Below are 84,214 nucleotides of genomic sequence, written 5' to 3' on the forward strand. Positions count from 1 at the left end.
ACATCATGATTTTGCCGGCCTTCGGCATCATCAGCCAGATCGTGCCCGCGTTCTCGCGCAAGAAGTTGTTTGGTTACGCCTCCATGGTGTATGCCACATCGTCTATCGCTATTTTGTCGTTCATTGTGTGGGCGCACCACATGTTCACCACCGGTATGCCGGTGACGGGTCAGTTGTTCTTCATGTATGCCACGATGCTGATCGCTGTGCCTACGGCCGTGAAGATTTTCAACTGGATCGCCACCATGTGGCGCGGCTCCATGACCTTTGAAACGCCCATGCTGTTTGCGGTGGGCTTCATTTTCGTGTTCACCATGGGTGGTTTCACGGGTTTGATCTTGGCCATGGCCCCAATCGACATCCAGTTGCAAGACACTTATTACGTGGTGGCGCACTTCCACTACGTGCTGGTGGCGGGTTCCTTGTTCGCTTTGTTTGCCGGTGTTTATTACTGGATTTCCAAGTGGACCGGTGTGATGTACAACGAAACACGCGGCAAGATCCACTTCTGGTGGTCCCTGATCTCGTTCAACGTGACCTTCTTCCCGATGCACTTTCTGGGCCTTGCCGGTATGCCCCGCCGCTACGCTGACTACCCCATGCAGTTCACTGACTTCAACATGATTGCCTCGGTAGGTGCCTTCTTCTTTGGTTTCGCGCAGGTCTATTTCTTCCTGTTCGTGGTCTTGCCTTGTATGCTGGGTAAGGGCGAAAAAGCCCCTCAGAAGCCATGGGAAGCCGCCGAAGGCCTGGAGTGGGAAGTTCCATCTCCTGCACCTTTCCACACTTTTGAGAACCCACCCAAGCTGGACGCGTCAGCGACCCGCGTGATTGGTTGATCACCATGTCCACGACACCTGAGCAAAGAAAAAGCAATGTTCGATTGGGCTTGATTTTGTTATCAGTGGCCTGTGCTGTTTTGGCCGGGTTCGTGGCCAAAATCTTGTTGCTCAATACCTGAAAGACACTCGATGAACTTGCGTGGTGCAAACCTGAAGATGGTCGGCAAGCTGGCAGTTGTGACTGCGGGCATGTTTTGCTTCGGGTATGCATTGGTGCCGATTTACAAGGCCATTTGCGAAATCACCGGGATCAACGTTTTGTCGATCTCTGAAACGCAGGTGCCTGGTAACGCCAAAGCCGCTCAAGCAGCACAGGTCCTGCGCAACAGCCAAGTGGACACCAGTCGCACCATCACCGTCGAGTTTGATGCGAATGTGCGCGGTCCTTGGCAGTTCAAGCCAGAAATGCGTTCGATGCAGGTTCACCCCGGTGAGTTGAGCACGGTGATGTATGAGTTTCAAAACGTGCAAAACCGCCGCATGGCCGCACAAGCCATTCCCAGTTACGCCCCTAAGCAAGCTGCCAGCCATTTCAACAAGCTGGAGTGTTTTTGCTTCAACGAGTACACCTTGGAGCCGGGCGAAAAGAAAGCCTGGCCAGTGGCCTTCGTGATCGATCCCAAGTTATCCAAAGACGTGACCACCATCACTTTGTCCTACACCTTTTTTGAGGTGGGCGGCAAAACCCCTGTGGCACCCAGTGCACCTTTGGCGGTGAAGCAAGTGACGAATTTGACGGGTTCGGGCTCATGAGCACGACAGAAACCCCATCTGTGAAGCCGTCCTCCTTTTTGAGGACAGTTCAAGCGGTACTTTGGTCTTTTGTAGGTTTGCGCAAAGGTTCCGAGTATCAACAAGACCTTGAGAAGCTGAACCCTTTTCACATCATTGGTGTGGGTATTGGTGCAGCATTGTTGTTTGTATTGGGGCTCATCGCCCTGGTCAATTGGGTGGTGGCACAGCCCTTTGTGCTGTAACCCAACCATCAGATTTCGAATGAAGAGAGAGCAGGAGTATTCATGAGTTCAGCAGCACACGGCACCACGCCTTACTACTTCGTCCCGCACGAGTCACGTCACCCCGTGATGTCGGCCATTGGTTTGTTTTTCGTCATTTTGGGCGCAGGTCAATGGATCAATGGTTCTGAATGGGGCATGTATTGCCTGTTTTTTGGTTTGGCTTGGTGGTTGATTGTTCTGTACCAGTGGTTTTCAGAAGCTGTGCACGAAAGCGAAACGGGCATGTATGGCCGAAAGGTTGATTTGTCTTTCCGCTGGAGCATGACTTGGTTCATCTTTTCAGAAGTCATGTTCTTCGGAGCCTTTTTCACCGCCTTGTGGTGGGCCAGGTCCCATTCAATTCCAGCGCTGGGCAGTTTGGAAAATGCTTTGCTTTGGCCAGATTTCAAAGCGGCCTGGCCCAGTGTTGTAGCGGGCGCCACCACTTCGCCTGCAGGCATTGTGGAGCCGTTCAAAACCATGGGTCCTTTCTGGTTGCCCACCATCAACACAGCTTTGTTGTTGACGTCAGGTGTGACATTGACCATCGCTCACCATGCTTTGCAAGTGGGCGATCGCCTCAAAACCATCAAATTCATGTGGATGACGGTTCTGTTGGGCGTCATCTTCTTGTTTGTTCAGGGCTATGAATACGCTCACGCCTGGGGTGATTTGAACCTCAAGCTGTCATCGGGCATTTACGGTTCGACTTTCTACATGTTGACGGGTTTTCACGGCTTTCATGTGTTTGTGGGCATGTTGATGTTGTTGTTCATCACTTTGCGTTTGCAAAAAGGTCACTTCACCAAAGACCGTCATTTTGGTTTCGAAGGTGCTGCTTGGTATTGGCACTTCGTTGACGTGGTTTGGTTGGGCTTGTACATCCTGGTTTACTGGATGTAAGGCCTTTACGGTTCAATAAAAAAGCGCCCTTGGGCGCTTTTTTATTGAGATGGATTGAGTTGACAGCTGATTGAATCAAAGCCCAGGGGGAATGCCTGTGGGTTGAATCCAGCCCATCTTCCAAGAAATCAAAACGCAAAGAAACAAAACAATCGACAAACCCACCCGAAGGGCGAGTGCAGTGGCCATTTTGTTTTTGGGTGGTGCTGAACCGTCTTCAGGGGGCACACTGCCCCTCATCATGTGAAGCAAAGCCCAGACAAGACTGGCCAAGATGGCCATAAAAGCAACGATAACCAATATTTTCATGATGGCATTATCCGATGACTGAAAAAACCCCGGGGCGACAAAGATGGCTCTTGTTGGCGCTGGCTGTGTTGAGCGCAGGGCTGACCTTTTCATTGGGCCTGTGGCAACTGGGTCGCGCGGCTGAAAAAACATCGTTGCAACAGGCAAGAACCCAACAGGCCGAAAAGCCAGTGCTGAATGGCCAAAGCCTGAAAGTGGACTCTGAACTGTCTGATGCCCGCGAAGACTTGCTGCATCGCCGCATGGTGTTGGTTGGGCATTGGCAACACCAGCACACTGTTTACTTGGAGAACCGGCAAATGAATGCCAAGCCTGGGTTCTTTGTTTTGACACCGCTCAAGCTTGAGGGCGCAGGCATCACGGTGTTGGTTCAGCGCGGTTGGGTTCAGCGTTCATTCACGGACCGTACCGCATTGCCGCCTGTGGGGCAGATTCAAGAGCGCGTTGAAGTGGCAGGAAATTTGGCCCCATGGCCGTCAAGGCTCTACGATTTTGGTGGCGAGGAAAAAGGACCGATACGGCAAAATCTCGACTGGCAAGAATTCAAGCATCAAACGGGTTTGGACTTGCCCCGGTTCACACTGCTCCAGTCCGGAGCAGCATCTGAAGGGCTGCTTCGTGAATGGCCTGTGGTGGCCAGTGGTGTTGAAAAGCACCATGGTTACGCTTTTCAATGGTTTGGCCTCAGCGCCTTGATCGCTCTACTTTATGTCTGGTTCCAAATTGTCCAACCCCGTCGATCCCCCAAAGTCCGCTGAAAGTCCCCTGGCCTTGACCATTCATGAATTGCCAAGTCCGGGTGAGCTGGTGCATGCGGATGCCCAGCGCACGCGCATGGGTCGCTGGAAAATGATCGCAATGATGCTGGTCTGCGCGTCGCCCGTTTTGGCCTCTTATTTCACCTATTACGTGCTTCGCCCTGAGGGCCGCAGTGTGTACGGCGAACTGATTCAGCCGCAAAAGGACATGCCCAGCATCACGGTCAAAAATGACCAAGCGCAAGATGTTGTTTTGCAGTCACTCAAAGGCCAGTGGTTGTTGGTGAGCGTGTCTTCTGGTGCGTGTGAAGAGCGCTGCCAGCAAAATCTTTATTTTCAAAGGCAGTTGAGGGAAATTCTGGGTCGCGAGAAAGACCGACTGGACCGAGTTTGGTTGGTGACCGATGCTGCGCCCGTTCCGTCTGCTTTGCAAGCTGCACTGCATGGCGCCCATGTGCTCCGAATGGACTCGGAAACAGTGGGCCGTTGGATCACCCCGGGAGCAGGGCAACAGGCGCAAGACCACTTGTACGTGGTGGACCCCATGGGCAACTTCATGATGCGTTTTCCAGCGAACATGGATGTCGAAGGCGCCTCCAAAGCCAAAAGAGACCTGAACCGCTTACTCAAGGCCTCATCTTCTTGGGACCAAGCGGGACGATGAACCATGAATGAAGTTGAGTTGTACAACCTTGAGCCATTGCTGGAACTGATGGCGGTAGGTTTGGCGGTGGCTGCATTGCCGCTGGCTTGGTGGTTTTGGAGGCAGCGCCGTGCCACCCCGACCAGTCGGTTGAAAGCACTGACGTTGATCACCTTGTTTTTGACCTTTGATTTGGTGTTGTTTGGCGCTTTCACACGATTGACCGACTCCGGATTGGGTTGTCCCGACTGGCCTGGCTGCTACGGCAGCGTCACGCCCATAGGTGCCAAAGCTGAAATCAAGGCCGCTGAAACCGCCATGCCCACGGGGCCGGTCACCAAGAGCAAAGCCTGGATCGAAATGGTTCACCGTTACCTGGCCACAGGGGTGGGGGTCTTGATCCTCACCTTGGCCAGCATGACTTGGTGGCTGCGCCGTCAAAGTCGAGAAGTCAACCCGTGGTTGTCCACTTTGACCTTGCTGTGGGTCTGCATGCAAGGGGCTTTCGGTGCCCTCACCGTCACCATGAAGCTGTTTCCGGCCATCGTCACCTTGCACCTGATGGGCGGCATTGGATTGTTGGCTTTGCTCACAGCCCAAGCCGTGCGCTACGACGGTGCGGGCCTGCGCCCAGTGCCAATGATTTTGCGCCGAGGCTTGTGGATCGGTTTTGTTCTGATCTCGGTTCAAATTGCTCTGGGTGGCTGGGTCAGTACCAACTACGCCGTGTTGGCGTGTCCAGACTTTCCAACCTGCAATGGCCAATGGGTCCCCGAAATGAATTGGGAAGGTTTCAGTGTGTGGCGAGAGTTGGGTTACACCCCCAGCGGGGAGCTTTTGCCCTTTCTGGCTTTGTCCACCATCCACTTTGTTCACCGTTCGGCTGCTTGGTTGGTTTTGGGCGCCATGGTGTGGCTGGGGTGGCGCTTGCGTCAGCACCGGGGTTTGACTTTGGCAGGACGCTGGTTGTTGGGTTTGTCTGCTTTGCAACTCATCACTGGGCTGAGCAATGTGGTGTTAGGCTGGCCTTTGTTGGCAGCCGTTTTGCATACCGGTGGCGCCGCTGCCATGGTCGTGACCTTGACCTGGGCGCTCAGTGCCAGCCGGAACGATAATCCACAGCGTATGACGTTTTCCCCAAGGCCTGCCCCATGACCGCCGCGACTGCCCCTTTGCCGATGACTGCTTGGCAGCAGTATTACGCCCTGACCAAGCCGCGCGTGGTTCAGTTGATTGTGTTTTGTGCGCTGATCGGCATGGTGCTGGCTGTCCCGGGTGTGCCCAGCTGGGCTGAATTGAAGCTGGGTCTTTGGGCTTGTGTGGGCATCTGGTTGGTGGCGGGTGCGGCTGCGGCCTTCAACTGCCTGGTTGAGAAAACCATCGACGCCAAGATGAAGCGCACCGCTTGGCGACCAACCGCCAAAGGGGAACTGAGCGACCGTCAGGCGCTGTTGTTTTCAGGGGTTCTGTGCGCTGTGGGCTCGGCCGTGCTGTACGTGTTGGTCAACCCGCTCACGATGTGGCTGACCTTTGCCACCTTTGTGGGCTACGCCATCATTTACACCGTGATCTTGAAGCCACTCACACCTCAAAACATTGTGATTGGCGGGGCCAGTGGGGCCATGCCTCCTGTACTGGGCTGGGCCGCCATGACCGGGCAGGTCGGGCCGGAAGCCTTGATCTTGTTTTTGATCATCTTCTTGTGGACGCCACCGCATTTTTGGGCGCTGGCGCTGTACCGCGTTGAGGACTACCGCAAGTCTGGTTTGCCCATGTTGCCGGTCACGCATGGCAACGAATTCACGCGCTTGCAAATCTTGTTGTACACCGTGGTGTTGATGGCCTCTTGCCTGATGCCCTTTGTCTATGGCATGAGCTCTTGGCTCTATTTGGCGGCAGCGGTGGTGCTCAGCATCGGCTTCATCGGGTACGCAGTGGCTTTGTACCGGGAATACTCGGATGAGCTGGCCCGCAAAACCTTTCGCTTTTCATTGGTCCACCTGAGCGCCTTGTTTGCCGCTTTGCTGCTCGACCACTATCTTTTCTAAGGCCCAGTCATGCTGCAGCGCAGAGTTGTTTCGAGAACCGTTTTGGCTTTGGGCTTGGTCAGTGCCTTGGCGGTTTTGACCGGTTGTGGCCAAGACAAGCCCGCTTTCAAGGGTGTGGACATCACGGGCGCTGATTACGCGCAGGGTTTCACGCTGAGTGACCAAGATGGCCAAGTGCGCACTTTGAAGGACTTTGCAGGCAAAGCCGTGGTGGTGTTTTTTGGCTTCACCCAATGCCCCGATGTGTGTCCCACGGCCTTGCAAGAAATCGCCCAAGCCAAACAGCTCTTGGGCGCGGATGGCACCAAATTGCAGGGCATTTTCATCACTGTCGACCCTGAGCGTGACACGCCCGAGTTGCTCAAGGCCTATGTGGCCAACTTTGGCGCTGATTTCGTGGCATTGCGCCCCAGCCCAGAGCAGCTTCCCAAAGTGACCAAAGACTTCAAGATCTATTACAAAAAGGTCGACGGCAAAACCCCCACCAGCTACACCCTGGACCATTCGGCTGGCAGTTTTGCATTTGATCCGCAAGGCCGTATTCGGCTGTACAACCGCCACGCCAGCGGGGCCGAGACTTTGGCTGCTGACGTGAAGATATTGCTGAGTGGCAAGTAAGGCCAGAAAGTTAAATCGGGCTTCAGTTCAGCTCGATCTTCTGACTGCGGATGATGGCCCCCAAGGCTTGGGTATCGGCCTCGATGCGGTTTTTCAAACCTTCTGGCGAGGAACCCACCACCTGCCAGCCTTGCTGAAACAAGCGCGCCCGCATCTCCGGTGAACGCACGATGTCGCTCACAACGGCAGACAACTGGCTGGCAACCGCTGCTGGCATGGAAGCAGGTGCAGCCACTGCATTCCAAATTTCCAACTGGTAATCTTTGACGCCGATTTCCGCCAAGCTGGGCACTTCTGCGGCCACCGAGCTGCGGCCGCTACTGGAGGCCCCAATGGCCCGCAATTTGCCCGCACTGACTTGCGCAGCCGACATGGCCGGTGGCAACAAGGCCAACTGCACCTGACCCCCCAGCAAAGCTGTGATGATTTGCGGGTTGCCGGGGTAGGGCACATGCACGGGTGCAATGTTGGCCTTGGTTTTGAGCAGTTCCATGCCCAAGTGCGCCACGGTGCCGACACCTGGTGACGCATAGCTGAGTTGGTTGCCTGACTTTTGGGCCCAGCTCAACCACTCTTTGGCGGTCTGCCCAGGAGCGTTCGCCGGCACGGTCAGGACCAACGGCGCTTTACCAATCAGGCTGATGGGGGCGAGGTCTTTGAGTGGGTCATAGGGCACCTTGGGGTTCAAGATGCGGGCAATGGTCATGTTGCCGTTGATCATCAGGCCCAAAGTGTGACCGTCGGTGGACTTGGCGACGAAGTCGGCAGCGATGTTGCCACCAGCGCCCACTTTGTTTTCAACGATCACGTTTTGCCCCAATGCTTTGGACAAAGGCTCGGCCAGTGCGCGTGCTGTCAGGTCGGGGCTGGAGCCGGCGGGAAAACCCACCACCAGACGCACAGTTTGCGTGGGCCATTTGGCCGCCCATGTGGGTGCTGCGGCCAGCAAGAAAACGGCGCCTATGGCCTGGGCCAACAGGCGACGTGGAAAGCGGACGGTGGTGAGTGTGTTCATGGTAAAAAATCTTCAATAAAACAGCAAACACTGTAGCTTAAAGCGGGCGAAAAAATACCCGGACTGAGCCGGGTAACTGAGCGTCAGACGCTGGGAAAGAATAAACCTTCAAGCGAACTCGACCAGCGCCTTTTTCATCTTTTTCATAGCGGCAACTTCGATCTGGCGAATGCGCTCGGCGCTGACGCCGTATTCGTCGGCCAAATCATGCAGTGTCATGCCACCCGAGCCGTTGTCGTTGACCTTGAGCCAACGCTCTTCGACGATGCGGCGGCTGCGTTCGTCCAGCGCATTCAAGGCACTGGCCAGGCCGTCACTGGCCATCACGTCGCGCTGGTGTGCTTCGATCATGGCGGTGGGCTCATGGTTCACATCGGCCAGGTAGGCGATGGGGCCAAAAGCTTGCTCTCCGTCGTCAGAGGGGGCGGGGTCGAGCAGCACATCGCCGCCGGACATGCGCATTTCCATCTCACGCACATCCTCGCCCTTGACGTTCAGGCTGTGGGCCATGGACGCCACTTGGTCGGGGGTCAGGGTGTCGCGGTGCGTGCCTGCATCGGCGTCGGACTTGTAGCCTTGTTTCATGGAGCGCAGGTTGAAAAACAACTTGCGCTGTGCCTTGGTGGTGGCCACCTTGACCATGCGCCAGTTTTTCAGGATGTACTCGTGGATCTCGGCCTTGATCCAATGCAGCGCGTAGCTCACAAGGCGCACACCTTGCTCGGGGTCAAAGCGCTTGACCGCTTTCATCAGGCCCACATTGCCTTCTTGGATCAGGTCGCCGTGCGGCAGGCCATAACCTAAATATTGGCGCGACACGGACACCACCAAACGCAGGTGCGAGAGCACCAGCTTGCGGGCGGCCTCAAGGTCGTCGTTGGCTTTGAGTTGGCGGGCGGCTTCCTGCTCTTCCTCAAGGGTGAGCATCGGCATGCGGTTGACCGCAGAAATATAGGCGTCGAGGTGGCCGAGCGAGGGCACCACCGCCCAAGGGTTGCTCAGCGTGATGGCAGTGGCGGGGGAACCAGTTTGAATGTTCATACCAGAACTCCTTTCAGAATACCCCAATATTAGCACTCTCTGGTGAGGAGTGCCAAAAGGGGGTTGCCAAATTGGCGCCGGGCGGCAGGTGGCCGAACTTCACCATTTTGGGCAATGTCTGCCCGTCAGTCTGTGTGCTGGAAGACGCGTCAAGTGCTGCAGTTGGTTAGCTCAGCAGGGCTTGAGCAAACTCACGGGCATTGAAAGTTTCCAGGTCTTCCAGCTTCTCACCTACGCCAATGAAGTAAACCGGAATCGGCTTTTCGCGGGCAATGGCGCACAGCACCCCGCCCTTGGCTGTACCGTCCAGTTTGGTCACGATCAGGCCTGTCAGGCCCAAGGTGTCGTCAAAAGCCTTGACCTGGGCCAAGGCGTTTTGTCCGGTGTTGCCATCGATCACCAGCAGCACCTCGTGCGGGGCCGAGCCGTCGGCCTTTTGAACCACACGCTTGATTTTTTTCAGCTCTTCCATCAGATGGGTTTGAGTGGGCAGGCGACCGGCCGTGTCCACCAGCACCACGTCCCGGCCCCGAGCGCGGCCTGCGCTGACGGCGTCAAAGCTCACAGCTGCTGGGTCGCCGCCTTGCTGGCTGACAATCTCGACCGTGTTGCGGTCAGCCCAGACAGCCAGTTGCTCCTTGGCAGCGGCGCGGAAGGTGTCGGCGGCGGCCAGCAGCACGCTCAGCCCCTCGTCTGCCAGATGCTTGGTCAATTTGCCAATGGAGGTCGTCTTGCCCGCGCCGTTGACGCCAGCCACCATGATGACAGTGGGCTGGTGGTCGCCAATGGCCAAAGGCTTTTGCAGAGGCAGCAGCAAGTCGGTGATGGCATCGGCCAACAGGTTTTTGACCTGAGCTGGTTCGGTGGCCTTGCTGTCTTTCACGCGGCGTTTGAGGTCTTGCAGCAAATGCTCGGTGGCTTTGACGCCTGTGTCGGCCACCAGAAGTGCTGTTTCCAGCTCTTCATACAGCTCGTCATCGATGCGTGTGCCCGTGAAGACGGTGGTGATGCTGGAGCCGGTTTTGCGCAGGCCCGCCTTCAGGCGGTCAAGCCAGCCCTGACGGGCAATGGGGGCTGCGGGCGCTTCAGAGGGCAGGTTTGTGGGTGCCAAGGGAATGTTGGCAGCCGTTGCAACAGCCGGTAAGTCAGCAGTTGGGGTCGATGGGACCTCGGCAATTGGGGATTTTTTTTTGAAGAAACTGAACATGGCTTGGATTTCAAGGATCATGCATTCTATGAAACCGAACTTTCTCTTGGCACTTTCCATGGCAACAGCCTTGTGGGGCGCTGCCGCGAGCGTTCTCGCGCAGGCTCCACAGGGGTCACAAAACTCGGCCAATGCCGCAGCCAATCCGGCCGCTGTGGCGCAAGTGCACACCTTCACATTGGCCAACGGCATGGCCTTGTGGGTCAAGCCCGACCGCCGTGCCCCGACGGCGGTGCACATGGTGTGGCTGCGTGTGGGCTCTATGGACGAGGTGGATGGCACCAGTGGCGTGGCCCATGTGCTGGAGCACATGCTGTTCAAGGGCACGCCCAACTTGGCAGCCGGTGAGTTTTCGCGCCGAGTGGCGGCTCTGGGAGGGCGCGAAAACGCGTTCACTGCCAAGGACTACACCGGCTATTTCCAGCAGATACCTTCCGCGCAACTGGAAGCCGTGATGCGCTTGGAGTCTGACCGCTTTGCCAACAACCAGTGGCCAGACAGCGAATTCATCAAGGAGCTGGAGGTGGTCAAAGAAGAGCGCCGCCTGCGCACCGATGACAACCCCCGTGCACAGCTGCACGAAATGCTGTCGGCCACCGCTTTGGTCGCTTCGCCTTACCGTCGTCCCATCGTAGGCTGGATGAGTGACCTTGAAGCCATGACAGCGCAAGATGCCCGCGACTTTTACCGCAAGTGGTACTCGCCGGCCAACGCCGTGGTGGTGGTGGCAGGCGATGTCGATCCGATGCGCGTCAAGGCCTTGGCCGACCAATACTACGGCGTGATCCCTGCCCGTGCCGTACCCGATCGCAAGCCGCGCGATGAGCCTGCGCAGCAAGGCCTGCGTCGTTTCGAGTTCAAGGCCCCGGCCGAACAGTCTTATGTGGCGTTGGCTTTTAAAGTGCCAAGACTGGCCAGCTTGGCCCCTGCGCCCGAGCACGACGAGGCGCTGGCTCTGACCGTGTTGGCTGCGGTTCTGGACGGCTACAGCGGTGCCCGGCTAGACCGTGCCCTGACCCAAGGTGAAAATCGCTTGGCCGACAGTGCGGGGGCCTACAACGGCCTCATGGGACGCGGTCCACAGTTCTTTTATCTGGAAGGTGTGCCCGCCAAAGGCCAAACGCCAGAAGCACTGGAGGCGGCCTTGCGTGCCCAGGTGCAGCGCGTGGCCACCGAAGGCGTGACCGAAGCCGAGCTGCAGCGCGTCAAGACCCAATGGGTAGCGGGCGAAATCTACAAACTGGACTCGGTGTTCAACCAAGCCCGCGAACTGGGCGTGGCCTGGACCCTGGGCTTACCGCCAGACTACGGAACACAACTGATTGCCCGTTTGCGCCAAGTCACACCTGGCCAAGTGCAAGCCGTGGCGCAAAAGTATTTTGGCGACGACAGCCTCACGGTGGCCATTTTGCGGCCACAGCCTTTGTCGGGTCAGCCTCGTCCGCGCCGCCCATCTGCGGGTGCGCGACATTGAACCCGGTGAACGTCATGCACAACCACACCACCATGCGAACCAGTTTTTTTCTTCTTAAAGTCCGCAAAACCCTTGGATTTAGCAGTTTTGTGCTGGCTTGCTGGGGCTTTGGCCCTTCAGCGCAAGCCGCTTTGCCCATTCAGCATTGGACCCAAGCCAACGGGGCCCGTGTTTACCTGGTTGAGAGCCACGCCATCCCCATGGTTGATGTGCAGATCGACATCGATGCGGGCAGCCGCCGCGACCCTGCAGCGCAGTCGGGCTTGGCTTCGGTCATGGCGGGCCAGATGGCGAACGGCACCCGTGCCGAACCCCAAGGGCAAGGTCCCTATCCCCGGGCCATGGATGAAAACCAAGTCGGTGAAGCTTGGGCCGATTTGGGCGCCAGTTTGGGCATCAGTGCCAGTGGCGACCGTTTGAGCTTTGGCCTGCGCAGCCTGAGTTTCCCGGACCTGCTGGACAAAGCCGTGGCCCTAGCGGCTCGGCAGATGGCGCACCCGGCCTTTCCTGAAGCCATGTGGTTGCGCGATCGGGAGCGTTTCAGTGCGTCCATCCGTGAATCGCTGACCAAACCGGGCACCGTGGTGCAGCACCGATTTGCCCAAGCCGTTTTCGGCACGCACCCGTATGGCCAGCGCACCACGCCAGAGACCCTCGCGCGCATTGGCGTGCAAGATTTGCACAAGCTGCACGCGCAGAGTCTGCGCGCTTGCCGTGCCACGGTGAGTGTGGTGGGGGCTTTGACCCGTGTCCAAACCGATGCCTTGGTGCAACGCCTATTGGCGCAGTGGCCTCGCGATGCAGGTTGCCAAAGTTTGCCGCCTGTGCCGGAGGTGGCGCCTTTGACTGCCGCACAAAACCTGCAACTCCCATTCGATTCGGCACAAGCCCATGTGCTGATGGGCCAGCCGGGCTACAAGCGTTCAGATCCCGACTTTTTCCCTCTGCTGGTGGGCAACCACATCTTGGGTGGTGGTGGCTTTGTTTCGCGCCTGACCGAGCAAGTGCGTGAAAAACGCGGTCTGAGCTACAGCGTTTACAGCGCTTTTTCGCCGGGCTTGCACGCTGGCGCTTTCACCGTGGGCTTGCAGACCCGTCCCGACCAAGCCGCACAGGCCGTGGCGGTGGCCAAAGATGTGGTTCAAGGCTTTGTGCGCGAAGGCCCGACCGAGGCCGAGTTGCAAGCGGCCAAATCCAATTTGGTGGGCGGCTTTGCGCTGCGCATCGACAGCAACCGCAAGTTGCTGGACAACGTGGCCAACATTGCTTGGAACCGTTTGCCCTTGGACTACCTGAGCAACTGGACGCGCCAAATCGAGCGCGTCAGCGCTGCCGATGTGCAACGCGCCATGGCCCGGGTGCTGCAGCCTGAGCGCATGGTCACGGTGGTGGTGGGTGGTCAGCCCTGAGTCCGCTTGAGGCGGCACCCAATGACTGACTTGTTTCAACAGGTGACTGACTCTCAGGGGCTAACTTCGCTGCGGCCTTACACTCGCAAGCTATGTCTTCAGCTCCTTCCAAACGACCATCGCTGACCGGTGCAGCCCGTCATGCTGCGGCAAAAAAGCCCAAGAACCCGGTGCCCAAAGGTCCGTCATCGCACGAGATCCGCATCATCGGTGGGCAGTGGCGGCGCACGCGGCTCAAAGTCATCGACAAACCCGGCCTGCGCCCAACCCCTGACCGCGTGCGTGAAACCCTTTTCAACTGGCTGGGGCAGGACCTGAGCGACTGGCGTTGTGTCGATGCGTTTGCCGGCACGGGCGTGCTGGGCCTAGAGGCCGCATCGCGCGGAGCTGCCCATGTGCTGATGGTTGAGCAAGACGCTGTGTTGGCGCGCGATTTGCAAGACAACGCCACCCGCCTCAAAGCCAGCATGGTCAACGTGCAGCGCGGTGATGGCGTCGCCGCCTTGCTGCGCTTGCCTGCCGCAAGCGTGGACTTGGTTTTCATCGATCCGCCATTTGAAGGCCCTTGGTTTGAACCGGCGCTGAAGGCCGCCACCCGGGCTGTTCCTGTAGGCGGCTGGATTTACCTGGAAGCCCCGGTGGCTTGGCCTGCCGACGCGCTGAGGGCTTTGGGTTTGCAATGCGAGCGCCACCTCAAAGCGAGTGCGGTGCATGCGCATTTGCTGCAACGGACCCACCTCGATCCAGCGCCCACCCCGACTGCCATTCCTGCTGAAGGAGACACACCATGAGCCGAGCTGCCAACACCACCGTGACCGCTGTTTACTCCGGCACCTTTGACCCCTTGACCCTGGGCCACGAAGACGCCATCCGCCGCGCTGCGCAGATGTTTGACCAAGTCATCATCGCGGTGGCCCGTGCGCACCACAAAAACACGATGTTCACCTTGGACGAGCGTCTGTCGCTGGCCCAAGCCGCGCTGGCCGATTGCCCCAACGTGAAGGCGCTGCCGTTTGATGGACTGATCGTTGAGTTTGTGCGTTCACAAAACGCCCAGGTGATCGTGCGAGGCCTGCGCTCGGTGACCGACTACGACTACGAAACGCAAATGTCAGGCATGAACCGCCATCTGGCCCCAGAGGTGGACACCGTGTTTTTGCACACCAGCGCCCATGTGCAGCACATCAGCAGCACCTTGGTGCGCGAGATCGCCAAGCTCGGCGGGGATGTGTCGGGCCTGGTCTCCACCCCTGTGCTCAATGCCTTACAAGCCAAGGTCGCCACCAAACACTGAGCCAGCGGGGTTTTAAAGTTCCGCGCCCTCCACCAAAAAGCGCACCCGCTTTTGCCCCTGCCACTCGTCGGCGTCCAGCCGGTAAGCCAGCTTGACCCGTGCAGGCAAAGGCTCGGTGCGGCCAAACCAGATGCCATCCACCGGCTGGCCTTGGTGCTTCATCTTGAGCGACAGGTGTTTCTCGCCCACCAGGCGCTGCGACACGATCTCGATTTCTTCGCAAAACACGGGCGGTGCAAAGCCCTGACCCCAGACCTCGTGGTGAAGCATGTCCACCAGGTCCACCCGTCGGTACTCGGCGGGTAGCGGGCCATCGGTTTCCAGGCGGCGTTGCAGCGTGGCCGCGTCCAGCCATTCCATGGCCACCTGGTTCAGCGTTTCTTCAAACACATCCAGATGCTCTTCCGCAACCGTGCAGCCCGCCGCCATCGCATGGCCGCCAAAGCGCAAAAGCACCCCCGGGGCGCGCTTGGCCACCAAATCGAGCGCGTCGCGCAAATGAAACCCCGCAATGGATCGGCCCGAGCCTTTGAGTTCATGCTCCTTGCCCGGGGCGATGCTGGCTGCGAACACAAAAGTAGGGCGGTGCAGCTTGTCCTTGATGCGCGAGGCCACGATGCCCACCACGCCTTCGTGAAAGTCCGGGTCGAACACGCAAATGGCAGGCGGTGGTTCGTCGCCCTCGTCAAACAGCGACTCGGCCATTTCCATGGCCATCTCGCGCATGTCGCCCTCGATCACGCGGCGTTCGCGGTTGATCGCATCCAGCTGTTTGGCCAGCGCGTCGGCGCGGCCTGCGTCGTCGGTCAGCAGGCACTCGATGCCCAGCGTCATGTCGGCCAAACGGCCTGCGGCATTGATGCGCGGCCCCAAGGCAAAGCCAAAATCAAAAGTGGTGGCCTTGGCGATTTCGCGCCCCGCTGCCCGCATCAGCGCTGCCATGCCCGGCGGTAAGGCCCCGGCCCGCACGCGGCGCAGGCCTTGGGCCACCAAGCGGCGGTTGTTGGCGTCGAGCTTGACCACATCGGCCACGGTGCCCAGTGCCACCAGGGGCAGCAGGGCGTCTAAGCGCGGCTGGTTGCTGGCTTCAAACACGCCGCGCTGGCGCAGTTCGGCGCGCAGGGCCAGCAGCACGTAAAACATCACGCCCACACCGGCGATCGATTTGCTGGTGAAACTGCAGCCGGGTTGGTTGGGGTTGACGATGACTTCGGCGGTGGGCAGTTCGCTGCCTGGCAGGTGGTGGTCGGTGACCAGCACCTGCAGGCCCAAGGCTTGCGCGGCTTGCACGCCCGCCACACTGGCGATGCCATTGTCCACCGTGATCAGCACATCCGCCCCTTGCGCGTGGACCCGTTCGGCAATGGGTGGGGTCAGGCCGTAGCCGTCGACCACGCGGTCGGGCACCAGATAACTCACGTGTTGTGCACCCAGCATGCGCAGGCCGCGCACGCCCACAGCGCAGGCGGTTGCGCCGTCGCAGTCGTAATCGGCCACGATGCACAGGCGCTTGTTTTGCGCCATGGCGTCTGCCAGCAGTTGGGCCGCTTCGAGCGTTCCCAGCATGCCCGCGGGAGGCAGCAGCAGGTTCAGGGCGTCGTCGAGTTCGTCTTTGGACAACACGCCACGGGCGGCGTACAGGCGCGCTAGCAAGGGGTGGATGCCCGCTTGTTCCAGCGCCCAGGCGCTCCGGGGGGGCACATCTCGGGTGAGCAAATTCATGGGGCGATCAGTTGGTGATGAGGGCTTGGAGTGCCGCTGCAGCAGAGGGTTTGTTGAACAGCCGGGTTATTTTTTGGTGCCAAGCGGCAGGCGCGGCGGTGTAGGTGTGGGCGGTGTGCTCGCTGCACAGGCTGAGGGTAACTTGGCCGGTGGCCTCCAGATGTTTCAGTGCATCGGCTAGGGCCGTGGCATCGAGCTGCTGCCAGGCTTGCCGCCAAGTCTGCATGTCGCCATGCAAAGCACTGGCCCGCAGGGCATCGGACACGGTCACTGTCTCGCTCATGGGCGGCGCAGCGGAAGCGGTGATCGCAGATAGCGTGCCTGCGCCATGCAGCCAAAAGGCGTTGACGGTGTGCTGCCTGCGGGCCTCGCGTGCGTCGTTCACCGGGTGGTTGTACAGCAGCATCTGCATTTCGCTTTGCAGGCGTTGCAGCGGCCGGGCAGCGGGGTGCTGGGGCATCCAGTCTTTCACGTTCTGACCGATCACCCGGTCGAGAGAGACGGTGGGTAGTTCAGCCAGCAGTGTCCCCTGGACGTGCCAAAGCAAGGCGCTGTGCCAGGTCACTTGCAGGCCGTCTTCTTGCAAAAACGGTTGCATGGCTTGCAAAAGTTGCTGCGATTCTTCATCGCTCAAGCGCAAATGCGCGGGGTCGGCCATCACCACCTGGTCCATGCCGATTTGCCAGTGGCAGGGTGTCATCCAGGCTTGGGGCGCGGCGTTTTCCTGGCCTTGCTGCGCCCGGTGCCAAGCGGCCCAGGGCAGGGTGGGGGCGTCAAGCGGCCAGCCCAGGGCCTGGGCTTGCAGGCGTTCGTGGGGCAGGTGCAGTGCTGCGGTACTGGGGTCTTGCAGCACCTGCTGGCGCTGCAGCAGGCTCAGCAGGATTTGCAGATGGGGCAGCTGCCAACCGGCCCAGACCTCGGGGCCGGTGAAGGCGTGACTGGCCGCATAGGGAATGATCAGGTGCATGGGGCCTGATTGTCGCAGGCCCCATGCAAGGTGGGTTTGCCGGTTCAGCGTGCAGCGTTCAGGGCTCAACGCCCAACCCTCAGCGTTTCAAAGCAGCGGCTTCGGCAGTGCAGTCGGTGCGGTTGGACTTCAGGCCTTTGGACCGGGCGGCAGCAATCTCGGCCTTGGCCAGCTGCGCCTGGGCCTGGAACACCGGGTCGGCTTGCAGGCGTGCCACGGTGGCAGCGCCCACCAAGCGACCGGCTTCCAGGTCACTTTGCCAGTGCACGCCGCACACCATGCGGCTGTCGCCAAAGGCGTGGCCGCGTTGAACCAAGGCATTGGCCTTGTCGGGGGCGAGCCCAGCCAGGATCAGGCCCCAGGCCCAGCCCAGCGCTGCGTGGCCCGAGGGATAAGCGCCGTCCTTGGACAGGTGCGCTTCTTCCTTGGGCGAGCAGGTGGTTTCACCCAACTCGGCAAATGGGCGCTTGCGCTGGTAGTGGTCTTTGGCCCTGTAGGTGGCAAAGCCCGCGTCCACCAGGCTGCGGCGCAGCAGCATGTTCAGGTGGGGCGTGGCCTCTTGCGAGATCGGCATGTCCAGTGCGCACGAGAACACCCCGGTCGCTTCGGGAAACTTCAGGTTCACGTCCTTGAAGGCGTACTCCCAGCGCGGAGTGTTACGCAGGGCCCGGGTCTGCTGATGCTGCTGCACATCGGCCGCCTGGCGGGCCGAGCCGGGGGCGGGTGGGGGTGGGACCAAGGCCAGGCTGTCAGGCAGTTCCTTGCGGTCGATGTAGCCGTTCAGGTAGCCTGAGCCTTTGCGGAATTCACCCACCACTTCGGGTGAGGTCGGGGGCATAGCGGTTTTGATCGGGGCGGTTTGGCAGGCGCTGAGCAAGGTGGCAGCAGCCAAGGTGCTCAGTGTCCCAATGCGGGTGTACATGGGGGTGTCTCCTTTTTTGGTCTGAAGCCCCATGCGGCTTGGGGCTTTTGGATTTCAGACCCGGGCGCAGTTTCAAAACGTCTCCGGTGCGACTTTTTAAGTAAAAACACTGGGTGGGTTGTGTGGGTACAGGCTTTGTACCCGCGCCTTGGGCGGTGGCCTTTAGCGATTCGTCACAATAGCGGACTATGTCTTTTTTTAAAAACATCCCCTACGAGCTGGTGCTCGGCTGGCGCTACACGCGTGCAGGCCGCGCCACTCGGCGAAACGGCTTCATTTCCTTCATTTCTGGGGTGTCCATGATGGGCATTGGCCTGGGTGTGGCGGCGCTGATCATCGTGTTGAGCGTGATGAACGGCTTCCAAAAAGAAGTGCGAGATCGCATGCTGGGGGTGGTGTCGCACATTGAGGTGTACGCCGTGGATGCAGCGGCTGTTGCCGATATGCCAGCGCTGTTAGCGCGCCTGAAAGCGCATCCACAGGTGCTTGGCGCTGCGCCTTTTGTGACCGCGCAGGCCTTGCTGGCGCGGGGCGAGGACATGAAGGGCGTGTTGGTGCGCGGCATTGACCCCGCCCGAGAGCCCGAGGTCAGCGATCTGTCGCAGGACACGCAAGCGGGCGTTTTGGGCCGTCTTGTGCCCGGCGAATTCGGCCTGGTGCTGGGCCGAGACTTGGCCAACAACATGGGTTTGCAAGGGGGTGACCCGGTGACGCTCGTTTCGCCGTCCGGTCAGGTCACCCCTGCCGGCGTGGTGCCGCGCATGAAACAAATGGGTGTGGTGGGCACGTTTTCTTCAGGTCACTACGAATACGACTCGGCGCTGGCGCTGATGCACGTCGAGGACGCTGTTCGCATGTTCCGGCTGGAAGGCCCAAGTGGCGTGCGCCTCAAATTGCGTGACCTGCACCAAGCGCGGGAGGTGGCACGAGACCTTCAACTGGATTTGGGGCCTGGCTTTTTTGTGCGCGACTGGACGCAGCAGAACAAGACCTGGTTTGCCGCCGTTCAGGTCGAAAAACGCATGATGTTCATCATCCTGACCCTCATCGTGGCAGTGGCGGCTTTCAATTTGGTCAGCACCTTGGTGATGACGGTGACCGACAAGCGTGCCGACATCGCGATCTTGCGCACCCTGGGGGCCAGCCCGCGCAGCATCATGGGTATTTTTGTGGTGCAAGGCGCCACCGTGGGCGTGATCGGCACCCTGAGCGGTTTGGCGCTCGGCCTGTTGGTGGCCTTCAACATCGATGTGATCGTGCCTGCACTGGAGACACTCTTCAACGCCAGCTTTTTGCCGCGCGACATTTACCTGATCAGCCGCATGCCCAGCGAGCCGCTGGCCAGTGACATTTGGCCGGTGGCCATCATCTCCTTGGTGCTGGCTTTTGTGGCCACGCTTTACCCCAGCTGGCGTGCCAGCCAGGTCAACCCGGCGGAGGCGCTGCGCTATGAATGACACGAAAAACGCCGTAGTGCTTGAGGCGCAGGGCCTGACCAAGCGCTTCACCGAGGGCCGTTTGGATGTGACCGTGTTGCAGGGCGTGGATCTGGCCGTGCACGCGGGCGAGACACTCGCCATCGTGGGCGCTTCCGGTTCAGGCAAAAGCACTTTGCTGCATTTGCTCGGTGGCCTGGACGCCCCAACCCAAGGCTCGGTGCAATTGAAGGGCCAGTTGCTGTCGGCGCTGAGTGCAGCCGAACAAGGCCAGTGGCGCAACCGTTACTTGGGCTTTGTTTATCAGTTTCACCACCTGCTGCCCGAGTTCAGTGCGCTGGACAACGTGGCCATGCCGCTTTGGATTCGACGCCAAGACCGTGCCCAAGCCGCTGCAGTGGCCACGGGCTGGCTGCAGCGTGTGGGTTTGGCAGAGCGCCTGCACCATCGCCCATCGGAACTGTCTGGCGGCGAGCGCCAGCGCGTGGCCTTGGCCCGCGCTTTGGTCAACGACCCGGCTTGCGTGCTGGCGGACGAACCCACAGGCAACCTGGACCGCGAAACGGCCGACGGTGTGTTTGCCTTGATGCTGCAACTGGCCCGCGAGCGCGACACCGCCTTTGTGGTGGTCACCCACGACCAAGCTCTGGCCGCCCGCTGTGACCGGCAATTGCACCTGGTCAAGGGCGTGTTGGAAGCGCCTGTCTAAACTTTCCAAAGCTGAATGTGGATCGACACGCACTGTCACCTGGACGCGGCCGAGTTTGATGCCGACCGCGACTTGGTGCGCGAAGCGGCCCGGATGGTTGGCGTGACACGCTGCGTGATCCCGGCGGTACAGCGTGCCCACTGGGCCGATGTGGCGCAGCTGGCCGAACGACATGACGATGCCTACGCCTTGGGTATCCATCCCTTGTATGTGCCGCAGGCCCAAGCATCTGATCTGATGGAGCTGGACCAGGCCTTGCGTGAACGTGCAGGTGACCGGAGGCTGGTGGCCGTGGGCGAGATCGGGCTGGACTTTTTTGTGCCCGAACTGTGCACGCCCGAGATGCGCGAGAGGCAATGGTTTTTTTACACTGGGCAACTGAAGCTGGCCCAAAAGCATGGCCTGCCCGTGATCTTGCATGTGCGGCGCTCGGCCGATTTGTTGCTCAAAGGCTTGCGCCTGTGCCCGGTGGCTTCTGGCATTGCGCATGCTTTCAATGGCAGCCAGCAGCAGGCACGGGCCTTTGTGGCCATGGGCTTTGCGCTGGGCTTTGGCGGTACGCTGACCTATGAGCGCTCTTTACAGCTTCGCCGCTTGGCCTGCGAGCTGCCTTTGAGCGCTGTAGTGCTGGAGACCGATGCGCCTGACATTCCGCCGCAATGGCTTTACCAAACCGCTGAGCAGCGGGCGCTGGGTGCTGCACAGGGGCGCAACAGTCCGGCAGAGTTGCCCCGCATTGCACAGGTCTTGGCCGAGTTGCGGGGATTGCCCTTGTCCGATTTGGCCATGGCCTGCAGCCACAACGCTTGCCGCGTGTTGCCCAAGCTGGACGCTCTGTAACATCACGCACCATGACCCGAAAAAAATCCTCCGTCGCCGAAAGCGAATTGCCCGAAGTCAATTTCTCCGAAGACGGCAAAATCCGTTACCTGCACTTGGGGACGGAGTGGATTCAGGGCTCCATGTTTTTGGACCGTCCTTATGACATTGAGCTGGAGTATGTGCAGCGCATGTTCGGCTGGCTCTTGTTCATGCCACCAGAGGAGGTCAAGGGCGCTCACGCCATGCAACTGGGGCTGGGGGCGGGCACCATCACCAAGTTTTGCTACAAAAAACTCAAGATGACCTGCACGGCCGTGGAACTGAATCCCGGCGTCTTGCATGCTTGTCGGGGATGGTTTCGCTTGCCGCCTGACGACGAGCGTTTGCGTGTGGTGCTGGCCGATGCGTCGCTTGAAATTCAAAAACAAGAGTGGCTGGGCACGGTGGATGCGCTTCAGGTGGACTTGTACGACGACGAGGCCGCTGCGCCTGTGTTGGACTCCTTGGATTTTTACCGAGATTGCCGAGAACTGCTGACCCCACACGGGATCATGACCGTCAACTTATTCGGTCGCTCTTCGAGTTATGCCGAGAGTTTGGCCAAAATCTCTGCGGCGTTTGGAGAAGACGCCATCTGGGCCTTCAAACCAACCCGAGAGGGCAATGCCATCGTTTTGGCCCAACGCACCCCCAGTCGCCCCTCCCGAGATGCCCTTGAGCAAGCGGCCCGTGCCATCGAAGAAAAGTGGGGCTGGCCTGCCACCAAATGGCTCCAAGTTTTCAAACCTCTGGCCCGTTGACGCGGTTTCTTCAAAGGTTTGAGAGCCTTTGAATATCAGGGTAAACCATGGATTGGTCACGCCCGGGACATAGGTGTAACCCACATCACTTTGGCAGGTAGATTCCCCCAAAATTGCCTCAACTCAAATTAGAGGAGCGCTATCGTGATCATCAAGAGTCAAAAAGACTTTTTCTCCGGACTGCTGTACGCCTGCGTCGGCGGTGCGTTTGCCATCGGTGCCACCGGTTACAAAATCGGCACCAGTGCACGCATGGGCCCCGGCTTCTTCCCCTTGCTGTTGGGCGTGATTTTGGCCCTCATTGGCCTTTACATCATGTTCAAAGCCATGGTCGTCAAAACACCCGATGGCGACAAGATTGGCTCTTGGGCTTGGAAGCCCTTGGTCTTCATCATTGCGGGCAACTTGCTGTTTGGCATTTTGCTCGGCGGTTTGCCCAGTTGGGGTGTACCGGCCATGGGTTTGGTTGTGGCCATCTTTGGTACCACTTTTGTGGTGAGCTTGGCGGGTGACACCTACAAGGTCAAGGAAGTGGCCATCTTGGCCACCATTTTGTCCATCGGTTGCTACTGCGCGTTCGTGTTGCTCTTGAAGCTTCAGTTCCCAGTTTGGCCTACCTTCATCACCGGTTGAGGAGAAATAATTCATGGACTTGTTTGACAATCTCGCGCTCGGTTTTGGGGTGGCGTTCACCTTCCAAAACCTGATTTACGCTTTCATCGGTTGCTTGTTGGGCACCTTGATTGGTGTGTTGCCTGGCGTGGGCCCCGTGGCCACCATCGCCATGCTGTTGCCTGCCACTTATGCGCTGCCACCCATTGCGGCCTTGATCATGCTGGCCGGTATTTATTACGGTGCCCAGTACGGCGGATCGACCACAGCCATTTTGGTGAACCTGCCGGGCGAAGCATCGTCGGTGGTGACCATGATCGACGGCTACCAAATGGCCCGCAAAGGCCGTGCGGGTCCAGCCTTGGCCGCTGCCGGTATGGGTTCGTTCTTTGCAGGTTGCGTCGGCACCTTGATCTTGGCGGCTTTTGCTGCGCCCTTGACTGAAGTGGCTTTCAAGTTCGGCCCTGCCGAGTATTTCTCTCTGATGGTCTTGGGTTTGATCGGCGCCGTTGTTTTGGCTTCGGGCTCTTTGATCAAGGCGGTCGGCATGATCGTTTTGGGCCTGCTGATGGGTCTGATCGGCACCGATGTGAACTCCGGTGTGGCGCGCTACAGCTTTGACATCCCTGAGTTGACCGACGGCGTTGGCTTCATCGTGATCGCCATGGGCGTGTTCGGTTACGGCGAAATCATCTCCAACTTGTCCAAGCCCGCGGAAGACCGTGAAGTCTTTACCGCCAAGGTCACAGGCTTGATGCCCACTGCACAAGATTTCAAACGCATGGTGCCAGCCGTTTTGCGCGGTACCTCTTTGGGCTCGGCGCTGGGTATCTTGCCCGGTGGCGGTGCCTTGCTGGCGGCTTTTGCGGCTTACACCATCGAGAAGAAAACCAAAATCAAAGAGGGTGAAGTGCCTTTTGGTCAAGGCAACATCCGTGGTGTGGCAGCGCCTGAATCGGCCAACAACGCCGCTTCGCAAACCTCGTTCATTCCTTTGCTGACCTTGGGCATTCCACCCAACGCGGTGATGGCTTTGATGGTGGGTGCGATGACCATTCACAACATCCAGCCTGGCCCTCAGGTCATGACCAGCAACCCCGAGTTGTTCTGGGGCCTGATCGCGTCGATGTGGATCGGCAATGCCATGCTCATCATCTTGAACTTGCCCTTGATTGGCATTTGGATCAAGTTGCTGTCGGTACCTTACCGCTGGTTGTTCCCGGCCATTGTGTTGTTCTGTGCGATTGGCGTTTACTCGACCAACAACAACACCTGGGACATCTGGATGGTGGCGATGTTCGGTGTGATTGGTTACGTCTTCATCAAACTGGGCATGGAGCCAGCGCCTTTGCTGCTGGGCTTCATCTTGGGGCCGATGATGGAAGAAAACCTGCGTCGCGCTATGCTCTTGTCGCGTGGTGACTGGAGCGTCTTTGTGACCCGTCCTTTGTCCGCCAGCTTGTTGGCGGTTGCCTTGCTGCTGTTGATCATTGTGACCTTGCCATCGATCAAGTCCAAGCGCGAAGAGGCCTTCGTCGAAGACTGATGTTTCTTTGCTCCTGAGCGACAACGGCCTCTTCGGAGGCCGTTGTCTTTGGTGCGCATCATGCCGGTGCAGACCATGGTCTTGTCACTTGGGTTCAGCGCGTGCAAATGGCCTCTGAGAGAATCATTTTCCATATGGCTGCGTCAGTCATTGTCCGGAATATCACCATGAAAAAAAGACATTTGTTGCGTGCACTGTCTGCGCTCACGCTCTCTCTGACTTGCTTGGGCCTGGCCCAGGCTCAGACCTACCCCACCAAGCCCGTGCGTTTGATCGTCCCTTTCCCAGCAGGCGGCGCCACCGACTTGTTTGCCCGCACCTTGTCGCAAAAGATCAGCGAAAAATTGGGCCAAACTTTGGTGGTTGAAAATCGACCCGGTGCCGGCGGCACTTTGGGCGCCGACCTGGCTGCCAAGGCCAGCCCCGATGGCTACACCCTGCTCTTGTCCACCTCCAGCACGCACTCGATTGGCCCCAACCTGAACCCGCGCATGCCCTACGACGCGGTGCGCGACTTCACCCCCATTGCGCATTTGGGCAACGCGCCCAGCATCATGCTGGTGCCTAACAACTCGCCTGCCAAAACCGTCAAGGAATGGGTCGACTACGCCAAGAAAAATCCCGGTCGTTTGAATTACGCCTCGAGTGGCAACGGCACCATCGTGCAGTTGTCTGCCGAGCTGTTCAAGGCGCAGGCCGATGTGTTCGTGGTGCACATCCCCTACAAGGGCACAGCGCTGGCCATCCCTGACCTGATTTCGGGCAAAGTGGATGTGCTGTTTGACAGCCTGCCCACCGGCATGCCGCATGTGCGCGATGGCCGCTTGCGCGCTCTGGGCGTAACCACACTCAAGCCTACGGCGCTCGCACCGGGCATCCCCGCCATCGCCGATGTTTTGCCGGGTTACGAGTCCAACACCTGGTTTGGTTTTTTTGGTCCTAAAAATCTGCCCGCCGAGGTGGTCACCCGCATCAACACGGCGGCCAACCAAGTGCTCAAAGACCCTGAGGTGATGGACAAGCTTTTGCGTTTTGGCATTGAGCCCATTGGCGGTACACCTGCCCAGTTCACAACCATGTTGGCCAGCGAATCAGCCAAATGGAAAAAGATCATCACCGAACGCAAGATCACCTTGGATTGACATGAAATTCGATTACCAGTTTCCCTACACCAGCACCCGCTTGCCGCTGTTTGCGCGCAATGTGGTGTCCACCTCGCACCCACTGGCCGCTCAAGCGGGCCTGCGCATGATGCTCAAAGGTGGCAATGCGGTCGACGCCGCCATTGCTGCCGCTGCAGTCATCACCCTGACCGAGCCGGTCAGCTGCGGTTTGGGCTCAGATGCGTTTGCGATTTTGTGGGACGGCAAGGAGCTGCACGGCCTCAACTCCTCCGGCCCGGCCCCCGCGACCTGGACGCCCGATTACTTTCACCGCAAGTACGGTGCCGAGACCAAAACACCACCCAAGCGCGGTTTTGATTCGGTCACGGTGCCTGGCGCGGTGGCCGGATGGGTCGCTTTGAGCGACCGCTTTGGCAAGCTGCCCTTTGCAGATTTGATGGAGCCCGCCATCGAGGTGGCTGAGCGTGGCTATCTCATCCCCGTGGTGGTGCAACAAAAGTGGGCCGCCGCTACGCCCGAACTGCAGTCGCAGCCCGGCTTTGCGCACAGCTTTTTGCCTTGGGGCCGTGCGCCGCAGGTGGGCGAGCTGTTCCAATTCAAAAACGCGGCGCGAGGCCTCAAAGCCATTGCGGCCACCAAAGGCCAGGCGCTTTATGGTGGTGAGATTGCCGAAGCGATTGAGCGCTTTGCCAAGGACAACGGTGGCAGCATCACCGCCAAAGACTTGGCCGACTTCAAGCCCGAATGGGTCAAGCCCATGGCGCAAGACTACCGAGGCTACACCCTGCACGAGATCCCGCCCAACGGGCAGGGCATTGCGGCCTTGATCGCGCTGGGCATCCTGTCCCATTTCGACATGGCCAGCCACAAGGTGGACAGCGCCGACTCGCAGCACCTGCAAATCGAAGCCATGAAGCTGGCTTTTGCCGACCTGTACCGCTATGTAGCCGACCCGCGCTACATGGAGTTGCCACCTGACCAAATGCTGGATCCGGCTTATTTGGCCAGCCGCGCCAAACTCATCGACATGAAAAAAGCGCAGGACTTCAAGGCGGGTAACCCGGTCAAGGGCGGCACCATTTACCTCACGGCAGCCGATGAAAACGGCATGATGATCAGCTTCATCCAGAGCAACTACATGGGCTTTGGATCGGGCGTGGTCGAGCCCACTTATGGCATCAGCATGCAAAACCGGGGTCACGGTTTCAGTACCGACCTGCAGGGCCAAAACCCCGCCAATTTGGTGCTGCCTGGCAAGCGCCCCTTCCAGACCATCATTCCGGCCTTTGTCACCAAAGACGGCCAACCTGTGATGAGCTATGGCGTGATGGGCGGCAACATGCAGCCCCAAGGCCACATGCAAACCCTGGTGCGTATGCTCGACTACGGCCAGAACCCGCAAGCGGCGTGCGATGCACCGCGCTGGCGCTACAACGCCGGCCTGAACATCAACGTCGAAGCCGCCATGAACGGTGGCACGGTGCAAGAGCTGATCGCACGTGGCCACCAGCTCGACATCATCAACGACTCCTACCAAGACTTTGGGGCAGGCCAGTTCATCTGGCGCATGGGCGATCCGGCGGTGCAGGGTTATCAGGTCGCCAGCGATCCACGCCGTGACGGTCAGGCGGTGGGTTTTTGATGCAGCGTTGGTGGTTGCACCTTGCCATGGTGGGCATGGGCACATTGGCCTGTGCCGCCGCATCAGGTCAGCCCCTGTCATGTGGCGTGGTGCTGATGCACGGCAAGTGGGGCATGCCCCAGTCGCCTTACCTCAAACCCGTGGTTCAAAAACTCGAACCCCATTGTCAGGTCAAGCTGCTGGAGATGCCATGGTCTCGCCAACGCTTGTATGACCTGTCGTATACCAAGGCTTTGGCACAAATTCGCGAGGCTGTGGCCGAATTCCGCAAATCTGGTGTGCAGTGGGTCGCTGTGGGGGGGCAGAGCTTTGGTGCCAATGCATCCTTGGCTTACATGGCGCAGGTGGGCGATGCGGACGCCATATTGCCATTGGCGCCAGGCCATGTGCCCGAGGTTTTTTACCAAATCCCTGACGTCCGTCGCAGTGTGGATGCTGCTCACCAGTGGGTCGAGTCTGGCAAAGGCGATACTCAGGTCGAGATGACCGATATCAACCAAGGCCAACGCCGCTTGGTCAAAACCTCTGCCGCATCGTTGTGGAGTTATTTCAACCCCCAAGGCTGGGGCAATATGGGATTGAGTGCTGCGGCTTCCCGCAAGTCGGTGCCGGTTTTTTGGGCCATTGGCACCTTGGATCCTTTGCATGGTTCGGGTTCGACCGAGATTTATCAAAAGTTGCCAGCGCACCCTGACAGCCGCTATTGGGTGGTGCGTGCCAATCATGCCAATACCCCCGAAGTATCAGCAGATGAGTTGCTCGCTTGGGTGAAAGCCCGGATCGGTCGCTGAGCGATGCAGGTTGAAGCGCCTTCCAAATTGACCACGGGTCTGTTGCTGGCGGCAGCAGGCTCCATCGCCTTCAGTGGCAAGGCCATCATCGTCAAGCTGGCTTACCGCCACGGCGTTGATGCGGTCACGCTGCTCATGCTGCGCATGGTGTTTGCCTTGCCCTTTTTTCTGCTCATGGCCTGGTGGGCCGGGCGTGGCAAGGCGCGCTTGACAAAAGGTGACTGGCTGGGCGTGGTGGGCCTGGGGTTTTGTGGTTATTACCTGTCGAGCTTTCTGGATTTTTGGGGACTCGAATTCATCACCGCCTCGCTGGAGCGGCTGATTTTGTACCTCAACCCCACGCTCGTGCTGGTGCTCGGTTGGTTGCTGTTCAACAAGCGCATCACTCAGCGCCAGGGCGTGGCCATGGCCATGAGCTACTCGGGCGTTTTGCTGGTGTTTGGGCACGAGCTCGGGCTGGCAGGGCCGCACGCGGCTTGGGGTGCATTGCTGGTCTTTTTGAGTGCGGTCACTTACGCGGTGTACCTGACCTACAGCGGCCAGTTGGTTCAACGTCTGGGCGCCTTGCGTCTGGCAGGGCTGGCCACCAGCGTGGCGTGTTTTTTTTGCATCGTGCAGTTCGCATTCCTGCAGCCCATGACGGCTGTGCAGGTGCCTGAGGCGGTGTTCTGGCTGTCTTTTTTGAATGCCACGGTCTGCACCGTTTTACCGGTCTTGTTGGTGATGATGGCCATTGAGCGCATTGGCCCTGGGCTCACGGCGCAAACCGGCATGATCGGTCCGATGTCCACGCTGATGATGGGCGTTTGGATTTTGGACGAACCTTTTAACATGTGGATCATCGCTGGGACCGTGCTGGTTCTGAGCGGTGTGTTTTGGGTCACGCGGCCGGAGGGCCGCAAACCGTGATGCGGCCAAAGGGCCACATCGCATCAACTTCAGGAGATTGACATGGACTTGGGCATTGCAGGCAAATGGGCTTTGGTGGGTGGCGCAAGCAAAGGCTTGGGCTGGGGTTGCGCACGGGCCTTGGCCCTTGAGGGCGTGAACGTGGTCATGGTGGCACGCGGCGCCGAGGTGCTGAACAAAGCCGTGGACGACTTGCGCATTGAAACCGGTGGCAAGGTGCAGTTGATCGGCGTGGCCGTGGACATCACCACCGAAGCCGGCCGTGAAGCCATCTGGAACGTGGCGGGCGGCCCTGGCAAGGACTACGACATCGTGGTGACCAACGCAGGCGGCCCACCGCCCGGCGACTTCCGCGATTGGGACCGCGAGGCCTGGCTCAAAGCCATCGACTGCAACATGCTCACCCCCATCGAACTCATCAAGGCCACTGTGGACCGCATGGCCGCACGTGGTTTTGGCCGCATTGTGAACATCACCTCCAGCTCGGTGAAGTCGCCCATCGACGTGTTGGGCTTGTCCAATGGCGCCCGCAGTGGCCTGACAGGCTTTGTGGCCGGCACATCGCGCAGCGCGATCGCTGCCAAAGGTGTGACCATCAACAACTTGCTGCCCGGTAGATTTGACACCGACCGCATCCGCTCGACCTTGCCTGCCATGGCCCAAAAGGCTGGCAAGACCGTGGAGGAAATGCGCGCCATCCAACAAGCGCAGATTCCGGCCGGCCGCTACGGCAACCCGCAAGAGTTCGGCGCCATTTGCGCCTTCCTGTGCAGCAAGCACGCGGCTTACATGACGGGCCAGAACGTGTTGACCGATGGTGGGGCTTATCCGGGGACGTATTAAAAACCGGTGCATACCCCCCTAGGAGTACACCACGTTCACGGTGGTTCGCGGGGGGGTGTTGATGCTCTCGCCCTCACTCCAGCAAATCCGCCTCGGTGCGCACGAGGTCGTTCCAGATGGTCTGGAAGTGCAGCCAGCCAATGTACTCGCTGCCGACGTGTTCGCGGCTGTAACGGGCGCGGTCTGGGGGCACCAGGCGCGGGGTTTGGCCTGTGGCCATCACGGCCAGTTGTTGCTTGCAGCAGCGCTCGAGCGCGATGAACCAAAAGGCTGCGGCCTCGATGCTGTGGCGGCTGGCGGTGAACAGGCCATGGTTTTGGTGGATGGCGGCTTTGACGCCCTTGAACCAATCGGCCACCTTCAGGCCGGCCTTGACCTCGACCGCCACTTGACCCGCCTCATCGCCAATGACCACATGGTCTTCAAAGAAAGCCGCTGCGTCTTGCGAGATGGGCAGCAGGGGCTGGCCGAGCGAGGCGAAGGCCGTGCCGTACACCGTGTGGGCGTGGCACATGGCCAAGATGTCGGGGTGCGCTTCGTGCACAGCGGCATGCAGCACAAACCCCGCGCGGTTGACCGCGTAGTCGCCCTCGATCACCTGGCCTTGGTGGTCCACCAGGATCAGGTTGGACACCTTGACCTGCGCAAAGTGCACCGCCATGGGGTTGGTCCAGTAAAGGTGCGGACGTTCGGGGTCGCGGATGGTCAGGTGCCCGGCAAAGCCGTAGTCCAACCCGGCGCGGGCAAAGGCCCGGCAAGCCCCGGCCAGGCGCTCTTTGAGGTACTGGCGGTGCTGGGCATGGTTGTCAAAAGTGGGGATGCCCGGGAACAGCAAACCGGCTTGATCGGGTTGGTAAATCGACACCTTGGGCTCGGTCAGGGGGTCAAAGCGGTGTTCTGAGGGCAGGAATTGGTTGGTGGTCACGGGGGGTCCTGAAAACGAAAGGGCTTGAAACCCAATATTGGCCCGAATGGGGCTGCCTTGACAAACGGTGAATGCTCATGGAAACATGAATTCAATTCATCTGAAAATCACTTGCATGAGAAATCTTCCGCCTTTGGCCCGTTTGCGCACCTTCGAGGCGGCCGCCCGGCTGCAGAGTTTTGCCTTGGCCGCGCAAGAGCTGCACCTGACGCCCTCGGCCATCAGCCACCAGATCCGCGACTTGGAAAAGTACTTTGGCCGAGCGCTGTTTGAGCGCCATCATCGCCAAGTGCAGACCACGCGGGAGGGGCAGCGCCTGTTTGAGAGCCTGGATCGTTTGTTTGGCGCCCTCGAAGCCAGTTGCGCCGAGGTGCAGTTGCCCACGCAGGACCAGGTGCTGGCGGTGCACTGCGCGCCCAGTCTGGCGCTCAAGTGGCTGGGCCCGCGCTTACCCAGCTTCATGGCCTTGCACCCCACGGTCAACATCCGTTTGACCACGGGGGCCGAGCCGCTGGATTTGGGGGCGCAGCGCGAGATCGATGTCTCGATCGCCTACGGCCCGCCACGCCACAGCGCGGGGCTCGATGTCTGTGCCTTGGGCGACGAGCACATCGCCCCGCTGGTGGCCGCGCACCTGCTGGAACACGATGAGTCGCCTGAGCAACTGCTGGCCCGTTGGCCTTTGATCGATTCGCAGCTGAGCCCCGTGGGTTGGCCACAGTGGTTTGCCTTTCATGAGCTGGCCATGCCCGTGGGGCCTCGGCCCTCTTTTGACCGTGCGGCCATGGCGATTGCAGCGGCGGTCGATGGCTTGGGGGTGGCGCTGGAGAGCACGCGCCTGGCCGCCCGCGAAATCGAGCGAGGCGAGTTGGTGGTGTTGGGCGCAGAGCGCTGGCCCGCCTTGGTGCGCCCGGTGCATTTCATGAGCGTGCGCCACACCGAGCGCTCACGGGGTGCGACAGCGGCCTTTGTGCAGTGGGTGCAGGCGCAGGCGGGGCTGGTCAATTCAGCGCCTTGAGGACACCCAAATCCCACCAATGATCAGCGCAAACGCCAGCGCATGAAACAGCTGCGGCAGCTCACCCAAAAAGGCGGCTGAAAAGATGGCTGCAAACAGCGGCGTGAGGTTGGCGAAAAACCCCGCCACTGCGGGTCCTGATCGCTGGATGCCCAAGCCCCAGCAGCGGTAGGCCAGCACCGCAGGGCCCACGGCTACAAAGGCCAGCGCACTGATCAGTGGCCAGCCCCAAGTGATGTGGGCATCGGTCAGGCCCCATTCCATGCCCGCAAACAGGCCGGACCAGGCCAGGCCAAACACCACCTGAGCCAGCAAAAACGCCGCCCAGTCGCTCCTGATGGCTTCGGGTTCGTCTTTGCGTGTCAGCATCCAGCTGTACCAAGACCAACAGGCTGTGGCCAACAAAATGAACACATCACCGATGACCAGCCGCACGGCCAACAGCTGTGCCCAATCGCCCCGCGACAAGACCACGAGCACACCCACAATGGACAACACTGCCCCGTACATTTGTGCGCGGCGAACTGGAGCCTGAAAAAACAAAGCGCCGATGGCCAGCATCCACACCGGGCCGCTGGCGGCCACCAGGGTGACGTTCAGCGGGGTAGAGGTTTGCAGGGCCAGGTATTGCAGCGCGTTATAGCAACCCACGCCCAGCAAACTGAGGAGCGCAAAACGCCGCCAGTGTGGCCACAGGCCGCTGTTGCGCTTCAAAACCCAGGCTGCCAAGGGCAGCAAGATGAACAAGGCCACTGCCCAGCGCAAGAAGTTGAGCGTGACAGGCGGCACCAAATCACTGACCAAACGGCCAATGACCGCATTGCCTGCCCACAGCAAAGGCGGCACCGTCAACAACAAGGCGGTCAGGGGTGAGAGTTTTTGGGACATGTGGCAATGTAACGATGTTCGGGTTTTCCCGTTGTCGCCAAACTGTCCCCAGCTGTCGCGCATCTGTCCCCGCTCTTCGCTGGGTGACACGATTCGTGGCAAAGTCACGCATCTAAAACCATTGTCCCCAAAGGAGATTCCCATGAGCCTTGCAGTCCAGATCGACCAAAACGGCGGTCCCGAAGTCATGAAATTGGTCGATGTCACGGTGGGTGAACCCGGCCCCGGCGAGATCCGCATTCGCCATAAGGCCATTGGCCTGAACTTCATCGACGTTTACCAGCGCAGTGGTTTGTATGCGTTGCCCATGCCGCTCAAATTGGGCATGGAAGGCTCTGGCGTGGTCGAAGCCGTGGGCGAGGGCGTGACGCACCTGAAGGTGGGCGACCGCGCAGCGTATGCCAGCCAGCCGCCCGGCAGTTACTGCGAAGTGCGCGTGATGCCTGCCAAGTGCGTGTGCAAGCTGCCCGATGCCATCTCGTTTGAGACCGGCGCGGCCATGATGCTCAAGGGCCTGACCGCGCAATACCTGCTCAAGCGCACGCTGCCCCAAGGCGGCCTGAAAGCGGGTGATTTTGTGTTGTTCCATGCCGCCGCTGGTGGCGTGGGCCTGATCGCTTGCCAGTGGGCCAAGGCCTTGGGCCTGCGCTTGATTGGCACGGCCGGCAGCGATGCCAAATGCGCTTTGGCCAAAGCCAACGGTGCAGAGTTTTGCATCAACTACTCCACCGAAGATTTCCAGGCCAAGGTCAAAGAGATCACGGGTGGCAAGGGCGTCAAAGTGGTCTACGACTCGGTGGGCAAAGACACTTGGGACAAGTCACTCGACTGCTTGGCACCGTTTGGTTTGATGGCCAGTTTTGGCAACGCTTCTGGCCCTGTGGCGCCGTTTGCGCCCGGCATTCTCGGACCCAAGGGTTCGATTTACGTGACGCGCCAAACCTTGTTCAGCCACATCACCACCCGTGAAAACACCCAGGAGATGGCCGATGATTTGTTCGAAGCGGTGACCAGCGGCAAGGTGAAGATCCACATCGAGCAGACCTTCCCCTTGGCAAAAATTCAGGACGCACACATCGCCCTGGAAGCCCGCAAAACCTCGGGTTGCACCATCATCACCCTGTGATGTGCGGCATCGGTGCCTCGGCACCGATCAATTGGGCCGGGCCATAAAAAAACCGCTGACTTTTAACAGTCAGCGGTTTTTTGTTGTGCCAACGCAGGATCAAGCCGCCAACTTGGCCTTGGGTGCAAGGGTTTCCAGCGCATCGCTCAAGATTTGCAAAGTACGGGGAACCTCGTGCCATTTGTCCAAACCAAACAAGCCCATGCGGAAGGTGCGGAAGTCGGCCGGTTCGTCACACTGCAGCGGCACGCCTGCGGCGGTTTGCAGACCCAGTGCCAAGAATTTTTTGCTGCTCTGGATGTCCGGGTCGGAGGTGTAGCTCACCACCACGCCGGGGGCTTCAAAACCGGGCGCTGCCACACTGGGAAAACCGTGCTCTAGCAGCAATGAGCGCACTTGACGGCCCAGCGCCATTTGTTCTTCACGCACTTTGGCAAAGCCATAGGCTTCGGTTTCCAACATGGTTTCTTGCAGGCGCTGAAGGGCATCCGTGGGCAAAGTGGTGTGGTACATGTGAGCCCCACTTTCGTAGGTCTCCATCACTTGCAGCCACTTTTTGAGATCCATCGCAAAGGTGGTGCTGGTGGAGGCATCAATGGCTTGGCGGGCGCGTTCGCTCAGCATGACCATGGCGCAGCAAGGCGAGCTGCTCCAGCCTTTTTGTGGCGCGCTGATCAACACGTCCACGCCGGTGGCTTTCATGTCCACCCACATCGCGCCAGAGGCGATGCAGTCCAACACAAACAAACCACCCACGGCGTGCACCGCATCGGCCACAGCTTTCAGGTAGTCGTCGGGCAGGATCATGCCGGCCGAGGTTTCGACATGCGGGGCAAACACCAAAGCGGGTTTTTCTGCGGCGATGGCGGCGGTCACTTCAGCGATCGGGGCCGGGACCCAAGCGGCTTGGGCGTGGTCCGAGGTGCGGCGGGCCTTGATCACACTGTGGCTTTTGGGGATGCGGCCCATGTCAAAAATCTGTGTCCAGCGAAAGCTGAACCAGCCGTTGCGGATCACCATGACGTGCTGGTCGGTGGCAAATTGACGAGCCACCGATTCCATGCCAAAGGTGCCGCTGCCGGGGACGAGCGCGACCGAGTGGGCGCCGTAGACGTTTTTGAGCATGCGCGAGATGTCGGTCATCACGCCGCCAAAACGCTTGGACATGTGGTTCAGGGCACGGTCGGTGTAAACCACCGAAAACTCAAGCAGACCATCGGGGTCAATGTGGGGCAGCAATCCGGGCATGGGAGACTCCGTTTTTTCAATCAGGGCTGAGAGCTTACCTGAGTTCAGCGTCCGCGTCGCACCCGCAGGATTTCATCCACGATCAGCAAAGCTGCACCCACGCTGATCCCAGCATCGGCCACGTTGAAGGCCGGGAAGTGCCAAGCACCCCAGTAAAAGTCCAGAAAGTCGATCACATAGCCGTGCAGCAAGCGGTCGATGACGTTGCCAATCGCCCCGCCCAAAATGAGCGAGATGGCCAAGCTGAAGAGTTTTTGACCGGGATGGGCACGCAGCATCCAGACCATGAAGATGGCCGCTGCCACGCCAATACCGGTGAAAAACCAGCGCTGCCAGCCGCCTGCACCCGCCAAAAATGAGAATGCCGCGCCGTGGTTGTGGACCCGCACCAAGTTGAAGAACGAGGTGATGGGCGTGCTGTCGCCCAGCTGGAAAGCACCCAGCACCAGCACTTTGGTGAACTGGTCAAGCACCAGCACCAAGAGGGCAATGCCCAGCCAAAGCACCAAGCCTTGGCTTTTGCTGGCGGAGGCCTTGCCGGTTTTTTTGCTGCTGGCCATGGAGTTGCCTTGTCTGGGTTGTGCGTGAAGGTCAGGCAACGTGGCGGGTTTCGCCAGCGCCGTGCAGGTTGCTCACGCAGCGGCCGCAAATCGTGGGGTGGGCGGCATCCAGGCCCACGTCATCGGCGTAATGCCAGCAGCGCTCGCATTTGGTGGCTTGGCTGGCAGCCACTTGGACAGCCAGGGTTTCGCCTGCCTGCAAAGCGACTTTGGAGGTGATGAACACGAACTTGATGTCTGCGCCCAAGCTGGCCAACAAGGCATGGTCTGCTGCAGGCGCGGTCATCGTGATTTCAGCTTGCAGTGACGCGCCCACCAGGCCTGCGGTGCGCAGGTTTTCGATGTCCTTGTTCACCAAGTCTCGGATCTCGCGGATGCGGGCCCATTTGGCAAGCAGCTGCTCATCGGCCGCGCCGAAGTCGGTGAAGGTTTCCAGAAAGACGGATTCGGAGGAGCCGAAAGTCTTCCAGGCTTCCTCGGCCGTGAACGACAGGAAGGGCGCCATCCAGCGCAGCATGCCGTGGGTGATGCGGTACAGCGCTGTTTGGGCGCTGCGGCGGACCAGGCTCTTGGGGGCGGTGGTGTAGAGGCGGTCTTTCAGCACGTCTAAATAGAACGCACCCAAGTCTTCCGAGCAATAAATTTGCAGCTTGGAGACCACGGGGTGGAACTCGTAAGCGTCAAAGTGGGCGCGGATGTCAGCCTGCAATTCGGCGGCGCGGGCCAGGGCAAAGCGGTCGATTTCCAGCAGTTGGTCGTCGGGTACAGCATCTTGGGCCGGGTCAAAGTCGCTCACGTTGGCCAGCAAGAAGCGCAAGGTGTTGCGGATGCGGCGGTAAGCGTCGACCACGCGGGCGAGGATTTTGTCGTCGATGTTCAGGTCGCCCGAGTAGTCAGTGCTGGCCACCCACAAGCGCACGATTTCGGCGCCCATTTTGTTGTTGATGGATTGTGGCTCGACGGTGTTACCCAAGCTCTTGCTCATCTTGCGGCCTTGGCCGTCGGTGGCAAAACCATGCGTCAACAGGCCACGGTAAGGGGCGCGGTCATACAGGGCGCAGCCCAGCAGGAGTGAGCTGTGGAACCAACCGCGGTGCTGGTCATGGCCTTCAAGGTAGAGATCGGCCTCAGGACCCGCGGCATGGAAAGGGGCAACGCCGTAAGCGTCTTTGTGGCTGGTTCGCAGCACATGCTGGAAAGTGGAACCAGAGTCAAACCAGACTTCCAGAATGTCGGTGCTCTTGGTGTAGTGGGGCGCGTCCTGAGCGCCCAAAATTTCTTCCACCGTCACGCGGCTCCAGGCTTCGATGCCGCCTTTTTCCACGATGTCAGCGGCCTGGTCCAGGATTTCCATGGTGCGCGGGTGTAGCTCGCCGCTGTCCTTGTGCAGAAAGAAGGGCACGGGCACGCCCCAGCTGCGCTGACGCGAGATGCACCAGTCGGGACGATTCGCGATCATGTCGCGCAAACGCGATCGGCCGTTTTCGGGATAGAACTGGGTTTGCTCGATGGCATCCAAGGCCAACTGGCGCAGGGTTTTGGGGGCTTTGTCCTTCGTGAACACGCCCTCGCCCTCGTCCATGCGCACAAACCATTGGGCAGCGGCGCGGTAGATGACGGGCGTTTTGTGACGCCAGCAGTGTGGGTAGCTGTGGGTGATGGTCACGGTGGACAGCAAGCGGCCCGCGCCCCGCAGTGCGTCCAGTACCACGGGGATGGCCTTCCAGATGTGCAGCCCGCCAAACAGCGGGAAGTCTTCGGCATAGGTGCCGTTGCCCTGGACCGGGTTCAGGATGTCGTCGTACTTCAGGCCATTGGCAATGCAGGAGTTGAAGTCGTCCACGCCGTAAGCGGGCGAAGAATGCACCAAGCCTGTGCCGTCACTGTCGCTGACGTATTCGGCCAGGTACACCGGTGACAGGCGCTTGTAGCCCGCGTCCACATCATGCAGCGGGTGGCGGAAGTTCAGGCCGCCCAAAGCCGTGCCTTTGGCGGTGGCCAGCACCGTGCCGCCTTGCAGGCCAAAGCGCTCCAGACATTTGTCCACCAGCGACTCGGCCAGCACCAGGCAGCCCTTGTCGGTTTGCACCAGCGCATAGGTCAGCTCGGGGTGAGCGTTCAGGGCTTGGTTCGCGGGGATGGTCCAGGCGGTGGTGGTCCAGATCACGGCAAAGCCGCTTTGCCCAGCGGGCAGGGACGCGAGGCCAAAGGCCGCAGCCAATTTGGCTGCGTCGTCGGTTTCAAAGGCCACGTCCAGCGTGTCGCTTTGTTTGTCCTGGTATTCGATCTCGAACTCGGCCAAGGACGAGCCGCAGTCAAAGCACCAGTAAACGGGCTTCAAGCCACGGTACACAAAGCCGCGCTCGATCACGCGTTTGAAGGCGCGGATTTCGCCGGCTTCGTTGGCCGGGTCCATGGTGCGGTAGGGCCGCTCCCAGTCGCCCAGCACACCCAGGCGCTTGAAGTCTTCGCGCTGCTGGCCGATTTGCTCGGTGGCAAAGGCGCGGCTCTTGGCCTGCATGTCGTCTCTGGACAGTTTGCGGCCGTGCAGTTTTTCAATCGCGTTTTCAATCGGCAGGCCGTGGCAGTCCCAGCCAGGAATGTATTGCGCGTCAAAGCCAGCGAGTTGCTTGGATTTGACGATCATGTCTTTGAGCACTTTGTTGAGTGCGTGGCCGATGTGCAATTTGCCGTTGGCATAAGGCGGGCCGTCGTGCAGTACAAACAGCGGAGCGCCTTGACGGGCAGCACGCAGTTTTTTGTACAAACCGCCATCGTTCCACTCGCTCACCCAGCCCGGCTCGCGCTTGGGCAGATCGCCGCGCATGGGGAAGGGGGTGTCCATCATGTTGATGCGGGTGTCGGGGTTCAGGCTTTTGTCGGTCATGGTGCGTCAAGTCGAGAGGGCTTCGACAAGCTCAGCCCGAGCGGCGGGCCGTTCGGAGAGATAAGGGAAATGGGTGGGCCGTTTTTTCGTTCACCCTGAGCCTGTCGAGGGCGGCGAACGAGAGCCAGAGCGTCAAATTCGGTCGCGGGTGGTCTGGCGGCTGGTTTCACCGTGGCGGGAGGCAAACCACGCTTGTGCGTCGTTGCAGTCTTTGGCGATGCCCTTTGTCAGGGCGTCCAGACCGTCGTATTTGAGTTCGTCGTGTAATTTATGCAGCAAGTCCACCCGAATGATTTTACCGTAGCCCCCCTCAGCCCCCAGGTGGGCAGGCCAGTCGAAGGCATGCGTTTCAAGCAACACGCGTCCACCGTTGACGTCATTCGCGTCCAGGGATGGGCGAATGCCAAGATTGGCCACACCCTTCAGGGGTTGATCAGCCAGGCCATGCACCTGCACCACAAAGATGCCGCTGGCCGCAGGCTTCCAATGAGAAAACCGCAGATTCAGGGTGCGAAAGCCGTCGCCCGCGCCTTCGGCTGTTGCGGCCAATTCGCGGCCCAGCTTGCGCCCATGCACCACATGGCCGCTGATGCTGTAGGGGCGGCCGAGCAGGGCGTGCACCGCTGCCATGTCGCCCCGGTGAAGGGCATCGCGCACGGCTGAGCTGGACACGCGCAGGCCGCGCACCTCGTAGCTGTTCATGCGGGCCACGTCAAAGCCCAGGTGTTGTCCCGCGGCATCGAGCATGGCGTAGTCGCCCGCGCGTTTTGCACCAAAGCGGAAATCGTCGCCCACCAACACATAGCGCACCCCCAGACCGCTCACCAGCACCTGCTGAATGAAGTCTTGGGGCGACTGGCTGGCCAGCCTGGCGTCAAAAGGCAAGACCACCACTTGGTCCACGCCACAGCGCTCAAGCTCTAGCAATTTGTCGCGCAGGGTGGCGATGCGGGCTGGGGCCAGATCGGGCTGACTCAGTGCCTTGGCAAAGTAGTCGCGCGGGTGCGGTTCGAAGGTCATGACGCAGCTGGGCACACCCCGGTGAGCAGCTTCGCTGCGCAAGAGCGCCAGCATGGCTTGGTGGCCCCGGTGCACGCCGTCGAAATTGCCGATGGTCAGGGCGCAGGCGGGAGCCAGATCGGGGTGATGGAAGCCGCGAAAAACCTTCATGTTGCTGGTGTTGTCTAACCGCGGCTCTGGCCAATGGGCAGCTTTCACGGTTTTGTCAATGTAAGAGGGTATATTGTGACTGAGCCCGATCACCTCATTCTTGTCCCCGAAGGCATGAGGACCGATCGAGACGGAACTTTTCGTGTCAGTGGTTTTTTAAACTGTTGGATGGAGGCGTCTGTGAAGGTTTTGAAACTCTCGGCCCAAGGCTTACCGCAATCGTGGATCACGCTGGAGCAAGCGGTCACCCATTACGCCGCCGACGAGGTGCGCTGGGAAGCGGGCCAGCAGGTGGCCGTGTTTCACGGAGGGCACAACGCGCTCACCGGCCAGCAATCCATCATCACCGTCAACAGCATCATCGGCACCCAGGGCGTGCCTCGTATTAACCCGTTTGACATGCGTTCGGGTCTGACCAACCCCAAATTGTTTGTGCGCGACCGCAATGTTTGCGCTTACTGCGGTGGGCATTTTCATGAATCGGTGCTGACCCGTGAGCACATCGTCCCCGTTAGCCAAAAAGGCCCAGACCACTGGATGAATGTGGTCACTGCGTGCCGTTCTTGCAACCACCGCAAAAGCAGCCGAACCCCTGAGCAGGCCAAGATGCCTCTGCTGTATGCACCCTATGTGCCCAGCTTGTGGGAAGACTTCATCTTGCGCAACCGCCGCATCCTGAGTGACCAGATGGAGTTTTTGATGGCGCATGTGCCCAAAACATCGCGCATGCTGATCTGACCCATTGGCCCCGTCGCCAGTGTTGGCAGTGACTTGCAGGGCTTGCACTGGCGAAGGAAGCGCAGCATGATGATTTCCTGAAAACAAAGGACCCCAATTTCAGGGGTTCAATGCCATTTGGGAGATGCGCCATGTCAACACGGTCATTTGTCTCGTCGCGCTTGCAGCCGCCCGAGGCTGCGGCTGTTAAGCGACGTCAGGTTTTGGTGTCTCTGCTCACTGTTCCAGCGCTGGAGCGCGTCGCATGGGCTCAAGCCAACATGCCTGCGCCTGCAGAGCCTGTGCCTGTTCGGGTGCAACTGGCCCAGACCTGGTCACCCGTGCGATCTCCAAAGGGTTTTGGGGTCAGCGAAAAGTTGGACGGTGTGCGTGCTGTTTGGGACGGACAGGTGTTGCGCTTTCGGAGCGGTCGTCGCATCTTTGCACCGGCTTGGTTCATTTCGGCGTTGCCCCCACTGGCGTTGGACGGTGAACTGTGGATGGCAAGAGGGCTGTTTGACCGGCTGTCTGGCGTGGTGCGTCAATCGGTGCCCAACGATGAGGCCTGGCGAGAGGTGGCTTACTGGGTGTTTGACACACCAGGGCAATCCGGCACTTTCACAGAGCGTTTGGGCCTTGTTCAATCGGCATTGGCCGCTGCACAAGTGCCGTGGTTAAAACCAGTCGCCCAGCAAGTGGTGAAAGACGCAGAAGCTTTGCAAACGCTCTTGAACGCGACAGTTCGCAAAGGCGGCGAAGGCTTGATGTTGCACAGGGCCGATGCGCTGTGGCAGAGCGGCCGCACCGATGCACTTTTCAAGTTCAAGCCCGAGTTGGATGACGAGGGCTTGGTGGTGGGGCACCAAGCGGGCAAAGGGCGTTTTAAAGGGCAAACAGGGGCTTTGTTGGTGCAGATGCCATCGGGCCAGCGCTTTGCCTTGGGCTCCGGCTTGAGCGACGCCCTGCGCCGAGACCCGCCGCCTGTCGGGTCTTGGATCACTTACCGGTACCCCGAGCTTACGCCCTCAGGTTTGCCGCGTTTTGCCTCTTTTGTGCGGGTGCGCGAGGCGGAGTGAGCATGAAAAATGGCCCCTTGCGGGGCCTTTTGTCGTTGGAATGTCAGATCGATGGCGGTTGGTGATTTGACCACCAGGCGGGACGGCGGCGCTGGTCGGGCGATGTGGCAAAGCGAAGCGCCTAGGCCAGCGCCGCCGTCCCGCCCTCCCCGATTCAGGCAAACACGCCTGCCGTCTCCTGCATGCGGGCCGACACTTCTCCCAGCTGGTGCAGAGTGTCGCCGAATGTCATGTCCAGCTGCGTCAATTTCTTGAAGTAGTGGCTGGCGATGTACTCATCCGTGACGGCAATGCCGCCATGCAACTGCACCGCTTGCTGGCCGATGAAGCGCATGGACACGCCCAGCTGGTACTTGGCACGGGCCAAGGCACGGCGGCGCTCGTCGGCGGGTGCGTGCAGCTTCAGGCTGGCGTAGTAGCTCATCGAGCGGCCCAGCTCCAGTTGCATCTTCATATCGGCCACACGGTGACGCAGAGCCTGGAAGCTGGCGATGTTCACGCCGAACTGCTTGCGGGTGTTCATGTAGTCCACGGTGATGGCCATGGTCTTGTCCATCACGCCCACGGCTTCAGCGCAAGTGCATGCGATGCCGATGTCCACCGCCTCTTCTAAAGCACTCAGGCCGTTCAGCGTGATCAGCTGCGCGGAAGCTTTGTTCAGAACCACTTCGGCAGCCCTGGATCCGTCTTGGGTGCCATAGGCTTGGGTGTTCACGCCGCTCGCGCTGCGCTCGACCAAAAACAGAGCGATTTGGCCGTTCACAGTGGCGGGTACCACAAAAGCGTCGGCTTGGTCACCAATGGCCACCACGCTCTTGGTGCCGCTCACGGTCCATGTGCCGCCTGATTCGATGGCCACAGCAGCGCAGCGGTTCAGTTGGTAACGGGCACCGCGCTCTTGCTGGGCCAGCACCACGATGGCTTCACCTGCCGCCATGCGCGGCAGCCACGCCGCTTGCAGTGCTGCCGGTGCGTGTGTTTGCAGTGTGGCGCTGCAGATCAGGGTCTGGGTCAGGGGTTCGAGCACAATGCCGCGACCGAGTTCTTCCATGGTCACCATCGCTTCAGTGGGGCCCATGCCCATACCGCCGTGGTCTTCGCTCACGTAAAGGCCAGTCAAACCCAAATCGGCCATTTCGCCGTAAGCGGCGCGGTCAAAACCGCCTGCGCCGACGATGGCGCGGCGGCGGTCAAAGTCGTAGCCCTTGTCCACCCATTTGCGCACCGCGTCACGCAGTTGTTCTTGGTCGTCAGAAAAATCGAAATCCATGTGTGTCTCCTTAACCCAGAACTGTCTGAGCGACGATGTTGCGTTGCACTTCGTTGCTGCCGCCGTAGATGGTGGTCTTGCGCATGTTGAAGTAGTTGGCTGCCAGCGGCGCATTGGCCACCACGCCGCCTGGGAAGTTGCCTTGCCAACCTGCGTCCATCGCTTCGAAGATGAAGGGCAGGGCGAAGGGGCCAGCGGCCTGCATCATCAGCTCGGTGTAGCGCTGTTGAATTTCGCTGCCCTTGATCTTCAAGAGGCCTGCGATGTCGAGCGAGTTCTTGCCCGACTTTTCGGCCGACAGGACACGCAGCACCAGCATTTCCAGGGCCACGATGTCCACTTCGAGCTTGGCGATTTCGTCGCGGAAGCGCAGGTCGTCGTACACGCCTTCGGCCTTGGCGATGCGCTTCAAGCGCTCTAATTCGCGCTTGGCGCGGTTCACATCGGCGATGTTGGTGCGCTCGTGGGCGAGCAGGTGCTTGGCGTAGTTCCAGCCCTTGTTTTCTTCGCCCACCAAGTTTGCAGCGGGCACTTCGACGTTGTCAAACCAAACTTCGTTGACCTCGCACTCGCCGTCCAGCAGCTTGATGGGGCGCACGGTGATACCGGGCGACTTCATGTCGATCAGCAAAAAGGAGATGCCGGTTTGTGGTTTGCCTTCGGTGCTGGTGCGCACCAGACAGAAGATCCACTCGCCGTACTGGCCCAAGGTGGTCCAGGTTTTCTGGCCGTTGACGATGTATTTGTCGCCCACGCGCTCGGCGCGGGTTTTCAGGGACGCCAAGTCCGAGCCAGAGCCCGGCTCGCTATAACCCTGGCTCCACCAGACTTCCCCGCTGGCGATGCCGGGCAAAAAGCGCTGCTGCTGCTCGACATTGCCAAAGGCCATGATCACCGGAGCCACCATCACAGGGCCAAAAGGCACAACACGAGGCGCACCGGCCAGAGCGCATTCTTCTTCGAACAAATGCTTTTGTACAGCGGTCCAGCCCGGGCCGCCAAACTGCGTCGGCCAACCCCAGCCCAGCCAGCCTTTTTTACCCAAAATTTTGGCCCAGCGCTGCATGTCCTCACGCGTCAGGCGCATGGCGGCGTGCACTTTTTGTGAAATGTCGGTGGGCAAGTTGTCCTTGACCCAGGTGCGGATCTCGTCGCGGAAGGCGAGCTCTTCGGGGGTGAATGCCAAATCCATGGGATGTTCTCTCAAAATCAAACGGTCGTGCTTTTTATCATGCGCCAGCCATTTTGGCTTGTCCTTGGTGCGACAAATGCCGTGGTGCACAAGGGCTGCAGAGATAATTCAGACCTTCATGAGAAACATCGTTATTTTGATTTCTGGTTCAGGTTCGAACATGGCCGCCATTGTTCGCGCCGCTGAACAGGGCCGCTGGGCCGAGCGGCTGAACGCCCGGGTGGTTGCCGTGCTGAGTAACCGGGCCGATGCCCAGGGCCTGCCCTTTGCCCAAGAACACGGTATGGCCACCTCCGTGCTGGACCATAAGGCCTTTGCCAGCCGCGAAGATTTTGATGCCGCCTTGATGGCCGAGATCGACCGGCATGCGCCCGCTTTGGTGGTGCTGGCGGGTTTCATGCGCATCCTGACCCCTGATTTTGTGACCCATTATGCTGGGCGTTTGCTCAACATCCACCCCTCTTTGTTACCCGCTTTCCCGGGTTTGAACACCCACCAGCGCGCGATCGATGCCGGTTGCCGCTTTGCCGGAGCCACGGTGCACCAAGTCACGGCCGAGTTGGACCATGGCGCCATATTGGCGCAAGCGGTGGTGCCCGTGCTGCTGGATGACACGGCAGACGTTTTGGCGGCGCGTGTGCTCAGCCAAGAGCACCTGATTTATCCGCAAGCCGTGGCGGCTTGGTTGGCTCAGTCCCCAATGCGGGTAAAGCGCGGCTGAACTTGTCCGTTGAACTCGGCCACATCGGCAAACATCGCGGCGGGTCTGACCCACAAGCCTTGTTCGCCATACAGCGCTTGGTAGAGCGTCATGGGTTGCAGGTCTTCGCTGTGGCGCACGGTGCCCAGCACGCGGTATTGGCCGCCCTTGTAATGGCGGTACAGGCCTTTGGGCGTTTCGATCATCGGTGGCAGCGGTTCTGACATGTCTTTCCTGTGAAGTGTGTCTGTCAAAGGGTCGGGGATGGGACAATGCACCCCTATGCATCCAAAAGCCCTTTTAGACGCCTGCGCCGATTTGGTCAGGCTGGTCCTCCAATTTGAACACCCTGCCGACGCCGTGGTGTCGCGCTATTTCCGCGAACACCGCGCCTTGGGCCCCCGTGAGCGTGCCACCCTGGCCGAAACCGCTTTTGCGGTGCTGCGTAAAAAACTGCTGTTTGAGCAATTGGCCCGTTCTGGTTCCGGCCCCAAAGAGCGAAAACTGGCGATTTTGGGCTTTTTTGGCCCACGCGATTTTCTGGCTTCAGCCCTCAACGACACCGAAAAAAAGTGGCTGGCCACCTGCGACGCCATTCCGGCTGAAGCCATGATGGCACCGCACCGACACAACCTGCCCGAATGGATGGCCCAAGCCCTGCAAGCCCAATTGGGCGACGACTTTTGGGCCCTGGCCGAGCATCTGCAACAACCCGGCACCCTGGACTTGCGCGTGAACATGCTCAACGCCAAACGCAACGAGGTTCAAAAAGAGCTGGCGCAAGCGGGGATCGCCTCCGAACCCACGCCTTACTCGCCTTGGGGTCTGCGCCTGCAAGGCAAGCCTGCCTTGCAAAAAACCGACGCTTTCACCCGGGGGGCCATCGAGGTGCAGGACGAAGGCTCGCAATTGCTGGCTTTGCTGGTCGATGCGCACCGGGGCGAGATGGTGGTGGACTTTTGTGCTGGCGCAGGCGGTAAAACGCTGGCACTGGGTGCGTCCATGCGCAGCACCGGCCGTTTGTACGCCTTTGACGTCTCAGGCCATCGCCTGGACGCACTCAAACCCCGCATGGCCCGAAGCGGTTTGTCCAATGTGCACCCAGCGGCCATTGCCCACGAGCGTGACGACCGCGTGAAACGCCTGTCGGGCAAGATCGACCGCGTCTTGGTCGATGCACCTTGCTCGGGCCTGGGCACTTTGCGCCGTAACCCCGACTTGAAGTGGCGTCAAAAACCCCAAGCCGTGCAAGAGTTGACCGAAAAGCAACTGGCCATCTTGCAAAGCGCGTCGCGCATGGTCAAGTCGGGCGGACGCTTGGTGTATGCCACCTGCAGCGTCTTGCCCGAAGAAAACGAACGGATCGCTCTGGCTTTCAGCGCTGCCAACCCAGACTTTGTGCCCCTCAACGTGGCCCAAGAGTTGGAACGCCTCAAAGTGCCCAATGCCGCAGATCTGTGCTCAACCGAGGTGTCTGGCGAAGCTGAGGTTCAGGCCGTGCCTGCCGGGCGGTTTTTGAGGCTTTGGCCTCATCGCCATGCCACCGACGGTTTTTTTGCAGCTTCATGGGTAAAAAAGTAACGTCTTTGGTAGTAATGAGGCTTTTGACAGTCTGAAAGTGCTGTCTTTTTTCCTCTGAAAACCATAAAATCGTCAGATTGCCTCAATTGGGGCGTGATTAGAAAGACAAATTCATGTTGTTGCCTGACTGGGCTTTATTGGATGCGGTGATTCACTGGATGGGCCACGGCTTGTTCGATTTGGCTTGGTGGCAAATGGTGTTGATCACATTGGCGTTGACCCACATCACCATCGCCAGTGTCACGATTTTCTTGCACCGTCACCAAGCCCACCGTGCCTTGGACTTGCACGCGATTCCTTCGCATTTTTTCCGGTTTTGGCTGTGGTTGACCACCGGTCAGGTGACCAAAGAGTGGGCGGCCATTCACCGCAAGCATCATGCCAAGTGCGAGCAAGCCGAAGATCCCCACAGCCCCCATGTGCACGGGATCAAAACCGTCTTGTTCACGGGCGCTGAGTTGTACCGCAAAGAGTCTAAAAACCTCGACACCATCAAGCGTTTTGGCCACGGTACGCCCGACGACTGGATTGAGCGCAACCTCTATACCCCTTTTTCTTGGCAAGGTGTGGCGCTGATGCTGATCATCAACGTCAGTTTGTTCGGTTTCTTGGGCCTCACGGTCTGGGCTGTTCAAATGGCATGGATCCCCATCACTGCCGCAGGCATCATCAACGGTGCAGCGCATTATTGGGGTTACCGCAACTTTGAGGCGCACGACGCCAGCACCAACATTTCGCCTTGGGGCATCCTGATTGGTGGCGAAGAGTTGCACAACAACCACCACACTTACCCCACCTCGGCCAAGTTGTCGGTCAAGCCTTACGAGTTCGACATCGGTTGGTTGTACATCCGCATTCTCGAAAATTTGGGTTTGGCGACGGTCAAGAAGACACCGCCTCGTTTGGCTTATGGCGACATTCGCCCTGTGGCCGACGAGAAAACCCTCGAAGCCTTGATTGCCAACCGTTACGAAGTCATGGCCGGTTACGCACGCAATGTTCGCGCTGTGATGCAAGAAGAGGCCAGCAAGCTCAAGCTCGACGCCGATGCGCTGCAAACGGCCAAGCGCTGGTTGCATCGCGACGCCGCCAAGGTCCCTGCTTCTGCTCAGGCACAACTCCAACTCGCCCGTGCCGCCAGTCCGGTGCTCGACAAGATGGTCCATATGCGCGAAGAGCTCAGCCAGATTTGGCTCAACACCTCGCACTCGCGCGAGCAATTGGCGGCTGACCTGCAAGCCTGGTGCCGCAGTGCCGAGGAAAGCGGTATCGCGGCTTTGCGCGATTTCTCTGTCAAATTGCGTGCGGTGCGGCAAACGGCCTGAGCTTTATCGCCATGCTCAGCAAAAGGGCCTTCGGGCCCTTTTTATCATTGAGAGGCCTTCGGGCCTTTTTTTATGGACTCCAATCGCTCGCTGATCCCTGTTCGGTGGGGCTAGAAACTTGGGCTGAAGGTAGCCACTGACCATAAAAAAACCCGCCAGAGGCGGGTTTTTTGAAGAAACACAAACCGAATTACTTCAGCTTGATTTCCTTGTATTCAACGTGCTTGCGAGCTTTGGGGTCGAATTTCATGATCGACATCTTCTCGGGCATTGTTTTCTTGTTCTTGCTGGTCGTGTAGAAGTGACCAGTTCCAGCTGTGGATTCCAGCTTGATTTTTTCGCGTCCGCCTTTGCTTGCCATGGTGTATGACTCCTAATGTTCTGGGTTTAGGCTTGACCGCGTGCACGCAGGTCTGCGAGCACGGCATCGATGCCATTTTTGTCGATCAGGCGCAGAGCGGCGCTGGAAACGCGCAGACGCACCCAACGGTTTTCTGTCTCAACCCAGAAACGACGGTATTGCAGGTTCGGCAGGAACCGGCGCTTGGTTTTGTTGTTGGCGTGGGAAACGTTGTTTCCCGTCATTGGGCCTTTGCCCGTTACGTCGCAAACGCGTGCCATGTGGACACTCCGATACTTTTAAAACAGCCGGTGCCGATGTGCCTCATGCAGATTCGCATGGGGCTTGGCGCTCCAGCCTCACCTCGCCAAGATGGGTGGCGGTATCCCAGATCGCTGTGCCTGTGATCCCCAGCAAAAGCTGGGGCAGAAGCAGCAAAGCCTTGGATTATAACCAGAAATCAGGCTTGGTTTTGTTCCAAGAAACGCTGTGCATCCAGTGCGGCCATGCAACCGGTGCCAGCGCTGGTGATGGCCTGGCGATAAACGTGGTCTTGCACATCGCCTGCGGCAAAAACGCCGGGCACCGAAGTCTGGGTCGCAAAGCCCTTCAAGCCGCTTTGCGTCACGATGTAACCGTTTTCCAGGGTCAGTTGGCCTTGGAATATTTCTGTGTTGGGGGCGTGGCCAATGGCGATGAAGCAACCCTTGAGCTCGACATCGTGCAAGCTGCCGTCCACGGTGCTTTTCAGGCGAACGCCGGTCACGCCTGTGGCGTCGCCCAGCACTTCGTCCAGTGTTTGGAAGGTCTTGAGGACAATCTTGCCTGCGGCGACCTTGTCCATCAGTTTGTCCACCAAGATGGGTTCGGCCTTGAATTTGTCGCGGCGGTGAATCAGGTAAACCTGGCTGGCGATATTGGAGAGGTAAAGGGCTTCTTCAACGGCAGTGTTGCCACCCCCTACCACGCAACAGACCTGATCGCGGTAGAAAAAACCATCGCAGGTGGCGCAGCCACTCACGCCACGGCCCATGAAGGCGGTCTCTGAGGGCAAGCCCAAATATTGGGCCGAGGCGCCCGTGGCGATGATCAGGCTGTCGCAGGTGTAAGTGCCGCTGTCACCGATCAGGGTGAAAGGGCGCTGCTCAAGCTTGACGGTGTGAATGTGGTCAAAAATGATTTCGGTGTTGAAGCGCTCGGCATGTTCCTGAAACCGTTGCATCAGATCGGGGCCTTGCACACCATGCGCGTCGGCTGGCCAGTTGTCCACGTCGGTAGTCGTCATGAGCTGACCACCTTGGGCCATGCCGGTGATCAACAGGGGTTTGAGGTTGGCGCGGGCTGCATAAACGGCGGCGGTGTAACCGGCAGGGCCAGAGCCCAGGATCAAAACTTTGGCGTGCTTGTTAGAGGCGGACATATTGGGCAATCGGCTAGGGAAATCGTGAAAAAACGCAACAAACAAAGGGTTGCGACACCGTTCATTGTAAGAAACCACCAAAGTCAGGTGGGTCAGGGGGCTTACAGCTCAGACGTTGTGGGCGAAATCCATGCCCGATCGGGTAAGCTTGGCGGCTAATTTATGACCTATTCACTCCACACTCTGATCAACCCGACGGCCCGAAGCCGAGAGCCCGACGCGCCTGCATCGTTCTGGTCGCGGTTCGCGCAAGAAATTGGCTTGTTGCTGGGTGGCGTGTTGCTTGTGTTGGCCCTGTTGTCTTTGTTGACTTACCACCCGGGCGATGCCGCTTGGTCCACATCGGGCCAAGGTGAGGGTTTGCGCAATTGGGTGGGCCGTGCAGGCGCATGGCTGTCTGACTTGGCGTTTTTTGGTCTGGGGTTTTCAGCTTGGTGGTGTCTGATGGTTGGCGCACAGGTGTGGCTCTCAGGTTTTGCCCGCTGGATGCGCGGACCAGCTCAGGATGAATCCCTAAATTTATCTGCAGGTTGGCGTCAAAGCCGCTGGACGTTTTGGGCCGGACTGGTGTTGCTGCTGACCGCCAGCGCCAGCTTGGAGTGGGCACGTTTGTACCGGCTCGAGCCCTTGTTGCCAGGCCACAGCGGTGGTGTGTTGGGCTATTGGATGGGTTCGATCAGCGAGAGCTGGTTGGGTTTCACGGGCGCCGCCGTTCTGAGTCTCTCGTTGGTGGTGTTGGGTGTGTCTTGGGTTTTTCGTTTCTCTTGGGGCGAGCTGGCCGAGTCTTTGGGCTCCCGGATCGATGGCTTGATCCGATCCAGAAACGTCAAGCGCGAAATCCAAGAAGACTTGGCTTTGGGTCAGCGGGCTTTGCGCGAGCGCGAAAAATCGCTTTCAGTTCAGGCGGTTGAGCCTCGGTGGGACATGGACCCTGTCATCGCCCCCGAAGGTCAGTTGGATCTGGAGCCCGTGCCCTTGATGGCTCAGTCCCCAGCCCCCATGGTCATTGAGCCCGGAGTCACTGAAGTACTGCGCAGTGAACGCGTGGTCAAAGAGCGCCAAAAACCACTTTTCAACGAATTGCCCGACAGCAAGTTACCTCAAGTGGATTTGCTCGACAGTTTGTCGATCCGCCAAGAGACGGTGTCACCCGAAACGTTAGAAATGACCAGCCGCCTGATCGAGAAAAAGCTCAAGGATTTTGGCGTCGAGGTGCGTGTGGTGGCTGCTGCGCCTGGCCCGGTGATCACGCGTTACGAAATCGAACCGGCAACGGGCGTCAAAGGCGCTCAAGTGGTCAATCTCGCCAGAGACTTGGCGCGTTCGCTCAGCTTGGTCTCGATCCGGGTGATTGAGACCATTCCAGGCAAAAACTACATGGCGCTGGAGTTGCCCAATGCCAAGCGCCAATCCATCAAATTGAGCGAAATTTTAGGCTCGCAGGTATACAACGAGGCCAAGTCCATGCTGACCATGGGCTTGGGCAAAGACATCATTGGCAACCCGGTGGTGGCCGATCTGGCCAAGATGCCGCATGTGCTGGTGGCTGGCACGACCGGTTCGGGCAAGTCGGTCGGTATCAATGCCATGATTTTGTCGCTGCTCTACAAGGCAGAAGCGCGCGATGTGCGCCTGTTGATGATCGACCCCAAGATGCTGGAGATGTCGGTTTATGAAGGCATTCCCCATCTGCTGGCGCCGGTGGTCACTGACATGCGGCAGGCCGCGCACGGCTTGAACTGGTGCGTGGCTGAGATGGAAAAACGCTACAAGCTGATGAGCAAGATGGGCGTGCGCAACTTGGCCGGTTACAACGCCAAGATCGACGAAGCCACCGCCCAAGAGGAGTTCATCTACAACCCTTTCAGCCTGACGCCCGATGATCCCGAGCCGCTCAAGCGCCTACCGCACATTGTGGTGGTGATCGATGAGTTGGCCGATCTGATGATGGTGGTGGGCAAGAAGATTGAAGAGCTGATTGCACGCCTCGCCCAAAAAGCTCGCGCTGCCGGTATCCATTTGATTTTGGCAACCCAGCGCCCCAGTGTGGACGTCATCACAGGTTTGATCAAGGCCAATATTCCAACACGCATTGCGTTCCAGGTGTCGAGCAAGATCGACAGCCGTACCATCTTGGACCAGATGGGCGCCGAAGCGCTGTTGGGCATGGGTGACATGCTCTACATGCCTTCAGGCACGGGCTTTCCGATTCGCGTTCACGGTGCTTTTGTCAGTGACGAAGAAGTTCACCGCGTGGTGAGCTACCTCAAGAGTCAGGGCGAGCCTGATTACATCGAAGGCGTGCTTGAAGGCGGTACGGTGGACGACGACGGCGGCATGCTGGGCGAGGGTGATACCAGTGAAAAAGACCCCATGTACGACCAAGCGGTCGAGGTGGTTTTGAAAAACCGCAAGGCCAGCATTTCGCTGGTGCAACGCCACCTCAAGATCGGCTACAACCGCGCTGCCCGTTTGGTCGAAGACATGGAAAAAGCCGGTCTGGTCAGCAGCATGAGCGGCAGCGGCCAGCGTGAAATTTTGGTGCCCGCCCGGGCTGAATGATTCGCATGAAAAGTCAATCGATGACGCGCAGCAGCGCTTGGGTTTTGGGTCTTCACAGTTTGATGGCATGGGGTGTTTTGTCCTTGGCACTGCCCGTCTACGCTGACGGTGTCGACTTGTTGGCGCAGTTCGTCAAGCAAACCCGCAGTGGCCGTGCAGACTTCACCCAGGTGGTCACTTCGCCAAGCCGTGCGGGGCAAGCGCCACGCAGCAAGACATCCAGCGGCAGTTTTGAGTTTCAAAGGCCCGGCAAATTCCGTTTCGATTACCGCAAGCCCTTTTTGCAAACCTTGTTGGCCGATGGCCAAACTTTGTGGTTGCACGATGTGGACTTGAACCAAGTCACGGCGCGTAAGCAGCAGCAGGTTTTGGGCTCTACGCCGGTGGCCTTGTTGACTTCCGCGGCTGATTTGCAATCCCTCAAAACGGACTTCCAGTTCAGCCCAGAGCCTGCCCGTGATGGTTTGGAGTGGGTGCGTGCCACGCCTTTGGCGCAGGACGGCCAAATCCGCGCGGTGATGGTGGGTTTGCGCGCTACGCCCATGGGCGCAGAGTTGGCCGTACTCGATGTGCAAGACAGCCTCGGCCAGCGCTCGGTGCTGACCTTTGCGGGTTTTCAGCTCAATCCGGCCTTGCCCGCCAGCCAATTTGTGTTCAAAGCCCCAGCGGGCGTCGACATCATTCGCCCTTGATGCCGTTCAGGTGTCCATGAAAGCCGCCACCATCTCGCCGCATGCCCCCTTGGCCGAGCGTCTGCGGCCGCGCCACTTGGGCGAGGTGATCGGGCAGCAACACCTGCTTGGCGATGGCATGGCTTTGCGTTTGGCGTTCGAGTCTGGCCAGCCGCACAGCTGCATTTTGTGGGGGCCGCCCGGTGTGGGCAAAACCACCATCGCCCGCTTGATGGCCGATGCCTTTGAGGCGCAGTTTCTGAGCATCAGCGCGGTGCTCGGGGGCATCAAGGACATTCGCGAAGCGGTCGACAAAGCCGAAGCCGCCCGCACCGGCTTGCACCCCCAGCGCACCATCATGTTTGTGGACGAGGTGCACCGCTTCAACAAAAGCCAGCAAGACGCGTTTTTGCCACACGTTGAAAGTGGCCTGTTCACCTTCATTGGTGCGACCACCGAAAACCCTTCTTTCGAGGTGAACTCGGCCCTGTTGTCGCGGGCAGCGGTTTATGTGTTGCAGCCCTTGACTGAAGAAGACTTGGGCCACATCGTGGTGCGGGCGCAAGCTATTCAGGCGATTCCAGCCATCGAGCCCGAAGCGCTGGCCCGCTTGTTGGCCTACGCCGATGGCGATGCCAGGCGTTTGCTCAACACGCTGGAGACCTTGGCCATGGCGGCCAAACAAGAGGCCATTGACCCTGTGACCGACACTTGGTTGATGCGGGTGCTGGGCGAGCGCATGCGTCGCTATGACAAAGGTGGCGAACAGTTCTACGACACCATCAGCGCCTTGCACAAATCGGTGCGCGGTTCTGACCCCGATGCCGCCTTGTATTGGTTTGTGCGCATGCTGGATGGTGGTGCAGACCCGCGCTACATGGCCCGTCGCCTGATCCGCATGGCCAGCGAAGACATTGGCTTGGCCGACCCGCGCGCGTTGCGCATGGCGCTGGATGCGGCCGAGGTTTATGAGCGATTGGGCAGCCCAGAAGGCGAGTTGACGCTGGCACAGTGCGTGATTTACTTGGCCGTCGCGCCCAAATCGAATGCCGCCTACAAGGCTTTCAAAGAGGCCAAGGCTTGGGTCAAAAAAGACGGGACACGCCCGGTGCCCATGCACCTGCGCAATGCACCGACTCAGCTCATGAAGCAGCTGGACTATGGCAAAGGCTACCGCTATGCCCACGATGAAGAAGATGGGTTTGCGGCTGGCGAGCATTACTTGCCCGATGGCATGCCTGAGCCCGGTTTTTACAGACCGGTTCGGCGGGGCCTAGAGATCAAAATCGCAGACAAACTCGAAGAATTGCGAAAGAAAAATTCAGCCACAGGGTAAGTCCCGATCAGATTGAATTCGGAAGGTCTCATTTCTTTCACTAAAATCCCGCCACCCCGCCCGGTGCATCCAAGAACTGGCGGGTTTTTTGCTATTGCGCAGAGCTCCCCCAAAAGGCGGGGTCTGGTGCCCAACAATAACCGACGAAGTGGGCTGCTAAGCGCAGCACAACACACGGAGAGATTCAATGGATGTCTTTTTGCAGCAGGTCATCAATGGCCTGGTCATGGGCAGCATGTACGCCTTGGTGGCCTTGGGCTACACCATGGTGTACGGCATCATCAACCTGATCAACTTTGCGCACGGCGAGGTGCTGATGGTGGGCGCACTGACCAGCTGGTCTGCCATCGGCATGATGCAAGATGCCATGCCCGGCTCGCCAGGCTGGGTGATTTTGATTTTGGCCACCTTGATTGCCTGCGTGGTGGCTGCGGTACTCAACTTCACCATTGAAAAAGTCGCTTACCGACCCTTGCGCAACAGCCCCAAGTTGGCCCCGCTTATCACGGCCATCGGCATGAGCATTTTGTTGCAAACCTTGGCCATGATCATTTGGAAGCCCAACTACAAGGCTTACCCCACTTTGCTGTCCAGCACGCCCATCAACATGGGTGGCGTGGTGATCACGCCGACACAAATCATGATTTTGGGCGTCACGGCCGTGTCGTTGGCGGTGCTGATGTGGCTGGTCAACTACACCCGGCTCGGCAGAGCCATGCGTGCCACATCAGAGAACCCGCGCGTGGCCGCCTTGATGGGGGTCAAGCCCGACATGGTGATCTCAGCCACCTTTGTGATTGGGGCCGTTTTGGCGGCCATTGCGGGTGTGATGTACGCCTCCAACTACGGCACGGCGCAGCATGCCATGGGTTTCTTGCCGGGTCTCAAAGCCTTCACCGCTGCGGTGTTTGGCGGTATTGGCAACTTGGCGGGTGCCGTCATTGGTGGCATCTTGTTGGGCCTGATCGAAGCCATCGGCTCGGGTTACATCGGCTACCTGACAGGCGGCGTTCTGGGCAGCCACTACACCGACATTTTTGCGTTCATCGTGCTCATCATCGTGCTGACCCTTCGCCCTTCGGGCTTGATGGGTGAGCGTGTGGCCGATCGCGCGTGATGGGGATGAGCATGAACTTGAACATCCACAAAACCACTCAATACATCCTGATGGGCGTGGGCTTGCTGGTCTTGCCGCTCATTCTTCAAAGTTTTGGCAACGCCTGGGTGCGCATCGCCGACATGGCGTTGCTCTACATCCTGTTGGCGATTGGTCTGAACATCGTGGTGGGCTACGCCGGCTTGCTTGATTTGGGGTATGTGGCCTTTTTTGCGGTGGGCGCTTACATGTACGGCTTGCTGTCTTCGCCGCACCTGATCAACACCTTCACCACCATGGCCAGCACGTTTCCCGATGGCTTGCACATGTCCATCTGGCTGATCTTGCCTTTGGCGGCTGCGTTGGCGGGTTTATTCGGCATGTTGCTCGGGGCGCCCACGCTCAAGTTGCGCGGTGATTACCTGGCCATCGTGACCTTGGGTTTTGGCGAGATCATTCGGGTGTTCCTCAACAATTTGGACCACCCGGTCAATATCACCAACGGTCCCAAGGGGCTGGACCAAATTGACCCCATTTCTATTTTTGGTGTCAATTTGGGCAAAAAACTGATGGTGGGTGACTTCGAAATCGCCTCGGTCACGTTGTACTACTACCTGTTTCTCAGTTTGGTGTTGGTGACGATTTTGATCTCGCACAGATTGGAAATGTCGCGCATCGGCCGCGCTTGGATGGCGATTCGCGAAGACGAGATCGCCGCTAAAGCCATGGGCCTGAATACCCGAAACCTCAAGCTCTTGGCTTTTGGCATGGGCGCCACTTTTGGCGGTGTTTCAGGCGCCATGTTTGCAGGCTTTCAAGGCTTCATCTCGCCGGAATCCTTCAGCCTGATGGAGTCGGTGATGATCGTCGCCATGGTGGTGTTGGGCGGCTTGGGTTATTTGCCCGGCGTCATTTTGGGCGCCATTTTGTTGTCGGCTTTGCCCGAAGTTTTGCGCTATGTGGCAGGCCCATTGCAGGAGATGACTGGCGGCCGCTTGGACGCGTCCATCTTGCGTCAACTGCTCGTGGCTTTGGCCATGATCGTGATCATGTTGATGCGGCCTCGTGGGTTGTGGCCTTCGCCTGAGCATGGCAAATCGCTCACGCCGAAATGAAGGAGCCGACCATGAACCGAACAGCCAACCAAGACACCGTCCTGCATGTGTCAGGCATTTCCAAGCGCTTCGGCGGACTGCAGGCCCTGTCAGACGTGGGCATCACCATCCAGCGCGGCCAGGTCTATGGCCTGATCGGCCCCAACGGCGCGGGCAAGACCACGTTTTTCAACGTGATCACCGGCCTCTACACCCCTGACAGCGGCACTTTTGAATTGGCAGGCAAGCCCTACGAGCCTACCGCTGTGCACGAAGTGGCCAAGGCGGGCATCGCCCGCACCTTCCAAAACATCCGTCTCTTTGCCGAAATGACCGCCCTCGAAAATGTGATGGTGGGCCGGCATGTGCGCACCCATTCGGGCTTGCTGGGGGCCATTTTCCGCACACCGGGCTTCAAGGCCGAAGAAGCCGCCATTGCCCAGAGGGCACAAGAACTGCTCGACTATGTGGGCATTGGCAAATACGCCGACTACAAGGCCCGTACGCTCTCATATGGCGACCAACGCCGCTTGGAGATTGCCCGCGCTTTGGCCACCGACCCGCAGTTGATTGCGCTGGACGAACCCGCTGCCGGCATGAACGCGACAGAGAAGGTGCAGCTGCGCGAGTTGATCGACCAAATTCGCAAAGACAACCGCACCATCTTGCTGATCGAGCACGATGTGAAGCTGGTCATGGGCTTGTGTGACCGTGTCACCGTGCTCGACTACGGCAAGCAAATCGCCGAAGGCACGCCGGCCGAAGTACAGAAAAACGAAAAAGTGATTGAAGCCTATTTGGGCACGGGAGGGCACTGAGATGGCCAAAGTACTTTTGAAAGTCAAAGACCTGCAAGTGGGCTACGGCGGCATTCAGGCCGTCAAGGGTGTGAGCCTGGACGTGAACGAAGGTGAACTGGTGTCCTTGATCGGCTCCAACGGTGCTGGCAAAACTACCACCATGAAAGCCATCACCGGCACCTTGCCCCTGCAAGCCGGTGACATCGAGTACTTGGGCAAGAGCATCCAAGGCCAAGGCCCTTGGGACTTGGTCAGGCAAGGCTTGGCCATGGTGCCCGAAGGCCGTGGTGTGTTCACCCGCATGACCATCACCGAAAACCTGCAAATGGGCGCTTACATCCGCTCTGACACCGCCGGCATTGCAGACGATATTGAGAAGATGTTCACCATCTTCCCGCGTTTGCGCGAGCGCAAAGACCAATTGGCGGGCACCATGTCGGGCGGCGAGCAGCAAATGCTGGCCATGGGCCGTGCGCTGATGAGCCGCCCCAAAGTCTTGTTGCTGGACGAGCCCTCCATGGGTCTGTCACCCATCATGGTGGACAAGATTTTTGAGGTGGTTCGCGATGTGTACGCTCAAGGCGTCACGGTGTTGCTGGTGGAGCAAAACGCCAGCCGTGCCCTGGCCATTGCCGACAGGGGCTATGTGATGGACTCCGGTCTGATCACCATGACCGGTGTGGGCAAAGACATGCTGGAAGACCCCAAGGTGCGCGCTGCGTACTTGGGTGAGTGAGCTCAATCCACCTTGGCGCCACTGGCCTTGACCACGACTTCATAGCGCGTCAGCTCTTTCTTCATGAACGCGCCAAATTGTTCGGGCGTATTGCCCACTGGCTCGGCCAAGAGCTGGCCAAAACGTGTCTTGGTCTCAGGCGATTGCAGTGCGGCCACAAAGGCCTTGTTCAGCCGATCCACCACATCGCGCGGCGTGGCTGCAGGTGCCACCAAGCCCCACCAGGTGTCGATTTCAAAATCCTTCAGCGTTTCACTCATGGAAGGAATGTCGGGCAGGGCGCTGCTGCGCTGAGCGGTGGTCACGGCCAGGGCCTTGAGCTTGCCAGCCTTGATGTTGGCCGCTGCCGTGGCCAGGTTGTCAAAGTTGAAGTCAACCTGCCCCGATAACAAGGCCAGCTGTGCGGGGTTGCCGCCGTTGTAAGGGATGTGCACCGCAAAAATGCCAGCAGCCCGCTTGAACATCTCACCCGCCAAATGGCCAGCGCTGCCGTTGCCGCCCGAGCCAAAGTTGAGCTTGGCGGGGTTGGCTTTGGCGTAGGCCACCAGATCTGCCAGGGTGTTGATCTTCAGACGCTGCGCGGTTTCGGCGTTCATCACCAGCACGTTGGGCACGCGCAGCATTTGCGTGATTGGCGCGAAGTCCCGACTGGCGTCGTAAGGCATCTTGGCAAACAGCCAAGGATTGATCGCATGCGTGGCCGTGGCCGCAATGCCAATCGTTAGGCCATCGGGCGCGGCTTTGGCCACCAAATCGGCACCCAGATTGCCACCGGCACCGGGTCGGTTTTCGATGATCACGGTGCCCAAGCTGTCTCTGACCCGTTCGGCCAAAGCGCGTGCCGTGACGTCGATCGGGCCGCCTGCTGCATAGGGCACGATGATGCGGATCGTTTTGCCTTGAGCCCATGCAGGGGCGGTCAAGCTGGTTGCCAAGGCGCTCAAACAAAAATCACGGCGTTGCATAGGGAGTCCTTTTTATTCAGGCCTTGGCTTTGTCGGCCTCAGAGGTGAATGAATCGGCGTAAAACTCTTCTTCGGGCAATCCGCCTTGCGCCACATAGTCGCGCTTGGCCGAATCCACCACGATGGGGGCACCACAGGCATAGACCTGGTAAGCCGACAGGTCGGGAAAGTCCTGCAGCACGGCCTGGTGCACAAAGCCAGTGCGGCCTGTCCACTGGTCATCGGCTTCGGCATTCGAGATCACGGGCACATAGCGCAGGTTGGGCATTTCGGCCAAGCGGGCTTCGATCCAGTCGGCCATGTACAAGTCGGCTGGGCGGCGGCCGCCCCAGTACAGCGTGGCCGGGCGGGTGATGCCGCGGTGCTGCATGTGCTCGATCAGCGCCTTGATGGGGGCAAAGCCAGTACCCGAGGCCAGCAGCACCATGGGCTTGTCGCTGTCTTCGCGCAGGTAAAAACTGCCATACGGGCCTTCGGCCCGCAGGATGTCTTTTTCCTTCATGGTGGTGAACACCGGGTCGGTGAACTTGCCGCCAGGCATGTGGCGGATGTGCAGCTCCACGGTGGGTGGAGCCACTTCCAGGGTGTGCGGGGCGTTGGCCATGCTGTAGCTGCGGCGTGAGCCATCGCGCAGCAAAAATTCGATGTACTGACCGGCGTGGAACTTCATCACGTCATTGGCAGGCAGTTGCAGTTTCATCACGATCACATCCTGTGATTTTTTGTCCAGGCTGACCACGCGCACTGGCATTTTCTTGACGGGCAGGCCGCCTTCGGCGGTCACTTGCTTGGATTCGAGCACCACATCGCTTTGGGCAGTGGCGCAGCAGGTCAACACCAGGCCTTGGGCTTCTTCCTCGTCGCTCAGGGCTTTGGATTGGTGAGGGCCGTGGACCACGGTGCCCGAAATCTTCTTGCATTTGCAAGAACCGCATGCGCCGTCTTTGCAACCATAGGGCAGTCCAATGCCTTGGCGAATGCCAGCAGCCAGCAGGGTTTCGGTGCCATCGGCGGTAAAGCTGCGGCCACTGGGCTGCACAGAAATTTGAAAGCTCATCTTTTGGGTATCCTAGAGGGCGTGAATGTGACCCGGAACCCCTGATTTTGCCTTCAAACCAAACCCCCTTGGGCGCACTGCCTGCCCGCTTTCGCCGTCAGCGTGTCTTGATCGTGGGCTGTGGCGATGTGGGCTTGCGCACCGCAGGCCAATTGGGTGCGCCACAAAGCCAACGAATGCGCCTGATGGCGCTGACCTCATCGCCCGAACGTGTACGCTTGCTGCGGGCCTGCGGCATCACCCCTTTGCAAGGCAATCTGGACGATGCAACCAGTTTGAAACGCTTGGCCGGCATCGCGCATCGGGTGATTCATTTGGCGCCACCGCCCACCGACCGCCAAGGTGCTTCGGATAGCGACCCGCGCAGCTTGGCTTTGGTGCGTGCTTTGCGGTTGCGTTCGGCCCCACAAGCTTTGGTCTATGGCTCGACCACCGGGGTTTACGGTGACTGCGGCGGCCAACGCGTGAACGAAACGCGGACCGTGAACCCGCACACCCCCCGAGCCCAGCGCCGGGTCGATGCCGAGAACCTGATGCGCTTTTTGGGGCGCAGCGGTGTGCGTGTGAGCATTTTGCGCATACCCGGCATTTATGCCCCCGACCGCGAAGGCGGTACGCCGCGGGAGCGCTTGCTTCGCGGCACGCCCGTGTTGGTGGCCAAAGAAGACGTGTACACCAACCACATCCATGCCAACGATCTGGCCCGTGCCTGCGCCGCTGCTCTGTGGCGGGGCAAGCCTCAACGCGTGGTCAACGTCACCGACGACACCGACCTGAAAATGGGCGACTACTTCGACCTGGCCGCAGGCCTGTTTGGTCTGCCCAAGCCCCCCCGAATTTCACGCCATGACGCCAACACCGCACTGCCCTTGATGCTGTTGAGCTTCATGAGCGAATCACGGCGCATCGACAACACCCGTATGAAGCGGGAGCTGAACATCCATCTGCGCTACCCGCATGTGCGAGATGGCCTGAGTCCTCAAAGCGCCTTGTTTGCGGAGTCCAGATGAACGCCTTGCGCATCGACAAATGGCTGTGGGCGGCTCGTTTTTACAAAACCCGCAGCTTGGCCAGCGATGAAATTGGCAAAAACCGCGTGCAGATCAACGGCCAAGACGCCAAGCCCAGCAAAGAGGTCAAGGTCGGCGACACCGTATGTCTGCGGCAAGGCGCTGTCGAGAGAACAGTATTGGTGCAGGGCTTGAGTGGCGTGCGCGGCCCGGCCCCTGTGGCCCAGTTGCTGTACGCGGAAACCCCGGAAAGCCTCGAAGCCCGCCAAAAATCGGCTGAGCAAAGCCGCTTGGCCCGAGAGCCTGCTCTGAGCATCGAGCAAGGTCGCCCCACCAAACGTGATCGGCGTCAGATTGAAAAAACTTGGGACAACCGCTGGAGCGCCGGGATCGATTGAAACCCCCGCTCAGCGCGGCCCGCAAGGGGCTGCGCCTCAGCGCGCCTTGTCTGCGCGGGCCGGGTCAAATTCGTCCGGCGCACCCGGGACAATGGGCGGGTTTTCGCGCAAGGAGCGCTCAAAGGCCATGACCATGCGGCGCATGGGTCCGCGAACCCAGCCGTCGTCCATGGCGGCATCGGTTTCTTCTTTGGGATCGCGTTTGATGTTGAAGAGCCAGGGGGTTTCCAGATGACGTGTGCCCTCGTTGGGTTCACGCTCAAACACAAAATGCAATTTCCAGTGACGCCATTTGGCAGCCCGCAATTCGGTCTTGATGTAGAACAGAAAACCTTCTCGGGCCGAAGTCGGCTGGGCACCCGTCCACCAGCTCAATTGGCTGACCCCGTCTATGGGCCGATCATCGGGCAGTGTGGCCCCGGCAGCGTGAACCAAGGTGGTGTAGAGGTCCGTGACGTGGACGATGTCGTCGCTGACCCTGCCATGGGCCACCTGGCCTGGCCACCGCACAATCAGCGGCACCCGCAGGCCGCCCTCCATGGCAGTGTGGTAAGTGCCTGACCACGGTCCTGCAGTCCCCCGCCAGGGCCTGCGAAATTCCGGGCCGTTGTCACTGGCAAAAATGAAGAGCGTGTCGTCGCGGATACCGAGTTCGTCCACGGCGTCCAGCAGTTGCCCCACCCGATGGTCCATTTCCATCATCGAATCGGCAAACTCACCCACCCCACTGCGCCCAGCAAAGTCTGGGTGAGCCAGGGTGGGAAAGTGCAGGTGGGTCAATGGGACATACAGAAAAAACGGCTGTGCAGACTGGGCATGGCGGCGCATGAAGTCAATGGAGCGCTCGGTCAACTCGCTGTCGATCAGGCGGCGCTTGGCCAAGTCGTAATCGGCAACATTGCGGGCGGGCTGACCGGCCAGACCTTCCATGACTTGCGGCACGTCCACGACGCTCGGGTCGAAGCCAGGTGCCTGCGTGAACAGGGTTTCATTGCTGGTACGGGGTATGCCATACCACTCGTCAAAACCCCGCTGGTGCGGGTAGCGACCTTCCCGATCACCCAGGTGCCATTTGCCGAACATTCCGGTGGCGTAACCGGCCTGCTTCAGAACCTGGGGCAGCGTTCGCTCCCACGGATGAATGCCCTGCGGCAATCCAGCCGGAACGGACTGCAGTGCCCCCGTGCGAATCGGGTGACGCCCGGTCATCAGCGCTGAGCGCGTTGGCACGCAGTCGCTCTCGACGTTGAAGTTCAGGCACCGCAGGCCCTCTTCAGCCAGTGCGTCGATGCGCGGCGTGGGGGCGCCCCTGAGGGCTCCACCGCCATAACAACCCAATTCGCCCCAACCCAGGTTGTCGGCCAGAACCAAAACAATGTGCGGTTTTTTTGCTGTGACTGGCATGTTCACTCCATGGCGATTTTGCGTTCTTTGATCAGGCGGCCCCAGCGCTCACGGTCTTGGGCTATGCGCTGCTGGAACGCCTCTGGCGACAAGGCCACGGTCTCCATGGACAAGCCCAGCAATTGCTGCTTGAGGCCCGGATCGGTCAGGCACTCGTCCACGCCTCGGCGCAAGGTCTGGAGCACGTTAGCTGGTGTACCTTCGGTGGCAAACAAAGCCGACCATTGCGGCACGTCGATGTCACCGGCACCGCTTTCGGCCAGGGTCGGGGTGTCCGGCAAGATGATGGACCGGCGGCGCGTGCTCACGGCCAGCGCATTGAGCTTGCCCGACTTGATGTGCGGCAGCACTGCCGCTGCACCCAGCACCGCCACCGCGACTTGTCCAGCGATCACGTCATTGACGGCTTGACCGCCGCCTTTGTAGGGGATGTGCAAAAGGTTGACGCCCAGGTTCTGGGAGAAAAGCTCACCCACCAAGTGCTGGATCGAGCCTTGCCCGGAGCTGGCATAGGAAACCTGGTCTGGCTTGCCGCGGGCACGCGCCTGCAGGTCTTGAATCGTCTTCAGGCCTGTGGATGGGGCAGAGACCACCACGATGGGCTGCAAGGAGAGCACCGCGATGGGGATGAAAGAGCGGGCCAGATCCCAAGGCATGTTGCGAAACAGGGGCAGCAGCGACACCGAATCGGAGGCCACCATGAAGGTGTGGTGGTCTTTCGGTGCCCGCAGCGTGGTCTCTACACCCAATGCTCCGTTGGCACCAGGCTTGTTGTCCACCACCACGCTCTGCCCCAAGCGTTTGCGCAGGCATTCACCGACCAAACGCGCCACCACATCGTTGGAGCCGCCGGCCGGAAAAGGCACCACGAAATTGACGGGCTTGCTGGGCCATTCCTGTGCCCATGCGGCGGCAGGAGCCAGGGCAGCGCCCAAAACAGTCAACATGGCACGACGATCGAGATGGGCTTCGTTCAGGGCAGTCATGGTGCATCCAGTGAGTGGGTCTTGCCTCAAGTCTAGGTGTCTAACATCAGTCAATCTACAAATCTTCTTGCACTATCATCAGAAAAAATTGAACTATGGGGACCGCCAAATGAACCATCCACGCCTGGATCAGTTGCGAGTCAAACAGTTGCGCTTTCTGAGCCTGTTGTCTTCTTTGGGCTCGCTGGCCGCCACGGCAGAACACCTGGCCATGACCCCATCGGCAGCGAGCATGATGCTCAAGGAGGTCGAGTCTCTTTTTGGGGTCAAACTCTTTCGCAGACAAGGCCGTGGCATGGCCCTCACCGCCCATGGTCAGGCGCTGATGCCGCGTTGCCAGACCGTGCTGGGAGAAGTGGGTGCCATGGGCACGACCTTGCAAGGGGCGGTCGTGCCCACCGTGCGCATTGGCGCATTCCCGCACACTGCGGTGACGGTGTTGCCTGACATCGTCAAAAAGTTGATCAACGGCCCCACAGTCTGGCGGCCTCGCATTGTGGAGGGCCGAGCCGAGCAATTGCTGCAGATGTTGCTGCACGGAGAAATCGACCTGCTGCTGGGCCGCTTGCCCAGCCGTGTGGCCGATGCACTTGATCTTGATGAGCTGGCGCAGCATGTGCTTTACCAGGCCCATTTGTCGGTGGTTTCTGCACGCAACCATCCCTTGGCAGGTCAGCGCAAGCTGGACTTTGCCGAATTGGCCAAGTGGCCATGGATCCTGCCGGATGTTCAGTCCACCACCCGCATGGGTTTGATGGAGGCCTTTTTGCGGCACGGCATCACGCCCCCGGTACCGACAGTGGAGTCGCCTTCTTTCCTGTACAGCCTGTCCGTGGTGGCGCATACCGACTTGCTGACCTGCTGTGCCCAGGCGGCGGCCCTGCAAAGCCATCACCAGACCTGCATATTGCCGGTCACCGTTGCAAAGGACCCCATGCCGGTGTCATTGGTTTGGCGCAAAGCTTCGGTCGAGGCGCAGCGCGCCGCCGACCATTTGATGAGATCGGAGCACTAAGCTAAGAATTGCCAATGCCCGTGGGCAAGGCCTTGGCCTTTGGCAAGACGCTGCGCCCATCTATTCGTCGGTATTTTGGGGTCTGAAAAAAAATAGCTGTTTTCATCGTGTTTGAACGCTTCCAGTATTCTTGTCAGCGCAGTGCGGTCATAAGCCACGCGTGACCCGATACCACCCACACCACAACAGCCGGAGATCCTTCATGCAAGCCAACGAAACCTTTGAAGCCCTTTTGCCGCTGCGCACAGATCTGGCGCTGGCCTTGCGCGCTGCTGCCCATCAGGGCCTGAGCGAGGGCGTGTGCAACCACTTCAGCGTGGCGGTGCCTGGCCGGGACGACTGGTTTTTGCTCAACCCGCGAGGTTTGCATTGGAGTGAGGTGCAAGCGGCTGACATCGTGATGTGCAACGCGGCGGGCGAGCAGCTGGCGGGCCGTCATCCGGTGGAACCCACAGCCATGTTCATCCATGCTGCGGTACACCACATCGCGCGCAAGTCTGTCGTGCTGCACACCCACATGCCGCATGCCACGGCGCTGACCTTGACCGCGGCGCGTGCACTGGACACTACCCTGTCGCAGACCGCCATGCGCTTTCATGGCCGCTTGGCGGTGGACGCGCATTACAACGGTCTGGCTCTGGACATGACCGAAGGTGAACGCATCGCCAATGCCATGCAAGGCGCGGATGTGGTGTTTTTGGGAAACCACGGTGTCATCGTCTGCGGTGAACGGGTGGACTACGCCTACGACGACCTGTACTACCTGGAGCGTGCCTGCCAAGCTCAGGTGCTGGCGGCTTCGACCGGTGTGCCGTTGACGCCCGTGGACACAGCATTGGCTGCGCGGGTTGCGGAACAGATCAATGGCGAGCGGCTTCAGTCCGAGCTCTTTTTTGAGAGCTTGCGAAGGATGATGGGTTGATCTAAAGCCAAGAAAAAAGGCCAACCCGTGAGGATTGGCCTTGATTCGCTTGGAACCCGCATAGTTGCTGGGTTTCCAGAGATGGTGCCCGGGGCCGGACTCGAACCGGCACGCCTTGCGGCGGGGGATTTTGAGTCCCACAGTGAAACTGAGGATTCATGCGGGTTTGCGGGCTGTTTTAGGCGCAAAAAACTCAGTTAATACTGGGTGGTTCCTCTTCTAGGCCCCACTTTTTGCGCCTACTGTTTTAGCGGACCGCTTTGAGCTTGGTTGCTTTCGTTCGATAGTGCGTTTCAGTCAATTTGGTATTGCTGTGCTGCAGCAGTTTTGATGCCTCAGATACATCACCGGCAAGATCGGCAGCCCGTTTCCTCATGTCTCTCAGGTACATGGACTGAATTGCTTGAGCGAGATCTTTTTCCCCAGCTTTTAAGGCTTTTGCGGCAGCTTTGTCCCGTGCTTCGTCATAGCGATCCCTGAGCATTCCCGCGCTCACTTGGCGGCCTTCTTTAGTGCAAAGCAGCATGACGCAATGCGCTTTCATGGCTTGCCGCTTGGCAACGAGTGTTGAAAGCACGGGTGATTGCTCCACCTCAAATTCAGCAGCCTTTTTGGTTTTACTTGCTGAAAATCGCAGTTTTCCGTTTGATGGCATGCGTACAGTTCTGACATCTGTAAGTCGCATCCCGGTTGCGCTGGCAATATCCATGCAGGCGCGCAGAACATCGTCAGCCTCTTCGTAAACCGCATCAAAAAGCTGATCTGTGACTTCAAATTCGCGGGCGCTTTCTGTGTTCTTCCAATTTTTGACGCCAGACGCAGGCCAAGGCAGCCTGGTCATACCCCACAGGATTGCTTTGCCCCACACGATTGAAAAAAGGGACATTTCACGATTGCCTTGTGTTTTGGCACTTCTGCGATCCAGATATTCGCGCAGGATAGGCAGCGAGACTTGATCCCAACACATAGAACCAAACACTGGCTCTATGTGCGATAAGTTCTTTGTGTACCCACGGCGAGTTTCGGCGTTTTCGTATTTCGGTAGTTCTCGTTCGCGCCAGCGTGAAAAAGCTTCTTGGACCAAACCAATCGTGAGGCGTTTTTTGTTGTGAATTTCATCCCACTTTTGGATGGCAATTGCATGATCAGACCCAAGGCGAATGTCAGGCTTGCCCTCGGTCCTCATGTCGTACACAAAGTACACATGCACTTGACCTTTTGCACCCCTGTAAATCTTCGTCCGAAGTCTCGGGTATTTACTGATTTTTGGCATCTATTTGATCGCAGACCAATTGGGACCTGATGAGAAATTTGGAGGCCGACCCTCAGCCACCAGCTTGACGTGTGAGTGATACACAATGACCCGATTTCCGTCGTGAATAAACGGAATACTGTGCTCGCGCAACCACGCAACTTGTTTTTTGGCTCTTGCGGCACCAGTCAATTGATTTACCTCAAGCGGTGTCAGAAAGGCGTTCATAGGACGTGCCTTCCGTAAGCCGATAACTTTTGGGCCAACGTTTCAATATGTGGGCACGAATTGGATTTTTCAACCGCATGTGCGGGTTGAAAGTTCATTTGCCCCCCAAAGGCCAATGAAGACGAAGATGTTGCCGCGTCTTGTAGATTCAGTCCATGCCCAGCGCTGGCCGTGTGAGCGAAGTGAGTGGTCAAGGTCGGTTTCATGGCAGGGACTCTTCAATCTGGGAGTTCATGCATCAGATTGAATCGGGTCGTGCGTGACGTGACCACTTGCCCACGTCACAACGTGGCGCCAGTTCGAGGTGAGCTCATAGGGCGCGACCAAACCCCACAAATTTTTTGTTACGTCTGGTGGTTGCGGTGAAACGCTCTACGTTGGTGTTTTGTCGATGCGCTGCATGGCCTCAGCCCTTCAATTGAAAATTAAAGATTCGAATTTCTCGTATCGACTACTGACAACGCAACATGCTTTTGTCAGCTCAGGGTCGTTTTTGAGCTGTTTTAGCAACATTCCTCCATCTGAAAGGTGGTTCCAACTTCATTTTTCTGTGACGTGCAGGTGTGGGCATGTCACGCATGGATGTATTGAATGGATATCCGCTGCACTTTTCCCTGTCCTTAACAGGGGCAGCTTCAACGGCCAGTGCCATTCATGGCGCGGGAACCATTACGAAACTCAAAACAGGAATGGATATCCATGTTCAATACTTCTTCTCTTAACCAGAGCGAGTCAGTCTCGCTCACCCAACCGCCCAGCAACGACGACTTCCTGGAGGTGATGTTTGGTGACGATGTGGATGACGCATTCGTCTGCTCCAACACCACACCGCCGGATACCGATAACGAGTTGGCAAAAGCCGGCATGTGGTCCGGCGGACCCATTGAGTTCTCCCGCGATCTGTACCAAGAACCTCAACGGCAGAACTACACCTGTGTTTCTACCTTTCGCCGTGATGCCGAAGACGTGTATCACCGGCAGATCGAATACTTCGATGCGTTGCACTTCATCGTGCTCGATGACATTGGCTCCAAGGTGCAAGTCGATCCGCGCACGCTTGGACTCGGCGAGCCGACTGCCATCATCGAAACCTCCCCTGGAAACCACCAATGGTTCTATCGCCTGAGCGAGCCGGTCCGTGATGTCTCGATCGCGTCCTATCTGACCAAACAAGTGCTGGCAACGCCAGTGCAGGGGCACTTGATGACCGATCAGGGGGCCAAGGGCATCACGCGCCTGTGCAAATTGCCGCAGGGGCGCAACCTGAAGCTGGCGCTGGGCCAGCCTTGGCAGAATCGGCTGGTCAGCTGGCGGCCTGAGCTGGCGTATTCGGCTTGGGAAGTGGCTTCTTGGTTTGGCCAGAGCATTGACCATGTGCCGCAGATCAACGCTATGCTCGCAGCGGCACCTATGTTGTCGGGAGAGCATCCCTTGATTGAGGCGTTGCAAGAGGCGGAGTTGCTCAAATCGGCGCAGCAAAAGAATTCTGGTTGGTGGGACATTCAGTGCCTGCAGCGCCGTTTGCACACCAGGGGGGTGGATGATGGCACCGCCGTCAAGATTCGGGCTGATGGCAGCTGGACCATGAAGTGCCAGCACGGCCACTGCGCAGACCTGAAGGCTCGTGATTTGTACCGCTGGTTGGTAGCGCAGGGCCTTTCCGTGACACCGCCGCAATACCGCTTACACGTTAAACGGATTGATCCCGCGCGCTTGCCGTTCAATGTGCCTGCGCTGGCAGAGGATGACTTCTCATTTTTGGATCCTGATGACGGTGGTGCCGTAGATGAGGTGAACTATCCCGATCCGGAAGTGGAAATCGAAATGGACAGAGAGGCCAAGCCTGTTGTCAGCGATAAAGGTTCTGAATGTGAATCAGAGCGTCCAAGGATCTTTGTTGACCCGGGGCTGATTCCCAGCATCCTCAAACAATGCGCGAAGCTGCTGGAGCAGCATGTGTTCAAGCGTGGTCACACGCTGGTTCGTATCGGCCGCGCCGCTGAATTGCACGATGGACTCTCTCGCTTGGCCACTCAACCTGTGGTCATTGCGGTCAACCGTCAGTGGCTCATGCGCGAGCTGAGCGAGCTGGCAACCTTCAATCGTATGGACCGACGCATCAACGACTACAAGGTGGTGGACTGTCCCATGAACATTGCCATCGCCTTGGAGCTTGGGACTGACGATGACACCTTCAGCCACCTGACTGTTCTGGCCAATGCGCCATTTCTTCGCGCGGACGGCTCGATTTGTGAAACCCTGGGCTATGACGCGGAGACCGGGATTTATTACGCACCGAATCTGGAATTTCCACCCCAGCCGAGCCAACCAGGTTGGAGCGAGGGCCGAGCAGCACTCGATGAACTGCTGGATTTGGTCAAGCAATTCCCGTTTGCGGGCGATGTGTCCCGCTCGGTCTACCTTGCGGATGTGCTGACTGCACTGGCTCGGCCCACACTGCCCAAGGCCCCGATGGTGCTGTACACCGCCACGATGGCAGGCTCAGGTAAGACCTTGATGGCCTCCATTGCCAACCTGATCGCCTATGGTCATGCAACCACACACCCTTGGCCCGGCGCCAATGAGGAAGAACTTAAGAAGGTGTTCACCTCGGTGCTCCTGGCTGGCGATCCGGTGGTGGTCTTTGACAACTTGCCCAACGGCGCGCTGGTCAAGAGTGCGGCTTTGTCCCAGTTCGTGACCTCGGATGATTACGCCGACCGTAAGTTGGGCGAATCGGAGCGGGTCAAGTTTCGCAACCGCACTCGAGTCGTTCTGACTGGCAATAACATCACGCTGGCCAGCGACAACGCTCGCCGGGCCCTTGTGTGCGAGTTGCAACTTCAGGTGGAGTCGCTCAAGGACCGTCAGATTGAGTTCGAGCATCCCAGTTTGGCCATGTTCATTAAGCACAACCGCGCACGCTTCATTACGGCTGCACTGACGGCTTTGCGTGCGTATGCATTGCACCCGGATCCTTTGAACGTGCCACCTTTGGAATCTTTTGAGGATTGGTCCTGGCGCGTGCGCGATACCTTGATCTGGCTGGGGGAGGAAGACCCAGTCGCATCGGTCAATTACAGCAACGATGGCACCGGCGAGATTGCCGTGACTTTTCAGGTGATGCAGACAGTGGCAATGGCAAAGGTTCGGACTACACCGCCAGAATTCCGCGCCAGTGACCTGGCCATCTGGTCCACCAGCAACTTTGCCTTGCGCGATGCATTGGAACAGGCGGGCTGCGCGGAGAGCAACAGTGCCGGGAAGGTGGGGATGTGGCTGAGAGCACACAAGAACCGCATCGCGGGAGGCCTGAAGCTAGTTTCAAAGATGGTGGACGGTGGGCGCCAACCGAATAAATGGTTGCTGCAAAGCGTCGAGCAAAGGAACGAATCCTGAATTTGGCTGAAATTCACCCGTAGACCGGGGGGTGATGGGGGATAACGGGGGGTGTTTTACCCAAGCCAGCAGAAATGGCAGTTGCCAATTCTCTTAGAGTGGCGGAAACACCCCCCGTGACACCCCGTTACCCCCCCCGGGGGTAGGGGGCCTGAATCTCTATCGGCATATTGCTTCAGACCGCAGTGGGTCCTTCGTTTTATTGCTAACCCACAACTCTTGATATGGTTATCAAATATAACTAAAATCTCTCGTGCGCGCGCGAAGCGAGTAACCACAGCTTGTTGGTAGATGTCTGTTTAAGGCTGGTAGCGGACATCCCTAGACTAATGCTGATATTTTGCGCTTGCCATAACCTGTCGTTCGCTATGCAGCGCATCACGTGACCGGTCTAAAGCACACAGCAGTCACAGTTCAAAGGACAGTTTGCGATAGATCCGGGGAACGACTGCTTGCGGTTTGGGTAATGGGTACTTCACCCGCTAGCCCAAAGCTAAGGCTATGCCAACTTTTAAAGGCAACATAATCCAGACATGTATGCACTTCAATCATGGGGAGACACCCTACGCCTGCTGGTCGAGTTGTCAGCCACCGCTGCTTTTGCTTTATCTGGACTTATGGAGGCAGCGCGCAAAAAGCTTGATGCGGTAGGCGTGTGTGTGGTTGCGTTCTTGGCTGCCTTTGGTGGCGGCACTTTGCGCGACTTGCTACTTGATCAGCGGCCGTTTTTTTGGGTGCGTCACACCGAAATTCTTTGGGGTGTTCTGGCCCTATGTGTTTTGGCCATGCTGTTCATGCGTCAGCGGCATTTTGAGGTCACTGAAAAAACAATACTCTGGCCCGATGCGCTTGGCCTAGGACTGTTTACTGCCACAGGTGTTCACCAAGCTTTGCAGTCCAACATGCCACCCGTAGTTGCCGTGATGATGGGTCTGGTTACGGGAGTTTTCGGTGGCGTGCTCCGGGACATGGTGTGCAACGAGATTCCCAAAGCCTTCAAAGACCACCGTCCTTATGCGGTGTGTTCTTTTGCCGGTGGTTGGACTTATGTGGCTCTTTGGTCCGCAGACTCCCCGGGCTGGATAGCCTTGCTGGGGTGTCTTGTTGTCACCGTCGGCCTTCGCGCACTGGCTCTTTGGCGCAACTGGCAATTACCAGCGTGGCGTGCCTGAATGGTGCTGTAAAAAATCAGGTTTTGCGCAGACTAGGGTTTCCCGAATTCAAGGTCTAAAGCCTGCCCAAACACATACGACTCCATCGACAGCACGCCGTGGCGAATGCCACCGTTGAGCACCGTCACGGGTGTGTGCTCCAGCGCAGCCCCAGCCGCCACAAGCAAAGGCAGATATGCGGCTAGACCTCATTGAAATTCAAGCCGATAACCCTTGGTAATCGGCTTTAAAAAATACGATTGGATTACTGGCTACGCTATGACTAGCATGGGTCATCGTCAATTTGTGCCTAATCAAGGCCCGCAGTCATGACTCAACGCGTCAAGAACATTCTCTTCATCATGTCTGATCAGCTGCGTGCCGATCACCTGTCTTGCTATGGGCACCCCAAGCTGCAGACACCCCATCTGGATGGGCTAGCCAAGCGGGGCGTGCTTTTTGACAACGCCTATGTGCAGTCTCCCGTATGCGGTCCTTCGCGCATGAGCTATTACACAGGTCGCTACATGCAGTCGCATGGCGTCAGCTGGAATTTTGTGCCGCTCAAAGCAGGCGAGATGACACTGGGTGATCACCTGCGGCCACTGGGTGTGCGTTCGGTGTTGATTGGCAAGACCCATATGCGCGGTGATTCGTCCGGCATGTCGCGTCTGGGTATCGATCCCGAATCGCAAATAGGTATCCGCATCGCCGAATGTGGTTTTGACCCTTACGAGCGCGACGATGGCATTCATCCGTTTTCTGGCCATGACCCCGACCCCAACTACAACCTTTATCTTCGCAAACAGGGCTTCGGGGGCGACAACCCTTGGGAGGAATGGGCCAACACCGTGGTGGACGAGCAAGGCCAGTTCCGCTCGGGCTGGTACCTCAAGTACAGCCATTTGCCGGCCCGCATTCCCAACGAGCATTCCGAGACGCCCTACACCACGCGCCGGGCCATGGACTTCATGCGCGAGGCGGGCGATCAGCCCTGGGTCGCGCACCTGTCTTTCATCAAGCCGCACTGGCCCTATGTGGTGCCCAAGCCCTATGCCGGCATGTACAAACCCGAGGACGCCCTGCCCGTGGTGCGTTCCGAAGAAGAGCTCAAGGACCCGCATCCGGTCTATGCTGCCATGACCCACCACCGGGTCTCGCGTACCTTTGCCAAGCCCGGCGTCCGGGATGCGGTCATGGTGGGCTATATGGGGCTGGTCAAGCAGATTGACGACGAGATGGGCAAGCTCTTCGCCTTCATGGAAGAGCGGGGCCTGATGGACAACACCATGATCGTGTTCTGCGCGGACCATGGCGATTTTCTGGGTGATCATTGGCTGGGGGACAAGGAGCTGTTTCACCAGCCGGTGGTCCGCACCCCACTCATCATTTACGACCCCGATACCCGTGCAGATGCCACCCGTGGCACGCGCTGCCAGGCCTTGGTCGAGGCTGTGGACATCGCGCCCACTTTCCTGGATGTGTATGGTGGCAACCCAGTCCCCCACATCATGGATGGCCGCTCCTTGCGCCCTTTGCTGTTTGGCCAGACGCCGACCGATTGGCGCAACATTGCTGTCTGCGAATGCGACTACGCCTTTCAGGACGCCCGCATCGAATTGCAGCAACCGCCCATTGATGCCTGGATGCGCATGGCCTTTGATGGCCGCTGGAAATACGTCCTGTGCGAAGGCCACCGCTCCATGTTGTTCGATCTGCAGTCTGATCCCCATGAGCTGACCGATTTGGGCACCTCGGCTGATCCCGAGCATGTTCGACAACGTGCACGCCTGCACGAAGCCCTGTTCGAGTGGGCCCGACGTCCTCGCCAGCGTGTCACGGTTTCGGACGAAATGATCGAAAACACCGAAATCCAGGCACGCATTGCCGAAAACGGAATCCTGATCGGTTATGCCGATGAGGACGATTTGCGGGCTCAGCGGCAGACCTTCAAGCCCCGTTATGCAAGCCACAACCCGCTGGTCAAGGAAGCGCTCGACCGCCTGACAGGCCAGCACGTCACCACCGAAAAAGTCTGATACCGGAGAAAGTCATGAGCCACGCTTCCCAACTCCCCGATTGCGACCATTCACCCACTGGCATCGATGGCGTGACCTGGAACATCATGGGCCAGGTTTATACGCCAAAGCAATACGATGACAAGCAGTTTGTATGGCATGCCACCTTTCCAGAGGAAAGCTTTGTTCCACCGCACACGCACCCTGATCAAGACGAGTATCTAAGTCCACTCAATGGCTCGGTGGAAGTGGTAATTGAGGGTGTTCGAACAGTTGTTCGTACGGGTGAAATCGGTTACCTGCCCAGGGGAATCCCACATGCGTTCTACAACAACAGTGGCAAGGTGGTGCAAGCCATTTTTTGGGCTGAGCCTGCAGGCGAGTTGCCAGCCTTGTACCGGCGCATTCACAACATTGCCAACCCACGCAAGGTGACGGAAATCTCGCCTGAATTTGGGGTGGTTTTTGAGCAGCCTATTTCATCGGCGCGATGAAACGGTGGCCCGGCTGAGCCGGGCCATCGAGTTCGGTCAGCTGGGGCGCATACCCGTTGTGCGGACGAACTTGCCCCAATGATCAAGTTCCTTTCGGATCAAATCTGCAAAGTCAGTGCTGGGGTGTGAGGGCACGACCGACATGCCCAGATCGGCGAGTTTGGCGCGCAACTCGCTGGAGGCCAGCACTTGGAACAACTCTTGGTTCCATTTGTCGATGATGGCCTTGGGTGTGCCCGCTGGTGCGACCAGACCTTCCCATTCCTTCACCTCCACGCCGGATACACCGGATTCGGCCAGTGTAGGCACGTTGGGTAGGGCACTCAGACGTTGTGGACTGGTCACTGCAATCGCACGCAGCTTGCCCGAACGCACCAGTGCAGCAGCGTTGGGTACCGTGGCAAACATGGCGGTAATCTGATTGCCCAATAGTGCGTTGACTGCTTCGGCTGGACCCTTAAATGGGACATGCGTCATCTTCACATTGCTGGCCTGGCTAAAGGATTCGGCCACCAAGTGAGCGGGGGAGCCGTTGCCTCCTGAGCCGTAGTTCAAGGCATTGGGTTCGCTGCGAGCCCGGGTGACCAAGTCTTGCAGAGTTTGTATGCTGGACGATGCGGGCACCACCAGCACGTTGTAAAGCCACACCAGATTGGCCACGGGTGCAAAGTCAGCTGAGGTGTTGTATGGCAGGGGGCCGATGAGTTCGGGCAGCACGGTGTGTGTCAGGAACATAACTCCCATGGTGTAACCATCGGGAGCCGATCGTGCCAAAGCTTGCATTCCGATCATGCCCGTTGCACCCGGGCGGTTCTCCACGATCACAGGTTGCTTCCAGTTGCGGCTCACGGCATCGGCCAGGTGACGTGCAAGCACATCCGGGGGACTTCCCGGCGGCAGGGGCACGATAATCTTAATCGGCTTGTCCGGGTAGCTTTGTGCCATGGTTGGCAGGCTAGCCAATAACGGGGCCGCGGCCAAATGGCCAATCAGGTGTCTGCGTTTGATCATGTCTCCATCCTTGTGTTTATGTGGTTCTGCGCCAATTAGGTCTGTCTTTTGTTATGCATGAACATAACTTCGAGAAAGCCAAAACCATGCTATCGGCACAACGTGTGATCGGCCAATCGCATTTGGTAAAGACGATTACCATGGGTTATCAGAAGAGGTTTATCTATGAGATTGCAACAACTTCAGCTGCTGCTGACGCTCGCGCAGACTGGCAGCATGCGGGCATCGGCAGCCACCATGAACGTCACCCAGCCCGCCTTGACCAAGGCCTTGAAGCAACTAGAGGACGAGTTCGGGGCAACACTGGTAGTGCGCTCGCCAAAAGGTGTTCGGTTGGCTCCAGCAGGTGAAATTCTGGCCGCACGAGCGTCTACCGTGGTGCGAGAGATTGAGCGTGCTCGCGAAGATGTAGCTGCTTTGACAAATGACACACAAACCACCCTAAGCGTTGGTATCTCTCCTGCTGCTGCACTGATGTTGGCAGCAAATGCCGTTTCGACTTATCAATCGCGTTGGCCGCATGTGCGTGTACAGCTTGTCGATGCTTTGTATCCAAAAGCCTTGCAGCAATTGCGTTCTGGCGAACTCGATTTGGCACTGGGTCCGCTGCCACCAGCCGGCGTAGGCAGAGATTTGCAGGCGCGTGCGCTGGTCGCCAGTCCATCCGTTATTGTTGCCAAAAAGGGGCATGGCTTGGCCAAGGCACGAAGATTAGAGGATTTGATAGAGGCTTCTTGGCTTCTTTCAGGCCCTAGGCTCGGGCCGGGGGATCCCATCCACCTTGGGTTTGAGCAGCGTGGTCTGCCGCCTGCAAGGGTGACGGTAGATTGCGAGTCATTTTCAACGTTGTTGGCGGTATTGCCGAGCATGAACACGCTGGCAATCGTTCCTGAACTCTTTTACGAAACTCACGGCCCACGCATGGGCTTGGTAGCGCTCAGTTTGCAAGAGACCTTGCCGGCAACCACTATCCACATTTTTTCTCGCACCGATACGCCACTGTCCTTACCAGCTCAACGACTGCTGGATACCTTTTTGCAGGAATCGGTGTCGGTGCGTCAATCAGGTTTGTAATACATATCGTGACACTACCTCATGTATTGTTAGGATAGATAAACAGTCGTCACGTTGGGAGCAACTGATCGCTTTCGTAGTGGTTTAGATTTGCTGTACGAGTTCAGGCACAGCCGCAAACAAATCGGCTTCAAGGCCAAAGTCGGCCACGCTGAAGATCGGTGCTTCGGGGTCCTTATTGATCGCCACGATCACCTTGGAATCCTTCATGCCCGCCAAGTGCTGGATCGCACCCGAAATGCCGCACGCGACATACAACTGAGGCGCCACAATCTTACCGGTCTGGCCCACTTGCAGGTCGTTGGCCGCGTATCCGGCATCGACCGCGGCGCGACTGGCGCCGATGGCAGCACCCAGCTTGTCGGCCAAGGGCGTCATCACTTCGTTGAACTTCTCCGAACTGCCCAAAGCGCGGCCACCGGAGACGATGATCTTGGCAGCGGTCAGCTCGGGGCGATCGTTCTTGGCGATCTCGCTGCGCGTAAAGCTGCTCTTGCCACTGTCAGCTTGTGCGGCTGCGCTTTCCACTGCTGCGCTGCCACCGGTTGCGGCAGCAGCGTCAAAGCCCGTGGTGCGCACGGTGATGACTTTGGTGCCGTCAGTGCTTTGCACGGTGGCCATGGCGTTGCCTGCGTAGATGGGTCGCTCGAAGGTGTCGGCGGAGATGACTTGTGTCACATCGCTGATTTGGCCCACGTCAAGCTTGGCAGCCACACGAGGGGCCACGTTCTTGCCTGCAGCGGTTGCGGGAAACAGGATGTGGCTGTAGTTGGCGGCAATCGCCAACACTTGCGCAGCGACATTTTCGGCCAAGCCATGGGCCAGCGCTTCGCTGTCGGCGTGGATCACTTTGGACACACCAGCGATTTGCGCAGCCGCTTGGGCAGCTGCGGCGGCGTTGTGACCCGCCACCAGCACATGCACGTCACCACCACAAGCGGCAGCGGCCGTGACGGTGTTCAGGGTAGCGCCTTTGATGGAGGCGTTGTCGTGTTCTGCAATAACGAGAGAAGTCATGAGATTTCCTTGGATGGTCAGATGACCTTGGCCACGTTTTTGAGCTTGTCCACCAGCGTGGCCACATCGGGCACCTTGATGCCGGCGCTGCGCTTGGCAGGCTCCATCACCTTGAGGGTTTTGATGCGGGGGGCCACATCGACACCCAAGTCTTCGGGCTTGAAGATGTCGAGCTGTTTTTTCTTGGCCTTCATGATGTTGGGCAAGGTCACGTAGCGTGGCTCGTTCAGACGCAGGTCGGTGGTCACCACCGCAGGCAAATTGATGGCCAGGGTTTCCAGACCGCCGTCGATCTCGCGGGTCACATGGGCTTTTCCGTCCACGATTTCGACCTTGGAGGCAAAAGTGGCTTGTGGCAGATCCGCCAAAGCGGCCAACATCTGGCCGGTCTGATTGCAGTCATCGTCAATGGCTTGTTTGCCCAAGATGATCAGACCGGGTTGCTCTTTGTCCACCAGGGCCTTGAGCAGCTTGGCCACAGCCAAAGGCTGCAGGTCCAAGTCGGCGGGGGTTTCGACCAAAATGCCGCGGTCGGCACCGATGGCCATGGCGGTGCGCAGGGTCTCCTGGCACTGGGCCACGCCACAAGACACAGCGATGACTTCGGTGGCAAAACCTTTTTCTTTCAGGCGCACGGCTTCTTCGACGGCGATCTCGTCAAAGGGGTTCATGCTCATCTTGACGTTGGCGATGTCCACGCCCGAACCATCGGACTTGACACGGACCTTGACGTTGTAGTCCACCACCCGCTTGACGGGAACGAGAATTTTCATGACTTAACTCCAAGTGATGTGGGGTCTGAAGGGCTGCAGCCTTCAGGCTGTGCGCAACAGTTCGCGGCCGATGATGATTTGTTGGACCTGCGTGGTGCCTTCGTACAGTCGCAACAAGCGTGCGTCGCGGAAAAACCGCTCCACCGGGTATTCGTTGATGTAACCCGCACCGCCGTGGATCTGTACACCCCGGTCGGCCACGCGGCCCACCATCTCTGTGGAGAACAATTTGGCGCACGACACTTGCATGGAAACTTCTGGGTCGGAAACATGGGCAGGCTTGCTGTCAAAGCGGTGGGCCACGTCCTTGACCAGAGACCATGCAGCCAGCAGCTCAGCCTGGCTGTCGGCCAGCATGGCCTGGATCAGCTGGAACTCGCCAATCGGTTTGCCGAACTGTTTGCGGTCACGGGCGTAGGCGCGGGCTTCGTCGAGGATGCGTGAGGCCAGGCCGCAGGAGACGGCCGAGATGTTCAGGCGACCACGGTCCAACACTTTCATGGCAGTCTTGAAGCCTTGGCCGGGCACACCGCCAATGATGTTGGCGGCCGGCACGCGCACGTTCTCCAGGATCACGTCGCAGGTCTTGGTGCCGCGTTGGCCCATTTTTTTGTCGTGCTTACCCAACTTGATACCGGGCAGGTCCGCAGGAACGATGAAGGCCGAGACGCCGCTGGCCCCCGGGCCTCCGGTGCGCGCCATCAGGGTGAAGGCCCCGGCACGTGGCGCGTTGGTGATGTAGCGCTTGGTACCGTTCAGCACATAGTGGTCGCCGTCGAGTTCGGCGCGGGTCTTGAGCGATGCGGCGTCGGTGCCGACATCGGGCTCGGTCAAGGCGAAGGACATGATCAGTTCGCCGCTGGCCACACGGGGCAAGTACTCGACTTTTTGCTCTGGCGTGCCGTCCATCAAGATGCCTTGTGAACCGATGCCAATGTTGGTGCCGAACACGGAGCGGAAAGCGGGAGCGGTACGGCCGAGTTCGTAGTTGACCAGCACTTCTTGGCTCACCGAAAGGCCGATGCCGTCGTATTCCTCGGGCACCGTCAAGCCAAACAGGCCCATGTCCTTCATGTCCTGGACAATGTCCAGCGGCACATCATCATGCTCTTCGAGGTGGTCTTCTGCCGGGATCAGACGCTCACGAATGAAGCGCTGGAGGGTGGGTAACAAAATGTCAAAGGATTCAGAGTCGAGAGCCATGGTGGATGGTGAATTAACGATGCTGGAAAACAGGTTTACGCTTGTCTAAAAAAGCGTGCATGCCTTCGTGGGCGTCGGCGCTGGCAAACCGCGCGTGCAGCGCACGGCGCTCGAACAAGATGCCCTCGGTGAGGCTGGCTTCGTGGGCGCGGTTGACCGACTCCTTGATGGCCATGAGCGCAGGCAGCGAGTAGCCCGAAATCTGTATGGCGAGTTTCATGGTTGTTGTCTGCAGCTCGGCATCGGGTACCACACGCGATACCAGGCCATAGCGGTCGGCCTCTTCGGCGTTCAGCATGCGGGCCGACAGGCACATGTCCATGGCCTTGGCCTTGCCGATGGCGCGGGGCAGGCGCTGGGTGCCACCCGCACCGGGCAGCATCGCCAGCTTGATCTCGGGCAGTGCAAACTGGGCCGACTCGGCCGCGATCACGATGTCGCAGGCCAGAGCCAACTCGCAGCCGCCTCCCATGGCATAACCCGCCACCGCCGCAATCACCGGCTTACGTACTTGACGGATGGTTTCCCAGTTGCGGGTGATGAATCCACTTTGGAACACATCCATGTAGGTCCAGTCCGCCATGACGGCGATGTCTGCACCGGCGGCAAACGCTTTGTCGCTGCCGGTGATGACAATCGCACCAATATCCGAGTCACCATCCAGATCAAGTAAGGCCTTGCCTAAAGCGTCCATCAGTGCATCGTTCAGGGCATTCAGCTGTGCTGGCCGGTTCAGGGAGATGACGCCGACACGACCGTGTCGGACAGTCAGGATAGGTGACTCGGACATGAAACTCCCTTGATCATTCGACCGAGATCTTCTGATCGCGGATCAAGGCACCCAGGATCTTGGCTTCGTTGGCCAGCAATGCCTTGAATTCAGCTGTATCCAGAGCGACGTTCTCACCACCGAGCTCTGCGTAACGGGCTTTCAGGGTCGGTGAGGCAAGTGCTTTGGCCACTTCCCGGTTCAAACGGGCAATGACGTCTGCAGGTGTGCCGTTAGGAGCCCACATGCCGAACCAGATGTCCAGATTGGCACCCTTGAAGCCTTGCTCGCCCACAGTGGGTACATCCGGGAAAAATGGTGAGCGCTTCTCGCTGACGACCGCCAACAATTTGACCTTTCCAGTGCGGATGTGCGGGAAGGCAATACCGGGGTCGCAAACCATGTCTGCTTGCCCTGCCAGAACATCCTGCAAGGCTGGAGCAGCACCTTTGTAAGGCACGTGCAGGATGTTGGTACCAGTGGCTTGTTTGAAGAGCTCGCAAGCCAGGTGAGGTGGGGTGCCAGCACCTGCGGATGCGTAGGACATTTTTCCGGATTTGGCTTGTGCGACCAGTTCACGCACATCCTTTGCGGTGCTTTGAGGCTTAGTCACCAAATACATTTGGGACTTGCCAATGCCACTGACTGGTGTGAGGTCACGCGAAGGCAGCAAAGTGGACTTGATCAGGTGAGGATTGACAGTCTCAACCGATGTAGGAGAGATGAACAGGGTATGGCCATCGGGCGTTGCACGGGCCACTTCTGATGCGGCAATGTTGCCGCTGGCACCGGGCTTGTTATCAATGACCACGGACTGGCCCAGACTCTCGGTCAAGCTCTGAGCAACCATACGCGCCATGGCATCGGTGGTACCACCAGGTGCAAATCCCACAACGATACGAATGGGCTTGCTGGGCCAGCTTTGCGCATGGCTGATGCCGCTGGCGCAAAGCCCCAGAAGTGAAAGACCTGCGACCGTCAAAGTGCGACGCAGTTGAAAACGGGTTGTGGATGTCATGGTAAGTCTCCTATTGAGGTGATGAAGTGGTTGGCGCTCTTTATGCAGCTGCACCGTCGCGCAAATCCTCGCGCAGCTTGAATTTCTGGATCTTTCCGGATGGAGTGGACGGCATGCTTTGCCGAACTTCGAGTCGTTCCGGGATGTACTGAATCGCAACCTTCTGCTCTTTGAGGTAAGCGACCATGGTTGGCATGTCGAAGGTTTGACCGGGCTTGGGCACCACCACGGCGCAGGCCCGTTCGCCCAGGCGTTCGTCGGGATAAGCCACGATGGCTACCAAGGCCACTGCAGGGTGCTTGTAGAGCAGTGACTCGATCTCGACCACTGGGATGTTTTCGCCGCCTCGGATGATCACGTCCTTGCTGCGCCCGGTGATGCGGACGTAGCCTTGCTCGTCGATACGGGCCAGATCGCCTGTGTCAAACCAGCCTTCGGCGTCGGTGCCGTTGAGGTGCTGTCGCTTGAGGTATCCGCCAAAGTTGGAGCAGGCACGCAGATACAACTTGCCTTGCGTGCCTGCAGGCAGTGCAGGACCCGAGGCGTCGGCTTCCACCACCTTGAGCTCAACCCCGGGAAGGGGCAGGCCATCTGTGTTGAAAGCGCGTTCATCGGGATCATCGAGCCGGATCAGTGTGACGGCCCCGTTTTCACTCATGCCCCAGGCCGATACGATTTTGGTGCCTAAAGTGGCACGCGCCTGCTCGACCAATGGACCGGGTATCGGAGCGCCAGCACACAAGAAAGTCTTGAGGCTAGGCACCGGTGTTTTGTTTTCCGTCACCACGCGTGTCAAGTCGGTCAGAAACGGCGTGGAAGCCATCGTGAAGCTGGCTTTTTCGGCGTTGATCACCTCGACCGCCTTCTTGGGCTCCCAGATGTCCTGCAAAACCGCACTGGCCTTGAGCATGATGGGCATCATCAGGCCGTACATGAAGCCAGTTTGGTGTGCCATGGGCGAGGCCATCAACACCACATCCTCGGCATCGAGTTGCAGACGCTTGGCATAAGGAATGATGTTGGCCATCACGGTGTTGGCCGAATGCATCACGCCTTTAGGTTCGCCTGTGGTGCCCGAGGTGTAGATGAGCTGGGTGATGTCATCCGGGCCAGGGCGGTGCGCACTCAGGATGCTTGCAGCATCGGGCTCGTTTTCCCAGGTGGGGCCGCTCAGCAAGGCTTCGAAGCTGTTGGGGCCATGGCCATCGATCACCACCACATGCTGCAGATGCGGCAGGCCAGGCTGGATCGCGGTGATCATCTGCTCGAAGTCAAAACCCCGAAACGTCTTAGGTGCGATGATGACCTTGGCCTCGCCATGCTTGAGCATGAAATTCAATTCACGCTCGCGGAAGATGTGCATCAGCGGGTTGATGACCGCACCGATGCGCGAGCACGCCAGATAGGTCACAGTGAAATGCCACCAGTTGGGCAACTGGCAGGCCACGATGTCGTTCTTTTGCACGCCCAATCGGGCCAATCCCACAGCCACCCGGTCGGCCATCTGCGCCAGTTCACGGTAGGTGAATCGGCGCACATCATCGGCTTCAACACGGTAGGCAGTCAGTGCCAGTTTGTCGGGACAAGCGGCGACGCAAGCGTCCAGGTCTTGGTTGATGGTGCGTTCATGCCACAGTCCTTGTTCGATCATGTCGTCACGGCGTGCGGGCAGTAATACGGCATCGAATTCCATGTTTGTCTCCTTTGAGATTGAATGTTTTTCTTGATGATCAAAATGTCAGGCGGGCACGTTCTTGCGGCCCGCACGGGTACGCGCGATGATGGTTTTCATGATCTGTGCGGTCCCGTCACCGATCTGGAAACCCAGCACGTCGCGCATGCGTTGCTCCATCAGGCCTCGGTCATAACCACCATGACCGAAGCAGAGCAGGCATTGGTGGATCACGTCATAGGCAAGTTTGGGGCCCCACCACTTGGCCATGCCAGCCTCGGCAGAGTGCGGTAAGCCTTGATCTTTGAGCCAGAGACCTTGAAGACAAACCAGGCGTGCGCCTTCGACCTCGGTGTCATATTGGGCCAAGGGGTGAGTGACACCCTGGAAAGCCGACAAGGGCTGGCCAAAGGCCTGGCGTTGGGTGATGTACTCCCAGGTTTCCTCGAGCGCCACGCGTGCTACGGCCAGGCATTGCAGTCCGATCAGAGAGCGCGAATAGTCAAAGCCGTGCATGACTTGGACAAAGCCTTTGTTCTCGTCGCCCAAGCGGTGGCTGACAGGTATGCGAACGTTTTCGAAGAAGATGGAGCCGCGACCGATGGAGCGCTGACCGTGGCAGTCAAAGCGGCTGGTGGTCAGCCCAGGCGTGTCCATGGGCACCAGCAAGGCGGTGACGCCATGGGCGCCCGACTCGGGTGTGCCGGTGCGGCCAAATACGACGGTGATGTCGGCTTGATCAGCCGCCGAGATCGAAGTCTTCTCACCGTTGATGACATAAAAATCACCATCGCGTTCAACCCGCAAACGCAAGTTGGCCGCGTCTGATCCGCCTCTCGGCTCGGTCAGGGCGATGGCACAGATGGCGCGACCCTCCCGGATTTTGTCGAGCCAAGGGCGCACCACTTCGGGGTTGCCGTACTTGTAGAGGATCTGGCTGTTCAGCGATGCCAACAGGTTCAGGTAAGAAAAGCTCAGATCGGCGCGGGCAATTTCTTCGTGGATCACTCCTGCCGCCACACAGCCCATGCCCAAGCCGCCGAACTCCTCGGGCACTTCGGGGCAGATGAAGCCCAAATCACCCATCTCGCGCAGCAGGCCAAGGTCAAACTCCCTCGTTTTGTCACGCTCCAGAAAACCGGGCTTGATCTTTTCATCGGCAAAGCGTCGCACGCTCTCAGCCAGTGCCTGCAGGTCTTCGTTGATGTAGGGGTTGGGGTTCATCTGATGTCCTCAGTCTTTGCGTTCACTTGGCGTACTTGCGGAAGTCGGGCTTGCGCTTTTCCTGCAAGGCCTTCACGCCTTCGCGCGACTCTTCGGTGTCGTAGTACAGCTTGAGTGCGTACATGCCCATGCCCGCGATGCCCGACTGGTGGGCCGTGTCCATGTTGAAGCTGCGCTTGGCAATCGCAATGGCGGTGGGGCTGCGTTCGCAGATGGTTTCGGCCCATTCCTGCACGGTGGCGTCGAGTTGCTCATGCGGCACACAGATGTTGGCCAGGCCCATGTCCACGGCTTCTTGACCGGAGTAGCGCTTGTTGAGGTACCAGATTTCGCGGGCTTTTTTCTCGCCGACCACGCGGGCCAGGAAAGCGGTGCCGTAGCCGGGGTCGACTGAACCCATCTTAGGTCCGACTTGGCCGAAGATGGCTTTGTCCGAGCAAATGGTCAGGTCGCAGATGGTGCACAACACGTTGCCGCCGCCAATCGCAAAGCCTTGCACGCGGGCGATCACCGGCTTGGGCACATCGCGGATGGCGGTGTGCAGCTCTTCCATCGGCAGGCCAATGGTGCCCCGACCGTCGTAGTTGCCGTCGTGGGCCGACTGGTCGCCACCTGTGCAGAAAGCGCGGTCACCAGCACCGGCCAGCACGATGCAGCCGATGCTTCGGTCGTAACCGGCTTTGTTCAGGGCCTTGATGATTTCGTCGCAGGTCGTGCCGCGAAAGGCGTTCATTTTGTCGGGGCGGTTGATCGTGATCCAGGCTACGCCGTTGCGGTTTTCGTACAGGATGTCTTCGAATTGCATGTTTTTCTCCAGTTGAATAGGGGTGATCGATCAGCCGTGCATGGTCAGGCCGCCCGAGACGCTCAGGACCTGGCCGGTGATGAAGGACGAATCGGCGCTGCTCAGGAAGACGATGGCACCTGCGAGGTCATCGGGCTGGCCCAGGCGGCCCAGCGGGATGGCCTTCTTGAAGGCGTCCATGAGTTTTTCGGGGTTAGAAGCACCTTC

At 58.9% G+C, this 84,214-nt stretch carries 83 protein-coding genes (1 of these 83 only partly in view); 48 read left to right on the forward strand and 35 right to left on the reverse strand.

What is annotated here, in order from left to right; genetic code table 11:
• The 5 genes in view from ctaD to Q1M54_RS02135 are tightly spaced (at most 42 nt apart) and all read left to right on the forward strand, a layout consistent with a single transcriptional unit that may run on beyond the window.
• Positions 1-839, forward strand: partial view of a cytochrome c oxidase subunit I gene (ctaD, locus tag Q1M54_RS02115; protein ID WP_300553225.1) — the 3' portion only. The gene continues 778 nt to the left of window position 1, outside the view; only the last 839 of its 1,617 coding nucleotides appear in the window; its start codon lies beyond the left edge, outside the window; the stop codon is at positions 837-839.
• A 5-nt stretch (positions 840-844) separates the two neighbouring features.
• On the forward strand, positions 845-961 hold the full coding sequence (locus Q1M54_RS02120) for a cytochrome oxidase small assembly protein (RefSeq protein WP_300553227.1): 117 nt from the start codon (positions 845-847) through the stop codon (positions 959-961).
• Positions 962-971: 10 nt separating this feature from the next.
• Positions 972-1,595, forward strand: a complete 624-nt coding sequence (locus tag Q1M54_RS02125) for a cytochrome c oxidase assembly protein (protein ID WP_300553229.1) — start codon at positions 972-974, stop codon at positions 1,593-1,595.
• On the forward strand, positions 1,592-1,819 hold the full coding sequence (locus tag Q1M54_RS02130) for a DUF2970 domain-containing protein (RefSeq protein WP_019425765.1): 228 nt from the start codon (positions 1,592-1,594) through the stop codon (positions 1,817-1,819). The genes Q1M54_RS02125 and Q1M54_RS02130 overlap by 4 nt, the downstream gene beginning before the upstream one ends.
• Positions 1,820-1,861: 42 nt before the next feature.
• Positions 1,862-2,743: a cytochrome c oxidase subunit 3 gene (locus tag Q1M54_RS02135; RefSeq protein ID WP_300553234.1), complete on the forward strand. Its 882-nt coding sequence runs from the start codon at positions 1,862-1,864 to the stop codon at positions 2,741-2,743.
• 75 nt (positions 2,744-2,818) lie between these two features.
• Here the strand turns inward: Q1M54_RS02135 and Q1M54_RS02140 are convergent, their stop codons facing one another.
• A complete protein-coding gene (locus Q1M54_RS02140; protein WP_300553237.1) occupies positions 2,819-3,052 on the reverse strand; it encodes a twin transmembrane helix small protein in 234 nt (77 codons plus the stop codon).
• 14 nt (positions 3,053-3,066) lie between these two features.
• Between Q1M54_RS02140 and Q1M54_RS02145 the strand changes: the two genes are divergently transcribed.
• From Q1M54_RS02145 to Q1M54_RS02165, 5 genes are read left to right on the forward strand one after another with little or no spacing between them, the layout of a single operon-like run.
• Positions 3,067-3,810: an SURF1 family protein gene (locus Q1M54_RS02145; RefSeq protein ID WP_300553238.1), complete on the forward strand. Its 744-nt coding sequence runs from the start codon at positions 3,067-3,069 to the stop codon at positions 3,808-3,810.
• Positions 3,761-4,474: a hypothetical protein gene (locus tag Q1M54_RS02150; RefSeq protein WP_300553240.1), complete on the forward strand. Its 714-nt coding sequence runs from the start codon at positions 3,761-3,763 to the stop codon at positions 4,472-4,474. Before Q1M54_RS02145 ends, Q1M54_RS02150 begins: the two co-directional genes overlap by 50 nt.
• A gap of 3 nt (positions 4,475-4,477) precedes the next feature.
• The gene (locus Q1M54_RS02155; protein ID WP_300553243.1) at positions 4,478-5,608 is read left to right on the forward strand and encodes a COX15/CtaA family protein; all 1,131 of its coding nucleotides are present in this window, start codon (positions 4,478-4,480) and stop codon (positions 5,606-5,608) included.
• Positions 5,605-6,501, forward strand: a complete 897-nt coding sequence (gene cyoE, locus Q1M54_RS02160; RefSeq protein WP_300553246.1) for a heme o synthase — start codon at positions 5,605-5,607, stop codon at positions 6,499-6,501. Before Q1M54_RS02155 ends, cyoE begins: the two co-directional genes overlap by 4 nt.
• Positions 6,502-6,510: 9 nt before the next feature.
• Positions 6,511-7,119: an SCO family protein gene (locus Q1M54_RS02165; protein ID WP_300553249.1), complete on the forward strand. Its 609-nt coding sequence runs from the start codon at positions 6,511-6,513 to the stop codon at positions 7,117-7,119.
• Positions 7,120-7,141: 22 nt separating this feature from the next.
• On the opposite strand, the gene Q1M54_RS02170 is transcribed toward Q1M54_RS02165, so the two are convergent.
• From Q1M54_RS02170 to ftsY, 3 genes are all read right to left on the reverse strand, one after another.
• Positions 7,142-8,134 carry a tripartite tricarboxylate transporter substrate binding protein gene (locus tag Q1M54_RS02170; RefSeq protein ID WP_300553251.1) on the reverse strand — a complete coding sequence of 331 codons (993 nt, stop codon included), beginning with the start codon at positions 8,132-8,134 and terminating at the stop codon, positions 7,142-7,144.
• A gap of 108 nt (positions 8,135-8,242) precedes the next feature.
• Positions 8,243-9,175, reverse strand: a complete 933-nt coding sequence (gene rpoH / locus Q1M54_RS02175; protein ID WP_300553253.1) for an RNA polymerase sigma factor RpoH — start codon at positions 9,173-9,175, stop codon at positions 8,243-8,245.
• A 166-nt stretch (positions 9,176-9,341) separates the two neighbouring features.
• A complete protein-coding gene (gene ftsY, locus Q1M54_RS02180) occupies positions 9,342-10,403 on the reverse strand; it encodes a signal recognition particle-docking protein FtsY (RefSeq protein WP_300553256.1) in 1,062 nt (353 codons plus the stop codon).
• 7 nt (positions 10,404-10,410) lie between these two features.
• Between ftsY and Q1M54_RS02185 the strand changes: the two genes are divergently transcribed.
• The 4 genes from Q1M54_RS02185 (at position 10,411) to coaD (ending at position 14,559) form a co-directional block, all read left to right on the forward strand.
• Positions 10,411-11,856, forward strand: a complete 1,446-nt coding sequence (locus tag Q1M54_RS02185; RefSeq protein WP_300553443.1) for a pitrilysin family protein — start codon at positions 10,411-10,413, stop codon at positions 11,854-11,856.
• Between the two features lie 14 nt (positions 11,857-11,870).
• Positions 11,871-13,265 carry a pitrilysin family protein gene (locus tag Q1M54_RS02190; protein WP_300553259.1) on the forward strand — a complete coding sequence of 465 codons (1,395 nt, stop codon included), beginning with the start codon at positions 11,871-11,873 and terminating at the stop codon, positions 13,263-13,265.
• A 92-nt stretch (positions 13,266-13,357) separates the two neighbouring features.
• A complete protein-coding gene (gene rsmD, locus Q1M54_RS02195) occupies positions 13,358-14,056 on the forward strand; it encodes a 16S rRNA (guanine(966)-N(2))-methyltransferase RsmD (RefSeq protein WP_300553261.1) in 699 nt (232 codons plus the stop codon).
• Positions 14,053-14,559, forward strand: coding sequence for a pantetheine-phosphate adenylyltransferase (gene coaD, locus Q1M54_RS02200; RefSeq protein WP_300553264.1), 507 nt, complete (start codon positions 14,053-14,055; stop codon positions 14,557-14,559). The genes rsmD and coaD overlap by 4 nt, the downstream gene beginning before the upstream one ends.
• A 12-nt stretch (positions 14,560-14,571) precedes the next feature.
• On the opposite strand, the gene recJ is transcribed toward coaD, so the two are convergent.
• The 3 genes from recJ to Q1M54_RS02215 all read right to left on the reverse strand — a co-directional run bounded on the left by recJ (position 14,572) and on the right by Q1M54_RS02215 (position 18,170).
• Positions 14,572-16,281 carry a single-stranded-DNA-specific exonuclease RecJ gene (gene recJ, locus Q1M54_RS02205; RefSeq protein ID WP_300553266.1) on the reverse strand — a complete coding sequence of 570 codons (1,710 nt, stop codon included), beginning with the start codon at positions 16,279-16,281 and terminating at the stop codon, positions 14,572-14,574.
• Between the two features lie 7 nt (positions 16,282-16,288).
• A complete protein-coding gene (locus Q1M54_RS02210) occupies positions 16,289-17,248 on the reverse strand; it encodes a hypothetical protein (RefSeq protein ID WP_300553269.1) in 960 nt (319 codons plus the stop codon).
• A 79-nt stretch (positions 17,249-17,327) separates the two neighbouring features.
• Positions 17,328-18,170, reverse strand: a complete 843-nt coding sequence (locus Q1M54_RS02215; RefSeq protein ID WP_300553271.1) for a phosphatase PAP2 family protein — start codon at positions 18,168-18,170, stop codon at positions 17,328-17,330.
• A 188-nt stretch (positions 18,171-18,358) separates the two neighbouring features.
• Here Q1M54_RS02215 and Q1M54_RS02220 point away from each other — a divergent pair, with 188 nt between their 5' ends.
• The 11 genes from Q1M54_RS02220 (at position 18,359) to Q1M54_RS02270 (ending at position 29,404) form a co-directional block, all read left to right on the forward strand.
• Positions 18,359-19,627, forward strand: coding sequence for a lipoprotein-releasing ABC transporter permease subunit (locus Q1M54_RS02220; protein ID WP_300553273.1), 1,269 nt, complete (start codon positions 18,359-18,361; stop codon positions 19,625-19,627).
• Entirely contained in the window at positions 19,620-20,315 is a 696-nt protein-coding gene (gene lolD / locus Q1M54_RS02225) for a lipoprotein-releasing ABC transporter ATP-binding protein LolD (RefSeq protein WP_300553277.1), read from the forward strand. The genes Q1M54_RS02220 and lolD overlap by 8 nt, the downstream gene beginning before the upstream one ends.
• 15 nt (positions 20,316-20,330) lie before the next feature.
• Entirely contained in the window at positions 20,331-21,155 is an 825-nt protein-coding gene (locus Q1M54_RS02230; RefSeq protein WP_300553280.1) for a TatD family hydrolase, read from the forward strand.
• Between the two features lie 11 nt (positions 21,156-21,166).
• A complete protein-coding gene (locus Q1M54_RS02235; RefSeq protein WP_300553283.1) occupies positions 21,167-21,937 on the forward strand; it encodes a spermidine synthase in 771 nt (256 codons plus the stop codon).
• 144 nt (positions 21,938-22,081) lie between these two features.
• Positions 22,082-22,570, forward strand: a complete 489-nt coding sequence (locus Q1M54_RS02240; protein WP_300553285.1) for a tripartite tricarboxylate transporter TctB family protein — start codon at positions 22,082-22,084, stop codon at positions 22,568-22,570.
• Between the two features lie 13 nt (positions 22,571-22,583).
• A complete protein-coding gene (locus Q1M54_RS02245) occupies positions 22,584-24,095 on the forward strand; it encodes a tripartite tricarboxylate transporter permease (protein ID WP_300553288.1) in 1,512 nt (503 codons plus the stop codon).
• A 167-nt stretch (positions 24,096-24,262) separates the two neighbouring features.
• A complete protein-coding gene (locus Q1M54_RS02250; protein WP_300553291.1) occupies positions 24,263-25,237 on the forward strand; it encodes a tripartite tricarboxylate transporter substrate binding protein in 975 nt (324 codons plus the stop codon).
• Between the two features lies 1 nt (position 25,238).
• On the forward strand, positions 25,239-26,861 hold the full coding sequence (locus Q1M54_RS02255; RefSeq protein WP_300553292.1) for a gamma-glutamyltransferase family protein: 1,623 nt from the start codon (positions 25,239-25,241) through the stop codon (positions 26,859-26,861).
• Positions 26,861-27,652 (forward strand): alpha/beta hydrolase, encoded by a 792-nt coding sequence (locus Q1M54_RS02260; RefSeq protein WP_300553295.1) that lies wholly within the window; start codon positions 26,861-26,863, stop codon positions 27,650-27,652. Before Q1M54_RS02255 ends, Q1M54_RS02260 begins: the two co-directional genes overlap by 1 nt.
• Before the next feature lie 3 nt (positions 27,653-27,655).
• A complete protein-coding gene (locus tag Q1M54_RS02265) occupies positions 27,656-28,561 on the forward strand; it encodes a DMT family transporter (RefSeq protein WP_300553297.1) in 906 nt (301 codons plus the stop codon).
• Positions 28,562-28,603: 42 nt separating this feature from the next.
• Positions 28,604-29,404 carry an SDR family oxidoreductase gene (locus Q1M54_RS02270; protein ID WP_300553300.1) on the forward strand — a complete coding sequence of 267 codons (801 nt, stop codon included), beginning with the start codon at positions 28,604-28,606 and terminating at the stop codon, positions 29,402-29,404.
• A 73-nt stretch (positions 29,405-29,477) separates the two neighbouring features.
• On the opposite strand, the gene Q1M54_RS02275 is transcribed toward Q1M54_RS02270, so the two are convergent.
• The gene (locus tag Q1M54_RS02275) at positions 29,478-30,329 is read right to left on the reverse strand and encodes a class II aldolase/adducin family protein (RefSeq protein WP_300553303.1); all 852 of its coding nucleotides are present in this window, start codon (positions 30,327-30,329) and stop codon (positions 29,478-29,480) included.
• A gap of 115 nt (positions 30,330-30,444) precedes the next feature.
• Between Q1M54_RS02275 and Q1M54_RS02280 the strand changes: the two genes are divergently transcribed.
• Positions 30,445-31,347 (forward strand): LysR substrate-binding domain-containing protein, encoded by a 903-nt coding sequence (locus tag Q1M54_RS02280; protein WP_300553305.1) that lies wholly within the window; start codon positions 30,445-30,447, stop codon positions 31,345-31,347.
• On the opposite strand, the gene Q1M54_RS02285 is transcribed toward Q1M54_RS02280, so the two are convergent.
• Positions 31,336-32,235, reverse strand: a complete 900-nt coding sequence (locus Q1M54_RS02285) for a DMT family transporter (protein ID WP_300553307.1) — start codon at positions 32,233-32,235, stop codon at positions 31,336-31,338. The genes Q1M54_RS02280 and Q1M54_RS02285 overlap by 12 nt on opposite strands.
• Positions 32,236-32,377: 142 nt before the next feature.
• On the opposite strand from Q1M54_RS02285, the gene Q1M54_RS02290 reads away from it, so the two are divergent.
• On the forward strand, positions 32,378-33,361 hold the full coding sequence (locus Q1M54_RS02290) for a quinone oxidoreductase (RefSeq protein WP_300553310.1): 984 nt from the start codon (positions 32,378-32,380) through the stop codon (positions 33,359-33,361).
• A 99-nt stretch (positions 33,362-33,460) separates the two neighbouring features.
• Here Q1M54_RS02290 and Q1M54_RS02295 read toward each other — a convergent pair whose 3' ends face one another.
• From Q1M54_RS02295 to Q1M54_RS02310, 4 genes are all read right to left on the reverse strand, one after another.
• Entirely contained in the window at positions 33,461-34,609 is a 1,149-nt protein-coding gene (locus tag Q1M54_RS02295; protein WP_300553314.1) for an aminotransferase class V-fold PLP-dependent enzyme, read from the reverse strand.
• Positions 34,610-34,653: 44 nt separating this feature from the next.
• A complete protein-coding gene (lspA, locus tag Q1M54_RS02300) occupies positions 34,654-35,169 on the reverse strand; it encodes a signal peptidase II (protein ID WP_300553316.1) in 516 nt (171 codons plus the stop codon).
• 31 nt (positions 35,170-35,200) lie between these two features.
• Positions 35,201-38,056 carry an isoleucine--tRNA ligase gene (ileS, locus tag Q1M54_RS02305; protein WP_300553319.1) on the reverse strand — a complete coding sequence of 952 codons (2,856 nt, stop codon included), beginning with the start codon at positions 38,054-38,056 and terminating at the stop codon, positions 35,201-35,203.
• 132 nt (positions 38,057-38,188) lie between these two features.
• Positions 38,189-39,226, reverse strand: a complete 1,038-nt coding sequence (locus Q1M54_RS02310; RefSeq protein WP_300553322.1) for a bifunctional riboflavin kinase/FAD synthetase — start codon at positions 39,224-39,226, stop codon at positions 38,189-38,191.
• Positions 39,227-39,406: 180 nt separating this feature from the next.
• Between Q1M54_RS02310 and Q1M54_RS02315 the strand changes: the two genes are divergently transcribed.
• Positions 39,407-39,964: an HNH endonuclease gene (locus tag Q1M54_RS02315; protein ID WP_300553325.1), complete on the forward strand. Its 558-nt coding sequence runs from the start codon at positions 39,407-39,409 to the stop codon at positions 39,962-39,964.
• 131 nt (positions 39,965-40,095) lie between these two features.
• Positions 40,096-41,019 carry a DNA ligase gene (locus tag Q1M54_RS02320; protein WP_300553328.1) on the forward strand — a complete coding sequence of 308 codons (924 nt, stop codon included), beginning with the start codon at positions 40,096-40,098 and terminating at the stop codon, positions 41,017-41,019.
• 154 nt (positions 41,020-41,173) lie between these two features.
• On the opposite strand, the gene Q1M54_RS02325 is transcribed toward Q1M54_RS02320, so the two are convergent.
• The gene (locus Q1M54_RS02325; RefSeq protein ID WP_300553331.1) at positions 41,174-42,289 is read right to left on the reverse strand and encodes an acyl-CoA dehydrogenase family protein; all 1,116 of its coding nucleotides are present in this window, start codon (positions 42,287-42,289) and stop codon (positions 41,174-41,176) included.
• A 10-nt stretch (positions 42,290-42,299) separates the two neighbouring features.
• Positions 42,300-43,481 carry an acyl-CoA dehydrogenase family protein gene (locus tag Q1M54_RS02330; RefSeq protein WP_300553334.1) on the reverse strand — a complete coding sequence of 394 codons (1,182 nt, stop codon included), beginning with the start codon at positions 43,479-43,481 and terminating at the stop codon, positions 42,300-42,302.
• Between the two features lie 118 nt (positions 43,482-43,599).
• Between Q1M54_RS02330 and purN the strand changes: the two genes are divergently transcribed.
• Entirely contained in the window at positions 43,600-44,202 is a 603-nt protein-coding gene (purN, locus tag Q1M54_RS02335) for a phosphoribosylglycinamide formyltransferase (RefSeq protein WP_300553336.1), read from the forward strand.
• On the opposite strand, the gene Q1M54_RS02340 is transcribed toward purN, so the two are convergent.
• On the reverse strand, positions 44,172-44,408 hold the full coding sequence (locus Q1M54_RS02340; protein WP_300553339.1) for a DUF1653 domain-containing protein: 237 nt from the start codon (positions 44,406-44,408) through the stop codon (positions 44,172-44,174). The genes purN and Q1M54_RS02340 overlap by 31 nt on opposite strands.
• Before the next feature lie 55 nt (positions 44,409-44,463).
• Here Q1M54_RS02340 and Q1M54_RS02345 point away from each other — a divergent pair, with 55 nt between their 5' ends.
• The gene (locus Q1M54_RS02345; RefSeq protein ID WP_300553341.1) at positions 44,464-45,762 is read left to right on the forward strand and encodes an RsmB/NOP family class I SAM-dependent RNA methyltransferase; all 1,299 of its coding nucleotides are present in this window, start codon (positions 44,464-44,466) and stop codon (positions 45,760-45,762) included.
• Positions 45,763-45,875: 113 nt separating this feature from the next.
• Complete coding sequence (locus Q1M54_RS02350) at positions 45,876-47,087, forward strand: fatty acid desaturase (protein ID WP_300553344.1); 1,212 nt, start codon at positions 45,876-45,878, stop codon at positions 47,085-47,087.
• Positions 47,088-47,277: 190 nt separating this feature from the next.
• Here Q1M54_RS02350 and rpmG read toward each other — a convergent pair whose 3' ends face one another.
• The 3 genes from rpmG to trxB form a co-directional block, all read right to left on the reverse strand.
• Positions 47,278-47,448 (reverse strand): 50S ribosomal protein L33, encoded by a 171-nt coding sequence (rpmG, locus tag Q1M54_RS02355; RefSeq protein ID WP_019425810.1) that lies wholly within the window; start codon positions 47,446-47,448, stop codon positions 47,278-47,280.
• Positions 47,449-47,474: 26 nt separating this feature from the next.
• Positions 47,475-47,708, reverse strand: a complete 234-nt coding sequence (gene rpmB / locus Q1M54_RS02360) for a 50S ribosomal protein L28 (protein ID WP_026039317.1) — start codon at positions 47,706-47,708, stop codon at positions 47,475-47,477.
• A gap of 179 nt (positions 47,709-47,887) precedes the next feature.
• The gene (trxB, locus tag Q1M54_RS02365) at positions 47,888-48,847 is read right to left on the reverse strand and encodes a thioredoxin-disulfide reductase (RefSeq protein ID WP_300553349.1); all 960 of its coding nucleotides are present in this window, start codon (positions 48,845-48,847) and stop codon (positions 47,888-47,890) included.
• Positions 48,848-49,009: 162 nt separating this feature from the next.
• On the opposite strand from trxB, the gene Q1M54_RS02370 reads away from it, so the two are divergent.
• The 7 genes from Q1M54_RS02370 to Q1M54_RS02400 all read left to right on the forward strand — a co-directional run bounded on the left by Q1M54_RS02370 (position 49,010) and on the right by Q1M54_RS02400 (position 57,142).
• Positions 49,010-51,409 (forward strand): DNA translocase FtsK, encoded by a 2,400-nt coding sequence (locus Q1M54_RS02370; protein WP_300553352.1) that lies wholly within the window; start codon positions 49,010-49,012, stop codon positions 51,407-51,409.
• A 62-nt stretch (positions 51,410-51,471) separates the two neighbouring features.
• Positions 51,472-52,101: an outer membrane lipoprotein chaperone LolA gene (gene lolA, locus Q1M54_RS02375; RefSeq protein WP_300553445.1), complete on the forward strand. Its 630-nt coding sequence runs from the start codon at positions 51,472-51,474 to the stop codon at positions 52,099-52,101.
• Between the two features lie 16 nt (positions 52,102-52,117).
• Complete coding sequence (locus tag Q1M54_RS02380) at positions 52,118-53,416, forward strand: replication-associated recombination protein A (RefSeq protein WP_300553355.1); 1,299 nt, start codon at positions 52,118-52,120, stop codon at positions 53,414-53,416.
• A 187-nt stretch (positions 53,417-53,603) separates the two neighbouring features.
• Positions 53,604-54,533 (forward strand): branched-chain amino acid ABC transporter permease, encoded by a 930-nt coding sequence (locus Q1M54_RS02385; RefSeq protein ID WP_300553357.1) that lies wholly within the window; start codon positions 53,604-53,606, stop codon positions 54,531-54,533.
• 5 nt (positions 54,534-54,538) lie between these two features.
• On the forward strand, positions 54,539-55,627 hold the full coding sequence (locus tag Q1M54_RS02390) for an ABC transporter ATP-binding protein (protein WP_300553359.1): 1,089 nt from the start codon (positions 54,539-54,541) through the stop codon (positions 55,625-55,627).
• 11 nt (positions 55,628-55,638) lie between these two features.
• Positions 55,639-56,424 (forward strand): ABC transporter ATP-binding protein, encoded by a 786-nt coding sequence (locus tag Q1M54_RS02395; RefSeq protein ID WP_300553361.1) that lies wholly within the window; start codon positions 55,639-55,641, stop codon positions 56,422-56,424.
• A 1-nt stretch (position 56,425) separates the two neighbouring features.
• Entirely contained in the window at positions 56,426-57,142 is a 717-nt protein-coding gene (locus Q1M54_RS02400) for an ABC transporter ATP-binding protein (protein ID WP_300553364.1), read from the forward strand.
• Between the two features lie 2 nt (positions 57,143-57,144).
• On the opposite strand, the gene Q1M54_RS02405 is transcribed toward Q1M54_RS02400, so the two are convergent.
• Positions 57,145-58,107, reverse strand: a complete 963-nt coding sequence (locus Q1M54_RS02405; protein ID WP_300553367.1) for a tripartite tricarboxylate transporter substrate binding protein — start codon at positions 58,105-58,107, stop codon at positions 57,145-57,147.
• Between the two features lie 16 nt (positions 58,108-58,123).
• Entirely contained in the window at positions 58,124-59,164 is a 1,041-nt protein-coding gene (locus tag Q1M54_RS02410; RefSeq protein WP_300553369.1) for a CDP-6-deoxy-delta-3,4-glucoseen reductase, read from the reverse strand.
• A gap of 47 nt (positions 59,165-59,211) precedes the next feature.
• Here Q1M54_RS02410 and Q1M54_RS02415 point away from each other — a divergent pair, with 47 nt between their 5' ends.
• Entirely contained in the window at positions 59,212-60,174 is a 963-nt protein-coding gene (locus tag Q1M54_RS02415) for an SDR family oxidoreductase (RefSeq protein WP_300553372.1), read from the forward strand.
• Positions 60,171-60,572, forward strand: a complete 402-nt coding sequence (locus Q1M54_RS02420; protein ID WP_300553375.1) for a S4 domain-containing protein — start codon at positions 60,171-60,173, stop codon at positions 60,570-60,572. Before Q1M54_RS02415 ends, Q1M54_RS02420 begins: the two co-directional genes overlap by 4 nt.
• Before the next feature lie 36 nt (positions 60,573-60,608).
• On the opposite strand, the gene Q1M54_RS02425 is transcribed toward Q1M54_RS02420, so the two are convergent.
• Both Q1M54_RS02425 and Q1M54_RS02430 read right to left on the reverse strand, forming a co-directional pair.
• Positions 60,609-61,976 carry an arylsulfatase gene (locus tag Q1M54_RS02425; RefSeq protein WP_300553378.1) on the reverse strand — a complete coding sequence of 456 codons (1,368 nt, stop codon included), beginning with the start codon at positions 61,974-61,976 and terminating at the stop codon, positions 60,609-60,611.
• Between the two features lie 2 nt (positions 61,977-61,978).
• Positions 61,979-62,962 carry a tripartite tricarboxylate transporter substrate binding protein gene (locus Q1M54_RS02430; RefSeq protein WP_300553380.1) on the reverse strand — a complete coding sequence of 328 codons (984 nt, stop codon included), beginning with the start codon at positions 62,960-62,962 and terminating at the stop codon, positions 61,979-61,981.
• Positions 62,963-63,071: 109 nt separating this feature from the next.
• Between Q1M54_RS02430 and Q1M54_RS02435 the strand changes: the two genes are divergently transcribed.
• Together Q1M54_RS02435 and Q1M54_RS02440 are read left to right on the forward strand one after the other, a co-directional pair.
• Complete coding sequence (locus Q1M54_RS02435) at positions 63,072-63,977, forward strand: LysR family transcriptional regulator (protein ID WP_300553383.1); 906 nt, start codon at positions 63,072-63,074, stop codon at positions 63,975-63,977.
• Positions 63,978-64,137: 160 nt separating this feature from the next.
• Positions 64,138-64,899, forward strand: a complete 762-nt coding sequence (locus Q1M54_RS02440; protein WP_300553386.1) for an aldolase — start codon at positions 64,138-64,140, stop codon at positions 64,897-64,899.
• A 247-nt stretch (positions 64,900-65,146) separates the two neighbouring features.
• Here the strand turns inward: Q1M54_RS02440 and Q1M54_RS02445 are convergent, their stop codons facing one another.
• Complete coding sequence (locus tag Q1M54_RS02445; protein ID WP_300553389.1) at positions 65,147-66,085, reverse strand: integrase; 939 nt, start codon at positions 66,083-66,085, stop codon at positions 65,147-65,149.
• 87 nt (positions 66,086-66,172) lie between these two features.
• Positions 66,173-66,379, reverse strand: coding sequence for a DUF4224 domain-containing protein (locus Q1M54_RS16385; RefSeq protein WP_366146241.1), 207 nt, complete (start codon positions 66,377-66,379; stop codon positions 66,173-66,175).
• 654 nt (positions 66,380-67,033) lie between these two features.
• Here Q1M54_RS16385 and Q1M54_RS02450 point away from each other — a divergent pair.
• From Q1M54_RS02450 to Q1M54_RS02465, 4 genes are all read left to right on the forward strand, one after another.
• On the forward strand, positions 67,034-69,778 hold the full coding sequence (locus tag Q1M54_RS02450; RefSeq protein WP_300553391.1) for a DNA-primase RepB domain-containing protein: 2,745 nt from the start codon (positions 67,034-67,036) through the stop codon (positions 69,776-69,778).
• Between the two features lie 533 nt (positions 69,779-70,311).
• A complete protein-coding gene (locus Q1M54_RS02455; RefSeq protein WP_300553393.1) occupies positions 70,312-70,950 on the forward strand; it encodes a trimeric intracellular cation channel family protein in 639 nt (212 codons plus the stop codon).
• 308 nt (positions 70,951-71,258) lie between these two features.
• Complete coding sequence (locus Q1M54_RS02460) at positions 71,259-72,968, forward strand: sulfatase-like hydrolase/transferase (protein WP_300553395.1); 1,710 nt, start codon at positions 71,259-71,261, stop codon at positions 72,966-72,968.
• 14 nt (positions 72,969-72,982) lie between these two features.
• On the forward strand, positions 72,983-73,441 hold the full coding sequence (locus tag Q1M54_RS02465) for a cupin domain-containing protein (protein WP_300553397.1): 459 nt from the start codon (positions 72,983-72,985) through the stop codon (positions 73,439-73,441).
• A 36-nt stretch (positions 73,442-73,477) separates the two neighbouring features.
• Here Q1M54_RS02465 and Q1M54_RS02470 read toward each other — a convergent pair whose 3' ends face one another.
• Positions 73,478-74,452, reverse strand: a complete 975-nt coding sequence (locus Q1M54_RS02470; protein WP_300553400.1) for a tripartite tricarboxylate transporter substrate binding protein — start codon at positions 74,450-74,452, stop codon at positions 73,478-73,480.
• A 165-nt stretch (positions 74,453-74,617) separates the two neighbouring features.
• On the opposite strand from Q1M54_RS02470, the gene Q1M54_RS02475 reads away from it, so the two are divergent.
• Complete coding sequence (locus Q1M54_RS02475; RefSeq protein WP_300553402.1) at positions 74,618-75,526, forward strand: LysR substrate-binding domain-containing protein; 909 nt, start codon at positions 74,618-74,620, stop codon at positions 75,524-75,526.
• A gap of 84 nt (positions 75,527-75,610) precedes the next feature.
• Here the strand turns inward: Q1M54_RS02475 and Q1M54_RS02480 are convergent, their stop codons facing one another.
• The 9 genes from Q1M54_RS02480 to Q1M54_RS02520 all read right to left on the reverse strand — a co-directional run.
• Complete coding sequence (locus Q1M54_RS02480) at positions 75,611-76,543, reverse strand: FAD-binding protein (RefSeq protein ID WP_300553404.1); 933 nt, start codon at positions 76,541-76,543, stop codon at positions 75,611-75,613.
• A gap of 17 nt (positions 76,544-76,560) precedes the next feature.
• On the reverse strand, positions 76,561-77,316 hold the full coding sequence (locus tag Q1M54_RS02485) for an electron transfer flavoprotein subunit beta/FixA family protein (protein WP_300553406.1): 756 nt from the start codon (positions 77,314-77,316) through the stop codon (positions 76,561-76,563).
• Positions 77,317-77,358: 42 nt separating this feature from the next.
• A complete protein-coding gene (locus Q1M54_RS02490; RefSeq protein ID WP_300553409.1) occupies positions 77,359-78,519 on the reverse strand; it encodes an acyl-CoA dehydrogenase family protein in 1,161 nt (386 codons plus the stop codon).
• A gap of 13 nt (positions 78,520-78,532) precedes the next feature.
• Positions 78,533-79,309, reverse strand: a complete 777-nt coding sequence (locus tag Q1M54_RS02495) for an enoyl-CoA hydratase-related protein (protein WP_300553412.1) — start codon at positions 79,307-79,309, stop codon at positions 78,533-78,535.
• A 13-nt stretch (positions 79,310-79,322) separates the two neighbouring features.
• Entirely contained in the window at positions 79,323-80,306 is a 984-nt protein-coding gene (locus tag Q1M54_RS02500) for a tripartite tricarboxylate transporter substrate binding protein (RefSeq protein WP_300553415.1), read from the reverse strand.
• Between the two features lie 40 nt (positions 80,307-80,346).
• Entirely contained in the window at positions 80,347-81,999 is a 1,653-nt protein-coding gene (gene aliA / locus Q1M54_RS02505; protein ID WP_300553418.1) for a cyclohexanecarboxylate-CoA ligase, read from the reverse strand.
• Positions 82,000-82,044: 45 nt separating this feature from the next.
• A complete protein-coding gene (aliB, locus tag Q1M54_RS02510) occupies positions 82,045-83,202 on the reverse strand; it encodes a cyclohexanecarboxyl-CoA dehydrogenase (RefSeq protein ID WP_300553421.1) in 1,158 nt (385 codons plus the stop codon).
• Between the two features lie 22 nt (positions 83,203-83,224).
• Positions 83,225-84,007: a 2-ketocyclohexanecarboxyl-CoA hydrolase gene (gene badI, locus Q1M54_RS02515; RefSeq protein ID WP_300553425.1), complete on the reverse strand. Its 783-nt coding sequence runs from the start codon at positions 84,005-84,007 to the stop codon at positions 83,225-83,227.
• 30 nt (positions 84,008-84,037) lie between these two features.
• Positions 84,038-84,214: SDR family oxidoreductase (locus tag Q1M54_RS02520; protein WP_300553447.1), on the reverse strand; the 177-nt coding region annotated here is incomplete at its 5' end.

This window comes from Limnohabitans sp. Rim8 (assembly GCF_943326455.1).
Classification (GTDB): Bacteria; Pseudomonadota; Gammaproteobacteria; order Burkholderiales; family Burkholderiaceae_C; genus Limnohabitans_A.

Bases quoted from the DNA above. Each gene is read 5' to 3' on its own strand.
- Q1M54_RS02400 (WP_300553364.1), top strand. From the start codon at position 56,426: ATGGCCAAAGTACTTTTGAAAGTCAAAGACCTGCAAGTGGGCTACGGC.
- rpoH (WP_300553253.1), bottom strand. From the start codon at position 9,175: ATGAACATTCAAACTGGTTCCCCCGCCACTGCCATCACGCTGAGCAAC.
- Q1M54_RS02340 (WP_300553339.1), bottom strand. From the start codon at position 44,408: ATGTCAGAACCGCTGCCACCGATGATCGAAACGCCCAAAGGCCTGTAC.
- Q1M54_RS02165 (WP_300553249.1), top strand. From the start codon at position 6,511: ATGCTGCAGCGCAGAGTTGTTTCGAGAACCGTTTTGGCTTTGGGCTTG.
- rpmB (WP_026039317.1), bottom strand. From the start codon at position 47,708: ATGGCACGCGTTTGCGACGTAACGGGCAAAGGCCCAATGACGGGAAAC.
- Q1M54_RS02475 (WP_300553402.1), top strand. From the start codon at position 74,618: ATGAGATTGCAACAACTTCAGCTGCTGCTGACGCTCGCGCAGACTGGC.
- Q1M54_RS02235 (WP_300553283.1), top strand. From the start codon at position 21,167: ATGACCCGAAAAAAATCCTCCGTCGCCGAAAGCGAATTGCCCGAAGTC.
- lolD (WP_300553277.1), top strand. From the start codon at position 19,620: ATGAATGACACGAAAAACGCCGTAGTGCTTGAGGCGCAGGGCCTGACC.
- Q1M54_RS02320 (WP_300553328.1), top strand. From the start codon at position 40,096: ATGTCAACACGGTCATTTGTCTCGTCGCGCTTGCAGCCGCCCGAGGCT.
- Q1M54_RS02135 (WP_300553234.1), top strand. From the start codon at position 1,862: ATGAGTTCAGCAGCACACGGCACCACGCCTTACTACTTCGTCCCGCAC.
- Q1M54_RS02130 (WP_019425765.1), top strand. From the start codon at position 1,592: ATGAGCACGACAGAAACCCCATCTGTGAAGCCGTCCTCCTTTTTGAGG.
- Q1M54_RS02395 (WP_300553361.1), top strand. From the start codon at position 55,639: ATGAACCGAACAGCCAACCAAGACACCGTCCTGCATGTGTCAGGCATT.
- Q1M54_RS02445 (WP_300553389.1), bottom strand. From the start codon at position 66,085: ATGAGGACCGAGGGCAAGCCTGACATTCGCCTTGGGTCTGATCATGCA.
- Q1M54_RS02170 (WP_300553251.1), bottom strand. From the start codon at position 8,134: ATGAACACACTCACCACCGTCCGCTTTCCACGTCGCCTGTTGGCCCAG.
- Q1M54_RS02145 (WP_300553238.1), top strand. From the start codon at position 3,067: ATGACTGAAAAAACCCCGGGGCGACAAAGATGGCTCTTGTTGGCGCTG.
- Q1M54_RS02390 (WP_300553359.1), top strand. From the start codon at position 54,539: ATGAGCATGAACTTGAACATCCACAAAACCACTCAATACATCCTGATG.
- Q1M54_RS02420 (WP_300553375.1), top strand. From the start codon at position 60,171: ATGAACGCCTTGCGCATCGACAAATGGCTGTGGGCGGCTCGTTTTTAC.
- Q1M54_RS02310 (WP_300553322.1), bottom strand. From the start codon at position 39,226: ATGAAGGTTTTTCGCGGCTTCCATCACCCCGATCTGGCTCCCGCCTGC.
- Q1M54_RS02230 (WP_300553280.1), top strand. From the start codon at position 20,331: ATGTGGATCGACACGCACTGTCACCTGGACGCGGCCGAGTTTGATGCC.
- Q1M54_RS02125 (WP_300553229.1), top strand. From the start codon at position 972: ATGAACTTGCGTGGTGCAAACCTGAAGATGGTCGGCAAGCTGGCAGTT.
- Q1M54_RS02370 (WP_300553352.1), top strand. From the start codon at position 49,010: ATGACCTATTCACTCCACACTCTGATCAACCCGACGGCCCGAAGCCGA.
- Q1M54_RS02325 (WP_300553331.1), bottom strand. From the start codon at position 42,289: ATGGATTTCGATTTTTCTGACGACCAAGAACAACTGCGTGACGCGGTG.
- Q1M54_RS02260 (WP_300553295.1), top strand. From the start codon at position 26,861: ATGCAGCGTTGGTGGTTGCACCTTGCCATGGTGGGCATGGGCACATTG.
- Q1M54_RS02385 (WP_300553357.1), top strand. From the start codon at position 53,604: ATGGATGTCTTTTTGCAGCAGGTCATCAATGGCCTGGTCATGGGCAGC.
- Q1M54_RS02495 (WP_300553412.1), bottom strand. From the start codon at position 79,309: ATGTCCGAGTCACCTATCCTGACTGTCCGACACGGTCGTGTCGGCGTC.
- lolA (WP_300553445.1), top strand. From the start codon at position 51,472: ATGGCATGGGGTGTTTTGTCCTTGGCACTGCCCGTCTACGCTGACGGT.
- Q1M54_RS02220 (WP_300553273.1), top strand. From the start codon at position 18,359: ATGTCTTTTTTTAAAAACATCCCCTACGAGCTGGTGCTCGGCTGGCGC.
- Q1M54_RS02345 (WP_300553341.1), top strand. From the start codon at position 44,464: ATGCATCCAAAAGCCCTTTTAGACGCCTGCGCCGATTTGGTCAGGCTG.
- Q1M54_RS02190 (WP_300553259.1), top strand. From the start codon at position 11,871: ATGCACAACCACACCACCATGCGAACCAGTTTTTTTCTTCTTAAAGTC.
- Q1M54_RS02490 (WP_300553409.1), bottom strand. From the start codon at position 78,519: ATGGCTCTCGACTCTGAATCCTTTGACATTTTGTTACCCACCCTCCAG.
- badI (WP_300553425.1), bottom strand. From the start codon at position 84,007: ATGCAATTCGAAGACATCCTGTACGAAAACCGCAACGGCGTAGCCTGG.
- Q1M54_RS02500 (WP_300553415.1), bottom strand. From the start codon at position 80,306: ATGACATCCACAACCCGTTTTCAACTGCGTCGCACTTTGACGGTCGCA.
- ftsY (WP_300553256.1), bottom strand. From the start codon at position 10,403: ATGATCCTTGAAATCCAAGCCATGTTCAGTTTCTTCAAAAAAAAATCC.
- Q1M54_RS02450 (WP_300553391.1), top strand. From the start codon at position 67,034: ATGGCGCGGGAACCATTACGAAACTCAAAACAGGAATGGATATCCATG.
- coaD (WP_300553264.1), top strand. From the start codon at position 14,053: ATGAGCCGAGCTGCCAACACCACCGTGACCGCTGTTTACTCCGGCACC.
- Q1M54_RS02265 (WP_300553297.1), top strand. From the start codon at position 27,656: ATGCAGGTTGAAGCGCCTTCCAAATTGACCACGGGTCTGTTGCTGGCG.
- Q1M54_RS02380 (WP_300553355.1), top strand. From the start codon at position 52,118: ATGAAAGCCGCCACCATCTCGCCGCATGCCCCCTTGGCCGAGCGTCTG.
- lspA (WP_300553316.1), bottom strand. From the start codon at position 35,169: ATGGCCAGCAGCAAAAAAACCGGCAAGGCCTCCGCCAGCAAAAGCCAA.
- Q1M54_RS02425 (WP_300553378.1), bottom strand. From the start codon at position 61,976: ATGCCAGTCACAGCAAAAAAACCGCACATTGTTTTGGTTCTGGCCGAC.
- Q1M54_RS02405 (WP_300553367.1), bottom strand. From the start codon at position 58,107: ATGCAACGCCGTGATTTTTGTTTGAGCGCCTTGGCAACCAGCTTGACC.
- Q1M54_RS02290 (WP_300553310.1), top strand. From the start codon at position 32,378: ATGAGCCTTGCAGTCCAGATCGACCAAAACGGCGGTCCCGAAGTCATG.
- Q1M54_RS02270 (WP_300553300.1), top strand. From the start codon at position 28,604: ATGGACTTGGGCATTGCAGGCAAATGGGCTTTGGTGGGTGGCGCAAGC.
- Q1M54_RS02215 (WP_300553271.1), bottom strand. From the start codon at position 18,170: ATGTACACCCGCATTGGGACACTGAGCACCTTGGCTGCTGCCACCTTG.
- Q1M54_RS02480 (WP_300553404.1), bottom strand. From the start codon at position 76,543: ATGACTTCTCTCGTTATTGCAGAACACGACAACGCCTCCATCAAAGGC.
- Q1M54_RS02155 (WP_300553243.1), top strand. From the start codon at position 4,478: ATGAATGAAGTTGAGTTGTACAACCTTGAGCCATTGCTGGAACTGATG.
- Q1M54_RS02470 (WP_300553400.1), bottom strand. From the start codon at position 74,452: ATGATCAAACGCAGACACCTGATTGGCCATTTGGCCGCGGCCCCGTTA.
- Q1M54_RS02185 (WP_300553443.1), top strand. From the start codon at position 10,411: ATGAAACCGAACTTTCTCTTGGCACTTTCCATGGCAACAGCCTTGTGG.
- Q1M54_RS02485 (WP_300553406.1), bottom strand. From the start codon at position 77,316: ATGAAAATTCTCGTTCCCGTCAAGCGGGTGGTGGACTACAACGTCAAG.
- Q1M54_RS02410 (WP_300553369.1), bottom strand. From the start codon at position 59,164: ATGAGCTTTCAAATTTCTGTGCAGCCCAGTGGCCGCAGCTTTACCGCC.
- rpmG (WP_019425810.1), bottom strand. From the start codon at position 47,448: ATGGCAAGCAAAGGCGGACGCGAAAAAATCAAGCTGGAATCCACAGCT.
- Q1M54_RS02295 (WP_300553314.1), bottom strand. From the start codon at position 34,609: ATGCCCGGATTGCTGCCCCACATTGACCCCGATGGTCTGCTTGAGTTT.
- Q1M54_RS02430 (WP_300553380.1), bottom strand. From the start codon at position 62,962: ATGACTGCCCTGAACGAAGCCCATCTCGATCGTCGTGCCATGTTGACT.
- Q1M54_RS02245 (WP_300553288.1), top strand. From the start codon at position 22,584: ATGGACTTGTTTGACAATCTCGCGCTCGGTTTTGGGGTGGCGTTCACC.
- Q1M54_RS02460 (WP_300553395.1), top strand. From the start codon at position 71,259: ATGACTCAACGCGTCAAGAACATTCTCTTCATCATGTCTGATCAGCTG.
- Q1M54_RS02140 (WP_300553237.1), bottom strand. From the start codon at position 3,052: ATGAAAATATTGGTTATCGTTGCTTTTATGGCCATCTTGGCCAGTCTT.
- Q1M54_RS02285 (WP_300553307.1), bottom strand. From the start codon at position 32,235: ATGTCCCAAAAACTCTCACCCCTGACCGCCTTGTTGTTGACGGTGCCG.
- Q1M54_RS02255 (WP_300553292.1), top strand. From the start codon at position 25,239: ATGAAATTCGATTACCAGTTTCCCTACACCAGCACCCGCTTGCCGCTG.
- rsmD (WP_300553261.1), top strand. From the start codon at position 13,358: ATGTCTTCAGCTCCTTCCAAACGACCATCGCTGACCGGTGCAGCCCGT.
- Q1M54_RS02210 (WP_300553269.1), bottom strand. From the start codon at position 17,248: ATGCACCTGATCATTCCCTATGCGGCCAGTCACGCCTTCACCGGCCCC.
- aliA (WP_300553418.1), bottom strand. From the start codon at position 81,999: ATGGAATTCGATGCCGTATTACTGCCCGCACGCCGTGACGACATGATC.
- recJ (WP_300553266.1), bottom strand. From the start codon at position 16,281: ATGAATTTGCTCACCCGAGATGTGCCCCCCCGGAGCGCCTGGGCGCTG.
- aliB (WP_300553421.1), bottom strand. From the start codon at position 83,202: ATGAACCCCAACCCCTACATCAACGAAGACCTGCAGGCACTGGCTGAG.
- purN (WP_300553336.1), top strand. From the start codon at position 43,600: ATGAGAAACATCGTTATTTTGATTTCTGGTTCAGGTTCGAACATGGCC.
- Q1M54_RS02465 (WP_300553397.1), top strand. From the start codon at position 72,983: ATGAGCCACGCTTCCCAACTCCCCGATTGCGACCATTCACCCACTGGC.
- Q1M54_RS16385 (WP_366146241.1), bottom strand. From the start codon at position 66,379: ATGAACGCCTTTCTGACACCGCTTGAGGTAAATCAATTGACTGGTGCC.
- Q1M54_RS02350 (WP_300553344.1), top strand. From the start codon at position 45,876: ATGTTGTTGCCTGACTGGGCTTTATTGGATGCGGTGATTCACTGGATG.
- Q1M54_RS02435 (WP_300553383.1), top strand. From the start codon at position 63,072: ATGAACCATCCACGCCTGGATCAGTTGCGAGTCAAACAGTTGCGCTTT.
- Q1M54_RS02455 (WP_300553393.1), top strand. From the start codon at position 70,312: ATGTATGCACTTCAATCATGGGGAGACACCCTACGCCTGCTGGTCGAG.
- Q1M54_RS02120 (WP_300553227.1), top strand. From the start codon at position 845: ATGTCCACGACACCTGAGCAAAGAAAAAGCAATGTTCGATTGGGCTTG.
- trxB (WP_300553349.1), bottom strand. From the start codon at position 48,847: ATGTCCGCCTCTAACAAGCACGCCAAAGTTTTGATCCTGGGCTCTGGC.
- ileS (WP_300553319.1), bottom strand. From the start codon at position 38,056: ATGACCGACAAAAGCCTGAACCCCGACACCCGCATCAACATGATGGAC.
- Q1M54_RS02150 (WP_300553240.1), top strand. From the start codon at position 3,761: ATGTCTGGTTCCAAATTGTCCAACCCCGTCGATCCCCCAAAGTCCGCT.
- Q1M54_RS02250 (WP_300553291.1), top strand. From the start codon at position 24,263: ATGAAAAAAAGACATTTGTTGCGTGCACTGTCTGCGCTCACGCTCTCT.
- Q1M54_RS02330 (WP_300553334.1), bottom strand. From the start codon at position 43,481: ATGGATTTGGCATTCACCCCCGAAGAGCTCGCCTTCCGCGACGAGATC.
- Q1M54_RS02280 (WP_300553305.1), top strand. From the start codon at position 30,445: ATGAGAAATCTTCCGCCTTTGGCCCGTTTGCGCACCTTCGAGGCGGCC.
- cyoE (WP_300553246.1), top strand. From the start codon at position 5,605: ATGACCGCCGCGACTGCCCCTTTGCCGATGACTGCTTGGCAGCAGTAT.